The organism is Streptomyces mayteni (genome assembly GCF_054783955.1).
The window spans coordinates 1-110,200 of the sequence record NZ_BAAGPR010000016.1 but is presented as its reverse complement, the minus strand read 5'-3'; the positions used below and the strand labels follow the sequence as shown (position 1 = coordinate 110,200).

Sequence of the window (110,200 nt, the reverse complement as noted above, 5' to 3'; positions counted from 1 at the left end):
CGGTCGAACGCCCACCCCGCGGCCCGCATCGCGGCCCGCTCCGCCGCGTGCCCGCGGGCCGGGCGGATCCGGACCGGGGTGCCGCGCCGGGTGACCGTCCCGCCGTTCGCGGCCCGCTCGCGCAGGTGGACCAGCACATCCGGGATGTCGATGGCCACCGGGCAGACCTCGTAACAGGCACCGCACAGCGACGAGGCGTACGGCAGCGACGCCGCCAACTCGTCCTCCATGCCCTGGAGCTGCGGGGTCAGGATGGCGCCGATGGGGCCCGGATAGACCGAGCCGTAGGCGTGGCCGCCGGTCCGCTCGTAGACCGGGCACACGTTCAGACAGGCCGAGCAGCGGATGCACCGCAGCGCCTGCCGCCCGACGGTGTCGGCCAGCGTGTCGCTGCGCCCGTTGTCCAGCAGCACCAGATGGAAGGCGCGCGGCCCGTCGCCCTCGGAAGTGCCGGTCCACAGCGAGGTGTACGGATTCATCCGCTCCGCCGTCGACGAGCGGGGGAGGAGCTGGAGGAACACCTCCAGGTCCCGCCAGGTCGGCACGATCTTCTCGATGCCCACCACCGAGATCAGGGTCTCCGGCAGCGTCAGGCACATCCGCCCGTTGCCCTCGGACTCCACCACCGCGAGCGTGCCCGTCTCGGCCACCACGAAGTTGGCACCCGAGACCGCCACCTTCGCCCGCAGGAACTTCTCCCGCAGGTGCAGCCGCGCCGCCTCGGCCAGCTCCGCCGGCTCGTCGGTGAGACCGTCAGGCGCCGGCCGGCCCCACGTCGCCATCCGGTCGGCGAAGATCTCGCGGATCTCGCCCCGGTTGCGGTGGATCGCCGGCACCAGGATGTGCGAGGGCCGGTCCTCGCCCAACTGCACGATCAGCTCCGCCAGATCCGTCTCGTACGCGGTGATGCCGGCCGCCGCGAGCGCCTCGTTGAGGCCGATCTCCTGGGTGGCCATCGACTTCACCTTGACCACCTCGCGCTCGCCGGTCTCCCGCACCAGGTCGGTGACGATCCGGTTCGCCTCGGCCGCGTCGGCGGCCCAGTGCACCACGCCCCCGGCCGCGGTGACCCGCTCCTCCACCTGGAGCAGGTAGTGGTCGAGGTGCCGCAGCGTGCGCTCCTTGATCGCCGCCCCGGCCGCGCGCAGCGCCGCCCAGTCCGACAGTTCGGCCACCGCCGCCGCCCGGCGGGCCCTGATGGTGCCGGTGGCGTGCCGCAGGTTCCCCCGCAGCACCTCGTCCCGCACCGCCGCCTCGGCCGCCACCGGGAAGGCCGGCATCCCCACGAACACGCCGCCGCTCACCAGATCTCCTCCTCCGTGCTGGCCAGGATCTCCGCGATGTGCACGGGACGCACCGTCGCACCCATCCGCGACAGCGTGCCACCGATGTGCATCTGACACGAGTTGTCCACCGTGCACACCGCCGACGCGCCCGTGTCCACGACCGCCCGCGCCTTGTCCGCCCCCATCGCGGCCGACACCGCCGCGTTCTTCACCGCGAAGGTGCCGCCGAACCCGCAGCACTCCTCGGCGCCAGGAAGCTCGACCAGTTCGAGCCCGCGCACCGCGCGCAGCAGCTGCTGAGGACGCTCGCCGAGCCCCAACATCCGCAGACCGTGGCACGTCGGATGGTAGGTCACCCGGTGCGGGTAGTAGGCCCCGACGTCCGTCACGCCCAGCACGTCCACCAGGAACTCCGTCAGCTCGAGCGTCCGCGGCACCACCGAGTCCGCCACCCGGGCCAACGCCTCCCCGCGCCCCTCGGCCCGCGCCCGCGCCCCCACCCGGGGGTAGTTCTCCCGGACCATCGCCGTGCACGAACCCGAGGGCGTCACCACATGGTCGAAGCCCTCGAAGACCCGCCCGAACCGCGCCACCAGCGGCTCGGCCGCCCGCCGGTACCCGGTGTTGAACTGCGCCTGCCCACAGCACGACTGCTCCAGCGGGAACTCCACCTCCACCCCGAGACGTTCCAGCAACGCCACCACCGCCCGACCCGTCCTGGGGTACAGCGTGTCGTTCACACACGTCACGAACAGCGCAACCCGCATCCCTCAACTCCCTTCCCGGTCGCCGACGCGCGCGGCCGCCTCGGCCCACGCCGCCCCGTCACCCGAGGGCGTATGGTGCCGCAACGGCTGCGTCCCGCGCAGCAGCGCCCGCAGTTCGGCGAGCCCGCCGCGCACCGCGCCCGCCGCCCGCGCCTGTACCAGCACGTTGCCGAGCGCCGCAGCCTCGGCCGGGCCGGCCACCACCGGCAGCCCGCAGGCGTCGGCCGTCAGCTGGCACAGCAGCTCGTTGTGCGCGCCGCCGCCCACCACGTGCACCGTGTCCACCGCGAGTCCGGAGAGCCGCTGGGCGTCGAACACCGCGGCCCGGTGCGCGAGCGCCAGCGAGTCCAGCACACAGCGCGCCGTCTCCGCCCGGTCCCGCGGCTCCGGCTGCCCCGTGCGCCGGCAGGCGGCCGCGATCCGCTCCGGCATCCGGCCCGGCGCGATGAACGCCGGATCCCCCGCGTCCACCACCGACCGCAGCGGCTCGGCCCGCCCGGCCGCCGCGAGCAGCGGCCCGAGCTCCGCCGGCTCGCCGTCCGACGACCACTCCCGCAGGCACTCCTGGAGCAGCCAGAGCCCCATGATGTTGCGCAGGTAGCGGACCGTGCCGTCCACGCCCAACTCGTTGGTGAAGTTGGCCCGCCGGCTCTCCTCGCCGAGCACCGGCGCGGCCAGCTCCACCCCGGCCAGCGACCAGGTGCCGGTGGCGATGTAGGCGAACCGCCCGTCCGCCGCCGGCACCCCGGCCACCGCCGAGGCCGTGTCGTGCGAGCCGACCGCCGTCACCGGCACGGGACCGGTGAGCCCCGTCTCCGCCAGCACCTCGGGCAGCAGCCGGCCGGCCGGATCGCCTGGCCGGCGCAACGGCGGGAAGAGCCCCAGGTCCACGCCCACCGCGTCGGCGACCCGGGACGACCAGTCCCGGGAGCGCGGATCGACCAGCTGGGTGGTGGACGCGTTGGTCAGCTCCGTGCCCTGCACCCCGGTCAGCCAGTACGCCAGCAGATCCGGGATCAGCAACAGCCGCCGGGCCGCCGCCAGTTGCGGGCTGCCCTGGGCGGCGGCCAACTGGTACACCGTGTTGAACGGCAGGTGCTGCAACCCCGTGGCGGCGTACAGCTCCGCCGGCGAGAGCCGCTCCGCCACCCGCTCCGCCGCCCCTTCCGTGCGTGCGTCCCGGTAGTGCACCGGATTGCCGAGCAGCGCGCCCGACGCGTCGAGCAGGCCGTAGTCCACGGCCCACGAGTCGATCCCGACCCCGGCCAGCCGCCCGCCGGCCGCCCGCCCCGCCGCCCGCAGCCCGTCCAACACCCCCTGGTACAGCGCCAGGATGTCCCAGTGCAGCGTCCCACCCACCCGCACCGGCCGGTTGGGGAAGCGGTGCACCTCGCGCAGCGAAAGACCGCCGCCGGTCAGCGAGCCCAGCATCACCCGCCCGCTGGACGCGCCGAGGTCCACCGCGGCGAACGGCGGGTCGGCGCTCCCGGGAGCGGGGCCTGGAACGGAGTCGGACACGGGGCAACACCTCGGCAGGATGGGGGAGTCGGGACGGGGGCTGGACGGGAACGGGACGGAAGCGGGGCGGAGCCGGGGTGGCGAGGGCGTCCTCAGCGCAGGAACGCGGCGGCCACCCCCGCGTCCACGGGGATGTGCAGCCCCGTGGTGTGCGTCAGATCGCCGCCGGTCAGCGCGAACACGGCGTTCGCCACGTGCTCGGGCAGCACCTCGCGCTTCAACAGCGTGCGCTGCGCGTAGTACTCGCCGAGCTTCTCCTCGGGAACGCCGTAGACCGCGGCCCGCTTGGCGCCCCAGCCGCCGGCGAAGATCCCGGAGCCGCGCACCACCCCGTCCGGGTTGATGCCGTTGACCCGGATCCCCTGCGGGCCGAGCTCCGCCGCCAACAGCCGCACCTGGTGCGCCTGGTCGGCCTTGGTCGCGCCGTAGGCGATGTTGTTGGGCCCGGCGAACACGCCGTTCTTGGAGGAGATGTAGACGATGTCGCCGCCGAGGCCCTGCTCGACCATCACCCGGGCCGCCTCGCGCGAGACCAGGAACGAGCCGCGCGCCATGATGCCGTGCTGCCGGTCCCAGTCCTCGGTCGTCGTCTCCAGCAGCGGCTTGGAGATCGAGATGCCGGCGTTGTTGACCACCAGGTCGACGCCGCCGAAGGCCAGCACCGCGGCCTGGAACCCCGCCGCGATCTGCTCCTCGGAGGTGACGTCCACCGCCACCGCCACGGCCCGGTCGGCACCGCCGAGTTCCGCGGCCACCGTCTCGGCGGCCGCCACGTCCCGGTCGGCCACCACCACGCAGGCGCCCTCGGCCACCAGCCGGTGCGCGATCGCCCGTCCGATCCCCGAGCCGCCGCCGGTCACCAGCGCGATCCTGGTCGCCAGCGGCTTCGGCGGCGGCATCCGCCGCAGCTTGGCCTCCTCCAACTCCCAGTACTCGATCCGGAACTTCTCCGACTCCTCGATCGGCGCGTAGGACGAGACCGCCTCGGCGCCGCGCATCACGTTGATGGCGTTGACGTAGAACTCGCCGGCCACCCGCGCCGTCTGCTTGTCCTTGCCGAACGAGAACATGCCCACGCCCGGCACCAGCACGATCGCCGGGTCGGCGCCGCGCATGGCCGGCGAGTCGGCCGTCGCGTGCCGCTCGTAGTAGGCCGCGTACTCCTCCCGGTACTCCGCGTGCAGCTCCCGGAGCCGCGCCAGCGCCTCGTCGAGCGGCGCGTCCGCCGGCAGGTCGAGCACCAGCGGCCGCACCTTGGTGCGCAGGAAGTGGTCGGGGCAGGAGGTGCCGAGCGCGGCCAGCCGCGGGAGCTCCGTCCTGGCCAGGAAGTCGAGCACCACATCCGAGTCCGTGAAGTGCCCGACCTGCGGCCGGTCGGCCGAGGCCAACGCCCGGATCGTCGGAGCCAGTTCGGCCGCCCGGGACAGCCGCAGGTCCCCGGGCAGCGGCTCGAAGCCGGCGCGCACCGGGCCGAACGGCTCGGGCCGCCCGCGCTCGGCGAGGAACGCCTCCGCGGTCCTGATGATGTGCAGCGAGTTCCGCTCGCACTCCTCGCTCGTCTCGCCCCAGGCCGTGATGCCGTGGCCGCCGAGCACGCAGCCGACGGCCTCCGGATGGGCCTCCCGCACCGCCGCGATGTCCAGGCCGAGTTGGAAGCCGGGCCGCCGCCACGGCACCCAGACCACCAGGTCGCCGAAGCACTCCCTGGTGAGCTTCTCGCCGTCCGCGGCGCAGGCCAGCGCGATGCCCGAGTCCGGGTGCAGGTGGTCCACGTGGGGCGCCTCGACCAGGCCGTGCATGGCCGTGTCGATCGACGGGGCCGCCCCGCCCCTGCCGTGCAGGCAGTAGTCGAACGCGGCGACCATCTCGTCCTCGCGCTCCACGCCGGGGTAGACGTCGCGCAGCGCGCGCAGCCGGTCGAGGCGCAGCGCGGCCAGGCCCTCGGCGCGCAGCGTGCCGAGGTCGCCGCCCGAGCCCTTCACCCACACCAGCTCGACGTCGCCGCCGGTCACCGGGTCGGTGGCGGCGCCCTTGGCCGAGGTGTTGCCGCCCGCGTAGTTGGTGTTCCGCGGGTCCGCGCCGAGCCGGTGGGAGCGGTCGAGCAGCGCCTCGACCGCCGGGTGGAGCTCGGTGCCCTTCTCCGATGGGTTGCTCATCGTCGTCACGCCCCCCAGCCGGCCTGCTGGCCGCCCACGCGCTCGGTCCTGATCCGCTCGGCCCAGCCGGAGGCCCGGTAGGCGGCGATCGGGTCGGGGTCGAGCCCCTGCTCCTCCCGCACCTCGGCCAGCAGCGGCCGGACGTCGGTGTTGAAGGCGTCCATCACGACCGCGTTGGCGCCGAGCACGTCGCCCTCGGCCTGCGCGGCGCCGAGCGCCTCCCGGTCCACCAGGAGCGCCTTGGCGGTGGCCTCCTGGACGTTCATCACCGAGCGGATGATCGCCTGGATCTTCGGCTCGATGTTGTGGCACTGGTCGAGCATGAAGGCCACCTCGGAGGTGAACCCGCCGCCGCGCACCACCTCGTACATGATGCGGAACAGCTGGAACGGGTCGGCGGCGCCGACCATCAGGTCGTCGTCGGCGTAGAAGCGGGAGTTGAAGTCGAAGCCGCCCAGCTTCCCCTCGCGCAGCAGCACCGCGACGATGAACTCGATGTTGGTGCCCGGCGCGTGGTGCCCGGTGTCCACCACGACCTGCGCCTTGGGGCCGAGCCGCAGGCAGTGCGCGTAGGCGGTGCCCCAGTCCGGCACGTCGGTGCTGTAGAAGGCCGGCTCGAAGAACTTGTACTCGAGCAGCATCCGCTGGTCGTCGCCGAGCCGCGCGTAGACGGCGTCCAGCGCCTCGGCGAGCCGGTCCTGGCGGCCGCGGACGTCGTCCTGCCCCGGGTAGTTGGTGCCGTCGGCGAACCAGAGCTTCAGATCGCGGGAGCCGGTGGCGTCCATGATGTCCACGCACTCGAGGAGGTGGTCGAGTGCCTTGCGGCGCACGGTGGCGTCCGGGTGGCAGACGCTGCCGAGCCGGTAGTCGTCGTCCTGGAAGGTGTTGGAGTTGATGGCGCCGATCCGGAGCCCCTGGTCCTCGGCGTACCTCGCCAGCGCGGCGTAGTCGTCGACCCGGTCCCAGGGGATGTGCAGCGCGACGGTCGGCGCGATCCCGGTGTACCGGTGCACCTGGGCCGCGTCGTCCAACTTCTCGCGCGGGGTGCGCGGCACCCCCTCCTGCGCGAACACCTTGAAGCGGGTGCCGGAGTTTCCGTAGGCCCACGACGGGGTCTCGATTGACTGCGAGGTCAGTGCCGCCTTGACGGCGGATGGGGCGGTCATGCGATCAGGGCTCCCGGGGTGCGGACACCGAATATGAATCGTTTCACTAGGCGACGCTAAGAGCGGTTGGCGATCGCTGTCAAGGGAGCGGGATCATGATCGGCGTGCCGTTCGCCGTTCGGTGGGCCGTCGGCGTTGAGCTGGGGATCTTGACGCTCGTCGGCGGGGGTGGCTAGCTTGCCGGGGTTCGAGTGAATCCTTTCATTGGGTGAATCCCTCAGCCCCGCCGTCCGCGGTCGCGCCCCGCGCCCCGCGGCCAGGGGTGACTGCGGAGAGGCGGGCGACCATGTCGCGGCGGGTGTGTTTTCTGCTCAAGGTCAGGGCGGACCGGACCGAGGAGTACCGGGAGCGGCACGCCGCCGTCTGGCCGGAGATGCTGGCCGCGCTGTCCGACGCCGGCTGGCACAACTACTCGCTCTTCCTGCGCGAGGACGGGCTGTTGGTGGGCTATCTGGAGACGGACGACTTCGCCGCGGCGCAGGAGGCGATGGCCGCCACCGACGTCAACGCCCGCTGGCAGGCGGAGATGGCGGAGTTCTTCGAGTCCCTGGACGGCGCGCGCCCCGACGAGGCCATGAAGCCGCTGACCGAGGTCTTCCATCTGGCCTGAGCGCGCACGCCGCGCACGGTCCGTACCATGGCCGGGCGGTGACTGGCGCGTAACGGAGATGAACGGGGCACGGCACATGGCGCACACGGTGGGGATCAAGGAAGTCGCCCGGCAGGCGGGGGTGTCGGTGGGCACGGTCTCCAACGTGATCAACCGCCCCCACATGGTCGCCGACGAGACCAGGGAGCGGGTCCAGAGCGCCATCGTCGAGCTCGGCTACGTGCGCAGCGAGTCGGCCCGTCAACTGCGCGCCGGCCAGAGCCGGATCATCGCGCTGCTGGTCCTCGACATGGGCAACCCGTTCTTCGTGGACGTGGCCTCGGGCGCCGAGCGGGTGGCCCGCGCCGCCACCCTCGGCGTGATGCTCTGCAACAGCGCGCAGAGCACCTCGGAGGAGTCCGACTACCTCTCGCTCTTCGCCGAGCAGCGGGTGCGCGGGGTGCTGGTCACCCCGGCCGACATGTCAGGGCGGAACCTGGCCGACTTCCGCCGCCACGGCATCCCGTTCGTGCTGGTCGACCGGGTGCTGCCGAGCGCCGAGGGCTGCTCGGTCTCGGTGGACGACGTGCTGGGCGGCACCCTCGCCGTGCGGCACCTGCTCGCCAGGGGCCACTCCTCGGTGGCCTACGTCAGCGGCCCGATGACGCTCCAACAGTGCCAGGACCGCAAGGAGGGCGCGGAGGCCGCGCTCGCCGAGGCCGGGCTGCCGGCCTCGGCGCTGCGCCACCTGGAGGCGGAGCGGCTCGACGTGGCGGCCGGGCGGGACGCGGGCGGCCGGCTGCTCGGGATGGCCGACCGGCCCACGGCGGTGTTCTGCGCCAACGACCTGCTGGCCCTCGGTGTCCTCCAGGCGCTGTTCGCGGCCGGGGTCCGGGTGCCGGACGAGGTCGCGCTCGTGGGCTACGACGACATCGAGTTCGCCGCGGCGGCGGCCGTCCCCCTGACGTCGGTGCGGCAGCCGGCCGTCCGGATGGGGCGGCAGGCCGCCGAGCTGCTGCTCGAGGAGACGGGGGAGGACGCCGGGCTCCACCGGCACCAGCGCATCGTGCTCGACCCGGAGCTGATCGTCCGTGAGTCCAGCATGGCCGCGCGGGGCTGAACCGGGTCGCTCGTTCGCCCCGCCCCGTGCCCGCGGGCGCCACCGGTCGCGGCGGTCCTTCGGTGGGCGGGATCCGCCGTCGACCGCCGTACGGTCAGTCGGCCCCGGAGCCGAGGAGGCCACGGATGCGACCGCTGAGCCGTTGGAACTCCGGACTCTCCAGCGTCGGCTCGTACTCCCGGCGGCCCGGGATGTCGATGGGGAACTCCTCGATGACGCGCCCGGGGCGCGGCCCCATGACGATGGCGCGGGAGCCCAGGTACACCGCCTCGGTCACCGAGTGCGTCACCAGCACGACCGTCATGCCGGTGGCCTCCCAGATCCGGCGCAGCTCGACGTTCATGTTCTCCCTGGTCAGCGCGTCGAGGGCGCCGAAGGGTTCGTCCATGAGCAGGACGTCGGGCTCGTGCAGCAGGGCACGGCAGAGGGACACCCGCTGCTGCATCCCGCCGGAGAGTTCGAAGGGCATGGCGTTCTCGAAGCCGGTCAGGCCGGTCATCTCGATGAGTTCGTCGGCCCGCTCGCGCGCCCACGCCTTCGGCAGTCCGCGCATCTCGGCCTGGAACAGGATGTTGCCGCGGGCGTTGCGCCAGTCCAGGAGCGCCGGGCGCTGGAAGACGAACCCGACGTCGCGGCGGGGGCCCACGACGGGGGTGCCACGGAGCGTCACCTGGCCGGCGCTCGCTCGGGTCAGCCCGGCGACGACCCGCAGCAGGGTCGATTTCCCGCAGCCCGAGGGGCCCGCGATGCTGAGGAACTCGCCCGGCGCGATGGTCATGTCGATGCCGCTGAGCGCGTGCACCGTGCGGCTCCTGGTCCTGAAGGTGACGTCGACGCCCCGGAGGGCGACCATGGCGCCCTCCGAAGGGGCCGCTCCGCCCCTCGTGCCGCTCCGGTCGCCGTCGAAGGTGCTGGCGAGCACGGTCACTCCCCTCCCGTCGTGAACGAGGCGTCGAAGTAGGCCTCGGTCTCCCGGGGTTCCTCGATCAGCCCCGCCTCGGCCAGCACCTCGATGGTCCCCCGCCAGTCCTCCTCGGCCGTGTGGCCGGGGGCCTGCCCCTCGGTGTTCTCCGTGGTGAGCAGCGAGATCGTCTCCTGCCACTGGCTGAGGAGCACGTCGGTGCCCGGCATCTGCGGGTCCCCGGTGTCCATGGCGGCGACGGCGTCCTCGGGGGACTCCCGCGCGGCCTCGAAGGCCGCCGAGGTGGCGGCCACCATCCGCTCGACCAGGTCGCGGTCTTCGGCGATGCGGGAGGTGTGGGTGATGAGGCCGTTGCTGAAGAAGTTCAGCCCGGCGTCGGTGTAGCGCAGGTAGGTGACCTCCCTGCCGCTGGCGTCCGCGAGCGTCGGGCCCTGGTCGTGGGCGAAGCCGATGAGGCCGTCGACCTGGCCGCTCAGCATCGCCGCGCTCTTGCCGGCGGAGTCGAGGTTCTGCTGTTGGACGTCGGACTCGGAAAGCCCCACCGCCTCCAGGTACATGGGGAAGGTGAGGGTGACCGCGTCGCCCGCGGAGACGGCTATCGTCCGGCCGCTGAGGTCCGCCGGCTCCTCGATGCCGGTCTCGCTGAACACCTGGACGGCGGACGGGGTCGACTGGAGGAAGACGCCCACGGATCTCACGTCGACGCCGCTGTCGATGTTGGCGAGCACCGCCGGGGTGTCCGCCCAGCCGAAGTCGAAGTCCTGCTGGCCGACGGCCTGGACGGTTCTGGCGGAGCCCTGCCCGGCCTCGATGGTGAGCGAGATCCCGTGCTCCTCGAAGATTCCCTCCTCCACGCCGTAGTAGAAGGGGGCGTGCTCGCCGTAGGGGTACCAGTTGAGCTGTAACGTGACCTCGTCGTCGCCGTTCCCCTGGCTCTCCTCGCCGTCGCCGCCTCCTCCGCAGGCGACGAGGGCCAGGGCGCTGACCCCGGCGACGAGGGCGGTCAGGGTGGAGCGCGCCGTCCTGAGGGATGTTCGACTGGCCATGAGGCATCCTTCGGTCGTGTGCGGTTGGTCGGGCGAGCGGTTCAGCGTCGGTTGCGGCGCGAGGCGTGCCACGGGATCAGGAACATCTCGGCGACCTGGATGACCGCGAAGAGCAGGATGCCGAGCGCGGACATGATGATGAGCGCGGCGAAGAGCATCGCCGTGTCGAGGTTGCCGTTGGCCTGGAGGATGACGTAGCCGAGGCCGGAGTTGGCGCCGACGAACTCACCCACGACCGCGCCGGTGACGGCCAGCGTCGCGGCGACCTTGAGCCCGGACAGCAGCTCGGGCAGCGCGGCGGGGAGGCGGACCTTCCAGAAGGTCCTGACGGGCGACGCTCCCATGGTGGAGGTGAGTTCGAGGAGTTCGGGGTCGACCGAACGCAGGCCGCTGATCCCGGAGATGACCACCGGGAAGAACGCCATCAGCACGGCCACGAGGATCTTCGGGCTGGCGCCGAAGCCGAGCCACACCACGAACAGCGGCGCGATCGCGATCTTCGGGATCACCTGGGCGAAGAGAATAAGCGGGTAGAACGTCTTTTCCAGCGTGGACGAGTAGACCATCAGCACGGCGAAGAGAATGCCGACGAGGCCGGCGATCGCGAACCCGGCGAGGGTTTCGCCCGTGGTGACGAGCGTGTGCTCCCACAGGTAGTCGGGGTAGTCGGCGAAAGCCCGCCAGGTGTCTCCGGGTGAGGGAATGATGTAGGGCTCGACGAACTCGGTGGCGGTCACGAGAAACCACGTCACCACCAGCAACACGAGAAACGTGACGGGATAGACGGCGGCGATCGCTCCGCGCGATGCGCGACGCCTGCGACCTGATCCACTTTCGGGTGGTGGGACTGATGAAACGGCTGGGGCATGGGGTGCCTGTTGAGTCATCCGGAACCTCACGTCGCACTTCAGGAGACGGGGGTGAGAAGCCTCGCTATGCTGGATAGCGCTTACCCGCTTGGATAGCGCTTTCCCCGGGACATTAAAGTTGGCGTGGGTGGAGGGGTCAATGCCTGTGCAAAGGGCGGGTGGTGGGAAGCGGAAGCCGCGGGCGTCCGGTGGGAGTCCGACCCTCACGGACGTGGCCGCCCGCGCCGGAGTGTCCCCGGCCACCGCGTCCCGGGTGCTCAACGACAGCGACCGCAAGGTCGGTCCCGAACGCCGGGAGCGGGTCCTGCGCGCCGCGCGGGAGATGAACTACCGGGCGGACCTCTCGGCGCAGGCCATGGCCCGCGGCACGGCTCCCGTCCTCGCCCTGCTCGTCAGCAGCATCGACGACCCGTACTTCTCCGCCATCGCCGAGGGGGTCGCCAGGTCCGCCCGCGCGCACAGCGTGATCGTCACGATCGCGATCACCGCGCGCGACAGCGAGTGGGAACTCGCCTCCCTGCGCATGGTCCGCGGACAACGGCCACGCGCCATCCTGGTGAGCGGGAGCCGCGTCGCGGGCGACCGCCACGCCGAGGCGCTGCTCGCCGAGCTTCGCGGATTCGCGGACAGCGGTGGCAGGGCCGTCTTCCTGAGCCAACCGGTCGGCGGCCTCGGCGCGGTGCACCCGGCCAACACCTCGGGCGCGAGGGAACTCGGCGCGGCGGTCGCGAACCTGGGGTACCTGAGGGTGGCGGTGGTCACGGGGTGGGAGCGCCTGTTGACCGTGGCCGAGCGCACGGAGGGCCTGCGCCAGGGGCTCGCCTCCCTGGGGGGCGAGATCGCGATGGTCGAGAGCGACACCTTCGACCGCCTGGGCGGCTACCGGGCCACCCGGAGGCTGATCGAGTCCGGCCGGATCGCCGACGCCGACGTGCTGTGCGCGGGCAACGACTTCATGGCGGTCGGCGCGATGACCGCGCTGCGGGACAGCGGGATCGAACCGGGTCGCGACATCGCCGTCACCGGCTTCAACGACATCGCCACCGCGGCGGACGTCACCCCCCAACTCACCACCGTGCGCTTCCCGCTCGCCGAGATCGGCCGCCGGGCGGCCGACCTCGCCCTCGACGGCACGGCGTCGCACACCGAGGACGTCCTCGTACCGGGACAGGTGATCCTGCGCGCCTCCTGCCCGCCGCGGGCGGGTTGACGTCCGCCGGGCGATCCCGGCGTTCACGCGGTCCCTCGTATTGACAGGATTCCGGGGAATCCCTAGCTTCCCCGGGATGGGAAGCGCTTACCCTTCCCATCCGGCCGGCGATTCACAGGAATCAGCCCAGGTGGCAGCCCGCGACATTCACGGAGATCCGCGCGTTCATCGAATCCGTCTCCGAGCCGATCCCGACGACTGACAGAACGCCTGACGATCCCTAGCTCCCCGAGCCGTGTAAAGGAGTCAGTTCATGCGTGTGAGGCCACGTCGCCATCCAACACTAGCCCTGGGGGTCGCCCTGGTCGCCGCGGTATTCCTGCCGGTGACCTCGGCCAACGCCGCCTCCGACGACGACCTGCCGCCCCAGGAACCCGGTGTCACGCTCCGGGCTTTCGACGTCGGATTCGAGCCGGAGCGGATCTGCGTCCTGACCGAGGGGCAGACCCCGAACATCGATGTTCTGCGACCCACCGTCGACTGGGAGTCGGACGCGGACTTCGGCGGGATCGCGAACAACTTCATGGGGCACGTGATCGCGAACATCCACGTTCCCGAGGACGGCGGCTACGACTTCCGGGTCACCAGCGACGACGGCTCCCGGCTGTACCTCGACGGCGAGGAGATCATCGCGAACGACCAACGGCAGCCTCCGACGTCGGCCGACGGCCGGGCCGAACTGACCGCCGGCGCGCACGCCCTGCGCATCGACTACTTCCAGGGCGCCTACGGCAAGGCGCTGCGCCTGGAGTGGCAGCCACCGGGGGAGGACGCGTTCGTACTCGTGCCGGAGTCGGTGCTGACCACCGACGCCGGTGTCACCAGGGTCACCTCGCCCGGGGTCAAGAGCTGCGCGGACGTCAACGCCAGCCCCGGGGACGGGGCGCCGCTGGCCGGGGTCCACCCCGACTACATGCTGACCGACCTGCGGCCCGAGGGCTACGAGCCGAAGGTCACTGGCATGGACTGGTTCGACGACGGCCGCATGGTCATCACCACCTGGGCCGGCCGGGAGAGCTTCGACGGCGCCGTGGAGATCGTGGACGGCACCGTCGGGGAGGACGCCGACCCCGCGGACATCACCACCGAGGTCGTCGCGACGGACATGAACGAGCCGCAGGGCGTGCTCGTGGAGGACGGCGAGGTCATCGTCGCCGAGAAGCATCAGCTCAGCAGGCTGATCGACGCCGACGGCGACGGCTTCTACGAGGACAAGGCGGCCATCGCCAGCTGGCCGAGCGGCGGCACCTACCACGAGTTCGGGTTCGGCCTCCTGGCCGACGACGACTACTACTACCTGAACCTGTCGGTGGCCATCACCCCGGGCGGCAGAACCACGGTGCCCCAGCACGTCGAGAACCGCGGCACCTCGGTGCGGATCGACAAGGAGACCGGCGAACTGGAGTACGTCGCCGGTGGGTTGCGTACCCCGAACGGGATCGGCTGGGGCCCAGAGGGCGAGGTCTTCGTGACGGACAACCAGGGGGACTGGCTGCCGTCGTCGAAGCTGCTCGAGATCGAGCCGGGCGCCTTCTACAACCACTACACGACCCCGCCGGGCCCGTTCGACGACCAGCCGGTCACCGAGCCGGTGCTGTGGCTGCCCCACGGCGAGATAGCGAACTCGCCGACCAATCCGGTGCAGGTCGAGGAGGGCGTGTTCGAGGGGCAGACGGTCTTCGGCGACGTCACCTACGGCGGCATCCAGCGGGCGTTCCTCGAGGAGGTCGACGGCCGGCGGCAGGGCGCGGTCTTCCGGATGACCCAGGGTCTGGAGTCCGGCGTCAGCCGCCTCGCCATCGGCCCGGACGGCTCGTTCTACGTCGGTGGCATCGGCGGTGGCGGCAACTGGCAGCAGCCCGGCAAGCTCACCTACGGCCTCCAGAAGCTGACGCCCACCTCCGAGGACGCCATGGACATCCTGTCGATGGAGATCACCGAGACCGGCTTCGACCTCACCTACACCAAGCCGGTCTCCGCCGACGTGGTCGAGAACGCCGTCGAGCGGTACGAGGTGGAGCAGTGGACGTACACGCCCACCTCCCAGTACGGCGGCGAGAAGCAGCACGAGGAGGTCCTGTCCGTCGCCGACGCCTCGGTGTCCGACGACGGGCGCACGGTGAGCCTGGACATCCCGGGGCTGCGCGAGGACCGGGTCGTGCACGTGCGTTCGCCACGCCCGTTCGAGTCCGCCGACGGCACCGCGCTGTGGAGCACCGAGGCCTGGTACACCGTCCACAACATCCCCGACTACGTCGAGCCGCCCAACGAACTCGGCATGTACGAGGCCGAGGACGGGGAACTGCGCGGTCGGGCCGACCTCGACGACGAGCACGGCAACCACACAGGCGACGGCTACGTCGACGGTTTCGACAACATCGGCGCCGAACTGACCTGGAACGTGTCGGTCGACGAGGCCGGGACCTACCCGGTGACCTTCCGGTACTCCAACGGTCCCAACCCGTACGTCGGCACCAAGACCATCTCGCTCGACGTCAACGGCGAGGACCTGGGACAGATCGCGGTCGAGACGACCGGGACCTGGCAGACCTGGGCCGACCACGTCGAGCAGCTCCCACTCGAGGCGGGGGCGAACACCATCACGGTCTCCGCCGGCGAGGACGACGACCGCCATGTGAACTGGGACCACCTGCGCGTCCAGCAGGAGCCCTGCGCCCCGGCCGATCCGGGCGAGGGCTACCGCGCGTTGTTCGACGGCACCGAGGAGAGTTTCGCCGAGTGGGAGACGGCCGGTCCCGGCGGCTTCATCCTCCAGGCCGACTGCACGATGCGGTCCGTCGGCGGCCTGGGGCTCATCACCCATCCCGACGAACTCACCGACTACCGGCTGAAGTTGGACTGGAAGATGGCCGGGGACGACAACTCGGGCGTGCACATCGGCGTCCCGGATCCCGAGGGCGACCCCGAGGCGCGCAACCAGGGCTTCGAGGTGCAGATCGACGCCACGGACGAGCCGGAGCGCACCACGGGCGCGATCTACAACTTCCAGGGCGCCGACATCGCCGCCCGGGACGCCGCGCTGAACCCGCCAGGCGAGTGGAACACGTACGAGATCGTGGTCGAGGACCTGAACGTCCGGGTCTACCTCAACGACGTGCTGATCAACGACTTCGACACCGAGGGCGCCGACCCCGACCGGGACCTCGCCTCGGGGCGGGTCGGCCTGCAGAACCACCACACCGGTTCCGACGTCTGGTTCCGCGACGTGCGGGTCATGGACCTGTGAGGTCCGCACGGAGCGGGGCCGGGGTGTGAGGAGCTGGCCGGGTCGTGAGGAACGGGAGGGCGGACACCCGCAGGTCGTGTCCGCCCTCCCGGCACCGGGAGGCAATGGTCTGTACCAGGGGCGGGGGCTCGGCCATACTGTCCGCCGAGCGCGTCCCCCACCCCCACCGAGGAGCGGACCCCCATGCACCTGCGCACCCGGCTCCGTCGCCGGCTGGCGACATCCGGCCTGCTCGCCCTCACGGCCGCGGCCGCCCTGGCCACCGCGCCGCCCGCCGCGGCCGCCGACACCTGGAACGAGGTCGGCTCGGACCGCGCCGACCCGCTGACCGAGAGTCAGGGCCTGGCCTCCGTCGAGGTCCCGGCCAACAGCCCCAACCGCTACACCGGGATCGGCACCATCCCCGCCGACCTCCGCTTCCGCGGCTGGAACCACGTCGGCGACCCCGACGCCTCCTACGACGGCCACTACATAGAGCCGTACCAGCGGGACTCCGGTGACACCAAGATGTTCCGGGTACAGGCGCCGGGCGGGGGCTGGTCGGAGTACACGCACACCCTCCGCCCCGGCGAGGCGCTGAACAACTCCTGGGTCGCCGTCACGCCCGACGGCCAGTGGATGCTGGCCGGGGAGTACGGCACCATGAACCGGCTGCTGGTCTTCCCCACCCCCGGCGTCAACCCGGACACCTCGCCGTCGGCCGACCTCCCGTGGGTCACCACCGTCGACCTCGACCACCCGGTGCGCGACGTCCAGGGCTGCGACTTCTCCGGCCCCACCACGCTGCTGTGCTCGTCGGACGACCCGGAGGGCAGCCTGTTCGGCATCACCAAGCCGCTGCTCGGGATCGACCTGTCAGGGCCGCCGAGCGGCGCGGCCGACGTGTCGGGGCACGTCACGGCGCTCCGCCAACTCCCGCTGCGCAGCGGCTGCTCCGGCGCCTTCGAGACCCAGGGCGTCGACTACGACCGCCGCACCGGCACCCTGCGGGTGATCGTGATGTCGCCGGGCTTCTGCGTCCTGACGGACAGCATGACGTACCGGTTCACCCGCGGTTGAGCCGACCGCCGACCGCCGACCGCAGGCCTTCTCGGCGATCGACGCCGGGCACGCCTGAGCCCGAGGTGCCGCACACGGTGAGCTCGACCGTGTGGGCGCCTCGGGCCCGAAACCTCAGTCGGCCGGCGGGCGTTCTCCCGGCCGCCGCCCGCTCAGCCGACGGGGGAGCCGGGGCGCTGCGGCGCGATGCCCACCTCGGTCATGTAGGCGGAGAGCACCAGCCTGCCCACCGCCGGATACGCGCCGAGCGGCTCGGCGGCCGCGCAGCCGGCCTCGTCGGCCGCGGCCTCCAGCAGGCCATCGGGGATCTCCGGGCCGATCAGGCAGGGCGCGAGGGCGAGTTGCTGGGAGCCGGCGTCGGTGAGCTTGGCCGCGGTGTCCGCCACCGCGCCGTCCTCGTCGAGGGCCGCGGCCAGCACCGGCACGGCCAGCCGCGCGGACAGCAGCATCCCGGTGATGCCCGCCGCCTGCACCGCCTCGTCGCCGCCCACCGTCGCGAGCACGATGCCGTCGGCCGCCGTGGCGACCGTGAACAGCCTGGCCCGGTCGGCGCGCGCGAGGCCCGCCTCGGAGAGCCGCACGTGCACGGCCTCGGCGAGCAGCGGGTGCGGGCCGAGGACGTCGGTGAGCCCCGCGCCGGAGCCGCTGCTCAGCACCGCCTGCCGTATGACCCGCAGATGGGAGCTGTCGGGGCTGGCCAGCAGCGGGACCACGACAGGCGAGGGCCGTTCCGCGTCGTCCAGGTCGCCGCCCGCCTCTTCCACGATCCCCGCCAACACCTGCTGCAGGGACGGGAACTCCTCGTGCTGGCCCTCGGAGAAGCCGATCCGCGCGTCGAGCCCGGGCAGCTCGGAGCGCGCGATGCTCACGACCTCCTCGGCGACGGAGAGGCTGGCCGACGAGGGCGAGCCGGGCACGGCGAGCACCAGCGTCGGCGCGCCGTCGGGCGCCGACACCGGCTCGGGGCGGCGGTGCCGTCCTGGCTGACGTGGACGTGGCATTCGTACGGGGAGGCCGGATCCCGGCCCAGTGGGGGAGCTCATGTCGCCGCATGTTAATGCCTTGATGTGGTTGGCAGTTCGCCCGGGGGGATCCGGTCACCTTCCATCCCGTTTTGTCCCGCGCGTCGGTGTGAGCCTCCGAGGTCGACGCGTTACCGCTCGTGTGCCGGGCCACCAGCCTCCGAGGCGTCGTGCAGGGACAGCAGCCCGGGTGCGGTCGGCAGCCCGAGCGATCCCCGGGCGGCGCGCGCGGCGACCGACAGTGCGCCCTCCAGCGGATCGCCCTGGGCCGGCACGATCGTGGCGTCGGGCAGCCGGGCGGCCAGCTCCTCCCGGAGCGGGAGCAGCAACGGCTCGCCGAGGCGCAGGAGGCCGCCGGTGAGAGCCACCCGGGCCGCCGGGCCCGGCGGGCAGACGGCGGCGGCGGTGCGCGCGATCTCCCGCGCCGCCTCCCGGAGGATCCCCGCCGCGACGGGATCCGCCGGCTCGGCGGCCGCGCACCTGGCGACCTCGGGCGCGAACGAGGCCAGCCACGCCGGCCGGTCGGACCGCGGATACACCAGAAGCGGCAGCCCGGCGGCCGGGCCGAACACCGCCTCGGCCCTGGCCAGCAGGGCCGCAGAGCCACCCGCGCGCCCGTCGTGGGCGCGCAGCGCCGCCTCGAGACCGGCTCGGCCGATCCAGGAGCCGCCCCCGCAGTCGCCCAGCAGATGGCCCCAGCCGTCGGCCCGGCGCCAGCCGCTCCCGTCGAGACCGAGGGCGATCAGGCCGGTGCCGGCGGCCACCACGGCGCCCGGGTGCTCGCCGAGCGCTCCCACGTAACCCGTCACCACGTCGGCCGCGAGCGCGGTGCGGCGCGCCCCGAGACCGTCGGCCAGGGCCCCTGGCAGTTCGGCGCGCAGCCGCTCGCCCAGGGAGATCATGCCGGCGGCGCCCACACAGACGGCCACCACCCGGGTGCCGTCCGCCTTGGCCAGCAACTCCCGCGCGGCGGGCAGCAGCCGGGCGATCAGCCACTCGGCGTCGATGCCCGCGCTCCCGGTCGGCACCGGCTCGCCCGACGCCACCGAGCCGCACGGCTCGGGCGGCCCCGAAGCCGCCACCCTGGCCAGCGCCACGCGGAGCCCCGAGCCGCCGGAGTCCACCCCGAGCACGAACCGGGGCTCGCCCGCGGGGCCGTCGGTCACGGCAGCTTCCAGTCGACCGGCGCCGCGCCCTGCTCCTCGAGCAGCGTGTTGGCCCGGCTGAAGGGGCGGGAGCCGAAGAAGCCACGGTCGGCCGACATGGGGGAGGGGTGCGCCGACTCCACGGTCGGCACCGGGCCGAGCAGCGGCCTGGCGTTGCGCGCGTCGCGCCCCCAGAGGATCGCCACCAGCGGTTTGCCGCGGGCCGCCAGCGCCTTGATGGCCTGCTCGGTGACCTCCTCCCAGCCCTTGCCGCGGTGGGCGCCAGGCCGGCGCGGGGCCGTCGTCAGCGCCCGGTTCAGCAGCAGCACGCCCTGGTCGGTCCACGGCGTCAGATCGCCGGTGGACGGCCTGGGCAGCCCCAGGTCGGTGTTGAGCTCCCGGTAGATGTTCTCCAGCGAACCGGGCAACGGGCGCACGTCGGGGGCGACCGAGAAGCTGAGGCCCACCGCGTGGCCCGGCGTGGGATAGGGATCCTGACCGACGATCAGCACCCGCACCTCGGCGAAGGGCTGCTGAAAGGCTCTCAGGACGTTGGGCCCGGCCGGCAGATAGGTGCGCCCGGCGGCGATCTCGCCGCGCAGGAAGTCGCCCATGGCGGCGATCCGGTCGGCCACCGGGGCCAGGGCCTCGGCCCAACCGGGCTCGATGATCTCGTTCAATGGTCGTGCTGCCACGGTCCGTCACCCTACTGGCCCCGCCTGGCTCCGGTCTCCCGATCCGGGATTCCGGACACCCCCACGGCCCCTCGTGTCCACGGCGATCCCCGGCCGGGGTCCCCGGTCCGACCTCCGTCGTCGGACCAGGCCAGTGTGTACCAGACCACTGACAGTGCGTGTTCGCGGGGACGGCGGAACCGCTCGCCGGTCGTCCGGATCCGGGGGGTCACGTCGTCCGCCGGCACGGGCGCCCGGACGCCTCTCGTACACTTGGCCGCATGAGCCCGAGCACGCCAGGCGCCGCCGCCGGCCGCGACCTACCGCACCCGGGGCGCCAGCAGATCCGCCTCGAGGAGGTGCTGCACGCGTTGTCCGACCCGGTGCGGCTCGCGGTGGTCAGCCGGCTCGCCGTGGGGGACGAGGAGCTCGCCTGCTCCGTCTTCGACGTGCCGGTCAGCAAGTCCACCAGTACCCACCACTTCCGGGTGCTGCGCGAGAGCGGCGTGATCCGGCAGGTCTACCGCGGCACCGCCAAGATGAACGCGCTGCGTAGGGCCGACCTCGACGCCCGGTTCCCCGGCCTGCTCGACGCCGTCCTCGCCGCCGCCCGCCACGGGCACCCGCAGCCGGTCGCCGGGTAGCCGCCGCACCGGGCGGCCGAACTGGGGCCTGTCTTCCGGATCTTCGTGGGGCCGCGACTCCCCCAGGCCTGGCGGCCTGGGAGGTGCCCCCAGACACGGCACCTCGCTTCGTTACCGAATCGCGCGAATACGGACGAGTATGAGCTGCGCTGCGGTCGATGTGCGGCTCCGCCGCGTGGGGCGCCTTGCGCGAAGCGAGTGGGGGCACTCCCCCAAGCACTCCGTGCAGGGGGCACCCCCACCCAGGCCGCCAGGCCTGGGGGAGCCAAGGCCTGATCCACGAAGATCCAAAAGACAGGCCCTACCCGCCGCGCGCCGCGGTCAGCAGCCCTGCCCAGTCGGCGATCTTCACGGTCCCGCGCGACAGCGACCTGCCCAGCTCGGCCTCGGCCGCCTCGATGCCCAACCAGCCCGGCCACTCCACCGGTTCGCAGCCCGCGGCACGCAGGCCGGCCACCGGGTCGCCGGCCGCCACCTCCCGGGCCGCCAGGGCCGGCAGGTCGGCGAGCACCGCGGCCGCGGTCTCCTTCGCGCAGGACCGGTTGCTGCCGATCACCCCCGTCGGCCCGCGCTTGATCCATCCCGCCACGTACGCCCCGGGCAGCGGCGCGCCGTCCCGCAGCACCCGGCCCGCGGCGTGCGGCACCGTGCCGCCGGCCGGATCGAAGGGCAGCCCGGGCAGCGGCACGCCCCGGTAGCCGACCGACCGCAGCACCAACCCCGCCTCGATGTCCACCGGTTCGCCGGTGCCCACCACCCCGCCCGCCCCGTCGGGCGCGGTCCGCTCGAACCGCACGGCGCGCACCGCGCCGGCCGGGTCGCCGAGGATCTCCACCGGGCGCAGGAAGAACCTGAGCCGGATCCGGCGCCCCTGGCCGTTCGCGGGGCGGCCGGCGAGGTCGCGCAGCGCGGCGACGTTGCGCCGCGCGACGGCCGGCAGCCCCGTGGGGTCCCCGTAGCCGGGATCCGCCGCCAGTTCGGCCTCCCGCACGGTCACCCGCGCGCCCGGGAGCCCGCCCAGCTCCCGCAGCTCCTTGGTGGTGAACTTGGCCTGCGCGGGACCGCGCCTGCCCACCATGTGCACCTCGCGCACGCCGCTGGCCGTCAGGGCGTCGAGCGGCGTCTGGGGGATGTCCGTGCCCCTGAGCTCGTCGGCGCCGCGCGCCAGGATCCGGGCCACGTCCACCGCGACGTTGCCCACCCCGATCACCACCGCGGCGCGCGCGCCGAGGCCGAAGTCCCGGACGGCGACGTCGGGATGACCGCTGTACCAGGAGACGAAGTCGGTCGCCGACCAGCTGCCCGCCAGGTCCTCGCCCGGTATCCCGAGCCGCCGGTCCCGCGCCGCCCCCACGCAGTAGACGACCGCGTGGTACAGCTCGCGCAGCCGCTCGGTCGGCACCCCGTCGTCGCCCACCCGCACGTTGCCGACGAAGCGGACCCGACCGTGTTCGAGGACCCGCCGCAGGCCGCCCTGGAGCGACTTGATCTTCTCGTGGTCGGGCGCCACCCCGTACCGCACCAGGCCGTACGGGCAGGGCAGCCGGTCCAGCACGTCCACCGCGAGCGGCTCGGCGCCGGCCGCGGTCCCGTCGACCAGGCACTGCGCCGTGTAGACGCCACTCGGTCCTGATCCGACCACCGCGACACGCAGCATGCCAGGCTCCTTCCGCCGCCGAGACGGAACGGTTCTCCAGCATGACACCGGCGGGCGTCGGAGGGGAGGGGTGTGCGTCGGCCGCGACGCCGGTCGGGGGCCGGTCGGGTCGGGACCCGGCGTCAGAGCATGGCCCGCATCCGGCCGATCTCGACGGTCTGCTCCGCGAGCACGTCGTTGGCCAACTGCTGGGCCTGGCCGTCGTTCCCCGTGGTCAGCGCGTCCGTCGCCATGGTCACCGCGCCCTCGTGGTGGGTGATCATCAGCTCCAGGAAGCGGCCGTCGAAGTCGGCGCCCTCCGCCCCCTCCAGGGACTCCAGCTGCTCGGGGGTGGCCATCCCCGGCATCTCGCTCGCCCCGTGGTCCCCGTGGTCGCCCGCACCGTCGCGGTTCTCGTCGGCGGCCGCGCCCGCGTTGCGCGCCAGCCAGGCCTCCATCGCGGCGATCTCCCCGGTCTGCGCCGCGGTGACGCGCTCCGCGAGCCGCCGCACCGCGTCGTCGGTCGTCCGCTCGTCGACCAGCTCCGCCATCACCAGCGCCTGCTCGTGGTGGCCGATCATCATGCGCATGAAGTCGAAGTCGGCGGCGTTGGGTTCCGCGCCCTCACGCGCCACCTCCCTGGCCTCCTCGGGCGACAGGGTCCGCGCTGGTTCCCCGGGCGCACCGGGGGCGATCACCGATGCCCCGTCGGCGTCGTCCGTCGACTCCGCGTCGCCGGTGCAGCCGGCCGCGAGGGCCAGGACCGCCGTGGCGGCCAGGGCGGCGAACAGAGATCCCCGACGTTCCGTCAACGTTCCTCCTCATGTACACAGATGACAGTCTGATTACCCATATTGATATGTACATGTGCGGGCGGATACTGAGGGGATCATGTTCCGCCCGACACGAGCGGAACCCCGTGGAATCGAGGGAGGACGCGTGACATCGTTGCACACACCCCCGGTGCGACGCAGACGGCTGGGGATCCTCGCCGCCGTCTCCGGCCTGCTGGCGACGCTCTTCATGGCGGGCCCGGCGTCGGCCACTCCGGACCCCGGCGACGGCTCCGTCCCCGGCGACGACGTCTCGCGGAGCGAGCGCGCCGAGGTCAGGGAGGCCATAGCCGAGGGCGAGATACCGGGCGTGGGCGAGATCGCGCACAGCGCGAACGTCACGCCGGTGGCCCATGTCCCGCACGCCTCAGGGCTCGCGGGCACCAACTCCGACATCGCCTTCCAGGGCCGGTACGCCTTCGCCGGCAACTACGACGGCTTCGTCGTCTACGACATCTCCCGCCCGGAGCGGCCCAGGATCGTCAGCCAGGTGCTCTGCCCCGGCGGTCAGGGCGACGTCGCCGTCAGCGGCGACCTGCTGATCCTCGCCGTCGACTCCTCGCGCAGCGACGACTCCTGCAACAGCGTCGGCCAGTCGGCGACGATCGAGGAGTCCTGGGAGGGCATCCGGATCTTCGACATCAGCGACAAGCGGAACCCGGAGTACGTGGCCGCCGTCGAGACCTCCTGTGGCTCGCACACCCAGACCCTCGTCCCCGACGGTCGCGACCTCTACGTCTACGTCTCCTCCTACTCGCCGAGCGCGTCCTTCCCCGACTGCCAGCCACCGCACGACGGCATCTCCATCGTCCGGGTGCCGCGCGGCGCTCCCGAGCGCGCCGAGGTCTCCAATTTCGAGGTGCTCTTCCCCGAGGGCGGCTTCCCCGGTGACGCGGACGGCTCCGCCACCACCGGTTGCCACGACATCACCGCCTACCCGCGGCTCGACCTGGCCGCCGGCGCCTGCATGGGCGACGGCATCCTGATGGACATCTCGGACCCGGCCAGGCCACGCGTCCTCGACCAGGTCCAGGACACCGAGAACTTCGCCTTCTGGCACTCGGCCACCTTCAGCCAGGACGGCTCCAAGGTGGTCTTCACCGACGAACTCGGCGGTGGCGGCGGCGCGATGTGCACCCCCGCGACCAGCGACGAACTCGGCGCCGACGGCATCTACCACATCACCGGCCGTGGCGACAACCGCCAACTGTCCTTCCAGAACTACTACAAGATGCCGCGTGAGCAGGCCACCACCGAGAACTGCGTGGCGCACAACGGCTCGCTGATCCCGGCCCGCGGCCGCGACATCATGGTCCAGGCCTGGTATCAGGGCGGCGTCTCGATCTGGGACTTCACCGACTCCCGGAACCCGCGGGAGATCGGCTACTTCGAGCGCGGCCCGCTCACCGAGGACGTGCTGACCTTCGGCGGCTCCTGGTCCGCCTACTACTACAACGGCTACATCTACTCCAACGACCAGGAGGGCCTCGACGTCCTGCGGATCGACGACCGGCGCACCGACAGCGCCGCCCGCGTCCGCCTGTCGGAGCTCAACGTCCAGACCCAGCCCAGCTACCGCTGAGTGAGCTGACGGGGTTTCGGCGGGGTCCCGCCGGGCGGTCGTTCACCCGGCGGGACCCCCGACTCCCAGGCCAGCCCGTACCGTTCGAACAACTCGGCGCGCAACCGCTCGGGTGGCATCGGCGCACCCGGCAGCAGCCGCGCCACCACCGCCCCCATCAACAGCGCCCGCAGCATGGCATAGTCGGTGTCGGGATCCGGTGAACCGTGGGCGACCACGGCCTCCCGCAGCAGCGCCGCGAGGCGGCGCTGCTCGGCGCAGTGGACGAACCCGCCGTGCTGGAGCAGCCCGGCCATGTGCGCCCGCATCAACACCGGCCGGTCGCCGGCCAGTCCGAGGATCGCGTCGATCGCCCTGGCCAGCAGCTCGTCGCCGGCCCGGGGGCCGGCCGGCACCGGCTGCTGCCCCAGCGCCTCGTCGAGCGTGAGGTGCATCAGGCGGTGCACGGCGGACTGCACCAGCTCGCGCTTGCCGGGGAAGTAGTAGGAGATCAGCCCGCGCGCCGCGCCGGCCCGATCCGCGATGTCGCCCAGGGTGGTCGCCTCGTAGCCGCGCTCCGAGACCAGCTCGACCGTTGCCTGAAGCAGCCGTTGTCGGGAGCGTCGGCGCATATCCGCATTGACCGATGCGCGGCGAGGCGACATGCTTGACCCCCGATGACTGGCTAACGGCCAATATACTCGGCTGGCGCCAGGAGACATCCGCCTCCGCCGCGGATTCCCGCCCGGCGGCAATGCCGGTATCGGACGGCGCGGGGGACCGTCCGATACCGGTGCCGGCGCCGGCCGGTTCACCGTCGGAACGCCTCCCCGAGGCCCGCCGTGACCCGCTGTCAGACCGCGGGAAGCAGCGCCGAGAGCCCGGGCGCGAACGTCACCAGCAGCGGCACCGCCGGCAGCAGCGTGGCGTAGGCGGTCAGCCGCGCCCGGCGCGGCGGGGACAGCCGCTCGGCCGGCCGCAACAGGCGGCGCACCCGGTGCCGCACGAGCCCGTGCCGCGCGGCCGCCCGGCCGAAGACGCCCCGGTCCTCGTTGAGCCCGACCAGCGCCAGGGCGGTGGTCAGCCGGCCGAACCGGCGGGAGGCCACGTCGTCCGCGGCCAGCTCGACCAGCCGGTGCACCTGCTGCCGGAAGCCCGCGAACACCGGCACCCCGGGGAAACCCCTGGCCAGCGCCCCCGAGCAGTGCAGCAACCAGTGGTGCCTGGCCCGCGCGTGCCCCTGCTCGTGCGCCAACACCGCGTCCAACTGCCGTCGGTTCAGGCGCCGCAGCGCCCCCGTGGTGATCACCAGCCGCGGCACCGATCCCGGCAGGGCCCAGGCGTCGGGGCGGGCGTCCTCCCACACGATCAACCGGTCGACCGCCTCGTCCTCCTCACCTGGCAGCCGCGGCGCGCGCGCCAGCAGCTCCACGCGCCGGCGGCGCCGCTCCGCCCTGGCCGCGCGCACCTCCCGGGTCAACATCACCGCCGTCCAGGCCCCGCCGCCGGCGAGCAGCAGCGCCAGGGCCGCCGGCCACCGCTCGCCCGCGGCGTGCAGCGCGTAGGCGTCCACCACCCGGGTCGGCGCCGGCGCGAACAGCTGGCCGCGCACCTCGTGCCAGGCCGCGGCGCCCGACAGCGCCATGGCGAGCACACAGCAGAGCAACACCGCCACGACCACGCACTGCCACACCCACAGCGCGAGCACCGGTTCCCGGTCCGGCCAGGAACCCCGGGCCAGCACGCGCGGCGCCATCGCCGCGGTGAGGCCGCCCAACACGAGCAACGTGATGGCGATCACCATGTCATCAGAGTAGGACCGACCCCTCCGGCGGGGAACGGCGCGGGGCCAACGTTCACAGGCCGATGAGCATGGCCACCATGGCCACCGCGAGCGCCAGCCGGCAGGCCGCCGCCACCTCGGGCGGCCGCCGGACGGCCCCCGCCGCGGCCACCACCTCACCGGTCGGCAGCAGCCGTGGCGCGCTGCGCAGCGCGTAGCCGGCGAAGTAGACCAGCAACACCCCGGTGAACACCGGAAGTCCGGCCGGCGCCTGGTGGCCGGCGTGAGCCGCGGGTGCGCCGGCCATCGCCACCGCCGCGTACGACATCGCCAGCGCCTCGACGAGATGGTGCCCCCGGTGCGTCCCCTCGGCCACCAGCAGCGCGGCGCCGCACACCGCCACCGCCGCGCACGCGACGTGGAACGCCGGCGGCCACGGCGCCGCCACCGGCACCGCCATCGCCGCCATGCCGAGGCCCATCACCCCCTCAGCCCCGGCCGCGATCGCCTGCCGGGCGCCGCCCCCGCCGGCCCGCGCGAGCAGCAGGCAGTAGCCGCCGGTCAGGCCGCACAGCGCCACCACCAACCAGCCCACCACCGCAGGCCCGTGCATCGCCCACCTCCCGCGCCGCCCGTCCGGAAGGCTGCCCACCCGGCGCCCGGGTACCGGGGCGCACACCGGGCGAGGGGGAGTGCGCGGGCGCGCGCTACGATGCGGGGCTGTGACGGTGAAGACGGACCTCAAGTTCCGCCCGGCCGGGGAGGCCGACGTACCGGCGCTCGTGGCGCTGGTGGAATCGGCCTACCGGGGCGACGCGAGCCGGGCCGGCTGGACCACCGAGGCGGATCTGCTCGACGGCCAGCGCACCGACCCCGAGGGCGTGCGCGCCGTCATCACCGCCCCGGGCAGCCAGCTGCTCGCCGTGCTGCGCGACGACGACCTGGTGGCCTGCTGCCACCTGGAGCGCCGCGTCGACCCCTCGGGCCTGGTCGCCGGCTACTTCGGCATGTTCGCGGTTCGTCCAGGGCTCCAGGGCGGGGGAGTGGGCCGGCAGGTGCTGGCCGAGGCCGAGCGCCGGGCCGCCGCCGAGTGGGGCGCCCGCGAGATGCGGATGCGGGTGATCTCGGCCCGCGACGAGCTGATCGCCTGGTACGAGCGGCGCGGCTACACCCGCACCGGGCGGCTGGCGCCCTTCCCCTACGGCGACGAGCGCTTCGGCATCCCCCGCCGGTCCGACCTGGCGTTCGAGCTGCTGGTCAAGCCCCTGACCTGATCGCCGCCACGATCTCCGGCTCGTCGGTCACCACGCCGTCGAGCCCCAGCTCCCGCGCCACGGCCAGCTCGGCCGGGGTGTTCACCGTCCAGCTGATGACGCCGATCCCGGCCGCCCGGCACCGCGCGACCACGTCCGCGGACAGCCTCGCGAACTCGCACGACACCAGCCGCGCACCCAGCTCGACCGCCCGCTCGGGGGCGGTGTCCGTCGACCGCCCCGTGATCAGGCCGATCGCCACCTCGGGCAGCAGCTCCCTGGTCTCGCGCAGCGCCTCGGCGTGGAACGAGATCACCGTCACCCGGTCGCCGAGCCCGCGTTCCACGATCACCGCAGCCAGCGCCCTGGCCGCCGCCTGGTCCTTGATCTCCGCCTGAATCGGCGCCCCCACCGCGTCCACCACCTCGGTGAACAGCGGGACGCGCTCGCCGAGCCCGGCGTCAAGACCCCGCAGCTCCGCGAGCGTCAGGTCCTTGACGGCGCCGCTCCCGTCGGTGGTGCGGTCCACCGAGGCGTCGTGGATCACCACCAACTCCCCGTCCCTGCTGAGGTGCAGGTCGAGCTCGATGGCATCGAGCGCCATCCGGTCGGCGCGGCGGAACGAACGGAGGGTGTTCTCGGGTTCCGCGCCCATGAGCCCGCGGTGCCCGATGGTCTGTAGCGACATGCCGCGACCCTAGCCATCCCCGGTTGCCGCGCCCCGAACGTCGGGCGACGCGCCGACGCCGGGCGTTTCCCGGATCACCGGTTGAACGAAGGATTCGCTGCGGATACCGTGTTAGTACAAGAATTTCTGCTGTGGAGGATGGGTCATGACGGAAACTTTGGCGTCCCTCACCTCTGGGGGCGACACCGCCGAGCCCGAGCGGGTGGTCGCGAGGCCCGCCTGGCACGCCCTGAAGCGGGCCGTCGAGGCCGTCCGTCCCGCCCAGTCCAAGGACGGCTCGGTGGACTTCTCGGCCGAGGGCGCGCCCACCCCCGCGCAGCTGACCCGGGAGATCGACCGCGTCGTCGCCGCCGTCCAGGAGCTCGCCCCGCTGCTGCCGCACGACGCGGCCTACCACCAGGCCCTCGTCGCCGACCTCCGCCGCTGGGCGGACGACGGCTTCGGCGTGCCCGACTTCCTCGACTCGCTGCTCGCCTTCCACCCGGCCGCCGACCGCGCCGACGGGCGCCAGCACCTGGTGGTCTTCCCGATGTACACGCAGAACGGCAACCCCGACCGCAACCTGGAGGCCGTGGTCCTGCGCGTCGTCTGGCCCGACTGGCTGGCCAGGCTGGAGCGGGAGCGCTTCGACAACCCGATGTTCCTCGGCATCACCTTCGAGGACTTCACCCCGGGCTACGACACCAACTCAGCCGTGCTGTTCCCCGAGACCATCGCCGTGCGCGAGGCACCCGCGCGCTTCTCCTGGGGCGGCATCTTCTGCGACCGCGAGGCGGCCCGCTTCCGCCGGGTCGTCGGCGCCGCATGCGACGTCACCAGCCTGCGCCTGCCCGAGGACGCGACCGGACTCCTCACCGACCAGGAGCGCTGCCAGCATACGTTCGTCCTCTGGGACATGATCCACGACCGCACCCACAGCCACGGCGACCTGCCGTTCGACCCCTTCATGATCAAGCAGCGCCAGCCCTTCTGGATGTACGGCCTCGAGGAGCTGCGCTGCGACCTCACCGCCTTCCACGAGGCCGGCAGGCTCGCCGCCGACGGCCACCCGCAGGGCCGCGACGTCCAGTACGCCATGCTGCTCGACCGGCTCTTCCGCTTCCCCGTCACCGGCGCCCGGGTCCGCAACTACGACGGCCTCGGCGGCCAGCTGCTCTTCGCCTACCTGCACCAGCACGACGCGCTCCGCTGGACCGACAACCGGCTGAGCATCGACTGGGCGCTCGCCCGCGAGGTCACCGCCCGGCTCCGCGAGGAGATCGAGACCCTCTACCGCCAGGGCATCGACCGCCCCAAGCTGGTGCACTGGTTCAAGGCGTACGAGTTGGTCTCCCGCCACCTCGCCCCGCACCCGGGCTCCACCTGGGCCAAGGGGCCCGACGCCCTCGACCTCAGCCTCCCGCCCCGCAAGCTGGTCGACGAGGTGCTCCCCGACGAGTTCCCGCTGAGCCTGTTCTACGAGGCACTGGCCAGGAAGCTCAGGAAGGTCGTCGAGTCCACCCGGGGCATCACCGCGGCCGCCCCCGCCGCCAGCGCGGCGTGAGCCCGCGGCCGGGGCGGGGCATGATGGACCCATCGAGGAGGCGAACATCATGAGCACCACCACTCCCGGGAGCCCCCGCAACGGCGGCCCGCTCGAAGGCGCCGTCGTCGCGGTCGCCGGCGCCGGCGGCGCCGCCGGCCACGCCGTCATGCTGCGCCTCGCCCAGGCCGGCGCGACCGTCGTGGCCGCCGACGCGGACGCCCAACGGCTGGCCGCCGGCGTCGACGCGGCCCGCTTCGCACACGGTGGCGCCACCGTCATCGGCGACACCATCGACCTGCTCCACCTGGCGGCCACCCGCGACTGGGCCGCCAAGATCCTCAAGGACTACGGCCGAGTCGACGGGCTCGTCCACCTCGTGGGCGGCTGGCGCGGCTCGGCCACCTTCGCCGAGACCGACCTCGCCGACTGGGACCTCCTCCACGACCTGCTGCTGCGCACCGTCCAGCACACCTCGCTCGCCTTCGAGGCGCCGCTGGCCCGCGGCGGCAACGGCCGTTTCGTGCTGGTCAGCGCCGCCGGCGCGGCCCGCCCCACCGCGGGCAACGCCGCCTACGCCGCCGCCAAGGCGGCGGCCGAGGCATGGACCCTGGCCCTGGCCGACGGCTTCCGCAAGACCGCGGACGGCGGCCCGCCGCCCGCCGCCGCGAGCATCGTCGTCGTCAAGGCCCTCGTCAACGACGCGATGCGCGCGGAGCGGCCGGAGGCCAGATTCGCCGGGTTCACGGACGTCCGGGACCTGGCCGAGTCGATCGGCCAGCTCTGGTCCAAGCCCACCGAGGAAGTGAACGGAACCCGCCTGTGGCTCACTCCCCAGCCCTGACCACCACCGACGCGACACGTCACCACGACCCGGCCGTCCGCGGTTTCGCCAGCGACAACTACTCCGGCGCCCACCCGGAGATCCTGGCCGCACTCGCCCTGGCCAACGGCGGCCACCAGCCCGCCTACGGGGCCGACGCCTACACCGAGCACCTGCAGGGCGTCTTCCGGGCCCACCTCGGCCCGGCGGCCGAGGTCTACCCCGTCTTCAACGGCACCGGCGCCAACGTCGTCGCCCTCCAGGCGCTCACCGACCGCTGGGGCGCCGTCATCACCGGCGACACCGCCCACATCCACACCGACGAGTGCGGCGCCCCCGAGCGGGTCGGCGGCCTCAAGCTCCTGACCGTGCCCACCCTGGACGGCAAGCTCACCCCCGAGCTCATCGCCCGGCAGGCGTTCGGCTTCGAGGACGAGCACCGTGCCATGCCGCAGGTGGTCTCCCTCACCCAGACCACCGAGCTCGGCACCCGCTACACGCCCGACGAGATCCGCGCCATCTGCGAGTTCGCGCACGAGCGCGGCATGACCGTCCACCTGGACGGCGCCCGGATCGCCAACGCGGCCGCCGCCCTCGACCTGCCGCTGCGCGCCTTCACCACCGACGTCGGCGTGGACGTGCTCTCCTTCGGCGGCACCAAGAACGGCATGCTCTTCGGCGAGGCCGTCGTGCTCCTCACCCCCGACGTGGCCCGCCGGATGCGCCACGTGCGCAAGCTCTCCATGCAGCTCTCCGCCAAGATGCGCTTCGTCTCCGTGCAGTTCGAGGCGCTGCTCGCCGGCGACCTGTGGCTGCGCGGCGCCCGCCACGCCAACGCCATGGCGCGCCGGCTCGCCGACGGGGTGCGCGCGGTCGACGGGGTGCGGATCCTCCACCCGGTGGAGTCCAACGGCGTGTTCGCCAGGCTCCCGCACGACGTGAGCGAGCGCCTCCAGAAGCGCTACCGCTTCTACTTCTGGGACGAGGCGGCCGGCGACGTGCGGTGGATGTGCTCCTTCGACACCACCGAGCAGGACGTCGACGGCTTCGTCACCGCCCTGCGCGAGGAGATGGCCCGCTAGGGCACCCGGCCAACGGGGTTCCGCGCCGACCCGGCGCGGAACCCCGCGAGCCTCGTGCCTAGACGGCGTGCGCGGGCGGCGGGGCCGTGCCGCCCAGGTGCGCCGGGAGCCACCAGGTGTCCTCCGCGTTCCGCGGAGTGGCCGGATAGGCGCGCTGCGCGGCCTCCAGGAGCTCCTGGACGCGATCCCGCACCCGGTCGGAGACCGTGCCCGCGGGTTCGTCCGGATCCACCGCCATCGGCGAGCCTATCCGGATGGTGATCGGGAAGTGGTTGCGCCGCAGATCCCGCTTGCGGCCCTTGGTCCACAGCCGCTGCGTGCCCCACAGCGCGACCGGGAGGATCGGCACCCCGGTCTGCTGGGCCATCCGCGCCGCCCCCGACTTGAACTTCTTCAGCGTGAAGGACGGTGAGATGGTCGCCTCGGGGAACACCCCGACTATCTCGCCGTCCTTCAACGCCGTCAGCGCGTGCCGGAAGGACGCCTCGCCCTGGGCCCGGTCCACCGGAATGTGCTTCATGGCCCGCATCAGCGGACCCGACACCCGGTGCTTGAAGACCGACTCCTTGGCCATGAAGCGGACCAGCCGCTTGGCCGGTCGGGCCGCGAACCCGGCGAAGACGAAGTCCAGGTACCCGATGTGGTTGCTCACCAGTACGGCGCCGCCGGTGCGCGGCACATGCTCGCTACCGGCGATGTCGAAGCGCAGGTCGAGCGCCTTGAACATCGTCCGCGCGGCGGCGATCACCGGCGGGTAAACGAACTCTGGCATGCGGAGGGCCCCTCTTCTGTGCTTCGAACCTACGCCTGCGTAACTTGCGGCGACGCCGAATGGTGCCCCAAAGCCGGCAGAATCGCCAGTCCTCCGGCGTCGTCGAGCCAGCACGGCGGGAATGAAACCGCCCCGCCGGGTGCTGCCGCTCGGCGAGGGAACCGTGGCGAGGCGCGGAACCGGGAAGCGGAGGGCGAGAGGCACGATGAGCGAACCGACACCGCCCGAGCGCCTGGACGCGGCGCTGCTGGGCGCGGGACCGCTGGGCCGGCGCGCCACGTTGGTGCAGTTCTCCACCGCGTTCTGCCAGCCCTGCCGGGCCACCCGCCGGATCCTGGCGGGCGTCGCGGCCATGGTGGACGGCGTCGGGCACCTCGAGATCGACGCCGAGTCCCGACTCGACCTGGTGCGGGCCCTGGAGATCTCCGGCACTCCCACGGTGCTCGTGCTGGACGCCGAAGGGCGCGTGGTGCGCCGGGCCGTCGGCCAGCCCCGGCAGGCCGACGTCATCGCCGCCCTGGGCGCGGCGATCACCGGCTGATCCGGGGCGCGGTCCGACAATACGCACGTAGGCAAGGTCACAGTGAGACATGCTTGCCTGTGGGGGATACCCTTGGTTGTACTGGCCAGTAACAACCGGGTCGATCTTGCCCTTGCCCCTGTGTGCGGACCGATAGCAGTAGGAGAGCCGGCGTGAGCCTGAGGATCGTTGTCTGTGTGAAGTACGTGCCCGACGCCACCGGCGACCGACGGTTCGCCGACGACCTGACCACCGACCGGGAGGCCGTGGACGGGCTGCTCTCGGAGCTCGACGAGTACGCGGTCGAACAGGCCCTGCGGATCGCCGAAGGCCAGCGGCAGGCCGGCGAGGAGGCCGAGGTCACCGTCGTCACCGTCGGCCCGGAGGACGCGACGGACGCGCTGCGCAAGGCCCTGTCGATGGGCGCCGACAAGGCCGTGCACGTCGAGGACGACGACCTGCACGGCACCGACGTCATGGGCACCTCGCTGGTGCTCGCCAAGGCCGTCGAGCACACCGGCTACGACCTCGTCGTCTGCGGCATGGCCTCCACCGACGGCGGCATGGGCGTGCTGCCCGCGCTGCTCGCCGAGCGCCTCGGCGTCCCGCAGGCCACGCTGCTCTCCGAACTCTCCGTCGCCGAGGGAAAGGTGACCGGCCGTCGCGACGGCGACGCCGCCACCGAGCGCCTGCAGGCCGAACTGCCCGCCGTCATCTCCGTCACCGACCAGTCGGGAGAGGCCCGCTACCCCTCGTTCAAGGGGATCATGGCCGCCAAGAAGAAGCCCGTGGAGACCCTGGACCTGGAGGACCTCGGCATCGAGGCCGAGGAGGTCGGCCTCGACGGCGCCTGGACCGCGGTCGAGTCCGCCACCGAGCGCCCCGCCCGCACCAAGGGCGAGATCGTCACCGACGACGGCGAGGGCGGCAAGCGGCTCGCGGCCTTCCTGGCCGAGCGCAAGTTCGTCTGACCGCCGCCACCCGCCGACCGCCCGCACCTTCCCGCTGGAGACGTATTCCCATGGCTGAAGTCCTCGTCTACACCGACCACCTGGACGGCGCCGTCCGCAAGCCGACCCTGGAACTGCTGACCCTCGCCCGCCGCCTCGGCGACCCGGTCGCCGTCGTCCTCGGCCCCGGCGCGGACGCCGCGGCCCCGGCGCTCGCCGAGCACGGCGCCGCCCGGATCCTCACCGCCGACGCCCCGGAGTTCGCCGACTACCTGGTGGTGCCCAAGGTCGACGCGCTGCAGGCCGCCTACCAGGCGGTCTCCCCGGTCGCCGTCCTCGTGCCCTCGTCGGGCGAGGGCAAGGAGATCGCCGCCAGGCTCGCCGTCCGCGTCGGCGCCGGCCTCATCACCGACGCCATCGACGTGGCCCAGGGCGACGAGGGGCCGGTCGCCACCCAGTCGGTGTTCGCCGCCGCCTTCACCACCACCTCCCGCGCCGCCAAGGGCACCCCGGTCGTCACCGTCAAGCCCAACTCGGCGCCGGTCGAGGCCGCGCCGGCGGCCGGCACCGTGGAGCCGCTCGACGTCACCTTCGGCCCACTGGCCACCGGCACCCGGATCGTCTCCCGCAGCCCCCGCGAGTCCACCGGCCGCCCCGAGCTCACCGAGGCCGCCATCGTCGTCTCCGGCGGCCGTGGGCTCAACGGCGCCGAGAACTTCGCGCTGATCGAGGCACTCGCCGACACCCTCGGCGCCGCCGTCGGCGCCTCCCGGGCCGCCGTCGACGCCGACTGGTACCCGCACTCCCACCAGGTCGGCCAGACCGGCAAGTCCGTCTCGCCGCAGCTCTACATCGCCGTCGGCATCTCCGGCGCCATCCAGCACCGCGCCGGCATGCAGACCTCGAAGACCATCGTCGCCGTCAACAAGGACGCCGAGGCCCCCATCTTCGAGCTCGCCGACTACGGCGTGGTGGGCGACCTCTTCGACGTCGTCCCCGCCCTCACCGACGAGGTGAGGGCCCGCAAGGGCTGAGCCGCCCCCGCGGGCCCCGGGCGGCGTCCGCCCCGCACCCCGCTCAGGTGACGGTGGCGGGCGCCGCCCCACGCGTCCGGTCCCTGAACCGGCCTCGCCGCCGGCGCCTGGCCGGAGCGAGCTCCGCGCCCGACAGGGCGTCGGCCCGCCGGCTCGCCAGCCGGTCCAGCTCGTGCCCCGGCACCGTGGGCGGCGGGCCGCTGCCGTCGTCGTCGTTGAGCCGACCGATGGCGAGTCCGGCCAGCAGTTGGTAGTACTCCATGGTCTCCTCCGTTGGTTGACCGCCGTGGTTCCCCCGCGCCACCAGCGTCCGCCAGCCGCGTGACACGCCCTTTGCCCCTCGGTCAACCCTCCGTGCCCATCGGCCGCTCTGCCGTGAACGGGGTATGACGCGTCGGCTGTTGTGTTTCGGGTCGGTCGCCGGTTAGCTTCTGTCCACCGAATTCTTCAACGCAATGTTGAAACGCGCGGGCGGAGTGGTGCGGATGGCTCAGCGGACACCCCCGACGACCACCCTGACGGCGGCGGTCACCGCCGGCGTCGGTGCCTCGCTCGCCGCCGTCGACGCCGAGCTCGCCCACCGCTACCCGGGCGACCCCGGCACCCGCCAGCCGGTGCACACGGTCTACGTCCCGGCCGATCGCCTCACCGCTGACACCGTCCGCGAATGGGGCGACCGGGCCCGCGCGCTGCTCGCCGCCCACGCCCCGGACGCCGCGTCGTTCGCCGCGGTCCTCGGGCTCCCCGCGGAGCTCGCGGAACCCGTCCACCAGCGCCTCCACGCCAAGTTGGCCGCCGAGCCGGTCGAGGACCTCAGGATCGACTTCGAGGACGGCTACGGCCGACGCCCCGACGCCGAGGAGGACGCCGACGCCGCCAGGACCGCCAGGCTCGTCGCCCGGGCCACCGCCGACGGCACCGCGCCCCCTTTCGTCGGGCTGCGCATGAAGTGTCTGGAGGCCGACGTCCGCGACCGCGGCATCCGCACCCTCGACGTCTTCCTGACCACCCTGCTGGCCGAGGGCCCGGTGCCGCGCGGGCTCGCCATCACCCTGCCCAAGGTCTCCCGGCCGGAACAGGTCGCCGCGATGGCCACCCTCTGCCACGAGTTCGAGACCGCGGCCGGCCTCCCCGCCGGCCGGCTCGGCTTCGAGATCCAGATCGAGACCAGCCAGTCCGTCCTCGGCCCCGACGGCACCGCCACCGTCGCCCGCCTGATCGACGCCGCCGGGGGCCGCGCCACCGCCCTGCACTACGGCACCTTCGACTACAGCGCCGCCCTCGGCATCAGCGCCGCCCACCAGGCCCCCGACCACCCCGCCGCCGACCACGCCAAGGCCGTCATGCAGGTCGCGGCCGCCGGCACCGGGGTCCGCCTCTCCGACGGCTCGACCAACGTCCTGCCCACCGGGGACACCGCCCAGGTGCACGCCGCCTGGCGCCTCCACCACCGCCTGGTCGGCCGCGCCCTGGCCCGCGGCTACTACCAGGGCTGGGACATGCACCCCGGCCACCTGCCGACCCGCTACGCGGCCGTCTACGCCTTCTACCGCGACGGACTCGGGCCCGCCGCCGCCCGCCTCGCCGCCTACGCCGGCACCGCCCGGGAGGAGGGCCCCGCCACGGTGCTCGACGAGCCCGCCACCGCCCGCGCACTCGGCGACTTCCTGCTGCGCGGCCTGGACTGCGGCGCCCTCGACCCGGCCGAGGTCACCGACCGCACCGGCCTCAGCCGCACCCGCCTCACCGCCCTCGCCGGCCGCCGCGCCGGTTGAGCGCGCCGCCCCCGCCGGGCGCGTAGCGCAATTCACCGTGATCCGACTGGACAAGCCGGGCCGGCACAGATCAGGCTTCCTGCCCATGACCACTGATCTTGTCGCCGCCGTGGACATCGGCGGCACCAAAGTCGCGGGTGCCCTCGTGAACGGCACCGGCGACCTGCTCCACCGCGTCCAGGGCCCGACCAGGGCCAGGGAGTCGGCGGAGAACGTGCTGCGGGCCGTGACCGACGTCGTCACCCGGCTGACCGAACACGAGCTCTGGCACCGGGCCGTGGCCGTCGGCATCGGCAGCGCGGGCCCGGTCGACGCCCGCAACGGCACGGTCAGCCCGGTCAACATCCCCGCCTGGCGCGAGTTCCCGCTCGTCGAGGGCGTCCGCAAGATCACCGGCGCGCTCCCCATCAGCCTGGTCGGCGACGGCGCCGCCATCGCCGCGGGCGAGCACTGGACGGGCGCCGCCCGCGGGCGCTCCAACGCGCTCTGCATGGTGGTCTCCACCGGCGTCGGCGGCGGCCTGATCGTCGACGGTCGGCTCCGCCCGGGACCGACAGGCAACGCCGGCCACATCGGCCACATCAGCGTCGACTTCAACGGCGACCTCTGCCCCTGCGGCGGACGCGGCTGCGTGGAGCGCATCGCCAGCGGCACCAACATCGCGCGCTACGCCCAGGCCGCCGGCTGGCGGCCCGCCGAGCCCGACGGCGACGTGACCGCCGCCGGCGTGGCCGCGGCCGCCGCGACCGGCGACCCGATCGCCCTGGCGGCGTACGACCGCTCGGCCCGCGCCCTGGCCGCCGGCATCGCCGCCACCGCCACCCTGGTCGAGATCGAGACCGTGGTGGTCGGCGGCGGCGTGAGCCAGGCGGGCGAGGTGCTGTTCGGCCCGTTGCGCCGCGCCCTGCGGGAGTTCGCCACCCTGCCGTTCGTCAGGAACCTGGAGGTGGCGCCCGCTCAGCTCGGCACGGACGCCGGCCTGGTGGGCGCGGCGGCGGCCTGCTGGAGTGATCCGGATACGTTTTTGATCCGGGGGGAAGCGGGCAACTGACAGCAAGGGCGAAGAAGGAGGGGGATTAAGTGATCATCTGGCTGAACGGGGCGTTCGGCGCCGGCAAGACCACGGCGGCGCAGGAACTGCTCCATCTGCTGCCGGGCAGCACGCTCTACGACCCGGACCAGGTCGGTGCCGAGCTCTGGAAGATGCTGCCCAAGGAGCGGCTGGCCCAGGTGGACGACGTACAGGACCTGCCGGCGTGGCGGCGCCTCGTGGTGGACACCGCGGTGGCCCTGCTCGCCGAGATCCCCGGCCCGCTGATCGCCCCCATGACGCTGCTGGCACAGGAGCACAGGGACGAGATCTTCGGCGGGCTCGCCGCCCGCCGGATCCCGGTGCGCCACTTCCTCCTCCGCCCTGGCGAAACGTTTCTGCGGGCCCGGATAGACCAGCGCGCCACCGTCGAGGGGGACGCGGTGCGCACCTGGTGCCTGGGACACCTGCCGCAGTACGACGCGGCGCTCGGCTGGCTGAGCGCGGACGCGCACACCGTCGACACCTCGCGGCTGACGCCCCGGCAGACCGCCGAGCTGCTGGCCGAGGCCGTCCAGCGGGGGGAGGGCGCCTGCCCGATCGTGCAGTCGCCGCCACCGCGCGCCGAGACGCTCGCCGCCGGCGTGCTGCTCTTCGACGACCGGGACCGGGTGCTGCTGGTCGACCCCACCTACAAGCCGGGCTGGGAGTTCCCCGGCGGCGTCGTGGAGCCGGGCGAGGCGCCGGCCAGGGCCGCCCTCCGCGAGGTGGCCGAGGAACTCGGCCTGAGCCTCGGACACGAGCCCGCGCTGCTCGTCGTCGACTGGGAGCCGCCGAGCCCGACCCACTTCGGTGGGTTGCGGCTGCTCTTCGACGGCGGCCGCCTCGCCCCTGAGCGCACCAGGGAGTTGCTGCTGCCAGGCGAGGAGCTGCGCGACTGGTGCTTCGCCAGCGCCGAGGAGGCCGAGCAGCTGCTCTCGCCCAACCGGGTCGCCCGGCTGCGCTGGGCGCTGCGCGCCCGCGCCCAGGGGCGGGCGCTCAACCTGGAGGCCGGCGTGCCGGTCGGCGCCTGAGCGCTCCGCTTCAGGAACGGCGGGCCACTCCGGCAGGCGGTGGCTCGGTGCGCGGCCGGCCCGGCCGGCGGACGTCGGCCCCGTGCACCCGGCGGAGCGCGGCGTCACGCCCGACGTCGGGCCGACCGGCAAGCCGGCGCCCGAGGCGCGAACGCGCCCGGTGTCGAATCGCGGCGCGCCCGGGGCCGCTCTAGCGTGGCGAATGACGGCCCCGGACGGGGGACCCCTCCCACACGGCGGTGACCGCCATGCGCATACCGGACTCCATACCGGGGCCCGCGCCGGGCCCCCACCCCGACCCGTTCGACGGTGACGAACCGTCGGGCTGGGCCGCCAGGGCCGCCCTCGCCGCGGCCTCGGCCGTCCTGGCCCTCGGCGTCACCATGCTGTTCGCCGGCGCCGACGCGCCCGCGGGCCCCCCGCAGCCGGCGGTCGGCCAGGGCCTCGGCCACGTCCCGACGCCGCCCGACGGGGCCCTGGCCGAGGCCCTGCCGCCAGCCGTCCCCACCTGGCTGTCGATCCCTGCCATCGACGTGTCGGCCCCGCTCTCCCGGGTCGGCCTCGACCCCGAGGGCTGGCTCGAATCGCCCCCGCAGGAGGCCGGGAACGTGGCCGGCTGGTACGACGGCGCCCCGCCGCCCGGTGCCGCCGGCGCCGCGGTCGTCGTCGGCCACGTCGACAACGCCACCGGCCCCGCCGTCTTCTACGGCCTCGGCGCCCTGCGCCCCGGCGACGCCGTTGAGGTCGTCCGCGAGGACGGCCGCACGGCCCGGTTCACGGTCTACGACATCGTCGTCTACGACAAGGGCGCCGTGCCCGAGGACGTCTACCGAGGCACCGGCGCCGAACTCCGCGTCATCACGTGCGGCGGCACCTTCGACGAGGCCACCGGCTACAGCGGGAACGTCGTCGTCTTCGCCCGGCTGAGGGACGGTCGGTGACGCCAACGGCCCAGTGCCCTCACCCGGGTGCCGCTCCCGGGCGGTGCGTCGCCGACCCCGTGCCTAACGTCGGGAAGCGGGGCGACGCGCACTTCTCACGAAGGAGCCATTCCGATGACCACACCGCGAACCGCACTGGCCGCCACCGGGTTGAGCGCGATCCTGCTCACGTCCAGCGCGCCCGTCGCGCTCGCCCTGGCTCCGGCCCAGGCCACCACCTTCGGCTTCAGCGTCTCCCCGCAGACGGTGGTGCCCGGCGGGGTGGTGGACCTGACCGTCACCGGCTGCACCGACTCCGAGGCCACCGCCGAGTCCGCCGTGTTCGACCGGGTCGTCCTCGGCATGCCGGGGGAGACCCAGTCGGCGCGCACCACCGTCGACACCGACGCCCGGGTGGGCGCCCAGTTCACGGTCACCTTCACCTGCGGCTCCGAGACGGGCAGCGCCACCCTCACCATCGCCTCGCCCACGGCCTCGCCGAGCGCCAGCGCGTCCACCACCGCCAGCTCGACCACGCTGCCCACCCGCGGCGCGCAGGCCGGCGTCGGCGGCTCCGCGTCGGACGACGACACCATGCTGCTGGTCGGGGCCGGCCTCTCGATGGCCGCGGTCACCGCCGCCGCCGTGGTCATCAGGCGCCGCGCCGGCCGGCACAACTGACCGCGGGACGGGCCCCGTCGGCCGCCCGCGCTCAGCCCTGGGCGGCCGACGCGTAGCGGGCGAGGAACAGCGCCTCCGTCACCGACATCCGCTCCAACTCGTCGGGGGAGACGCTCTCGTCCACCGCGTGGATCCGGGCCGCCGGCTCGCTCAGCCCGATCAGCAGGATCTCGGCCTTCGGATAGAGCCCGGCCAGCGTGCTGGTCAGCGGGATCGAGCCGCCCTGGCCCACCACCGCCATCTCCACCCCGTCGTACGCCTCGCGCATGGCGGCGGCCATCGACGCGTACGCCGGGCTCGTGGTGTCGGCGCGGAACGCCTGCCCCTCGCCGGTCGCCCGCACCGTGACCCGGGCGCCCCACGGCGCCCTGGACTTCAGGTGCGCGCCGAGCAGTTCGCTCGCGGTCGAGGCGTCAACCCCGGGCGGCACCCGCAGGCTCACCAGCGCCCGGGCGCTGGCCTGCACCGAGGGCGTGGCGCCCACCACCGGCGGGCAGTCGATGCCGAGCACCGTGACGGCCGGCCGCGCCCACAGCCGGTCGGCCACCGAACCCGAGCCGATCAGCCCGACCCCGTCCAACACCCCGGCGTCGGCGCGGAACGTCTCCTCCGGGTAGTCGGTCCCCGCCCAACGGCCGTCCCCGGCCAGCCCGTCGACCACGGTGGAACCGTCCGCCGCCCGCAGCGAGTCGAGCACCCGGATCAGCGCGGCGAGGGCGTCGGGCGCGGCCCCGCCGAAGGCGCCCGAGTGCAGGTTGCCCGCCAGCGTGTCCACCTGGATCCGCACCATGGCCATGCCGCGCAGGATCGCCGTGACGGTCGGCTGCCCAGCGCGGAAGTTGCCGGTGTCGCCGATCACGATCGCGTCGGCCGCCAGCAGGTCGGGGTGCTGCTCGGCATAGCGCTCCAGGCCGCCGGTGCCCTGCTCCTCGGAACCCTCCACGATCACCTTGATCCCCACCGGGATACCGCCGTTGGCCCGCAGCGCGCGCAGCGCCAGCAGGTGCATCAACACCCCGCCCTTGCAGTCCGCCGCGCCCCGCCCGTACCACCGGCCGTCCCGCTCGGTCAGCTCGAAGGGCGGCGAGGTCCAGGCCGCCTCGTCGAGCGGCGGCTGCACGTCGTAGTGCGCGTACAGCAGCACGGTCGGCGCGCCCTCGGGGCCCGCCAACTCCCCGTACACCGAGACCGTGCCGTCCGGCGTCTCCAACAGCCGCACGTCCTCGAAGCCCTCGGCCATCAGCGCCCGCGCTATCCACTCGGCCGCGGCGACGCACTCGCGGGGCGGGAACTGCTCGGCGTCCGCCACGGAGCGGAACGCGACCAGTTCGGCGAGCTCCGCTCTGGCCCGCGGCATCAGGCCGGCGACTGTCCCGGAGATCGCGGCGTGCCGCGGGCTGTGCTCCATGAGAGGCTCCTTGTGAGGGCGGCGTGAGACAGCCGCGGGCGTCGGGTGCGCGGTGTCGGGGGGTGTCGCCGATCATCCCACAGCCCAGGTCGGCACACGGGTGATCGTAGGATGCCGTCCGGTGGTCAGAAGACGTACGCGACGGGGAGCTACAACACATCGTGAGCAGCGAGAACGAAGCCGGGGACCGGAGGGTGTGGGACGTCGTCGTGGTGGGCGCGGGCCCCGGTGGGGCCTCCGCCGCCCGGGCCGCGGCGGAGACCGGCCGGCGGGTGCTGCTGCTCGAGAAGGCGGAGTTGCCCCGCTACAAGACCTGTGGCGGTGGCATCATCGGCCCCACTCGGGACGCGCTGCCGCCCGGCTTCGAACTCCCGCTGCGTGACCGGGTGCACGCCGTCACGTTCTCGCTCAACGGCCGCCTGACGCGCACCCGTCGCTCCAAGCGGATGCTCTTCGGCCTGGTCAACCGGCCCGAGTTCGACCAGCGCCTGGTGGAGGCCGCGGTCAAGGCCGGGGCCGAGCTCCGCACCGGTGCCGCCGTCACCCGGGTCGAGCAGCACGGCCCCGCGGTGCCCGACCGGCGCACCGTGGCCGTGGTGTTGGCCGGCGGCGAGACGCTGCTGGCCAGGGCCGTGGTCGGCGCGGACGGCAGCGCGAGCCGGATAGGCGCGCACGTCGGGGTGCGCCTCGACCAGGTCGATCTGGGCCTGGAGTCCGAGATCCCGGTGCCGCCCGAGGTGGCCGGCGACTGGGCGGGCCGGGTGCTGATCGACTGGGGTCCGCTGCCCGGCTCCTACGGCTGGGTGTTCCCCAAGGGCGACACCCTGACCGTGGGCGTCATCTCGGCCCGCGGCGAGGGCGCGGCCACCAAGCGCTACCTGGAGGACTTCGTGGCCAGGCTCGGCCTCTCCGGCTTCGAGCCCAGCGTCTCCTCCGGGCACCTCACCCGATGCCGCACCGACGACTCGCCGCTCTCCCGCGGCCGGGTGCTGGTCTGCGGCGACGCTGCCGGGCTGCTCGAACCCTGGACGCGGGAGGGCATCTCCTTCGCGCTGCGCTCCGGCCGGCTGGCCGGGCAGTGGGCGGTGCGGATCGCCGAGGCCAACGACGCGGTGGACGCCCGCCGGCAGGCGCTCAACTACACCTTCGCCATCAAGAGCGGCCTCGGCGCCGAGATGGGGATCGGCCGCCGGCTGCTGTCCATGTTCGCCCACCGGCCCCGCCTGGTGCACACCGCGCTGATCGGGTTCCGGCCGGCCTGGACCGCGTTCGCCCAGATAACCCGCGGCTCCACCACGCTGGCCAGCATCGTCCGCACCCACCCGGTCGCCCGCCGCACCCTCGCGGCCCTCGACCGGGGCGAGCGCGCGGGGCAGAACGAGAAGCCGGGGGAGCCGGGGGCGTCCGGCCGATCCGACGCCTGAGGCGGGCCGTCGCGGCCACTCCGCGCGGAGTAGGCCGGGAGCCGACCACGGGCGGACGCCGCTTTCCCACTCGCGGAGCTAGCGTGGACGGGTGACATCCCATCCCGCGGCACCGCGCGACGCCCGGGCGGGCGAGGCGCGCGGCGCCCGGCTGCCCTGGCCTTCCAGCGCGGCCGTGCTCGCGATCCAGCTGGTCGGGTCGGGCTTCGCCGCCCACGGCCAGCCCGAGCGCGCCGCGCTGGACGCCGTCGGGCTGCTCCTGCTGGTCCTCGGCCCGCTGCTGCTGCTCGCCCGCCGGGCGCTGCCCCGGCTCGCCGCCTTCGGCGCCGCCGCGGTCACACTCGGCTACCTGGCGCTCGGCTACCCGTTCGGGCCGGTCTTCCTCAGCGTCGCCGTCGCCACCTGCCACGCCGTGACCGCCGGGCACCGGAGGGCTGCCGTCGGCGCGATGGCGCTGCTGTGGGCGGGGCTGCTGCTGACCGCGGAAGGGCCGCTGAACTGGGGCGAGGCGGCGGCCACGGCTGCCTGGATGGTGGCCGTGCTCGCCGTCTCGGAGGCGGTGCGCACCCGCCGTGAGCAGCGGGCCGCCGAGCGCGCCGAGCGGGCGGCCGCCGAGCGGCGCCGCGCCGACGAGGAGCGGCTGCGCATCGCGAGGGAGCTGCACGACGTCCTCGCGCACAGCATCTCCGTGATCAACGTGCAGGCCGGGATGGGCCTGGCCCTGCTGGACTCCGACCCCGAGCAGACGCGGACCGCGCTCACCACCATCAGGTCCGCCAGCCGCGAGGCGCTCGGCGAGGTGCGCCAGGTGCTCGACACCCTGCGCGCGCCCGGCGCGGCCCCGCGCACCCCGGCGCCCGGGCTCGACCGGCTCGCGGACCTCGCCGAGCAGGCGGCACACGCCGGGCTGCGCGTCGAGACCAGCACCGAGGGCACCCGGGCGCCGCTGCCGCCGGGCGCTGACCTCGCCGCCTTCCGGATCGTCCAGGAGGCGCTGACCAACGTCGTCCGCCACTCCGGCTCCCGCACCGCGCGGGTGCGGCTGAGCTACGCCCCCGAGCTGCTCGAACTCCGGGTCGACGACGACGGCCCGGCCACCGGCTCCGGGGGCGCCGGCGGTGGCGGCAGGGGGCTCCTCGGCATGCGGGAGCGTGCCGCCGCCCTCGGCGGCACCGTCACCGCCGGCCCACGGCCCGACGGCGGCTTCCGGGTCGTCGCGCGGCTGCCCCGCGTCGCGCCCGACCGGCCGACGGCGGGCGAGACCGGGATCGAGACCGGGACCGGGACCGGGATCAGGGGGACGACGTGATCCGGATCCTGCTCGCCGACGACCAGGTGCTGGTCAGGGCCGGCTTCCGGGCCCTGCTCGACGCCCAGCCCGACGTCGCGGTGGTGGCCGAGGCGGCCGACGGCGCGGCGGCCGTCGAGCTCACCCGCGCCCACCGGCCCGACCTGGTGCTGATGGACATCCGGATGCCGACGCTCGACGGGCTCGCCGCCACCCGGCTGATCACCGAGGACCCGGAGCTGCGGGCGGTGCGGGTGGTGATGCTCACGACGTTCGAGCTCGACGAGTACGTCTTCGAGGCGATCCGCTCCGGGGCCTCCGGCTTCCTGGTGAAGGACACCGAGCCGGACGAACTGCTGCGCGCCGTGCGGGCCGTGGTCGCCGGCGACGCGCTGCTCTCGCCCGGCGCCACCCGCCGGCTGATCGCCGAGTTCGCCGCCCGCTCCAGGGTGCCGGCCGGAACCGTCGACCTCGCCGAACTGACCGACCGGGAACGGGAGGTGATGGCGCTGGTGGGCATCGGCCTCTCCAACGACGAGATCGCCAGGCGGCTGGTCGTCTCGCCGCTCACCGCCAAGACCCACGTCAGCCGCGCCATGGTGAAGCTCGGCGCCCGCGACCGGGCCCAACTCGTCGTGATGGCCTACGAGTCGGGGTTGGTGCGGCCGGGCTGGCTGGGCTGAGCGGCCGGCTTGCGCCGCACGTACAGCTGCTTCCGCACCCGCGCCACCACCGTGCCGTCGGCGGCGGCCACCACGCAGTCGAACCACGGCAGCGCCTTGGCGCCGTCCGCCGTGGCCGCCCTGATCTCCTCGACCCGGTCCTCGGTCAGCTTGAACTCGACGTACACGTGGCCGCGGCCGGGGGAGACGTACTCGATCTCCGCCGCCTTGTCCCACACCACGTAGCCGGGGCCGATCCTGTGCAGCACCAACAGGGCCCAGAACGGATCGCACATCGAGTAGAGCGAGCCGCCGAACTGGGTCCCGAAGTAGTTCCGGTTGAGTCGTCCCAGCCGCAACTCGACCCGCGCGCTGCTCCAGTCGTCCGCGATGTCGAGCACCCGGATCCCGGCGGACCGGTAGGGCGGCCAGAAGCGCATCAGGCGCCGCAGGGTCCTCGGGCGCCGCCGGGGCCTCGGGCGGGGGGAACGTGCCATGCGGCGAAAGCTACCACGAGAGTTACCCGTGGGTAATAACGCCTTTCGGTCGCCTGCCGGGGCCCGCCGGCAGAGCCGTCAGCCCGCTCGGAAAAACCGCCGCGTCGCGTACGCCGTCGCCGCGGCCACCGCCGAGAGCAGCGCCACCGTCGTCATCGCGACCGCCAGCGAGAACCAGTCGGCGAGGAAGCCGATCGCCACCGGACCGAGCAGGAAGCCCCCGTAGCCCAACGTCGAGGCCGCGGCCACCCCCTGCGCCCCCGCCAGCTCCCCGGCCCGGCCGATGGCCACCGGGAAGATGTTCGCCAGGCCGAGCCCAGCGATCACGAAGCCCAGCAGCACCACCCACACCGTGGGCCCCAGCGCGCCCAGCAGCATCCCGAGCGCGGCCGTCACGCCGCCCGCCACCAACGCCCGCGTCTGGCCGAGCCGTTCGAGCAGCGTCGAACCCGTCAGCCGGCCCACGGTCATGGCCAGTGCGAACACCGAGTAGCCGGCCGCCGCCACCCCCGAGCCGGCCCCCAGCGACTCCTGCAGGTGCAGCGCGCTCCAGTCCGCGAGCGCCCCCTCCCCGTACGCCGTGCACAGCGCGATCAGGCCGAGCACCAGCACCAACCAGCGCGCCCGTGGTGGCCGGGGGTCGCGGCCGGCCGGCGCCGCGCCGTCCGGCTCGAGGCGCGGCGGCATCCGCGCGGTGAGCAGCGACCGCGCCGCGAACGCGGCCACCGCGACCCCGAACACCGCGACCGCGGCCGGGTGCCGCGCCGCGGTCAACTGCCCGGCGGCCAGGCCCCCGACCCCCGCGCCCAGCATGCCGCCAAGGCTGTAGGCCGCGTGGAAGCTCGGCATCACCGGCCGACGCAGCGCCGCCACCAGATCCACCGCGACGCTGTTGGCCGAGACGTTCATCGCACCGAAGGCCGCCCCGAACACCAGCAACACCAGGCCCAGCGTCAGCGGCGACCCGGTGTGCGGCGGCAGCGCCACGCTCGCCCCCAACACCACGGCGGCGGTCACCACCACCGGGCGCCCGCCGAACCGTTGACAGAGCCGCCCCGTCAGCATCATCGTGAGCACCGCCCCGACCGAGACGCCGAGCAGCGCGAGGCCGAGCGCGCTCGACGACGCCCCGGTCTGCTCCTTCACCGCCGGGATGCGCACCACCCAGCCGGCGAACACGAAACCGTCCAGGGCGAAGAAGACCGTGAGGGCGCTCCGGAGTTGACGGAGCCCCGGTTCCGCGGCGACGCGGGGGACCGCCCTCCGTCGCGCGCCGAGTGTCAACGCGGCCCTGAGTTTGTTTATCGGAGGCACAAAGCAAGAATAGGGGCGTGACCCACCCCCGTACCAGGCTCGAGAGGGGCCGGAACGTCCTCGGCCCGGCGCTGGAGCTCGTCCACATCGGGCGCGCCCCCACCCGCGCCGTCCTCACCACCGAACTCGGCGTGACCCGCGCGACCGCCGGCGCCGTCGCCGCCGAGCTCCAGAGCCTCGGCCTGATCACCGTCGACGCCCGCCCAGGCGCCATGGCCGGCGGCCAGGGCCGCCCCTCCCACCGGCTCGCCATCGCCGACGAGGGCCCCGTCGCCCTCGCCGCCCAGGTCCACGCCGACGGCTTCCGCGCCGCCCTCGTCGGCCTCGGCGGCCGCATCGTGGCCACCGCGCCCGCCTGCGTCACCGTCGCGGCCGACCCGGCCGAAGTCATCGGCGACGTCGTGCGGGCCGGCGCCGAGCTGCTCGCCGAGACCGGCCGCCGCTGCGTCGGCGCCGGACTCGCCGTCCCCTCGGCCGTCGCCGAACCCGACGGCACCGCGCTCAACCCGATCCACCTCGACTGGCCGGTCGGCGCCCCGGTCCGCGACATCTTCAACGACTGCCTCGCCGCGGCCGGCGTCCACGCCGCCGGCCACTGCGGCAACGACGTCAACCTCGCCGCCCTCGCCGAACACCGGCACGGCGCCGGCCGCGGCGCCCACCACCTGCTGTGCGTCGCCACCGGCCACCGCGGCGTCGGCGGCGCGCTCGTCGTGGACGGCCGGCTGCACACCGGCAGCGCGGGACTCGCCCTCGAGGTCGGCCACCTCACCGTCGACCCGCAGGGCCGGCCCTGCCACTGCGGCAGCCGGGGCTGCCTGGACGTCGAGACCGACCCACTGGCCCTGCTCGAGGCCGCCGGCAGCCGGCCAGGACCGCAGGGCTCCCTGCTCGACCAGGCCCGTGACCTGGTCACCACCCGCTACCCGGACGACCCCGCCGTGCGGGCCGCCGCCGGCACCGTCATCGACCGGCTCGGCCTCGGCCTCGCCGCCCTCGTCAACATCCTCAACCCCGACCGCATCATCCTCGGCGGCCTGCACGGGACCCTCCTCGCCGCCGACCCCGACCGGCTCGGCGCCGTCGTCGGCGACCACAGCCTCTGGGGCCGCAGCGGCGACATCCCCATCACCCCCTGCGTCCTCGGCCACAACAGCCTGGTCGGCGCCGCCGAACTCGCCTGGCAGCCCGTCCTCGACGACCCCCTCGCGACCCTCGCCGGCTGATCCCTCACTCCCGCCCCGCCTCGACCGGCCGCCCGGCCACGTCCCCCGCCGCCACCGGCGGCAGCAGCGCCAGCACCGCCCGACGCCACGACTCGCCCGCCGAGTCGTCGTACGGGTCGGGCGTGGCAGGCACCTGCACCCTGAACACCGGCCCGGCCCCCAGCCGGGCGAAGCCACGCCCCGGCGGCACCCGCCCCACCGGCGACGCGCACGGCGCCGCCCCCAACACCTCGGCCGCCCGGTCCGCGCCCACCGCGCCCAACACCACCCGCGCCCCGGTGCAGGCCAGCGCCGCCCCGTCCAACACGCCGAGCCCGTCGACCTGTTCGCCCAACACCACCGTGACCCCCACGGACCGCCCGTACCGCAGCGGCACCTCCAACGACGTCAACGGATCCGCACCCCCGCCCAACCGCGCCAGGTGCCAGAGCAGCGCGGGGCGGTCCACCACGATCCACAACGGCCCGTCAGGGGAGGCCCCCCGGTCCCGGCCGGCCGCCAGCAGCCGGCGCTCCGTCTCCCGCGCCGCCCACTCCAGCGCGCCGCCCCCGCCACCAGGCGCCGACTCGACCCCCACCACCCCGGCCCGCCCGGCGAAGCACGCGAACTCCGCGGCCCCGCCGCCGTCCACCAGCAGCACCCGGCCGCGCCCCAGCGCCTGCAACGCCACCGACCGCAGCAACGACGTCACCCCGGCCCCCGGTGCCCCCGCCACCAGCAGATGCGGCTCGCCCGACCGCGGCCCCGTCCGCCACACCACGGGCGGCGCCGACACCACATCCGCGTACCCCTCGCCGCCGCGCACCGGCACCGTCCGGTCCACCGCCGCCCGGTCCGTGAACCCCAGCACCGTCTCGCCGGGACCCACCACGAACCGCTGCGCGCCGATCCCGGTCGGCAACGGCGCCAGCGCCACCATCTCCAGCTCGTTCCGCTCCTCGTCCCACCGGAAGCGGTACTCCCGGTCCCTCCCGGCCTTGCCGACCAGCACCCCCTCCACCCGCTCCCGCGCCACCGGATCCCCGTCGGGGAAGAACGCCGGATACGCCAGCCGCAGCAGCCCCAGCCGGCCGTCGGCCCCGAACCCGTACGCCGGGAAACACCCCTGCCACGCCCCGCCCGGCACGTAGGAGCCGGACCCCGACGGATCGGACACCGCCCTGAAGTACGGCACCAGCGCCTCGTGGATCAGCTCCAACCGCGCCCCGACCGCCGCCCGCTCCGCCTCCTCCCGGCGCCGGGCCCGCGCCCCGAGCACCGCCGCGGCCGCCAGCAGCCCGCCCCCCGCGAGCCACGGCCCGTACGGCAGCAGCGGCAACGCCACCAGCACCACGACCACCCCCAGAGCCACCGGGCCCCGCCGCTCCCGCGGGGTACGCGCCCAGCCCTCGCGCGCCACCGCCACCAGCCTCCCGAACCCCCGCGACACCACCCGCGGCGCCACCCTCAACCCGTTCACCACGGCCACTACAGCGTGATCCCGCCCAGCAGGTTCGCGATGCTGGTACCGCCCGCCGCGATGCTCGGCGCCACCGCGGTTCCCGACAGGTAGAAGCCGAACAGGGCGCACACCACCGCGTGCGACAGCTTCAGTCCGTCCTTGCGGGAGAAGAGGAAGACCACGACTCCCAACAGGACGACACCCGAGATGGACAGGATCATGAGCACTCCAGAGGCGATCGAGCGGCGTTCACGATAAGCACTCTAAGGATCACGAAGGGTGACCTTCGGTCGACAGGCGCATAAGGGTGAAAGTGTCGGATCCCCGCCCGTGCCCCCTCAACGGCCCACCCACAAGGGGCGATGCGGTTCTGGACCGCTCGCGGACCTCGGTAGGCTTACCCTCGGTCGAGGGCAAGGAGGAGCAGGACGATGGCAGAGAGTGCGCAGCCGTTGTCGCCGCGGGCCAGGCTGGCCGTGACGGCGGGAAAGGCGGCGGCGGCGGTGTCGCGGGCCGCGGGTCGCGGCAGCGGGTCGGTGATCGGCGGCAAGGTCGCCCTCAGAGTGGATCCCGACCTGCTCGGCCGGCTCGCGGGCCACCTCGACGTGGTCCTGGTCTCGGCCACCAACGGCAAGACCACCACCACCCGACTGATCGCCGAGGCCCTGCGCGCCGCCGGCGAGGTCGTCTCGAACGCGTTGGGCGCCAACATGCCGGCCGGCATCACCTCCGCCCTGTCCGCCGGGGCCCACGCCAGGTTCGGCGTCATCGAGGTCGACGAGAAGTACCTCGCCGGCGTGGCCAGGGACGTCTCCCCGAAGGCCATCGCCCTGCTGAACCTCTCCAGGGACCAGCTGGACCGCGCCGCGGAGACCCGGATGCTCGCGGAGCGCTGGCGCGAGGGCCTGCAGGGCCTCAAGACCACCGTGATCGCCAACGCGGACGACCCCCTGGTGGTCTGGGCCGCCTCCTCGTCGGGACAGGTCGTCTGGGTCGCCGCCGGCCAGGAGTGGAAGGACGACGCCTGGTCCTGCCCGTCCTGCGGCGGCGTGCTCCAGCACCAGGGCGACGACTGGCGCTGCGGCGCCTGCGGCTTCGGCCGCCCCACCCCGACCTGGGTGCTCTCCGGGGACCACGTGCTCGACCCGAACGGGTCGGCCTGGCCCATCCACCTCCAGCTGCCGGGCCGCGCCAACAAGGCCAACGCCACCAGCGCCGCCGCCGTCGCGGCAGCCTTCGGCGTCGCCCCCCAGGTCGCCCTACAACGCATGCAGTCCGTCACGGCGGTCGCCGGTCGCTACGACGTCGTCTCCTTCGAGGGCCGCGACATCCGGCTGCTGCTCGCGAAGAACCCGGCCGGCTGGCTCGAGACGTTCTCGCTGATCGACCAGCCCCCGGCGCCCGTGATCCTCTCGGTCAACGCCCGCGGCGCGGACGGCACCGACACCTCCTGGCTGTGGGACGTCGACTACACCAGGCTCGCCGGCCACCCCGTCGTCGTCATCGGCGACCGGCGCCTCGACCTCGCGGTCCGCCTGGAGGTGGCCGCCGTCGACTTCCGGGTCTGCGACACCTTCCAGGAGGCGCTCCAGCAGCTTCCGCCCGGTCGTGTCGAGGCCATCGCCAACTACACGGCCTTCCAGGACCTGCGCCGTATCGTCGGCAACTGACCCACCCGACCTCACCCGAGAACAGGCAAAGGAACGGACGCATGAGCTCATCGACCCTGCGGGTGGTCTGGGTCTACCCCGACCTGCTGAGCACCTACGGCGACCAGGGCAACGTCCTGGTGGTCGAGCGCCGGGCCCGGCAGCGCGGACTCGCCGTGGAGCGCGTCGACGTGCGCTCCGACCAGCAGATCCCCACCTCCGGCGACATCTACCTGGTCGGCGGCGGCGAGGACCGCCCCCAGCGCCTGGCCGCCGAGCGGCTCCGCCGGGACGGCGGGCTGCACCGCGCCGCCGAGAACGGCGCGATCATCTTCTCGGTCTGCGCCGGCTACCAGATCCTCGGCCACGAGTTCGTCAACGACCTCGGCCAGCGCGAACCCGGCCTCGGCCTGCTCGACGTCGTCAGCACCCGCGGCGAGGGCGAACGCTGCGTCGGCGACGTGCTCGCCGACATCGACGAGGGCCTGGGGCTGCCCCAGCTCACCGGGTTCGAGAACCACCAGGGCATCACCCACCTCGGCCCCGGCGTGCGCCCCTTCGCGCGGGTCCGCGTCGGCAGGGGCAACGGCACCGGGGACGGCACCGAGGGCGCCTGGCGCGACACCGTGATCGGCACCTACATGCACGGCCCGGTCCTCGCCCGCAACCCGGCCATCGCCGACCTGCTGCTGCGCCTCACGCTCGACGTCCGCGCGCTGCCGCCGGTCGACGACCGTTGGTACGAGGCGCTGCGGGCCGAGCGGATCGCCGCCGCCGTCCAGTCCGCCTGACGGTCGAGTACGTCTGACGGTTCGGTCCGCCTGACCGGCCGGGCCGCCGAGGGGGCCAGGCATCCCCGCTAGGGCACCCTGGCCACCGGCGTGGCCAGGGCGTTTTCTATCGTTGGCGGGCGGGGATCGCTGCGAGCGGGAGTACATCGGAGATGGAGAACCACGATCACGGGTCGGGCATGGACCTGCCGCCGATCACGCTCTCGCGAGCGCTCGAGCTCGGCGGGGACCCGGTCTTCCTCTTCGGCTGCCTGGCCGCCCTCGCGCTCTACGGCTGGGGCGTGCTCCGGCTGCGGCGCCGCGGCGACCGCTGGTCCCTGGGCCGCACCGTCTCCTTCGCTCTCGGCGTCGTCTCGATCGCGGCTGTCACCTGCACCGGGCTCAACGACTACGGGATGGTGCTGTTCAGCGCCCACATGCTGCAACACATGGTGATCAGCATGGTCTCGCCGATCCTGCTGCTGCTCGGCGCCCCCGTCACCCTGCTGCTGCGGGCCCTGCCCACCGCCGGCCGCGGCCGGCGCGGGCCCCGCGAGATCCTGGTCCGGCTGCTGCACAGCCGCTACCTGCGGGTGCTGACCAGCCCGCTGTTCACCATCACCCTGTTCGTCGCCAGCCTCTACGGCCTCTACTTCACGCCGCTGTTCGACTTCCTGATGGGCTCCCGCGTCGGCCACCTGGCGATGATGCTCCACTTCCTCGCCGTCGGCCTGGTGTTCTTCTGGCCCATCATGGGCGTCGACCCGGGCCCGCACCGGCCCAGCCACCTGATGCGGATGCTGGAGCTGTTCGCGACGATGCCGTTCCACGCCTTCTTCGGCATCGCGCTGATGATGGGCACCGAGCCCATGATCGACACCTTCGCCGACCCGCCGGCCTCGCTCGGCGTCGACGCGGTCGCCGACCAGTCGGGGGCCGGCGGCATGGCCTGGGCCTTCAGCGAGATCCCCACCGTCGTGGTGCTCGTCGCCCTCGTGATCCAGTGGTACCTCTCCGAGGAGCGGCAGGCCCGCCGCCAGGACCGCACCGCCGACCGCGACGGCGACCGTGAACTCGAGGCGTACAACGCCTATCTCGCCTCCCTCGGCTCCCGCACCGGCTGAGCCCCGACATGCCCGCCGGCGCCCCGAAGTGCGCGTCGGCGCCGGCCAGTAGGGTGGCGAGCCGACGGAAGGCGGTGGGATGAGCACCCAGGACGAACTGTTCAGCGCGGTCGACGCCCTGCTCGAACAGGCCCGCCCGCTACCGTCGCCCGACGAACGCCGCCGGCTGCGGGTGGCCGCGGGTCTCGCCCAGGCCGACGTCGCCAGGGCCCTCGGGGTGCGGGCCGGCACCGTCGCCGCCTGGGAGACCGGCCGCTCCGAGCCGACGCTCGACCGCCGCGCCGCCTACGTCCGACTCCTCGGCGGCCTCGCGGACCGCTATCCGGCACCGGACGCCGCGACCGCGCCCGAAGCCGAGCCCGAGCCCGTGCCTGTGGTCCGACCCGAACCCGAAGCCGAGCCGGAAGCCTCCCCGCCGCCCCAGGGCCGCGCCCACGCGCCGCGGCCCTCGAGGCCCGCCGCCGCGCCCGCCGTTCCCCGGGACACCCGCTACCCGGCCGGCCCGCTGGCCGTCCTCGACGGCGCCGGCACCGCCCACCTCGCCGACGGCCGCGACCTGCCCTGCCCCGCCGGCACGGTGCCGGAGCTGGCCGACTGGGCGCTGGCCGCCTCCCTCGGCCAGGACCGCCTGCACCGCGCCGGGCGGGACGCCGACCCCCTCGTCGTCCTCACCGCGGCTGCCGCGACCCGCCTCGGCCTGCCCGCCGAGTTGGCGGACCGCCGCGGGCTGCGACTGCCCGACGACCACCCCGTGGCGCGCGAACTCACCGCCGAGGGCTGGCGGCTCACCCGCCGCGGCTTCGGCCCCTGGGCCCGCCTCTACCGCCCGGTCGACGCCGGCCGCCGGCAGTGCGTCCAACTGGCCGTGCTCCCGTGGGACGCCCTCGACACCCGCGCCTGGGGCGCCACCGGCACGCTGCCGCCCGCCGAACTCGCCGGCACCCTCGGCACCTACGCCACCCGCGTGCTCACCCCCCGCGGCTCGACCGCCGTCTGCGGCCTCGAACTGATGACTGCGCTGCGCCCGCCCACCCGCGCCGTCGCCGACCAGGCCGGCGGCTGGACCTCGGGCTCGGTGCCCGGATCGCTCACCCACGCCGTCGACCCGGCCCCACCCGAGGCGCCACCCGAGCACCCCGTCGCCCAGGGCCGCCCCGCCGACCAGGCGCTCGACGAGGAGGCGTGCGACTGGATCCGCGCCCCCGAACTGCTCACCGACGCCGAGTGCGCGGCGCCCTGGGCCGTCGGCCTCGACGTCAACATGGCCTTCGCGGCCGCCGCCAACCGCCTCCTCGTCGGCCTCGGCGAGCCCCTGCACACCGACGGCCCCCGCTTCGACAAGCGGCTCCCCGGCAGCTGGTACGTCGACCTGTCCCACCTCGAACTCGACCCGCGGCTGCCCAACCCCTTCACCCCGGCCGGTACCCGGCCCGAGGGCCCGGCCTGGTACACCACCCCCACCGTCGCGTACGCCGCCGAGCTGGGTGCCGACGTGCGGCCACTCGAGGCGTGGCTCCGCCCTGACTCCGGCCCCTACCTGGACCCCTGGTACGAGCGGCTCAGGGACGCCTACCTGGCCACCATGGCCGATCTCGGCGTCACCAAGGACCTCGACGACGACGCCTTCCTCGCCGCGATGGCCGCCGCCAGGGCGGGGGAGCCCGGGCCGACGGCCGTGCTCTCCGCGATCAAGGCCACCGTCAAGGGCGGGATCGGCAAGCTGCGGGAGCGGCCCCAGGGCCTGCGGCACCGCCCGGGCGACCGCTGGCCGGCGCTCGACCGGCCGACCTGGCGCCCCGACATCCGGGCCGCCGTCATCGCCACCGCCCGGGTCAACATGCACCGCAAGATGGTGCGGATGGCGGCCGCCGGCCGCTACCCGATCGCCGTGCTCTCCGACTGCGTCGTCTACCCGAGCGCCGGCCCTTCCCCGCTCGACGTACTGCCCCGCACCCCGGAAGGCAGGCCGGCGCCCGGCGCCTTCCGGCTCGGCGTCTCGCCCGGCATGGTCAAGCTCGAAGGGGCCCGCGAGCTGTGGTGGGCCGCCGAACTGCTCGAACAGGGCCACAACCCGGCCCGCCACATCAAGGACGGCACGCGGGACGCGGGGGAGTAGCGCATGGGAGAGATCCAGGACGGCATCGAGTCCGCGCTGCGGTCCACCCAGACCCGGCCGCTCCCCATCTCGCCGCTCGCCAGGATGCGGGTCCTGCTGCGCGCCGAACGCGGCTCCACCAGCGCCGTCGCCGCCCGGCTCGGTGTCTCGGCCCGCACGGTGCAGCGCTACCTCAGGGGCCAGATCCGCCGCCCTGGGCCCCGGCTGGCCGCCGCCCTGGAGCGTGAGGCACGCCGCTCCTGGCAGCCACGCGTCCGGCAGCGCGCCCTCCGCCGCGCCGCCCGGGCCGGCGTCGCCGTCGAGACCCGCGCCCGGTTCGGCTTCACGGCTGCCCCCGGCTCCACCGACGACCCCCGGCTGCGCCGCGTCACCCAACAGCTCCCGCCGGACGTCGCGGCCCGGCTCCTCGCCGCCCACCAGGCGGGCGCCCCCGAGGACGAGCTGCGACGCATCCTCGGCCAGGGCCTCGGGCACGCCTACTTCCAGGACTTCGGCCGCCGCGCCCAGGGGCTCGACGTCGAGATCACCGACGTCGACTACCTCGACCTCGACCTGGGCTGAACCCACCGGGCCCCTACCGGCCGATCGCCGAGCCCGGCAGGTCGTGCTCCCAACCCTTGACGGCCTCCGCGATCCGCCGGGCGGCCTGGGCGGGTGTGAGGTGCGTGGTGTCGACGACCTCGGCCTCGGCGTGCAGCCACGTGCGGGCCGCCTCGGCGTAGGGCTCGAGGTACTGGAGACGGAACGGGGAGTCGGGGCCGAGAACGGTGTCGCCCGCGATGCGCCCGCGCAGGGTTTCCTGGTCGGCGTGGAGGACGAAGTGCCGGACCGGGATGGCGTGCTGGGCGAGGCCCGAGCTGATCTCGCGCCAGTACCGCTCGACCAGGACCGTCATGGGCATCACCAGGGTGCCGCCTGTGTAGTCGAGGACGCGTCGGGCGGTCTCGACCACGAGCGGCCGCCATGGCGGCCAGTGCTGGAAGTTGTCCGTCGCGGGCAGCCCCGGCGTGATGTCCATGAGTGTCACGCCGACCTTCTCGGCGTCGAACACCCGTGAGTCCGGGATCAGCCGCTGTACGAGCGCACCGGTCGTCGTCTTGCCCACGCCGTGGGTGCCGTTGAGCCATACGATCATGGACCCGACGCTAGCGTCGTGCGGGCCGCGGGGACAGCTTCCGAGCCTCGGCCCATCGCCCGTGACGCGGACGTCACGGGCGAGACAGGACGTGGCTCCCACGGCGATGAGTTCGGGCCGCGGACCGGGTCAGCACCGGCATGACCCGCATCATCGCTGACATCTCGGTCTCCCTGGACGGCTTCGTCACCGGCCCGGACCCCGGCCAGGACAACGGTCTCGGCACCGGCGGCGAGGCCCTGCACACCTGGGCGTTCTCCGACGACCCCGACGACCGCCGGATCCTCCGCGAGGCGACCGCCCGCTCGGGGGCCGTCGTCCTCGGCCGCCGGCTCTTCGACATCGTCGACGGGCCGCACGGCTGGAACGACGAGACCGGTTACGGGGCCGGCGAGGTCGGCAGGCCAGCGTTCTTCGTGGTGACGGGCGCGCCGCCGGAGTCGGTGCGGCTCACCGACCTCGACTGGACGTTCGTCACCACCGGCCTGCCCGACGCCGTCGCCGCCGCGCGCCGGCGCACCCCGGAGGACCGCGACGTCGTCCTCATGGGCGGGGGCGCCACCATCGGCTCGGCGCTCGACGCCGGGCTCGTCGACGTGCTGTCGCTGCACCTCGCGCCCGTCGTGCTGGGCGCCGGGACGCCGCTGTTCACCGGCGGCCGGCAACGCACCCTGGTGCGGCGGAGCGTCACCGCGACGTCGACCGTGACGCACCTGACCTACGACGTCCGGTGAGCGACCTGATCAGTACGCGCTGTCCACGTTGTCCATGGAGCCGTACCGGTCGGCGGCGTAGTTGCAGGCGGCGACGATGTTGGCCACCGGGTCGTACAGGTCCTTCGGGGTGCCCTCGACGTGGTAGCGGTCGAAGGTCGGCTGGATGACCTGCAGCAGCCCCTTGGACGGCACGCCGTTTATGGCGTTGATGTCCCAGTTGTTGATCGCGTTCGGGTCACCGCTGGACTCCCGCATGATGTTGCGGTGGATGCCCTCGTAGCTACCCGGTATGTCGTGCTCGTCCATGATGTCGAGCGCCTCCCGGATCCAGCCGTCGAGGTTGTCCGGGTAGGTCTTCTCCACCGGCTCCTCACTCGTCGCCGGCTCCTCGCTCTGCTCGTTCTTCGTCGGCGCCTCGTCCGCCGCGGCCACCTCCTGGGCCGGCTGCCGAGTGCTCTCGCCCGACGGCGTCGCGGGGACGTGGAGGGTGATCTCGCCGCCGAGGCTGTCGCGCACAGTCTTGACCGCCGAACTGTGCGCGTCGGTACTGAACGCCGTCGGCGCATCCGTCTGGACGGCTACCCGGGCCGGCGTGTGCGCGGCGGAGGCCGGGGCCGCCGAGGCCTGTCCGGGGATGAGGGAGACGGCGACGGCCGCGGTACCCGCGACGGTGATCCCGGCGATCGAGATCCTGCGGGTCTTCGGCGAAAGGGTGCCGAGGTGGGGGGACGCGGGCACAGAGGCTCACCTCATTCGAAAGTGGGGAAAAGGCCGCGAAAACGGACGACCGCCATTGTTAGCGGCCCCGTTTCGGCGCGACAAGGACCCCCACCAAGCCCCACTACGACCCACGCCCGTAGGACGCGGCCGGCCCGCCGCGCGGCACCCGCGCCCCGGCGGCTACCGCCGCCTCCCGCCCGCTACCCCGCTTCGTAGGTGATCCCGGTCACGTGCCGGGGTTCACAGGCCGGCCCCGACCGCTCCACCGAGCGTGACCGGCCCGACGCGGCGCCCCTGGGCCTGAGCCGCCTCGCCGAGGTACCGCGCGGCGAGCTCCCGTGCCCTGCGTCTGACGTGCTCGTTCCCCGCCGGGCTGTTGAACCCGGCGAAGCCCGGCCACTGGAAGACGTACACCGCGAGTTCCTCGGCCACCAGGGCCCGCGTCAGGGCACGCCGGTCGCCGGGCCTCCCGTCCAGGTAGGCGTCGAGCAGCGCCCCCGGCACCACCGTCCCCGAGGGCGTCGCGCGCACGCTGAGGAACGCCAGGTCGGCGGTCGGCCGGCCGATGCCCACCGCCTGCCAGTCGCAGAGGGCCGGTGCGCCCGCGTCGTGCACGACGTTGCCGGCGTGACAGTCCCCGTGCACGAGCGTGGCCCCGACCGACAGCAGCAGCTCCCGGAGCTCGGCCCGGCCGGCGATCAGCTCGGGCAGCCCGGGAAGCGACTCCCCCCAGAACTCCGCGATCTCCGCCGGCGGCGGGCCGGCGAGGGCGTCGAGCAGCGGATCCGACCGCGCCCAGTCGCCTGGCGCCTCCGGCACCACGCCGTGCAGCGCCGCCAACGCCCCGCCGAGCCGTGTCCACATGTCGACCGTCCACCGCCCGACGTCCAGGGACTCGCCGGCCGACGACAGCAGCACGGCCACGCCGTCCCCGGCATCCCCGCCGTCCGACCAGGCGAGCAGGCGCGGCGTACGCACCGGCACGACCGGCGCGAGCGACCGGTAGAAGCGGAGCTCCCGCCGCGCGTCCGCCAGCACCCGCGCCCCCGACCCGCGCGGAACCACCTTGAGATAGGCGGCCTCGCCCTCGGCCGTCCGCACCGGGTGCACACCCGCCCCGGACCGTGACTCGAGCGGTTCGCGGCGCTGCTCGGCGACCAGCCCGAACTCCCGCAACGCCACCTCGACAAGTCCATGTGACACGCCGACGACTCCTCTCCCCGGGCCCCACCCAACCTAGCCGGGGAGTTCAGCGCCCAACGCCCGCCCCAGGAAGCCGAACGCGGCCTCCTGCGCCGCCACGTCGAAGCGGTGCGGGCCGTCCGCGAAGCGGGACGCGTAGGCGTCGGACCGGCCGGCCAGGCCGTACAGCTCGCGCAGCTTCCGGTGCGCCGCGGCCATGCCATCGGGCGAGAACAGCTCGTCGTCGCGCAGGTACTGGACCTGGAGCGGCCCCGGCGCCCGGCAGGCGGCGACGTCGGGCCAGTCGGCCACCCGGCTCAGCCCCGGCGGGAACACGGTCCAGCTGTGCGGTGCCACGTGCCGGTCGAGCAGCTCGGCGAACCCGCTCATCATGCCCACCACCACGGCGGCCGCGATCTCGTCGTGCACCGCGCCGAGCAGCACCGCCCGCGCCCCGCCGCCGGAGAACCCGACACAGCCGACCCGCCCCGGTACGACGTCGGGCCGCGACGCCAGATACCGCAGGGCGACGCCGTCCTCGCGCAGGACGGTGCCGGGCACGCTGGTCCCGAGCAGCGTGCAGTACTTCGCCACCACGTGCTCGTGGCCCTCGGCCACGACGTCGTACCGCTCCGACGGGCTCGGCTCCCGATCCGGCCGCCCCTCGGCCGCCAGCCGCCCGGCGACCTCGCGGCGCGCCGCGTCCGAGTCCAGATCCAGCTCGAACCGGCGGCTGCCCCACAGGAACACGTCGTGGACCAGCACCACGAAGCCCCGGCGGGCGAGCGCGTTCGCCCAGGCGCGGCCGCCGTAGTAGCGGTCACGGAGCGGACGCAACGCCTCCGGCGGCCCGCCGGGACCGTCGGCGATCTTCTCCTTGCCGTGGTACTTGACGCCCGCGTGCTCGTGCATCGCCACCACGGCCGGCAGCGGCCCCGCCGTGTCAGGCCGCAGCACGAACGCCTCGGTGCGCGGCCCGTACCCCACGGACCAGGAGACCAGCTCCCCGCGCAGCCCGTCCGCCCGCCAGGAGCGCTCCACCCGCACCTCCGCCGGGGCGGCACCCGGGTCGGCGCCCAGCGCACGGCGCACCGCCTCCCGCGTCGCCTCCCCGGGCGGCGCGGTGGGGAAGAGGCCGCCCGCCTCGCGGGCGCGCTCCGCCCAGTCGCCGTACGAACCGAGATGCGCGTATCGCCCGCTCATCGTCGCCCGCCACCCTCCCGCATCCCGCCGCGGTCGGCGAAGTCCCGGTCCGCACAAGGAGACTACGGCGCCGCGCGGACAACCCTCGGGGGCGGTCGTGAGTCTCCATTGTGCTGTCACACCATGGCATCAGATCTGGGGGAATCACCGTGAGAAGAGCGCAGCTTCGCCATGCCCGCGCCGCCGCGGGAGCCGGCGCGATCCTGGCCGTCACCCTGTCCTTAGGCACGCTCGCCCCAGTGGCGTCGGCCGACGACCGGAACCACGGCGAGCGTTGGGAGACGGTCACCGCCGACACCCTGCACGAGAACGCGTCGATCAACTCGGTGTCCGCATCCGGCACCGACCGAGCCTGGTCCAGCGGTACCCGTTGGATCGACGGCATGCCCGACGGCGTCATGCTGACCTGGCGGCACGGCGCCTGGCGGGAGGACACCGCCCCCGGCCTCCCGGACGTCGACACCTGGTACTCCGTGGCCGCCGCCGGCCGCCACGACGTGTGGGCCTACGGCTGGTCGTGGCTGGGCGAGGACCCGGGGGAGGCGCTGGCCCACTACGACGGCCGTAGCTGGGAACAGGTCGCCCTGCCGGACAACGCGAGCCACACGTTCGGCGAACTCGCCGCCGTACCCGGCCGGATCTGGCTGGCCGGCGACCAGCGCCTGAGCACCTACGCCCGCGGCACCTGGCAGACCACGGAACTGCCCACCGGGCGCTCCGTCCGCCAGGTCCACGCCCGCTCGGCGAACGACGCGTGGGCGGTCGGCGCCGACTACGCGGGACTCGGTGCCGATCCGGTCGCCCTGCACTGGGACGGCCGCGCCTGGCGCGACGTCAGCCCGACGCTGCCCGGGCTGCGGCTCACCGACGTGTACGTGGAGTCCGCCCGGAGCGTGTGGGCGACCGCCACCTCCGCCGACGACTGGTTCACCTCCCACGTCCTGCACTGGGACGGCCGGACCTGGCGCGACACCAGCGGGCCCGTCACCGGCATCGAGGCCCAGGCGGTGAGCGCCGACGGCCACGGCCGGGCCTGGATGGCCGGCAACCCGGAGGGCTGGGAGGGCCCGCCGCTGTACTGGCGCTACGACGGCCACCGCTGGACCCGGGTGGCCGGCCCGGCCGTCCCGGACGGCATCACCCAGAGCTACGAGGTGACCGCCCTGGCCCCGATCGCCCGCACCGGCCGGTTCTGGTCCGTCGGCTCGTTCGAGTTCGTCGACGGCACCACCGCCCACCCGCGCGACATCATCCAGCGCTCCCGCTACTGACCCTCCACCCGGCCGGGGGCCCGTCCCCCGGCCTCCCCCGACTCCGCGCGTCGCTCGTACCTGGCACGCGCCAGGTCGTGGGCCGCGCGCAGCAGCTCCCGAACGGAACCGGCCGTGCGCGGCCCGGGGTTGACCACGGCCAACCAGCCGGCCGCGCCGTACACGGGGTGGGCCAGCACGGTGTCGGTGGTGCCGGGATCGGCCCCGGCGGTCGCCACCTCGCGCGGCGCGTGGCCGGTGTACCGGGCGAACGCCTCCTTCCCGGCGAAGACGTTCACCCGGAAGGCGTCCGGCCGGTCGAGGCGCGACGCCGTGTCGTCGGGGTAGTCCTTGGTCACGACCGTCGCGAACGGTTGGGTCCTGGTCGGGGTGACGCCGTCCGGCGCGTAGGAGAAGAAGGTGTCGCCCCAGCTGATCTCCGGTGAGCCGTCGCCCGGGCCCGGCCGGAGGGTGAGGACGCCGTCGAGGCCGCCCACCAGGTCGATGATCTCGTCTATGGTCATGTGCTCCAGCGTCACATTCAGGTGCATGTGGAGACTTCACCACGGAGAACAAGGGGCCGAGGGATGCCAAGTCTCAAATCGGGTGATCTGCGCCCGGCCGACGTCGCGCGGCGCGCCGGCTACTCCGTCCAACAGGTTCGCAACCTCGAACGCGACGGAGTGCTCCCGCCGGCGGCGCGCACCGCCACCGGCTACCGGCGCTACGGCGAGCCGCACCTGCGGTCCGCGCTGGCCTACCGGGCCCTGGCGGCCGGCGTCGGCCCGATCGAGGCCAAGGAGATCCTGCGGGCCGCGCACCGCTTCCCCGCCTCGCACACGGTGCTCGAACTCCTGGACGCCGCCCACGCCCGCCTCCACGCGGAGCGCGCGGGGCTGCGCCAGGCCAGGGCGGCCGCCCTGGCGATCTCCGGCGAGCTCCTCGACGACGTGCGCCCGTCGGACGCGATGAGCGTCTCCGAACTCGCCGCCGCGCTCGGCGTGCGCCCCTCCACGCTGCGGCACTGGGACGCGGAGGGCCTCGTGGTCCCGGACCGCGACCCCGCCCGGGGGACGCGCCGGTACACCCCGTCCCAGGTGCGGGACGCGCGGATCGTGCACCAGCTGCGCAGGGCCGGCTACCGCATCCAGCCCCTCAGGGCCCTGGTCCCTGAGCTGCGCGACGCCCGCCGGTCGGCGGACCTCGCCGCCGCGCTGGCGGCCAGGGACGCCGCCATCGCGGCCCGCTCCAGGGCGCTGCTCGACGGCGCCGCCGCGCTCAGCGCGGTCCTCGCCCCGCGCGAGCCCGCCGCCGGGCCGTGACAACGTGGCCGGATCCCGCCCCCGGATCGAACCGGGGCGGGGCCGCTTCCGTGCCCGAGACGTCATGAGCATGACCTCATCGCGATGGGAGCGAGCACGATGCCCCGAACTTCTTCCCGCCGGACCCGTCCCGGCCTCGCCCTCGGCGCCGCCCTGGCCGCCCTCGCACTGGCCCTCGCCCCGACCGCCGCCTCGGCGGCGACCACGTCCCAGGCCGCCGACGTCACGGTGACCCTGCGGATCACGATCGGCGTCGGGGACCCCTCGTGGCCCGCGGACTCCGTCATCATCGGCATGCCGGACGACAGCGCCAGCGGCCGCTACTGGGCCTGCCACCAGGGCTTCTCCACCGGTGTCCCCAAGGACGTCACGGTGACCGTCCCCGAGGGCAGTTTCCTCCCGGTCTGGAGCAGCCACGGCTGCTACGACGCGCTCCGCAACGGCAACGCGGTCGCCACCACGGACGGTGAGGTACTCGAGGTCGCCGTCCCGTAGCGCCGAACCGCCCGCCACGGCCGGGGCGGCGTCGCCGGCGTTCGTCGCCGGCGCCGCCGCCCCTGGTTCCGTGGCCGGGATGCGTCACCGGGGGCGTCAGGGCACCAGCCACCAGGGGCTCGTGTAGGCCACGCCTCAGTCGTTGCAGGGGTGGCCGGCCGGGCCCGGCGTCTCGTTGGCCCGGGTCGGGTCGGAGACGCGCGGCACCACCCAGTCCCCGTCCTCGACGTCCAGCGGCACCGTGAACTCCACGATCCGCCCGGCCACCGTCTCGACGACGTCCGCGACCTCCGGAACCTCCGTGCCGGGCCGCAACACCTGCACCAGAAGCGGCTTGTCCTGCCACTCGGGCCCACGGTCCAGGTCGAGCGCGAACCGCACGTCCCCGGCCGCCAACGGCAGTTCGCCGCCCATCCGGACGCCGTTCGCCGTGCCGTCGAGCCGCAGCCCCGAGACCCGGGTGGCGAAGAACCGGCGGGCGCGCATCGCCTCGAACACCCCCTGCCGGGTGTTCTCGGTGACCCAGAGACCGCTGCGGCCCCTGCCCTCCGGGAAGCCCCAGTCGGTCCCGTGCTCGTCGGTCACCCCGCTCAGCCCGGTGCGTCACCCGGAGTCGAGGCAGGCGACGAGCGGGGAGGAGGTGCCGTTCGACCAGCCCTCGAAGAGGTAGTCGTCGGTGCGGTCGAACATCTCGAGCCCCACCATCTGCTCGCGCACGGCCGGCTCGAAGTCGAAGCCGCCGAAGCGCAGCGCCTCCCGCCCCGGGTGGTTGAAGCTGGCGACGGCCCGCCGGTCGCCGAGCCACCGGAAGAAACCGCCCATCGACCCGGCGCCGAGCAGGTCGACCCAGCCGTCCGTGAACCAGACGTTGGCGTGTCCGAGCAGCGGGTGGGTCCACTCGAACCCCCGGATCGCCGTGTACCGGCACGCATCGACGCGAACGCGGCCTCCGGGGCGCCGTCGCCATCCGACATGATCGTGTGGTTGTGCAGGTCCGCGTGGACCAGCAGGGTGCCGGTGGAGAGCCGGGACGTCCGGGCCGCCCCGGGAGCCGTTCTGGGCGCGGCGGCCCCGGCCGTCCGCGTCGCCCCGGATACCGCGGTGACCAGTAATCCGCCGGCCGCCGCGAGCGTGGCTAGCCGGCTCGGTCCCGCCGTTGCGTCGTGTCCGCTCATGGTGACCGAGTAGAGCAGCCCGGCGGCACCCCGGCGCGAACGTCACGCGAACCGGCCTTCACGCGCTGCTGAACATCCCGCACGCGCCGTGGCGACCTCGCGGGCGGCGCCCGAGGGCGCACGACAGACAACGCCGGTTCACCGTGCGCCGTGTGACGTCCGTCACTGCCCCTGGTTCCGAACGAGTTATGCCGCCGCCGGCGTGCCCTTGGCCGGCCGCCGCCCTGCACGTGCACCGGGGGAAACGTCGCTGGCCAGCCGGAGCGCCGCGGGTTCCCCGTCATCTGACGGGGCGTCATACACCTGCGGCCCGCTGGCATATGCACGGATCCGGAAGTGCCACTTCCGAAAAAACGTGTCGGGCGACATCAACGTTTAGCGATGTCGTCCGCTTAGCTGATGACTGAGAGCGACGAGGCTCCGCAGCGGGACCTGGCAGTGGAACCGGGCCTGGTAGCCGCTGGACCCCCACTACTTCATGAGGGATCCCACGTGACACACGAAGTCGCGAACCGCGCGCGGGCTCGCGCGGTTGGCCTGACGCGGCGGCAGCACCGTCTCCCTCAGCCGGGCGGGGCGCCCGCCCCGGCGCGGGACTGTGACGGTGATGCGTGATGGTGTCCGACCTGCCCCCTGGATTCGACCGGGCCGTGCGCGAGTCATCCGCCGAGAGGCTGCCCCCCGCCTTCTGGGCCTTCCACGAGCAGTACTACGGCGTCTACAAGGAGTACGCCGTCCTCCAACTCGACGACTCCGCCTGGGCCGGCCAAGTGGTCCACGAGGTCATGATGAGCCTGGCGTTCAACTGGAACTGGCTCATGACGCAGGCCAGCCCGGAGCGCGCCGCCTGGAGCATCCTGCGGATCACCCTCGCCGAACAGCTGCGGCGGAACCGGCGCCAGCGGGCCTTCGTCGCGACCGCGACCTTCCGCCGCGCCGCGCGCGCCGCCCTCGACGAACTCGACGCGCTGCGTTCCGCGTTCGCCGCCCTCGAGAGCGACCTCGGCCTGTACGCGGCGATCGCCCGGCTGCCGGAGCGTCAGTACGACGTCATCGTGCTTCAGTACGTCCTTGACACGCCGCCCCACCGGGTCGCCAGCATCATGGGCGTCAGCCAGCCGACGGTGCGCACCCACCGCCGGCTCGCCCGAGCCAGGCTCGCCCTGGAGCTCGGCATCGACGTCACGGAGGAAACCAACGATGACCGGGATGAGTAGGACGACATGAGCAGCCGCCGCACCCGCCGTAGCATGCGCGACCTCGACGACCGCCTCGGCCTCGCCGCCGTGCCGACCGACACCGCGGACGACCTGGCGGCGGAGATCGCCGCCTCCCGGCGCCTGATCGAGAACGAGATCGCCGACGCGCTGTGGCAGCGGGCACTCCAACGCGACGCCTACGCCCAGCACGTCATCGGCACCACCGGCACCCGGCCGGCGCCCGCGAGCCCGGAACCGCCCGCGAGCCCGGAACCGCCCACGGCCCCCGCGGCCATGCAGGACCAGGCCACCAGCGATCTCGCCGAACTGTGCCGCCTGGTCCTCCAGACCTCGCACGCCGCCGCCGACCTTGCCGGTCTGGTCGACGGCGGGGAGGGCGGGGAAGGCGGCGAGGGCGCCCTGGTCTTCGCCTGTCTCCTCCACCTGGCGGACCGGCCGGAAGGCGCCCAGTTCTGGTGGAAGTTCAGCGCCGGCGCCGGCAAGTCCACCGCCGCCCTCTGCCTGTACTTCGCCCACCTCCAACGCGGCGAGCTCCGTGACGCCGAACACTGGGCGCACGAGGCGGTCGGCCTCGAAGTGCTCGAACACCACGCCACCCCGCCCGCCGCCCCCCGCGGACGACACGTCCCGCAGCGCGCCTTCTACCTCTGGGAGGACCCCGACCTCTACGACCGCGGCTACACCACCGTGGAGTCCATGCTCCTGAGGATCGTCACCTCCCCCTGGGCCGCCGGTGCCGGTGCCGGCGCCGGCACCGCAGGCGCGGACCCGGCCGACGAGCTCACCGAGGCCGTGGACCACCTCGCCGTCGACCACGACCCCTACTTCGGCGACATCCCAAGACCGGACACCACCCTCGCCGCCCGCGTCCGGGAGTACCTGGCCTCCTGACCACGGTCCGGACGGCCGACGGCGGAACAACGGAACGACGGAACAGCGGAACGACGGAGAACACAGAACGTAGAAAGGCGACGACATGCAGCACAGGCCCCTGCGCGGCACGCTGGCGTGGGTAGGGTCGGCGGCGAGCGGCGCGTCCCGCTGGCTCGCCCGGCGCCGCGCGATCGCCGCGCACCAGTTCCTGCGCGGCGCCAGCTACGCCGCCGGCACGACGGTGGTCGGCCTCCTGGTGGTCTGGTTCCAGGCCCGCCACTGACCGCACGCCCTCGTGCGACGGCGCGTCGCCGCCGTCGCACGAGGGCCGGTGCCAAACCCCAGGCTCGGCGTCTTCACGCTTTCAGGTGAACCACCACCGCCCCCGCCACCCGCCGGAACCGGTGGCCGGATAGTGAGGCCAGCGCCCGACCGCCGTTCTCCTCCCCACGCGGCCGGGCGCCGTTCCACCGTTCCCGCACCACCGCCGGAAGAAGGGTGAACTCCCCATGCGCACAGAGGCGATCAGCCGGGTCAGGCTCGTCTTCACGCTCTTCGACGCCAACGGCAACGGCCGCCTGGAGGCCGAGGACTTCGACCTCATGTCCAGCCGGGTCGAGGCGGCGGCGCACGCGTCCGACGAGGCCGCCAAGCACGCCATGCGGGGCGCCTTCAGGAGGTACTGGTCCACCCTGGCCACCGAGTTGGACACCAACGGCGACGGCCGGGTCGGCTACGACGAGTTCGTGCACTGCGTCCTGTCACCCGAGCGGTTCGACGGGGCGGTCGCCGAGTTCGCCCAGGCCCTCGCCGCGCTCGGCGACCCGGACGGCGACGGCCTCGTCGACCGCCCCACCTTCATGGCCCTGATGCTCGCCATCGGCTTCGAACGCCCCAACATCGACGCCCTCTTCGACGCCTTCGGCCCCACCGACACCGACCACGTCCCGGCGGTCACCTGGCTCGAGGGCATCAAGGACTTCTACGCCCCCGACAAGGCCGACATCCCCGGGGACCGACTCGTCGGCGGCACGGCGGCCTGAGCCCGGCAGCCGCCGCCGATACGGCCACCCGGCGGACCGGGCAGAACCGATCAGGATCGGAGAAGCGCTGGTCACGGGGGCGCGGCTAGCGTGAGGGACATGGACATCACCATTCACACCTGCGCCCTCCCCCACGACGACCCCGACGCCTCCCTGGCCTTCTACCGCGACGTTCTCGGCTTCGAGGTCCGCAGCGACTTCGGCGAGGGGAAGATGCGCTGGATCACGGTCGGCCCCGCCGACCAGCCCGGCATCTCCATCCTCCTGGCCCCGCCGGCCGCCGACCCCGGGATCACCGAGGACGAGCGCCGCACCATCACCGAGATGATGGCCAAGGGCACCTACGGCTGGCTCCTCCTGGCCACCGGAGACCTCGACGGCACCTTCGAGAAGCTCCAGGCCGCCGCCGGTGACGCCGACATCATCCAGGAGCCCACCGAGCAGCCGTACGGCGTCCGCGACTGCGCCTTCCGCGACCCCGCGGGCAACCAGATCCGCATCCAGGAAGTGCGCTGACCCGAGCCTGAACCCGAGCCCGAACACCACACCCGACGGCCGGCGGGGCAACGGGAGCTCCCGCCCCTCGCCGGCCGCGGTGCGCCCGCTCCCCACGGTCGGCCCTTGTGCCGCCGCCCTCGGGGCGGTCAGGATGGCCGTCATGTCGACGGCGCTGCTGGTCTCCCACCGCCTGGGCGGATTCGACGGCGTCAGCGTCGCCGCCGAGAAGTGGGGCACCGTTCTCTCCCACCTCGGGTACGACGTCGTGCGCGTGGCGAGCCACTACGTGCGAAGGGAGCCAGGGGACGTGCTCGTCCCCGGGATGTGGGCGGAGCTGCCCGGGCAGCCCTGCCCACCCCTGGACACCCCGGCCGTGCGGGACCTCGTACGCCAGGCCGACCTGGTGGTGCTCGACAACCTCGGGACCCTGCCGTCCGCGCCCGAGGCCGCCCTCGGCTGGCAGGAGGTCCTGCTGCGGGAGCGGGTGCCGACCATCGTCCGGCACCACGACCCCGGCTGGCAGATCGTGTCCGGGCTCTGGGGTTCCTACGACCCCTCGGCCGGGCTCCCACTGCACCACCCGGGAATGCTGCACGTCACCATCAACCGGATCACCGAACGGGAGTTCGCGCACCGGTATCCGGAACTGCCGGACCGGGGCGCCCTGGTGACCGCCTACAACACGGTCGACGTCCGGGAGCTGGTGGACGGCGACCGCTCCGGCACCAGGAAGGCGTTGCGGGTCGACGACGAGGACCTGCTGGTGCTGCACCCGATCGCACTCGGCAAGCGGAAGAACGTCCCGGCCGCGGTCGAGCTCACCAGGTCCCTGCAACGGCTCTACGGCGAATCCCGGCGGGTCAGGTACTGGGTGACCCACACGTCCGCGAAATGGGAGTCCGTGCCGCCCGACATCCAGGCCGTCTTCGCGACCGCCCCCGGCCTCGTCGTCGGATCCGTGCCGGCCCGGGGCGACATGTACGCCGCCGCCGACCTGGTGGTGCTCTCCTCCACCTGGGAGGGGTACGGGCAGCCGGTCCCCGAGGCGATGGTCGCGGGGAAGCCCGTCGCGGCCGGTCCCTACCCCGTGCTCCGGGAACTGGTCGACCTCCACGACTGGCGCGTCCTGGATCCCCTGCGCCCCGAATCGGTCTTCCACGCGCTTGAGGACCCCGAGCGGCTGCGCGAGCTCATCGCCTGGAACCGCGCCCGCGCCCGGCGGACGGACACCGCGGAATTCGCCCCCACCATGCGGAGACTCGTCCAAGCGGCCGAGAACCTGGCCGAGGGCCGCACGGGCACCCAGGCCGACGCGCCCTGACCACCGCCCCCAACCACCCCCGCCCCGCCTCGCGTTCCGCGGCCGGCACCGGATGGTCCAGACCTCTTGTTGGCGATCAAGCACGGCACTTACCCTCGCCGTAGCTCTCGCCGAAAGGTCACCTCATGCATCTGGTCCCCGCGCCCAGAGAAGTCCGGCCCGGTCTCGCGGGCGGCGACGCCTTCGTCCTCGGCCCCGACACCCCGGTGGTCTCGGACGCCGCGAGCGGCCCGACCGCCGCCTGGCTGAGCGCCACGCTCGGCGCCGCGACCGGCCTTCCGCTCAGGCCCGCACCGCCCGGCGCGGCGAACGCCCTCACCCTCCGCGTCACCGAACGCCTCGCCGCCCAGGGCCCCGAGGCGTACGAACTCGTCGCCGACGCCGACGGGGTGCTGGTCGAGGGCGGCGGCCCGGCCGGCGTCTTCTGGGGCGCGCAGACCCTGCGCCAACTCCTCGGCCCGGCGGCCTTCCGCCGCGCCCCGCTGGGCGACGGGCCCTGGACGGTGCCGCCGGTCAGGATCGCGGACGCCCCGCGCTTCCGCTGGCGCGGCATGATGCTGGACGTCGCCCGGCACTTCCTGCCGAAGGACGGCGTGCTGCGGTACGTCGACCTCCTCGCCGCCCACAAGCTGAACGTGCTCCACCTCCACCTCACCGACGACCAGGGCTGGCGGATCCAGATCGAGCGCTACCCCCGCCTCACCGAGGTGGGATCCTGGCGCGCCCGCAGCCGGATCGGCCTCGGCGACACGGCTGCCTGGGACGAACGCCCGCACGGCGGCTACTACACCCGGGACGACCTGCGCGAGATCGTCGCCTACGCCGCCGCGCGCCACATCACCGTGATCCCCGAGATCGACGTGCCGGGCCACTCCCAGGCCGCCATCGCCGCCTACCCCGAGCTGGGCAACGCCGACGTCGTCGACACCTCGGCCCTGACCCCGTGGGACCGCTGGGGCATCAACCCCAACGTGCTCAACGTCTCCGACACCACGCTCGAGTTCTACGAGAACGTGCTCACCGAGGTCCTGGAGATCTTCCCCTCCGAGTACGTCCACATCGGCGGCGACGAGTGCCCCAAGGACCAGTGGCGGGCCAGCCCCGCCGTCCAGCGGCGCATCAAGGACCTCGGCCTCGCCGACGAGGACGAGCTGCAGAGCTGGTTCGTCCGCCACTTCGACCGCTGGCTGGCCGACCGGGGGCGCCGGCTCGTCGGCTGGGACGAGATCCTCGAAGGCGGCCTGGCACCGGGCGCGGTGGTGGCGTCCTGGCGCGGCTACGCGGGCGGCGTCAGCGCGGCGCGCGCCGGCCACGACGTCGTGATGTGCCCTGAACAGCACACCTACCTCGACTGGCGCCAGGCCGAAGGCCCCGACGAGCCCGTGCCGATCGCGCACGTGCGCACCCTGGAGGACGTCTACCGCTTCGAACCGGTGCCCGACTCCCTGAACGAGGCGGAGGCCGCCCACGTCATCGGCGTCCAGGCCAACGTCTGGACCGAGACCATGGACAGCGCCCGCGCCGTCGACTACCTGGCCTTCCCGCGCCTCGCCGCCTTCGCCGAGATCGCCTGGCGCCCCCTGCCACCGTCCGCGGACCGGGACTTCGCCGACTTCGCCCACCGGATGGACAGCGCCCACCACGCCCGCCTCGACGCGCTCGGCGTCGAGTACCGGCCGCCGTCGGGACCCCGCCCCTGGCAACGCCGCCCCGGCGTCCCCGGCCGCCCGAGGCCGGGCCGGCCACCGGCGCGCTGACCGTCACTCCCTGGCGAGCCAGGCGAACTTCTCGAACCGCCCGGGATCGAGTCGGCCCCAGCCCTCGGCGATGGCGACCCGATCCCGGGCACTCACCGGCACCCCCTCGCCGTCGCGCCCCAACGCGCCCAGCGTGTGCGGGTCCAGGGCGTCGTAGAACTTCTCCAGGAACGCCCGCTCCGTCGGCGTGAGTTCCCGACTCGGGTGCAGGTGAGTGCCGCCGTAGACGGACTCCGTGATGGCCTCGAGGCCCGCCAGGTACGCCAGGATCTCCGTGGGGTCGGGCCGGCCACCAGGGCCGAACTCCTCGTTCAGCCGCTCGACATCCGCCTTGTCGAACCCGGGATCCAGCATGTCCCCGTGCCTCTTCGCGATGCGAAAGAACGCCTCAGAGGTAACTTCGGGCGCGCGTCAGGGCAGTTGACGTCCGGCGTCGCCCAACCGACGCCCCGGTGAACAGAGTCCACGCCCCCTCGCCCGGGGTCACAGCCGCACGGGCAGGGCCTGCAGATGCCAGTTGACCGGGTTGGTGCCGCGTCGCAGCAGCCCGGGTTCGGTGGCGAGCCGCAGGCCGGGGAAACGGTCGAACAGCGCGGTCAGGGCACCTGCGGTCTCCTCCTGGGCGAGGTGCGCGCCGAGGCAGCGGTGCGCGCCGTGGCCGAAACCGAGGTGCGGCTCGCGGCGGTGCCGGGTGCGGCCGACGTCGAGGCGGTCGGGGTCGGCGAACGCCGCCGGGTCCCGGTTGGCCGCCGACACGATCGGCAGGACCGCCTCCCCGGTACGCACCTCGGTGCCGCCCAGCGTGACGTCGCAGGTGGCATAGCGGGGCAGCGCACGGACGACCGGGCCGCAGTAGCGCATGAGCTCGTCGACGGCGTGCGGCATGAGCGAGGGGTCCGCGCGCAGCAGGGCGAGTTGCTCGGGGTGACTCAGGAGCGCCTCGGTGCCGTTGGCGATGAGGTTGACGGTGGTGATGTGCCCGGCGACCACGAGGTTGACGATCAGGGCGACGAGCTCGTCGGTGCTCAGCCGGTCGAGGCGGTGGGGGCCGAGCAGTTCGGAGATGAGGTCGTCGCCCGGCTGGGCGACGTGGTGGTCGATGAGGGTGTGCGCGTCGTCGACCATGCCGGCGAGCGCGTCACCGAGTTCCTCGCCGCAGACGCCGGCGGTCAGCGTGGCGCTGCGGGCCCGCCAGCGGTCACGGTCGGGTTCCGGGACGGCGATGAGCTCGCAGATGACCGTGATGGGCAACGGCCGCGCGAAGTGCTCGACGAGGTCCACGACGCCGTCCTCGGCCCGGCTCGGCAGGCCGTCGAGCAGCTCCGCGGCGATGGCGTCGATCCTGGGACGCAACGCGGCCACCCGGCGCGGGGAGAACGCGGCGGTCACCAGGCCGCGCAGCCGGCGGTGTTCGGCGCCGTCCGCGTCGAAGATCGCGGCACGCAGGTACCTCTCGTACCCCGGCCGCATGCCGCGGCCCTGCCAGGTCTGCTCGGTGCGGTGCGCCACCGGCGCCCCGGGAACGGTCGTGGCGTCGATGGTGAAGCGGGGATCGCCCATCACGGTCCGGATGTCGTCGTAGCGCGTGGCCACCCACATCGGATCGGCGCCCCGCACCCGCCCGCGCACCATCGACGGGCATGCGCGAACGCGCGCGTAGGAGGTGAAAGGATCCCGGACCAGCTCCTCGTCGGCCAGGTCCAACGGTTCGTCGTCGGTGTCGGTGGTGTCCGGTCCCTGCTCGGCCATGCCAGGTGCTCCCCACAGGCGAGTGTCCGATCGCGACACCAGCACGATCACACGGGGCCCACCTCCCGTGGTCCTCGCGGGTGCGAAACCACCCGGACGAGTGCGTTCGCCGCCCCGGGCACCGCTGCCACGGCGGGCCCGGGGGTCGCGGCTACGCTTCCGCTCACCACGACAACAGCGGGCCGACGGAGGAAACAGATGGAGATCGACAACTCGCGGGCGCACTCGGCCCGGGTGTGGAACTTCTGGCTGGGCGGCAAGGACTGGTACGCCACGGACAAGGACGCCGGCGAGCAGATCACCAGCGTGTACCCGGGCATCGTCCGCACCGCCCGTTACCAGCGGATGTTCCTCTCCAGGGCCGTCCGCTTCCTCGCGGGCGAAGCGGGCATACGGCAGTTCCTCGACCTGGGCACCGGCCTGCCGACCGTCGACAACACCCACGAGGTGGCGCAGCGCGTGGCCCCCGAGTCCAGGATCGTCTACGTCGACAACGACCCACTGGTGCTCGCCCACGCCCGCGCGCTGCTCACCAGCACGCCCGCCGGCGAGACCGCGTACATCGACGCGGACCTGCGCGCACCCGAGGCGATCCTGGAACAGGCCGCCGAACTCCTGGACTTCTCCCGGCCCGTCGCCGTGACCATGCTCGGCATCCTCGGTCACATCACCGACGAGGACCGGCCGGCCGACATCGTGCGGCGCCTGCTCGCCCCGCTGCCTGCGGGCAGCTACCTGGCCATCAGCGACGGTGTCGACACCAACGCCACCCTCAACGCGGCCACCACCAACTACAACGCCCGCCTGGCCGGCGACTACACGCTGCGCAGCCCCGAGGAGGTGACCGCCTTCTTCGACGGGCTCTCGCTCCTCGACCCCGGCGTGGTCACCATCGAACGCTGGCGCCCCGAGCACCCCGTCTTCGGGGACGAGCAGCCGGTGGACGCCATGTGCGGGCTGGCCGTCAAGCGGTGACCCGGCCGGGAGGCCGAAAGCCGTTCCGAGGCGCTGCCGGGCAGGGGGCCGCCGGGCGAGCATGAAGCCGATCCACAGCGGCACCGAGGTCGGCGGGGCGACCACCACGGCTCACCGCGCCCGTGCCACGACACAGGGTCGGCGCCGCCTCCATCACCGGTTCCGAACGTGGGGCCACAGCGTGCTACGCTTTCTGATGTTGCAGTTGTGGTACCCATGAACTTATGGGCGCCTGACGGGAATGCTTCTCTTCAGGCGCATTATTTGGTTTCCGGCATCTCCGGATGGGGCCTCTGCCTACAGAAGGAGAACATCGTGGCTCAGGGAACTGTGAAGTGGTTCAACGCTGAGAAGGGCTTCGGCTTCATCGAGCAGGACGGCGGCGGCCCCGACGTCTTCGCCCACTACTCGAACATCGCCGGCCAGGGCTTCCGTGAGCTTCAGGAAGGCCAGCGGGTGTCCTTCGACGTGACGCAGGGCCAGAAGGGCCCGCAGGCGGAGAACATCGTTCCCGCCTGATCGTCGGCGCGCAACACGAAGCCGGGGCCCGCACCGTCAGGTGCGGGCCCCGGCTTCGCGTTGTTCCGGATCTGCCCAGGGGCCAGGGGGCTTGGTGCCGGCGTCAGTCGGCCGTGAACTCCCGAAGCACCGGCAGGTAGTCGGTCGGTCGGCCGCCGCCGGCCTCCCTGGTCGAGGTCCAGACGCAGGGGAAGCCGGAGCCGTCGCACTCGGGCCCCCACCACAGGGCGACCGACGCCCCGCCGTCCCGCATGCCGGCGAGCACGGAGCGGATCGCGGTGGGGGAGCTCTCGTAGCCGTCGGCCGCCAGCGGGGCGTAGAACTCGGACCACCAGACCGGTAGTGCGGAGCGGTCCACGAGCCATTCGGAGACGGCGCGGAACATGTCCCCGGCGCGCTCGGCCGGCGGGTGGTAGCCGTCCCTGGTGCGGGACCAGCCGTCGACGGCCAGGAAGTCGGCGCCCGCGTTGTGCTCCAGCCAGTACTCGATGGCGTCCAGGTCGCGCTGGTCGACGGTGCCCCAGTCGCCACTCAGCTCCGAGGGGTGGCTCATCCGCTCGGGGTCCGCGTAGACGTTGAGGGAGACGTAGGGGCCGCCGACGACCAGATCCGGATCGTGCTCCTTGAGCCGGGTGTAGACCAGGTTGTAGAGCTCGGTGTAGCCCTCGTGATCCCAGCGGTTGCGCTCCTCGTCCCAGAAGCCCTTGAACTCGTTCCACACCTGGAAGTAGCGCACCTGCGGGTAGCGCCGCGCGGTCTCCACCGCCAGGTCGGCGAAGTCGTCGTAGTGCTCGGGGGTGGGCGCGGCGTCCATGTCCCAGTCGTCGGAGTCCTTCATCCACCCGGGCGCCGAGCACAGGGTGATCACCGGCACGCCACCGGTCCGTTCGATGAGCGCGATGCGCTCGTCGAGACTGGCCCAGTCGTAGACGCCCGGTTCCGGCTCGGGGTTCTCGGCGCCCCAGCCCATCAGGTGCTGGTTCTGCAGTGGCCCGACGGACTCCAGCACCGCCTCGGCACGCGCCCGCGACTCGGCGTCGCCGTCCACGCTCTGCTGGGTGTGGGTGATCCCGGCCTGGAACGGCGCCGCGGCCCTCGGCGCCTCCGGCACGTCCGACGCGCCCGCCGGAGCGGCGACCCCGAGGGCGGCGAGCAACACCGCGACCCCCCACAGCGAACCGCGCGCGCGACGCCCCGACCTACGACCCGAATTCTCCATGTCTGAAGGCACGGTTGATCGTATGGCAGGACAACTGGCCTCGCCCAGAGGCGAGTCGGTACCACCCTGCCACGCCGTCCTCGGCGGTTCTCATGCCGCCCGGGCGAGCACCTGGGCGGCCTGCCGCTGGTGCTGTTGTCGTGTGTGGCGGCGCAGTTCGGCCCAGCTGGCGGGGGAGCGGCGTCCGGCCCAGTGGGGGTGGTAGGCGATGCGGCAGGACAGGTGGAGCAGCCGCCGGCGCAGCACGGCGTACTCCTCGGGTCGGCAGACGGCCAACTGCCGGTAGGCGTGGTTCCAGGCGTGCTGATCGCGGACCAGGTCGTCGGGGAAGCCAGGGGTCACCATGACCCATATTCAATCACTTGTTCGAATTATTGGGAGGGTGTGGGCTACGGGAGTCGTGATTCGCGCAGGTGTGCGAGATATGCGCTCGATCGTGTGGTCTTCGCTTCATGTGACCGCTGTGACGCGATGCTGGGGAGGATGGCGCGCGAGCGGCGCCGCCCGAACGCGCCGCGGACGAAGGGGACGGGATGACGCAGGAAGCGGAACGACGCGGGGGCCTGGACGAGCAGGCAGTGCTGCTGGCGGCCGGGCTGGCCGACCTGGCGGTGAGCACACTGGGCTCGGCACTGGGTGCGGCGCGCGGACTGCTGCGCCGCTCGGACGCCGCGGAGCTGGCGGCGGAGGCCGAGCACGATCTGAGGGCGCGCGGCCGCCTGGCGCTGGACCGGTACGCCGCCGTCCCCCCGGCCCACCTCGAGGTTCTCGCCCGACACGCCCTGGCCCGGCGGGCCACGGACCATGCCTGACCGCTGGGAGCCGGCCGCGTTCAGGACCCGTGTCGACGAGGTGCTCCATCACTTCGTCGTCCGGGAAGCCGAGCAGCTGGCGGCGATCGACCCGGTACTCGGCCCGGTGGCCGACCAGTTGGAGGCCACGGTCACGCAGGGCAAACGGCTGCGCGCGGCGTTCTGCTACTGGGGCTGGCGCGCGGTGGGGCAGCCGGACAGCGACGCGATGGTGCGGGCTGCGGCCTCGATGGAACTCGTCCACGCCGCCGCGGTGGTCCACGACGATCTCATCGACGACAGCCCGCTGCGGCATGGCCGGCCGACCGTCCACATCGCCCTGTGCGGCGCCGTGCCCCAGGGCCCAAGGGCCGCCTCCGCCGCCAGGTCGCTGGCCATGCTGGTGGGGGATCTGCTGATGTCGCTGGCCGGGCAGCTGTTCACCACCAGCGGCCTGCCCGCCGCCTACCTGGCGCGCGCCCGCCCGCTGTGGTCGTTACTCGCCCGGGAGCTGATCGCGGGCGAGTGCCTGGAGATCCTGCGCACCGGCGCCGATCCCGACACCGCGACATCGCTCAAGGTGATCCGGTACAAGACCGCCAAGTACACCGTCGAGCAGCCCCTGCTGATCGGCGGCGCCCTGGCCGGGGCCGGCGAGCGGCTGCGCCGGGGCTACTCCGCGTACGGGTTGCCGCTGGGCGAGGCCTTCCAGCTCCGCGACGACATCCTCGGCCTGTTCGGAGACCCGGAACGCACCGGCAAGGCCAACAACGACGACGTGCGCGGGCACCGGCCAACCGCCCTGCTGGCGGAGACCTGGCGCCTCGCCGGCGACGACGAACGGCGACGACTGCGCGCCCTCCTCGGCCGACCCGACCTGGACGCCGACGGTCTGGAAGGGGTCCGCGAGGTGATGCGCCGGCTGAGGTCCCCCGACCGCGTCGAGGCCATGATCACCGCCCGGGTCGAGGAGGCCCTCGGCGCACTGCACCAGCTGAACGCCCCCGCGCACGCCGCCTCGGCCCTCACCACGCTGGCGCATTCCGCGGCCGTCCGCCTGTCCTGACCTCCGCACACAAGGAGCCCCACCATGACCCCCACCGAGGCATCGATGGACGCCCTCCAGCGGGCCGGCGACGAACTCGCCGACGCCACCGTCGCCGCCCTCTTCGAACGCGGGGAGGTGGGCAAGTTCAACACCCTGATGCGCTACGTCTCCACCGCCGGCGCTCCCCTGCCCGACGGGCTGCCCGACGTCGCCCGGGAGTACCTTCAGGCCACGAGCGTCCCGCCGACCTGGGTGGACTGGGACGAGATGGAGCGGGCCCGGCTCTTCTTCATCGACAACAACGTGCACATCTCCACCGCGCTGTCCTTCGCCGCCATGCCCGCCTGCTACGTCGTCCCGCGCGTGGCGCGACTGCTGTCGGCCACCCACGGCCTGAACTACCCCTCGAAACGCATGGCGGAGACCGGCCAGTTCACCGTCTACCTGATGCAGCCCGGCGCCTTCGAGGCCGACAGCCGTTTCCTCCCCGCGGCCCAGAAGGTCCGCCTCCTGCACGCCTCCATCCGCCACCACCTCAGGCGCGAGAACCGCTGGGACACCGAGGCGCTCGGGACGCCGATCTGCCAGGAGGACATGATCGGCGGGCAGATGTTCTTCTCGCTGCTCGTCCTCGACAGCCTGCACCGCCTCGGCATCCACATGTCGACCGAGGGCGCGGAAGCCTACTACTACGCCTGGCGGGTCGTCGGCGCCATGCTCGGCGTCGACCAGGACGCCGTCCCCAGGACCCTCGACGACGCCCGCCGGTTCCTCGACCTCTACATGATCCGGCACATGGGGCCTTCCGAGGAAGGCGCCCACCTCACCCGACAGCTCATCGACCTCTACGAGGAGGTCACGCCGGGCACCTTCTTCGACCCGATGGTCTCCGCACTCATCCGCTACCTCATCGGCGACACCTGCGCCGACTGGCTCCAGGTGCCCCGCACCCCGTGGGACACCGTCGTCAAGGCCGTGCCCCACGTTCTCGGCGTCCTGGAGACCATCGAGGACCGCTCCCCCCTCGGAGCCTGGGCCTTGGACCGCCTCGGCCATCTCACCACCACCTTCGAGCTGTCCTCCCTCACCCGCGGACGCGTCATGCACTACGCCATCCCCGAACACCTCAAGAAGGACTACGGCGTCCCCGGCACAGTGCCCCGCACCCACCGCTGGACCCCGCCCGCCGCCACTGTCTCCCAGTGACCCGGGCACTCTCGCGGATCACGGGCCCCATACTCGCTCATCCGCTCCGACGACCTCCGCCTCCCGGCGGGCCCGGCTTCGTCGCGCCTGGCCCGCCGAGCGACGACGTCGACCGCCGCCAGTCCGAGACCGCCGACGTCGCCCTGTTGGGCGAGGACCCGCGCCACCGTGCTCGCACGGGGTGGAAGCACTGATGCGCGGGAGGTGGGCGCGCCTCAGACGTCGACGCGTGCGCCGGTGGGCCGACGCGGGGCGCGGTGGTCCTTCGGGCCTCCTCGCACGCGGAGGCGGTCCGCGTCATGGACGCCCTGCTGCGGGCGTTCGCCGCCGACCCGCGCCTGGAACCGCGGTGGTCGACGCCGCAGCACTACCAGAACGAGGACGGGACGGTCGTCGTGGCCGCGGTGGCCGCCGGGTTCCCCACGGTGCCGCTGATCCGTGAGCTGCGCGAGCGCTACGGCGTCCCACCCGACTGACACCCCCGCCGCCAAGGGGCGGCGTAGAGGCCGGAGTCGGGAGGGGAGGGGGCTGTCGTCGCCGTCGGCGCCGTCCGTAGGATCAGCCAGGGAGCCTCGGACACCGGAGGGCTCCGCACACAACGGGGAGCACGTCGGGTGAGCAGCGTACTGACCATGAAAGTCCGCCGTCCCGCAGGTCCGGGCGGCACTCCGGAACCGGTCCAGACCTGGGTCGAGTTCTCCGAGGGATCGGGGGCGCCACGGGTGGTCGCACACGCGGAGCGCGAGTTGCCGCCGGGCGGCATCCCCGCGTACCTGGCCGCCCGGGCCAGTGGGGCGCGTTCCTTCGTCCTGTGGACCGACGAGCACCGTCGGGAGCGGGTGGCGACCCTGGTGACCACCTCTGCCGCGAGCGGTGTCGCGACGTTCCAGGTGTTGGGCCCGCAGGGCGAGCTGATCGGCACGTTCGTGCGTGAGAAGGCGCTGCGCGGCAGGGGCCTGCGCACCCGCTGGACGGTGACGCAGGCAGGTGGTCCCGAAGCGGTGGGCTTCAAGGGGCGGATCTTCTGGTGGTGCCTGTGGTGGCCGCTGTGGCCGGTGCAGGCTCTGATCGTCCTGGCCAGTCTGTTCGCCGGCGGTGGTGACGTCGCGCGTGGGCCCCGGCGCATCATCTGGCGCGCGGGCGGGCGGGCCAGGCTGGAGTTCAGGTCGGGCGGCGACCGGCTGCTCCTGCACGCGCCGGAGACCGACTGGCGCCTGGGGGCCGCGCTGTTGGTCCTGCTGCGCGCCTTCGACAGCTGGGTCGGCGAGCCGTGGGACGCCGCGAAGCACTGACCGGTCGGCCGGGCGGGTGATCCGCCCGGCCGCCGTGCGCCGCGGTCAGAGGGCGACGGGCTGCTTCTCGGCCTCACTCGCCACGGGGGTGGGCTGTCGCTGCAGGGCCTCGCCCTCGATGTCGAGGTTGGGCAGGACGCGGTCGAGGGGGCGGGGGAGCCACCAGGCGGCGCGACCGAGCAGGGACATCGCGGCCGGGACGAGCGTCATGCGCACGACGAAGGCGTCGATGAAGACGCCCATGGCCAGGGCGAAGCCGATGGACTTGATGATCGGGTCGTCGGTGAGCATGAAGCCGGCGAAGACGGCGATCATGATGACGGCGGCGGCCGTGACGACCCGGGCGTTGTGGCCGAGGCCCGCGATGGTGGCCTCGCGGGGCGCGGCGCCGTGCACGTAGTCCTCGCGCATCCGGGAGACGAGGAAGACCTCGTAGTCCATGGCCAGGCCGAAGAGGATGCCGATCAGCAGGATCGGCAGGAAGCTGACCAGCGGTCCGGTGGCCTCCAGGCCGATGAGGTCGGCGAAGTGGCCCTGCTGGAAGACGGCGACGGTGATGCCGAACGTGCCGCCCACGGTGAGCAGGAAGCCGAGGGCGGCCTTCACCGGGACCAGCACGGAGCGGAAGACCACCATGAGCAGCAGGATGGACAGGCCGACCACCAGCAGCAGGTAGACGGGGAGGGCGTCGGCCAGCTTCTCCGAGACGTCGATGCCGACGGCGGTGGTGCCGGTGAGGGCGACCTCGGCGTCGTCGAGGTCGCGGACCTCGTCGCGGATGGTGTGGACGAGGTCCTCGGTGCCCGCCTCCGTCGGGCCGGTGGTGGGGGTGACGCTCAACAGGACGGTGGTGCCCTGCTCGTTGGGCTGCGGCGGGGTGACGGCCGCGACGCCGTCGGTCGCGTCGATGATGCCCTGGGCCTCGGTGGCCGCCCGGGTGGCCGCCTCCGGGGTGTCGGCGGTGACGACGGCGATCAGGGGGCCGTTGTAGCCGGGGCCGAAACCTTCCGCGGTGAGGTCGTACGCCTGACGCTCCGGCGAGCTGAGGGGCTTGGTCGAGGCGTCGGGCAGGGCGAGCCGCATGTCGAGCACGGGCAGGCTGAGCAGCCCGATGCCGACGACGCCGGCCAGCAGGACCGGCACGGGCAGCCGGGTGACCAGCGCTCCCCAGCGGAAGCCGGCCCCCCGCTCCCCGGCGCTCTCGGCGGGGGCGGCCGCGGCGTCGGACCGCGCGGCGCGCTGCTTGCGGGAGAGCACCCGGTCGCCCACCACGCCGAGGACGGCGGGGAGCAGCGTGAGGGCGACGACGACGGCCACGGCGACGGTCGCCGCGGCGGCCAGGCCCATGACGGTCAGGAACGGGATGCCGACGACCGCGAGTCCGCTCAGCGCGATGACGACGGTGGCGCCGGCGAACACCACGGCCGAGCCCGCGGTGCCGGTGGCCCGGCCCGCGGCCTCCTCGGCCGCCATTCCCTCGGCGAGGAACTGCCGGTAGCGGGAGATGATGAACAGCGAGTAGTCGATGCCGACGGCCAGGCCCAACATCAGGGCCAGGACGGGCGCGGTGCCGGTCAGTTCGACGGCGCCGCTGAGGGCGAAGAGGCCGGCCATGCCGGCACCGACGCCGACCAGCGCGATGGCCAGCGTCATGCCGGCGGCCACCAACGAGCCGAAGGTGACGACCAGCACGACCGCGGCCACCGCGACGCCGATCGCCTCCGTGGCGCTGACGCCGTGGCTCTCGCCGGCGGTGACGGCCTCGCCGCCGTGCTCCACCCGCAGCTCGCCGGCGTCGGCGCCGACCCGCTGGAACTCCTCGGACTGTTCGCCGGTCAGGTCCTCGACGGGCGCGTCGAACTGGACGCTGATCAGGGCGTACCTGCCGTTCTCGGAGACCGCGCCGCTGGTGAACGGGTCCACCGCGCCGAGCACGCCGGGGACGGTGCCCGCCTCCTGGACGAGCGGGGCTATCTCGGCCTGGTCGAGCCGCTGCCCTTCGGGGGCGGCCACCACGATGGTGCCGGACGCGCCGGTGGCCTGCGGGAAGTCGTTCCGCAGGGCGTCCATCGCGCGTTGCGACTCGGTGCCCGGCATGGAGAACTCGTCCGTGGTCTCGCCCATGAAGGCGGCCGCCGAACCGCCGAGCAGGGCCAGCAGCAACAGCCAGAGCGCGATCACGCGCCGTCGCCGGCGGAAGGAGAACCGGCCGAGCCGGTACAGCAGGGATGCCATGGTGGTGCCTGGTCTCTCTTTCGGTGATGCGGGGGTCAGGACGACGGCGGGCGGTCGGGGTCGTGCCCGAGTGCCCGTAGCGAGGTGCGGATCAGTTCCTCGCGCAGCACCGCGTCGGTCGTCGGGGCGACGTACGCCGAGACGGCCACGCCGCCCAACACCAGCCAGGCCGAGGTCCGGTGGCGGGGGTCTTCGGAGCGGCCGGCGAGGGAGGCGAGCAGCGTCAGGTCCGGGTCGCGGTTGACCGCGAGGTGGTCGGCGGTGCCCGGCAGGTCGTGGAAGAGGACGGTGAGCTCGTACCGGAAGGCCAGCGCCAGGTCGACGAACCCCGTCACGGCCGCCCGCACCAGGGGCTCGCCGGACAGCGGCGCCAGCTCGGCCCGCAGTTCGGCCGCGCGCCGCCGGAAGGGGGCGAGCAGCTCGGTGAGGAGCGCGTCCTTGTTCGCGAAGTGGTAGAGCAGCGACGCCTTGGAGCAGCCGGCGTCGGAGGCGATGTCCTGGAGCGAGGTGGCCCGGAACCCGTGGGCGGCGAAGAGCCGCAGCGCCGAGTTCAGGATCTGACCGCGGAGCGCGGCCGGGGGGCGTGCCATGCGTTCCACAGTAACTGACCGATCGGACAGCTTTGACCGATCGGTCAGTGGCGCAGGTCACTCGCGGGGCGCCACGGCGTCTGTTCGCGCAAGGTGGACGAAACCGGTCGCCCGACCTCGCTGTGCGGGTACGGGGGCGGGTGTGCCGCGGCTTCGCTGCCCCTGGCGAACGCACGATGTCGACTCAGGGCGCGCAGCCGGTGGCGCCGCTCCCTCCGTGCCCGAGCCGGTGAAGGGGGTGGCCCGTCGCGCCGTCGGGCCCCTCGGCGGTCGGAGCCGCGGGCGGTAGGGGAGTGGCGCCTTCGGGGGAGAGCGCGTCCAGGAGGAGAACGAGGTAACGGCGCCAGTCGTCGCCCTGGTGGGCGGTGTTCCAGAGGACGCTGACGAGCATGCCGAGGATCCGCTGCGTGTCCTCGGGGACGAGGTCGGCGCGGATGCGGCCGGCCTGTTGCCCACGACGGGTGAGCACGGTCAGCGAGTCGAGGAACGGGGCGCTGATCTCGGCGGTGAGGACGCCCGAGTTGTTGGCGGCGGCCAGGGTGTTGCGCTCGCGCGCCACCATGGAGAGGGCGGCTTCGAGCAGGGTCTCCAGGCCGTGTCTCGGGTCGTCGTCGCCCAGCGCCCGCTCGATGGCGGGGGCGATCTGCTCGGCGATGGTCTGCTCGATGGCGGCCCTGACCAGGGCCTCCTTGTTGGGGAAGCGGCGATAGAGCGTCGCGATGCCCACGCCGGCGCGACGGGCGATGTCGTCGAGCATGGCTATCGGTACGGGCTGGGGTTCACTCGGCAAGTAATAGTCGAGTATCGCTTTCTGGTCGGCGGTGTCGTTCGGCCACGAACATCGGACAGGGAGACGTGACATCGCGATGAAGACCCTCGGACTGATCGGCGCCGGGATGATCGGCGGCACCGTGGCCCGCCTCGCGGTCGCTGCGGGACTGGACGTCGTGCTCAGCAACTCCCGCGGCCCCGAGAGCCTCGCCGACCTGGTCGCCGAGCTCGGCGGGCGGGCCCGCGCGGGAACCCCGGCCGAGGCGGCCGGCGCCGGTGACCTCGTGGTGGCGACCGTCCCGCTGCACTCCTACGAGCGGCTGCCGGCCGCCGAACTGGCCGGCAGGACCGTGATCGACACCATGAACTACTACCCGGACCGCGACGGCCGCCTCGCCACGTTGGACGCGAACGAGTCGACCTCCAGCGAGCTGGTGCAGCGACAGTTGCCCGACTCCCGGGTGGTCAAGGCCTTCAACAACATCGCTTTCCGCAGCCTGCTCACCCTCGCCCGGCCCGCCGGCGCTCCCGACCGCAGCGCCCTGCCCATCGCCGGCGACGACCCGGCCGCCAAGGCCGAGGTGGCCGCCCTGCTCGACGCACTCGGCTATGACGCGGTGGACGTCGGCGCCCTCGCCGACAGCTGGCGCGTCGAACCTGGCACCCCGGTCTACGTCCAGCCCTACTTCCCCTGGGAGCGGCCGGAAGGGCTCGCACCCGAGGAAGCCATGCGCTGGTTCCTCGACACCCCGAGCGTCCCCGTGCCGGCGGACCGCGTGCGGGAACTGACGGCGAGCGCCGTCCGCGGCCCCGCCGGCGGCAAGCGTCCCTAGGACCACGGCGTTCTCGACAGTCCGCTCAGGCCAGGTGGGTGGCGAACCATTCGAGCATCTGCTCGGGGTCCTTCTGGAAGTAGACCGCCGTCGACGGGGGTGGAGGCGGTGAAGGTGCCCACCGAGGGCCTGCACCAGGAATCGGGCCCCGACCTGCGCGTCACCCTCGTCTCACCCGGCTTCACCAACACCGAAGGCGTCGGCAGGGGAGCCAGCCCTGAAGCCGCGGCCGCGATGGCCCGGCAGCGGGACGAGGTCTTCCACGTCGCGTACGACGTGGAGACCGAGGAGTTCTGCCCCACCACCGTGTTGGGCCGCGGTTCGCCGCTGAAGAGCCATGACCTGGACGTGTGGCGCCAGTTCTGTCCATGGCCCGCCTGGGCCCACCACCCGCAACCAGACACGTCGCGGGGGCGTCGTGGTGCACATGAGTCGCGCTTGGCGGTTGGCGGCGGCAGCGGTGTTGGTGGGAGCGATGCTTGCCGCCTGCGGCGAGGAGGAGTCGGCTGAGCCCGAGTGGTGGCAGCCGGCGCCGGGGGAGACGGTGAGCTGGGACTGGCAGATCAGCGAGCCCTATGACCTGTCGGCGCCGCACGACATGTATGACCTGGACCTCTTCGACCTCGCCCCCGCCGGGTCCGAGTTGCGGTATCCGAACGGCGACGTCGTCGAGGTGCCGGCTGGGCCGCTGGCCGGCGCGGTCGAGGAGCTGCACGCGCGCGAGCCGAGGCCGGTGGTGATCTGTTACGTCGACACCGGCGCCTACGAGAGCTATCGGCCCGACGCGGCACGGTTTCCCGAGGTGGTGATCGGGAACGACACCGGCTGGTCGGAGGAGCACTGGCTGGACATCAGGCCGGCGTCCCGGGAGGCGTTCGCCGAGATCATCTGGGCCCGATTCGATCTGGCCGAGCGTATGGGCTGCGACGGAGTCGAACCCGACCAGAACAATCCGCTGGGGAACGATCCGGGGTTTCCGATCACGCTCGACGACCAGCACTCCTGGTACCGAGAGGTGGCCGAACAGGCCCACGCCCGCGGGCTCTCGGTGGGGATGAAGAACGGCTATGACCAGCCGGGTTCGGCGGCCGAGCTGGTGGACGCGTTCGACTGGGCGTTGCCCGAGGAGTGCGCCGAGTTCGACGAGTGCGCGGAGCTGGACGTGTTCGTCGAGCAGGGCAAGGCCGTCTTCGCCGTGGACTATCCGCCGGCGGTGGGGGAGTCGGCGGCCTGCCGCGAACACCGGGCGCACGGCTTCGACGGGCTGCTCAAGGACGAGCCACCGACAGGGGCCTTCCGGACGTCCTGCGGCGGATGACCGCCCGCGACGCCCCAGCCGAGCCCACCGGCCTACAGGCCGGGCCGACCCGAGAGAGCAAGTCAGCCCATCACCCGAGCACGAGGCGGGGAATGCGACGAACCCATCAGGCACGGCGAGCCCGCCTCCCGGCCGGCCGGAAGGCGGGCAGGTGCTGGGCCAGCCTCGCTGCGGCGGCCGGCAGCCGAGCGAGGCGAACATGGGGAGCCCGGCACGTCCGGCGCCTGGCGGACGCGTTCACCGCACCAGGACAGGCGACTGTGAGGGAGTGCATCGCCCTGCCGTGTGAGGCGGGTCGGAATTCGCCTATGCGAATGCCTGGAGCCTGCAACGTAAGGAACCCCTCAGCGCGTCTACAGAATTGAACCGGACTGGCGAGGAGGGCCTCCATGGAGATCGGCGTGTTTCCGATGATCTTGATACTGGTCACCGTGTGGTTGCTCGGGCACGGCATAGCGATCCTGGCGCGGGGCGGGCGGCGGCCGAGCGGGAACGGAGCAAGCGGCGGATGGATCGGCGGTAGCGGCGACGGCGGGAGTGACGGAGGTGGCGGTGGCTGCGGAGGTGGCGGTGGTGGTGGCTGCGGCGGTGGTTCCTGACAAGGCCCCGGGGGGCGCCCGGCCGAGGCCAGATGCGCCGGAGCGGTCAGGGGAGGCGAACCAGCGCTCGAACCGAGGCGCGGCGACCGGAGACGGTGGCCCGCGGCAACGGGACGTCGCCTTCACCACGTGGCTCCGTTCCTGAGACCTGAGAAAGGACAGCAGCTGTGGACCACGTCGGGAAGCGGCAGCGCACACCGAGGATTCGAACGCGGCGGTAAGTGTCGAAACCTGCGACGAGGCCGTGCCCGGGATTGGCGCGCAACGGGGATGGCCTTCCGGCCTCATCGCGGATGCTGCTGGCGGAACCTGGTGGGTGAGACCCCGATCCGGCGCCTGAACGTCCTGGTGAAATAGGCGGGATCGGGGTAACCGACCGCCCTGGCCACGTGGGCGATCGGCCGGTCGGTGCGGGCCAGGAGGAGCTTCGCCCGATTCAGTCGGTACCGGGTGAGGTAGTCGCTGGGCGTCGACCCCGTCAAGCGCCGCACCTGCGTGGCGAGAGTGTCCCGTGAGACGGACAGCTCGCGGGCGACGGCAGCCATGCTCACCCGGCCGCCGGCGTCCCGCGCGAGGATCTCCAGGGCCCGTCGCCCGATGTCTCCGCGAGCGACCCACGGCTCCGCCGGTGCCGTGCGCGTGGGGCCGACCGCGGTGATCAGCGCGTGCATCGCGGCTGCCGCGGCGACATGGTGGGCGAGGGAGTCAGGCCGAGCCCCCAGCCCCATGAGCCGCCGGACCACCGCCCGCGTCCCCGCCGGATCCGCCGGCTCGACCAGTGCCGGACCCCTCCCGAGGTACCCCAGGTCCTCGTACCGCGCCGCAGCAGGCCCCTCGAAGAGAACCCAGTACTCCGACCACGCGCCGGGAGCGGGACCGTACGTATGGGGGATACCGGGCGGCAGCCAGAAGAAGGAGCCCGCGGTCACCGTGTGGTGCTGCCCCGGCCGGCCGTGCAAGGACAGCCGCCCCGAGCCCTCGGTGACGACGACGCCCGCGTAGCCGGTCAGGCTACGCCGCACGCACATGCCGCGCTGCTCGGCGATCCGCCCCACACCGGTTACCGCGAGGCCCAACGCGCGCACCTCGGACGGGGGAGTGAGGTAGTAGGCGGTGGAGGACATCGCGGTACTCCCGGTCGGTCGACAGGAATCCAAGAACGAGCCGAATCCGTGCATGGCCCGCCGATCAACGCAGCATCGACCATGGGCCGCGTGGAAGACAACGGATCCGCCGCCCTGACGAGCGTCCTGACCTCGAATGGTCACCGGCTCGACCCCCACCCCCGCCGCCTCGGCCGCCTGGAACCGGTGCCCGCCGCGGAGCGCGACGACCTACGAGCCCTGCGCGCCCGCTTCCGCCGAGACGGCTACCTCTTTCTGCGGGAGTTCCTCGACCCCGGGACCGTCCTGGAGTTCCGCCGCCACTACTTCACCCGCCTGGCACCCAGTGGGCTGACCCGCCCGGGGACGGACCCCGGCGACGGGGTCGCCGCACCCGCCGACGCCCTCGACCACGCGGCACTGCGCCGCATCCTGTTCCAGGAACTGGTACCGGGCACGGAGTACGAGGCACTGTGCCGCCAACCGCGACTGACCGCCTTCCACCGATGGTTCCTCGGCACCACGAATCCGCACCTGCACCGCCGGAAGATCATCCGGCACGTCGGCCCCGGTGAGTCCGGGATCGGCACCGCGACGCAGGCGCACTACGACCTGGTCTACCTCCGCGAGGGCACCGACCGAGTGCTCTCCTCCTGGATTCCGCTGGGCGACATCCCCCTCGCCCGGGGCCCGCTGATCTACCTGGAGGGAAGCCACCACCGGGTTCTGGCGCAAGAGGCGGCCGGCACCCTGAAACGTCCGGCCTCGTCGATCACCGCCGACCTGCCCGCGCTGGCCGAGGAGTACGACACCCGGTGGCTGGTGACAGACTTCGCCGCCGGGGACCTCGTGATCCACAACGCCCACATCATCCACGCCTCACTCGACAACCGCGACCCCGCCGGCCAGTTCCGTCTGTCCACTGATATCCGCCACCAGGCTGCCGCTGAGGCGCTGGACCAGCGGTGGCAGAACCACTGGCACGAAGGAGACGGCCTGTGAACACAGAGCCAGCCCGCCCGAGGGCCAGGAGGAGAAGGCCGGCCGCTGGCCGGTCCGGGCAAGCCCCTCGGGCCCCGCGCCCCGCCGGATGCCGACCGTCATCGTCGACGCGAAGACGGCGGCGATCCTGAACACCGAAACCAGCCGCCACGAGCGGCTGTTGGCGTGACAGACGTGTCATGGCCCGGGCTGCCGGGTGGTGTCGTGGGGCGCTGTCCGGCGGAAGCGGACCGCCCGGTGCTGCGGCGACAAGTGCCGCCAGGCCGCCCCAGGGCGACCTCGCACTCCAGGGCGGCGGGGAGACAGACCGTTCCTGGCGCCTCAGCGTGCGGCTGCGCCGGGGCCGCCCCACGACTGCCTCTGTTACCCCCGGGCGTAGCTCTGGATGGGCGGCTGCGATGGCCGGGAACAGGGTGGTGTGCTCGCCCCGGTGGTGGCCGTCGAGAGCCGTGCAGAAGCTGTGGCGGTCCAGCAGCTGTTCACGGGGTGCGGCCTCACCGGCGGTGCCGTCGTCGAAGGAAGCGCGGGCCACGGCCAGCGCTTCCCGTAGCCGGTGACGCACCTGAGGAGTTCCTGGCTCCAGGCGATGGGCCTGGCCGTCTCGCGCTCAGTCACGCGAGAGCGAAGGGCGCGACGAGCGCATCGTCGGCCTCCTTCATTCCGGCGCCTCCATGCCTGACATGGTCTGCCACCGAAACGCGACGCTTCGCCCACACCACCGCGCCTGATGTCCCGTCGACACCGCTGCCGTCCCGCGCACCTGGCGGGCGCCACGCGCGTCGGACGGAGCACGGCGTTCCCCGGCCCGCGACGATGCTGTCCGGGCCGGAGAACGCCTACCCGCGGGTGCCTGCTCAGAGCGCCTTGAGGCGGTAACTGGTGGCGAAACCGGTGGTGGAGTAAGACATCGTGCTCTGCGTGGCGGTGAAGGTGTATCCCGCGGGGATGGTGCAGGCCCACAGGCCGTCCGAAGGCAGCACCACGTAGTACTGAGGACTGAAACCGGTGCTGGAACACGAGAGGGTGCTCTGGACCTGGGTGTACGTGTAGCCGGCCGGAATCGTGCAGGACCAGTAGCCCGCGGCGGCGAACACATCACCCGACGGGGATGTTCCGGCCGCCGTGGCGGGTGCCAGAGCCGTGCCCGTCATGACGATCGCGGTGCCTGTACCGAGCAGCAGGGAACGCAGTTTCGAGCGCGGCATGGGGATCGCACTCCCGAGGATTCGACCACGGAGCAGATTCGACGGGTGGGGCCCGGCCGGAGTCTCTCCGATGCCCCGGCCGCCGCATGGCGCTTGACGGGATGGTCGCAGCGCTTCCGCACAGCGGCAAGGGCGTTCGGGTGCCCGGCCGATCGGAATCGGCCGCTCCGAACAACCGACAAGGAGTGGCCCGGGCCCTGCCGGCCACACGGCGGATCGGCGCCCGCGTCGCTGCCCGCTGGAGGCGCCATTGCCGGGGCGGGCGGCCGAGCCTACCGTTGTCTGACGAACCGTCAGAGTCATGATCTTGAGGCGGCCCGGGGGGCAGAGCATGGCGCGACCGTCCGACTGGAGTCCTGTCGACATGGATTCCGATCCCACACCTGGGAGTCCAGACGACGTCAGGGAACTCGCCGAGGGGTTACAGACGTTCGCGGATGACGTCGGCGACGCGTTGGGCCGCATCCGTGGCATGGCGGAGGACCGGGCCGTCCTCGACTGGGCGGGCCTGTCGGCCGACCGTTTCCGTTCCGAGTTCGACGGGGTGCCGCCCAACCTCGAGAAACTCCAGACCTCCTACGACATGGCCGCGCAGGCACTACAGACGTACTGGCCGAAGCTGGAGACCGCGCAGGGCATGGCCGACCGGGCCCTGGACCGTGCCCTCGCCGCCCAGGCCGACCTCTCCTCGGCCCAGTCCGCGCTCACCGACGCCCAGGACTGGGTCACCCGCGCCGGCGACGAGGCGGAACGGCTACAGGAGGCGGGCGAACGCGAGAGCGTCGAGCCACCCTCCGAGGCCGATGTCCGCGCCGCCACCCGCGACCGCACCGCCGCCGACCAGGCCGCCGCCTCCGCCCAAGGCCGCGTCGACGAGGCCGAGGAACGCCTCGCCGCCGCGCGGGCACTCGCCCAACAGGCACAGGAGATGCGCGAGGAAGCCGCCCGCGCCTGCGCCGACGAGATCGACGCCGCCTCCGACGCCGGCATCCACAACCGCAGCTGGTGGGAGAACGTCGTCCGCTGGTTCCAGGACGCCTGGGACACCATCGTCGCCATCTGCAAGGTCGTCGTCGCCGTCCTCGGCGTCATCGCACTCATCATCGGCGGACCGATCGCCTGGGTCGTCCTCGCCGCGGCCGTCGTCGTCCTCGCCGACACCCTCATCAAATTCGCCAACGGCGAAGCATCCCTGTGGGACGTCGCCTTCGCCGCACTCGACTGCATCCCCGGCATGCGCGGCCTCACCACGCTCGGCGGCCTCGCCCGCGGCATCCGCTCCCTGGCCAGCACCGGACTGCACGGCCTGACCGCCGGCGTGCGCGGCCTCGCCCAGGGATTCCGCGGCAGCGGCCGGATCATGTCCGCCCTGTTCTGCCGCTCGGACCCGGTCGACATGGCCACCGGCGACATGGTCATGTCCGCCACGGATGTCGAACTCCCCGGCGTACTGCCCCTCGTCCTCTCCCGCCACCACCGCACGTCCGTCACCACGGGACGGCTCTTCGGCCCCTCCTGGAGCAGCACGCTCGACCAGCGACTGGTGCTCGCCGACGACGGGGTGCGCCTCCACACTGAGGACGGGATGACCCTCCACTACCCCCGCCCCATACCCGAGGAGCCTGTCCTACCGGTCGAAGGCCCCCGCTGGGAGCTGTCATGGTCCGGCGAGCCCGGATCGACGCTCACGGTCTGTCAACGCGAGACAGGTCTCACGCTGTCCTTCGGGCCCGTCGCCGGGCACCCCGGCACGGAACTGCCCCTCACCGAGATCAGCGACCGTCACGCCAACCGGGTGCGCGTCGAGTACGACGCGCATGGCGACCCCACCGCCCTCGCGCACGACGGCGGCTACCGCGTCGGGATCGCGACCGCCGCACACCGCGTGACAGAACTGCGCCTGGCGAGCGACCCCGACCAACCGGTGCTCCGGCGCTACGAGTACGACGACGCCGGACGGCTCTCCGCGATCCGCGACTCCTCGGGCGCCCCCCAGCGGCTCAGCAACGACGAGCTGGGGCGGATCACCGGCTGGCGGGACCGGAACGACAGCTGGTACCGCTACGCCTACGGCCCAGAGGGGCGCTGCGTCGCCACCGAGGGCCCCGACGGCGTCCTCGACAGCCGGATCGTCTACGACACGGAGAACCAGCGCACGCTGTTCACGGACTCCCGCGGCCACACGACGGCCTACCAGTTCGACGACTGCTACCAACTGGTCGCCGAAACCGATCCGTTGGGCCACACCACGCACCGGACGTTCGACCGCTACGACCGGCCGCTGACCGTCACCGACCCGCTCGGCAACACCACCCGCCACGAGTACGACACGCACAGCGGCACGACCGTCGCCATCCGCCCCGACGGCTCGCCGCTGACCGTGGAACGCGACGCGTCAGGCCTGCCCCTGGCCGTGACCGAGGCGGACGGCCGCACCTGGCGGTGGGAGTACGACCAGCAGGGCAGCCGCACCGCGGAGACCGACCCACTGGGCCACGTCACCCGCTACGGCTACGACGAGCGGGGCGGCCCAGCCTCCGTCAGCGACCCCGAGGGCCACACCATCACCATCGAGTGCGACTCCCGGGGGCTACCCGTCACCATCCGGGAACCCGAAGGCGGCGTCACCCACTACCGGTATGACCACTTCGGCCGCGTCACCCAGGTGACCGACCCCGAAGGCGGCGTCGACGAAACGGCCTGGACGCCCGAAGGCAAGCCTGCCCGCCACCGGAGCGCGGACGGCGCCGAGGAGACCTGGGACTGGGACGGCGAGGGCAACTGCCTGCGGTACACCGACCCCACGGGCGGGACGGTGACGTACGAGTACGGCGCGTTCGACCTGCTGACGGCCAGGACCAACACGCTCGGTCTTCGCCTCGGTTACAGCTGGGACACCGAGTGCCGACTGCGGGTCGTCACCGACTCGACGGGCGCGACCTGGCACTACGCGTACGACGCCGCGGGGAACCTCGTCGACGAGCGCGACTTCGACGGCCACACCCTGACCTACGCCTACGACGCGGCGAACCGGTTGATCGGCCGCACCAACGCGCTGGGGCAGCACGTCGCCTACCGGCGGGACCGGGTGGGCCGGATCGTGGCCAAGGACAGCGACGGCGCGCACAGCGACTTCGCGTACGACACGGCCGGGCGACTCGTCCGGGCCGCCAACGACCACACCGAGGTCCGCTACGAGCGTGACGCCCATGGCCGGGTCCTCGCCGAGATCCGCGACGGGCGCACCCTCGCCTACGCGTACGACCCACGAGGCAGGGTCACCCGGCGCCACACGCCGAGCGGCGTGACCAGCCGGTGGTCCTACGCCGACGACGGCCGATCGGCGCGGCTGCTGAGCGCGGGCCGCGCGGTGGACTTCGTCGAAGACGCCCTCGGACGCGAAGTCGAGCGCGGCGTCGGCCCCGGGCTCCGGGTCGCGTCCCGGTGGCGCCCCGGCGGCGGCTTGGCCGAGCGGACCATCCGGCACGACCTCCGCGAGCCGCGCCACCGGTCCTACGCCTACCGCGCGGACGGCCACCCGAACGGGATCACCGACTCCGCCACCGGCCACACCGAGATCCAGCTCGACGAAGTCGGGCGCGTCACATCCCTGAGCGCCCCGGGGTGGGAGGAGTCCTACTCCTACGACGCGGCGGGCAACCAGACCGACGCCCACTGGCCCGCCGAGGCGGGCGGCGCCGGCGCCACCGGCGAGCGGGAGTACGAGGGCACCAGAATCGTCCGCGCCGGCCGGACCCGGTACGAGTACGACGCCGCCGGACGCCTCGTCCTCAGGCATGGACCCGGGCTGTCGAAGAAGCCCGCCACATGGCGGTACGACTGGGACGCCGAAGACCGGCTCACCGCCGTCACCACACCCGACGGAACCCGCTGGGAGTACCGCTACGACCCACTGGGCCGGCGCGTCGCCAAGAGCCGCCTGGCCCCGGACGGGAGCGTCGCCGAACGCAGCGAGTTCGTCTGGTCCGGGACGAGCCTGATCGAGCGGCTGGACGTCGACGCCGACCGGCGGACCACCTCGAGCGTCACCTGGGAGTACCGCGGCCACCATCCCGTCCTCCAGATCGAGAGCCGAGCGACGGAGGGCGACCCCGATCAGGCCGAGTACGACCGGCGGTTCCTCGTCATCGTCACCGACCTTGTCGGCGCTCCGACACACCTGGTCGACGACACCGGCGCGATCGTGTGGGAGCCGGGCGTCACGCTGTGGGGCAGGGCCTCGGCCGTGCCACTCGGGGCACCCGACATTCCCCTGCGCTTCCCCGGCCAGTACCACGACCCGGAGACCGGCCTTCACCAGAACTTCCACCGCTACTACGATCCGGAGACCGGCCGCTACCTCACCCCCGACCCGCTGGGTCTCGGCCCCGGCCCCAACCCCCGCGCCTACCCACACAACCCGCACGTCTGGGCCGATCCCCTCGGCCTTCTCGGCTGCCAACTCGCCCTCTTCCACGGCACGTTCGGGGCGGCGGCCCGGAGTATCCGCACGACGGGGATCAACCTGACGCACAGCCTGCGGGCCATGGACTTCGGGCGCGGCGGCTTCTACGTGACCAACGACCTGGCCCAGGCACGCCAGTGGGCCAATCGTCTGGCCGGCCGCAACGGCGATGTCGCGGAGGTGCTGCACTTCCGCATGCCCGAGAATGAGCTGACCAGCTTCAACCGGCGCCTTTTCGACGGCCCGAGCTCCGAGCTGGCCGACTTCATCCGGCACCACAGGAACGGCGGCGTGATGCACGACTACGACCTGGTCGAGGGCCCCATGCTGATGAACGTCGGCCCCTTCCTCAGACGCGGCGCGGACCCCGTTTTCGGCGGCCACCAGATCGCCATCTTCTCGCCCGAGGTGGCCGATCTCTTCAACCGCTCGCTCCTGCCGTAACCCGGAGGCCACCCGTGTCGGAGTTCCTCATGGCGACCGAAGATCCGGAGATGCGGGAGTACTTCCGCGAGATCGCCGACTTCATGGTCGAGAAGTTCGCCATCGGCTACGCGGAGGCCGTGGCCCGGGTCAACGAGGCATTCAGGAACCAGGAGTTCGCCCCGTACCCCGACATCATCTGCCACGAGCTGCCCGAACACTGGGCGTACGGCCTGTACTACGGCGACGTCCCCTACTGGGACGAGGGCGCGGACCGATCCACCTGGACCGTGCGGCCGGCGCCCGACCCGCGATCGCCGTCCTGGACGCTACCCGACCGCTGACCCCCACCAGGGCACCCGGGGCCAGCGACGGCGAGCGGGACACCGGGGAACCTGGAGACGGCGCGGCCGCGGCTCTTCGGTATCGCGTACCGGCCCTGCGTTCCGTCCGCGTCCGGAGGCCGCCGGTGGTCTCGGTGACCACGCCCAGGATGGGGACCCCGCGGCGGCCATGTTGGCATGGAGCGCGAGCGGGAAGTCCGGGGCGAGTTCGGGAAGCGGCCGGCGCCGTGTAGGCCCCCGCGCTGGCGGCGGGGTGCCGCAGCGGAGTGCCGTGTACTTCGTCCCCGTGGCCCCTCGCTGCACCTTGCGGGTACGGGCTTTCGGGCCGCGCGTCGGGAGTCCTGGGCCTACTCAGCGGGCCGTCGGAGCCGGCAGCGTGACCGCCTCGCGCAGTTCGTCGGTGGCCTGGGTGATGAGCTGGGAGAGGGAGGCGTCCGGGTCGGTCAGCCAGCGGGACGTGGCGCGCTGGTGGATCGCCAGCACCACGTCGATGATGAAGCGTGCCTTGCCGGGCTCGACGCCGCGGCGCTCGAGCGCCCGCGCCAGCGCGTCGGCGATGTCGGCGAGTTTGATCAGATCGCGCTCAGCCAGTGCCGGGTTGGCGGCGATCACTCTGACGCGGCGCAGCAGGAACTCGCGCGGGCGAAAGGTCTCCTCGGCGGTTTTCAGCGCGGTCAGCAGCGCCTCGATCGGTGTGAGGCCCGGGTCGGTCGCCTCGACCTGGGCGACGAGGTGGGCCTTGAGCTCGTCACCGGTGAAGAGGACTTCCCGCTTGTCGGGGAAGTAGCGGTAGAAGGAGCGCTCCTTCAGACCGGCGGCGCCCGCGATCTGCGCGACCGAGGTGCGTTCGAAGCCCTGCGTCTCGAACAGCTCGAGCGCCGCGCGCTCGAGCCGGCCCTGTGCGTCGGATTCCCATCTCGGCATACCCACCAGGCTACCGACAACAGAAGCTGTTATCGGCTGATACGGTCGACGACAACAGATGCTGTCATCAGTCAGGAGATCGTCATGAAGGCTCTGCAGTTCGACCGGTTCGGTTCCCCGGACGTGATCGTGCTCCGCGACGTCCCACAGCCGGAACCGGGTCCCGGTCAGATTCGGATCGCCGTGCGGGCGTGCGGTCTGACGCCGGCCGACTGGCACGTCGTCGACGGTCTCCTCGCTGACCAGCTGCCGCCGCTGCCGCGCGGGCTCGGCTTCGAGGTCGCGGGCACCGTCGACGCGCTCGGTGAGGGCGTCGACGGCGTCCAGATCGGCGACCGCGTGTTCGGCCCGGCCACCTTCCACGGCCCGACGGCTGGCGCCGCCGAGTACGCGCTGATGCCGGCCTGGGCACACATCCCCGAGGGCGTCACCGCCGAGCAGGCCGCCGCGCTGCCGATGGCGGCCGAGACGGCGTGGCGCGCGCTCGACGACCTCGGCGTCCAGCCGGGTGAGCTGCTGCTCGTCCACGGCGCGGGTACCACCGTGGGTGAGGCGGCGGTGCGCTTCGCGCTGCACCGGGGTATCCGGGTGATCGCCACCGCCGGCCCGACTCGGGCCGCCACCCTGGAAGAGATCGGTGCCCGGGTGGCCGCCTACGGTGAGGGCATGGCCGAACGCGTCAGCGCACTGGCCGGAGGCCGCGTCGACCGCGCCCTGGACGCGGCGCCGACCGGGGGCCGGATCGACCGCGCCGACCAGCCCAGCCCGGCTGGCGGCTCGCTACCGACCTTGATCGAGCTGACCGGGGATCCCGACCGTGTCCTCACCGTCTCGGACTTCGCCGCCGCGGCCGAGTTGGGGGTCCGGATCACCACCGAGATCCGCTATGGCCAGATGGACGAGTTCGCCCGGCTCGCCGGCGAAGGCATCTTGGTCGTACCGGTCGCCCGCACCTACACGCTCGACCAGATCCAGGAAGCGGCCGAACTCAGCCAGTCCCGCCGACCCGGCGGCAAGCTCATGCTCGTCCTGTGATCACCCTGGCAGCCTCGTAAGGCGCGACTACCTCGACGAGGAGGCGAGGCCAGCCCCGCCTGAGCCCTGCGGGCCGATCCCCGGGGCCGTGCGCCTTCAGCGGCCTTGGGCGCCGAGCCCAGACCTCACCGCCAGGTTTCTCGGACACCTACTGAGCCAGGGCCGTGCCGGCCGGGTGTGAGTGCTCAGGTGTTGTTGGTGCCGAAGCCTGCGACGGCGAGCTGGAAGGCGCGGTCCGCCTGCATCGCCGGGTCGGTGTAGTTCTCGGTGGCCAGGGCGATTCCGACGATCAGTATGAGCAGGTCGTCGATGGTGATGTCCGCCCGGACGGCTCGGTCGTCAATGGCCTTGCGCAGCAGCGAGGCGCCGGCCGCACCGATGGCTGCCGCACAGGATTCCTGGGTGGCCTCGTCCTGGAGGGGCTGGTAGGAGAGGACGTCTGCCAGACCACGTGCGGCGAGCGAGTAGGCGAGCAGCTCGCGCAGCCATTCCACCAGCGCGGAGCGGCTGTCGTGCTCGCCGCAGAGTGTATGAGCGCGATCGCACAGGGTGCGGACGCGCTGTTTGAAGACGGCTTCGAGCAGGGCTTTGCGCGTGGGGAAGTGACGTCGCACGGTGGCTGATCCGACGCCTGCGATGCGGGCGATCTGCTCCAGGGACGCCTGGGCTCCTTGGGCCGCCACCTCGGCCTCGGCCACGGCGAGGATGTGCGTGTAGTTGCGGCGGGCGTCCGAGCGCTGGCCGGTCATGATCTCCCCGAAATTGATAAGTGGCGGCCCCCGCCGTATTGTAGCGAGCCGAAACGGTGGGCCCCGCCGTTTGTGGTGTGCGCGACCGCTGAGGAGATGCACTCATGACCACTGCCGCAACACCGGTTCTCGTCGCCGGCGCCACTGGCCGCCAAGGCGGCGCGACCGCCCGCGCCCTGCTCGCACGCGGAACACCGGTGCGCGCCCTGGTGCGCGACCCGAGCACGCCCCGTGCACGGGCCGTCGAAGAACTCGGCGCCAGCCTGTTCGTGGGCGATCTCACCGACCCCGCGACCCTTGAAGCGGCCATGGACGGCGTGCGGGCCGTCTTCTCCGTGCAGATGCCCGCATACACCGAGCAGGGTTTCGACTTCGCCGGCGAGGTCAGGCAGGCGGACAACCTCATGACGACTGCGCGGGCCGCCGGTGTGGAGCAGTTCGTCCAGTCCTCCACCAGCGGCGTGGGACAGCACCTCGAGGCTCCGGGCTGGGCCGAAGGACGGTGGGCGGTGATGGAAGCCCCGCTCGGCACGAAGGCCGCGATCCAGGACCGGCTGCGCGAACTCGACTTTCCATACTGGACGTTGCTCAAGCCGTCGTTCTTCATGGAGAACTTCGAGCCGGCCATGCGGTTCTACTTCCCCCGCGGCGTCGAAGAGGGTCTGGTCACCGTCGTGAAACCGAGCACACACCTGGCACTCGTAGCCGCCAAAGACGTGGGCCGAGCCGCGGCAGCCGCCCTGTCCGCCCCCGCCGAGTTCCACCGAGTGGAACTGGAGCTCGCCAGCGATTACCTGACCATGAGCGAAATCGCCGAGATCCTCTCCCGCGCCCTGGGCGTCTCGCTGACGGCCCCGGACATGACCGAGGAACAGGCCCGCGCCGCCGGCATGGGAGACATGGGCGCCACGCACGAGTTCATGGAGGTGGTCGGCCAGCCGGCTCGGCCACAGTTCGCTCGCGCGCTGGGCATCGACCTGACCAGCTTCGAAGAGTGGGCGCACGAACACCTGCGGACCGCCGCCTGAGCAGGGAGGTATGACGCCAGCGCGGGTGCCCGATCTCGGCCCCGATGCCGCGGCCCGGGAACCGCCCCGTGCTGGCTACACGCTTCACTCATCGGGAGGGCATACCGGGGTGGTCTGGCTGATATGGGAGGTATTGCGTTCGTTCTTCTGCTGTGAGGTCGCGGTTGAGGGCCTGGCAGATGGTGCGGGCGGCTTCGGTCGGGGTCGGTAACGTCACGTTCCAGTGTCGTATGGTGCCGTCCGCGTCGAAGGTGGCGAGCATGGTGCCGTCGGGGCTGAATCTCATGGTGCGTACGGTGTTGGTGTGGCCGGTGAGGGTGGTTCGTACCTGGCCGGTGGCGGTGTCCCAAAGGCGTATCTGCCGGTCTTCGCCGACCGCCGCGAGGGTGCTGCCGTCGGGGCTGAATGCCACGTCGAGTATTCGGCTGGCAGTTGGCAATGTGACCTGAAGGCGGCCAGCGGCGACATCCCACAAGCGGAGTGCCTCGTCATCACCAGTCGCAAGGGTGGTGCCGTCGGGACCGAACACGATCCCTGAGATCGCGCCGATATGTCCAGTGAGGGCGGTCAGGAGTTCTCCGGAAGACACGTTCCGCAGCCGCACTGTCCCATCTCCGCCGCCGGTCGCGAAGAGAGCGCCGTCGGGACTGAAGGTTACGCCGTCTGTGTCATCCGTGTGACCGATGAGCGGGCCCAGGTCGCGCCCAGTGGCGGCATCCCATAGCCGTTCGTCTCCGCCAGCCGTGACCAGGACACTGCCATCGGGGCTGAACTCCGCCTCGTTCGGGACGTCGGTGTAGCCGCTCAACGTGAGCCGCGGCCCGGGGGCACGTTCCACAATCGCGCGGTGCCATCCTCACCGGCCGAGGCGAGGGTCGCACCATCCGGGCTGAATCTCAGGCTGAATACTGTTCCTGTGTGGCCGTTGAAGGTGACCAGGCTGCGCCCGGTGCCCACGTCCCACAGGACGATCCCACCGTCGAGGCCTGCGGTGGCGAGCGTGGTGCCGTCGGCGTTGAAGGCGATGGCGTTCGCCAAACGCCCCGGGGCATTGAAGGTGACCAGGCTGCGGCCGGTATCAGCATCCCGGATGTGAACGATGCCGTCGAGGCTGGCCGTGGCCAGTACCTGTCCGTCTGGCGAGAAGGCCAGGAGCGACGCCTCTTCACCGTCATGGGGCACGGTGGCGACGGTGTGACCGGTCGCCGTCCCCTGTATCCGCACGCTTCTGTCGAAACCAACGCTGGCATACAGGTCGCCACTCAACGCAACGCCGTCTCGTTCCTCAACAAGAGCAGTAGACGAGGGCACCTGTTGCCCTGTAGCGGTGTCGTACAAGCGCACGGTAGCTGTGCCAGGGGGGCTGACATATCTGCCGCGGGTGGTGGCAAGCACGCTGCCGTCGACGCTGAACACCGAAGGACCAGCCTCCCAAAACGGGTCACTGAGCGTGGACACCGCTTCACCGGTGACGGCGTCCCGAATCGTGACTTCGCCAGTTTCGATCTCCAGGGTCGTGAACAGACGGCCGTCCGGACTGTAAACGGGGTTCCCGAAGGAACTCTCGCCTGCCCCTTCGATCGTCTCGATGAGTCGGCCTGTGGCGGTGTCCCATCGGCGCAGGGCGTGATCGTGGCCGGAGGAGGTGGTGAGGATGCTGCCGTCGGGGCTGAAGGCCACGCCGTAGACCGATCCGGTGTGGCCGACGAGGCGGTGACGCAGGGGTAAGGCCGCCGCTGCGTAGAGGCTGGTAGTGGCTTCGGTGGTGGGGCTGGTGCGGTATGCCTCGATCGCTAGGAGCGCGGCGAGATCGGGGTCGGAGGTCAGGAGCGCTGCGGATTGGGTGGCGAGTTGGCGTGAGCGGGCCGCCTCTGCGGCAGTGGCGATTCGCTGTTGCCGGACGGCCACCACCGTCGCGATGAGCGAGAGGATCACGAGCAGGGACACTGCGCCGACCAGGGCACGCAGCCGCCGGCTGGCACGAGCGGCCACACGCCGCTCTTGATCCCTCGCGAGGCGGCTGGCCTCGAGGAAGACCTGCTGACGCTTTGGGGGGGTGGTAGTTGGGGTGGGGTTGGGGGTGTGGGTTGGGGTGTTGGGGGTTGGTTGAGAATGGGTTTTGGGGTGGGGTCGGCGGGTTGGGTGGGGTGTGGCCTGTGGGTTTTGTCGTTGGAGTGAGAGGGGGTGGGGTGTGTTGTGGGTTTCGGTTGCGTGTAATGGCTTGGTTGGTGTTTGTACTGGTCAGGGGCTTGCTGGGCGTCAGCGAGGGCCTCTTGGCGGGGCGGTGGTGGGGCGGTGGTGTTGTTCGGCGTGGTGGTCGAGACGAACGCTGTCGAGGGTGGTGCGGGTGATTTTTTCGGTGCCATCGCAGATGGCGGTGATAGCGGCTTGGCGGATGAGGCGGGCGAGGGACCCGATTCGGCCGGCGGTGCGCTGGTGGAGGTAGGTGGCGAGGCGGACCAGGGCGCCGGGTTTGTGTCGGGTGAGGTCGAGGGCTCCTTCGAGGTCGGCGACCAGGTCGGTGAAGGGATAGCGGTCACGGTGGCGGGCGGGGAGGGGGCCGCAGGCGATGAGGGAGGCGCGTGCGGCGAGTTGCGCGCCGCGGACTCCGCTGAAGAGTGGGGTGGTTTCGACGTCGATGCCGGCGTAGACGAACGTGGCGGGGATACGTTCGGTGAGGTCTTTGAGGAGGTCGGCGGCTTCGGCGCCGGTGGTGGTGCGGGGGTTGAGGCGGTGGATCTCGTCGATCAGGACGAGGCGGACGCCGGCGGCGGTGTAGGTGTGGCAGACCGCTTCGAGGATCTGAGCGGTGGTCATGCGGGGGGTGGTGGGGATGCCGAGGTAGCGGGCGAACTCGGTGGTGAGGGTCTTGGCGGTGGCGCCGGGCGGCACGAGGACGTAGGCGACGGGCACGCTGGTGTCGCCGGGGGTGGCGCGGTGGGTGTGGGCGAGGTGGCAGGTGCGTCCGACGGTCATCAGCGCGGTGGTTTTCCCGGAGGCGGCGGGTCCGGTGACGATCAGTGAGGGGCGGGCGGTGATCGTCTGGTGGCGGCCGAGGATCATCAGGGTCCGTACGGTGGTGGCCAGGGTGTTGATGGCGGGGGTGCGGACGGTGACGAACGCGGAGTGGTAGGCGAGGCGTTCCTTGAGGGTGCGGGGTGGGGCGTCGGGTGTGGGTGGGGTGGGGGGGGGGGTGGTGGCGAAGTGGCACCAGCCTTGCCAGGTGGTCACTGGCCAGGGCTGCGCCGCCGCACCCACGCCGGCCGCCACGGTTGCCGCTGTGGTGGTGTGTTGGTCGGCTCGGGCCGTAGGGCGGGGGCTGTTGTCGACGGCCGGCGCCGTACTGCCGTGGAGGCCGGCACCGCGGGGAGCTACTGGGTTGGGGTTCACCACGTGAGTGCCTCGGTTCGCGGGTCGTAGAGGCCCAGGCCGGTGTAGGGGCGTGTGGGGGAGTCGGCGTGGTGGCCGTCGGTGTCCTCCTCTGGTCCTTCGTGGCCGTGGTCGAGGTCGTCGAGGCTGTCCGCGTCCTCCACACCGCCGACCGCGTCTGGGGCGCCGGCCTCCTCCCGTGTGCCGACGTGGTCTTCTGTCGCGGCGGTGTCCTGTGGGTTGGCGAGCTCGCTGGCGGGTGGCTTCTCGTGATCGAGTGGGGAGCGAGGCGGTGTGGTGGGGAGTGCCTTGACGGGTGCGGTGCGGGCGAGGATGGCGCGTTCGGTGCGGGTGCCGTTGCCGGTGTGGGCGCGGCGCATGAGGTGGTCGAGGGCGTCGGCGAGGTCAGCTTCGTGTTGGTTGCGGTCGGGGTGGCGGATGGTGGTGGCGCGGATGTGTTGCCAGGTGCGTTCGTCGAAGGGCCAGTGGGTGTGGTCGCGGTGGATCCAGGGGAGCTCGACCAGCCCCTGGTCGGGGAGGCGGATCCAGATCTGGCGTGCGTCGTGGGGGTTGTAGTGGACTTCCCATTTCCCGTTCCGGGCCGCGATGCCGGAGGTCTGTCCCCGGTAGGGCGCCAGCAGGTCGTGGTCGTAGGTGCGGTGGTTGATGCGGATCCCGCTGGGGGTGATGGCCTGCCAGCGCACCGGCAGCAGCTCGAGGTAGTCGGTGCCGGTGAGAGGGACCGGAACATGACCGGCGATGGCGACCAGGGCGGCCCACATCTGGTTGGGGGACAGCGCCACCTTCGGCAGACGCGGGTGCCGGAGGCCTTCGTGGGGGCGGTGGTGGTAGTGCACCAGCCACTCATCCAGGAGGTCCTGGAGCTGGGCCACGCTCAAACAGGCCTCACCTTCGGCGGCCGGTCCGCGTTGGGTGACGTCCGGGCCGGTGTAGCCGGGCAGGTGCTGGCAGAAGCCGGCGTTGATCGTGCCGAAGGCGCGTTCCACGATGCCTTTGGCGGTCGGGGCGAAGGGTGGGGTGAGCTGCACGCTGATCCCGAGGGTCTCGCAGGCGGCGGTGAACGCCTGGGAGAGGAACACCCGCCCGCGGTCGACGACGATCGTCTCCGGGACCGCCACGGGCCGGGCGGCCGCGCCCTGAAGCCGTTCGTCCAGCGACATCAACCGCAGCCGCTGGGGCAGATGGCTGCTGTGGGCGAAGCGCAGCGCGTCGGGCCATGTCGGCCGGGCCGGGTGGGGGACGGTCATCTCCGCCAGCAGCAGCGCCGCGTCGACCGACCGAGTGCCGGCCGGGCACAGCACGGCGGCCAGGATCGCCCGGGTGGCGACGTCGATGGCGATGGTCAACTCGGGCCGGCCGACGGTGCCGTCCTCGAACAGCGCCAGCACGTCCAGGCGGGTGGTGTCGATCTGCACCTGCTCCCCGGGCCGCAACGCCACGGTCGGCGTGAACGCCCGCCCCTCCAGGGACAGCGGCGGGGTCCCCACAGGCCGGCCGGGCAAGTCTGTGGGTGCGGCGAGCTGGTGGACGAGCCGGTAGAAGCTGGCCTGAGACGGCGGCGCGACGACCCCAGCGCCGTGGCGCTCCTCCAACAGCCGTGTGACCTTCGGCAGCAGGGCGCTGATGGTGCCCTTGGAACGGCCACGCTGCCGCCGCAGCACCTCCTTGATAGCGGCGACCACCCGCTCATCCGCCCGCCCGGTAGGGCTGTAGGCGCGGGTGGAGCGGTGATCGACCAGCCCCCACAGCCCCTGACGACGGTAGGCCAGCCGCATCCGCTGCACCGTCGCCCGAGATACCCGCCCAAAGCCCAGCGCCGTCAACTCTTCGGCCTTGGCCTGCTCACGCTGTGCCAGGGTCCACCGCTGCGGGTCGTATTCGGGCCGCGGCATTCCATCACCATCCGGGCCGTCGGGGAGGCCGGTTTCGACCTCGCGGATGTGCCGCAGCCAGGCCAGCGCCTTCTCCCGTGCCGGCTTCGGGGCGGTGGCGAACAACCCTGACCGTGGTACCGCCTGCGTCGCCTCGGCGCCCACGACCTGGAAGTCGGGGTCGGCAAACAGGTGCCCGGCGAGCACCACCTCGTCACTCACCGCCCCCTCGCTGCCGGCCTCGCCGCTCTTGTCATTGCCGTCGGCCGCGAGGTGGACCTGCTGGCCGGCCAGGCCGATGACCTGCCACCGCCGGCCACGGAAACGCACCTGCGCCCCGATCGCCACCACCAGCCGCCGCCCCCTGCCGCCCGCGGCGCTCACTCCCGGCCCCCGCGCTGCTCGCCGGCCCGATCCCAGGGCGCATCGACGTCGTCTATCTCTACGGCGCTGGTGAGGCCGCCGTCCTGGTCCCGGCTCACGTGGCCGCGGCTGCCGAGGATGGCGTCTTGTCGCGCATCATCGCGGCGACCTCTCCTCGCGCCAGGACCCGAAGCGTCACGAGTCCAGGCGTCGGGGGTACTTCCGCGGGCGCTATCTGTGCGGACACGCCGGGTGCTGGTGGCCGGCTCGGCTGCAGGCGCTGTGACTGGTGCTGTGGCCGACGTGCTCCGCGCGGCGCGATCCATGACCTTCCCGCGACGGGAAGTCGGGGCGGGCCCGACCAGGACGCGTTCGTGTAGCGGTGTCTGAAGCGGGGTGTACAGGTGGCCTCGCCACAGCGCGTGGAAGACGCAGGGGAGGACCTGCATCGGGTCGCCGACCGCTTCGACGCCCTCGATCAACGGCCGGGGCCGGGCGAACGCTTCCCGGACGACATCGGCGAGTTCGAGGTGGCCGTGGTTGCGGGGGTGACGGTAGCCAGCCAGCCACTTCAAGTTCGCCGCCAGCACCCCATCCAGCGGCTCCAGCCGCCGGTAGGTGAAACCCACCTGCGCACACGCCGCCCGCATCACCGGCGCGGCCGCCCGGGCGCGCCCGCCGCCCGCTTCCGGATGGCTGGGGCAGTCGGCGACCAGCGCGGTGCCGTCGGCATAGCGGGCGAAGAGCTGGGGGACCCAGGAACGCACCCGCCCCCGCACATCCCGCCACAGCAGCCGCACGGGCCGCCCAGCCATGCCGACCACGCCCGGGTCACGGTCCAGGACCATCAGCTGGGCCCGCATCGCGCTGGACCCAGCGTGCACGTGCCGCCCGGTGGTGGCCGACCACCACCGGCCCGGCCCCCACCGCCGCCCCGGGATCACCGGGAACGCCGAGACCGGCTCCGACTCCTCGAACGCCACGGTCAAGGCCGCGTCCACCCACCGCTGCTGCACCACCTGCCCAAGAGGGTCACGGAAGACCGCCTCGAACCCCACCCTCACATCAGCCTCTGCCTCTTCCGGCTCCTCGCCGGATTCGACCGCCGCCCTCGTGTCGTCCATGCGCGCATTCAAGAGCAACACCGGCCTGCGGCAGGCGAGTCCCGCGACTTTTCACCCACACCAGCGGCCCCACCACAACGGCCGCACGCCACACAGGCCACCTACGGCCGCCCGCCAGGTGCGCCCCACACCATCCCCTCACGCTTACCCTCCGGCCCGCTGCTCGTTATCGACCGCCAGCATCCCGGCGAGGACTTCGGCGGACAGGCCGGCCAACCTGGCCACCTCCTCCAGCGGCATCCCCGCCGCGAGGGCGGCCGACGCGGTCTGACGCACAGCTCCCTCGAGCAGACCGGAGGCATGCCCGAGGTTCCCCAACAGCCGGCGAGCGACATCGACGGTGGCCCCGGTCTGCACACCCCGCAGCTGGATCAACTGCTCCTGAGCATCCTCAATCAGACTGGTGATCAGAGCACGCTGCTCGGCGGGCACCGCCGAGCGCCACCGCGTTCCCGAGCCCGGCTGCTTCTTCTCCTTAGCCAGACTCCGCAACTGGGTAGCCATAGCCACAGGACGGTGCTCCCGCTTCACCCACCACGGATCATCCGCGAAACCAGGCACACCGGCGACACCACGGCGCCGCCGGATCACCGAGCCCATCCAAGCGATCAGCGGCCCGCCATAGTCGATGGCGCCCAGCGGCCCCAACCACGGCCGCCCCACCCGCTCACCCAACGCCCGGCCGAATGCCCCGTCCGTCAGCAGCGGCCGCGGCCGCCCCGCCCCACTATCCCGCCACACCCTCTCGCTCATCTCCGGGTCCAGCAGCGCATCGGCGACAGCCCCCACCTCGGGGAAGATCACCGCGTCCCGAGCCACCACCCGCCACCACCAAAACCTCCCCCCTGCGGTGGCGTCTCCACCGGCCACCGCGTGCAGCCGGGCGGGCCAAATCCGCTCGGGCTCCCACTCCAGAGCCTGCTCCCACCACCGGCACACCACCGCATACGCCAACCCGAACACCCGCTCCGGCCCCACACCAGCCCGAGTGGCGCGCCGCGTCACACCCACCCACCGCCGCCGCGCCGCGACCACCTCCGGCACACTCCGCACATCCAGGTGCTCCAAGCCGTGGTCGGCGTCCGCGTCCAACCCCCACCTGCCATGCCGCCCGCACAGCCGCTCCCACCGCTGCGCGTACCGCACAACCCGCACCGCCACCCCGGTACGCCGCGCCGCACACAGCCGACACCCGAACACGACCGGACCGACCACCGTGCCCCCGACCCGCCACACCGCCCGCGGACCGTCATCCTGGTCGGCGAACGCGGACTCATCCCGCCCCCAGGACGGCAACGCCCGCGCCAACACCACCTCCTCGACCCCACACAGCTGCACCAACAGCCGCCGCCCGGCCGCGTTCAGCAGCACCTCGGCGTCCGCCCGCACCGCCCCACTCTCGTGCCGAGGCCGAGGGGCGCCCCACTGCCACCAGGACAGCACCGCCTTCTCCTCCAGCCCGTACCTGCCTGCCAAGCGGGAGATCAGCGACGCCGTCATCTCATCGGCAACGGGACCAACGCGAAAGACGCCAGCACATCCTTGGCCGCCACCGCGGCAAGCCCCATGAGGCCCACTCACCTTTCCCCTCCCTACAACCCGATCTCGTCCAGCGCGGTCTGCTGCTCGACCGGCAGTGCATCCCGCCTGGAACGCATGTTGCTGCGCCATACCCCGAGGCGCACGGCGACGGTCTCGCCCGGCTCCTGGTCCCCGCCGCCGACGGCGTCCTCGAGGACCAGGTGCTCGATGTGGCCGCGGGGAACCTTCAGGTGGCCCTCCCGGGCGAGGTATTGGCGGGCGGCCGCGAGACCGCGCTCGAAGGACCCGCTCCGGCCGCCGGACGGCTTCCTCGCGGCCGGCACCGCAGTACCGCCGGCCTCCGGCCCAGCCGGCTCCTGCGCGCCCTCCACGGCCTCCTGAGCGGTCTCGGGGGCCGTGTGGAGCGGGCCAATGCCCAGATCCCCCAACAGCCCGCGCTGCGCCTGCGAGAGGTGCTTCCAGCCGTGCCGCTGTCGCCGGAGCCAGGTGCCGATGTCGGCGCCGGCCACCGTGACGCCGGGGAGGATGTCGTCGGGGTCGGCGCCGCCGTCGACGCACTGCTGAACTCCGGCATAGTTCCTCTGCCACTCCACGGGCCAGGCGGGGTTCCAGTGCTCGTCGATCGCCGCTAGCTGCTCGCTGCGCTGCTTCGCCCGGGCCGTGTCCTTGCCGAGGCCGCCGGGCCGCCGGAGGTTGGCCAGGAGCATCCCGACGGGCCGGTCCAGGATGGTCGCCGACCTCGGGGCTGCCAGCGTCCCGTACTCGTCGTGGTAGGCGCGTAGGACGTCGAGGGTCTCCTCCCACGCGAGCTCGCGTTCGTCCCAGACCATGCCGAGCGCCTCGAGGCGCCGGGCGCGGCCGCCGTTCATCTGGCCGGCCTGGAAGACCTTCCGCTGGTCGGCGACCCACTGCCCGAGCGGGAGCGCTCCCTCCCGGTGGGAGAACGGCACCCGGGCGTTCTTCTCCCGCTTCCGGTAGGCGCGCAGGGACTCCAACCCGCGGCCCCAGTCCTGCCGTTCGGTGTCGATGACGTTGTAGGCGATCCATTCCGCGACCGCCGCCGGATCCCGCTTCGAGGAGAACCGGAGCAAGAGCCGACCCTCTTCCTCACCATCCTCCGGCGGCAGGCCGATGTCGGCCGTCGGCGACATAGAGTTCGTGTTTGTCTGCGGAATAGCCAGCAACTCGATAGCCTGCTCATCGTGAGCACGCAGCCCTTCGAGCACCTTCACCAGCGGCTTGTACGAGGCGGAAGAGAACATGTCATCGGGCTGCTCACCGGGCGCGAGGAACACCGGGACGATAAGCGAAGCGAGCTTGCCCTCACCGAGCTTCTGCCGCAGGGCGCGGCCGATGGCTTGGACGATATCGACCGGCGATCCCTTCGGATCCAGAAGAGCAACCGAGTCCACCGCGCGAATATCGACGCCTTCCCCGAGAATTCGACAATTCGACAGGATCGCCAGCCCGGCCCGAGTACCGAAGTCCCCGAGGACCTGGCGGCGGTGGTCGGCCTCGTGCTCCGCCTTCAACCAGCCGGCCCACACCTTCGGCGGGTACCGCTCCGGCTCCGCCTGGTGAAGCTTCTTGCCGACCGCCGGCAACCCGGTGGCGAAGGCTTCGCATTCGACGGTGCGGTGGTGGAAGGTGATCATCGTCTTCAGGTCGTGCTCGCGGGCTGTCTTCAGCATCGCCGCCTGCAAGGCTCCGAGCCTCAGGCCGCGGATCTTCTCCTCGCGCTTCTCCGGCCCGTAGAGCTTGTCGGGCGGCAGCTGGGGGTCGACCAGCTCGACCACGATGATCTGATACCGCGCCAGGATTCCCCGGGCCACACCGCTCGCGAGCGTCATGCGGTAGACGACCGGCCCGAAGACGGCCTCGTCATCCATGCTCGCCGCCATCTCCTCCGGCAGCGGATCACGCAGCGGATCGATAGGTGGCCGCTCGTGCCAGATCCGCGGCGTCGCCGTCAGGTACAGCCGCCGCAGCGCCGGCAGCAGGCCGTTGTCGTGGGCATCAGCCCACGCCTTCCCCATCGACCCGGAGGTGCGGTGCGCCTCGTCGACCACCACCAGGTCGAACGGCTCCATCGGGAGGCCGTAGGAGCCCTCGAACGCCTCCACCAGGACCGGCAACGACGAGTACGTCGCATAGACGGTCACGGGCCCCTCTCCGTGCCACAGCGCCAACTGAGGGGCGCTCGTGGTCGCCCGCACCCCGCGCCCCCACAACACCGGGTCGTCGCTCGAGCACACCGCGACCGACGGCCCCGTGTGGCCGGCCGACTGCCAAGCGCCGACCGTCTGAGTCAGCAAATCCAGCGTCGGCACCAGGATCAACACCCGACCATTCTTGGCCACCCGCCGGGCCGTGAAAGCGGCCACCATCGTCTTTCCCGAACCGCACGGCATCACCACCGTCGCCCGCAACCCCGCCGCCGGAATCCGCATCCCCGGCGGAATATCCAACGCCCGCGCCCCGGCCTCTACCGCCTCAATTTGATAACCATGGAGATCCTGGAATGTGAAAGACTGCTTCGCCACTTCTTCTCTCCCCGGCAGAGAAAGCAATTCCTAGGCGTCCGCATTCTCGACGGCGCATTCGTGATCCGATTCGAGGATCGTCCCATCGGGCACCGGCTCGAATTCCCAGGTTTCGTCACAGTCTCCGCAATACCCGTGTCCGTAAAAGCTCACGTCGGCCATGATGGGCTCCTCTGCGTTTTCCGACCCCAACTGACGAGGGGCGGCGTTTCCTCCCCTCTCGGGGGAGGCTGTCTGTATCCCTGAGTCTACACAGATGCATCGCGCGGCATGCCGAGTTGGATGCAGTGTGATGCACGTCACGCGAGCGCCTTGACGTCCCGTCAGCGCGCCGGATTCTGGCTGCGCTTGACGTCCAGAGAGGGGCGGTCACCCTGAGGGTCTCGCCCCCGTCGTCAACCTCTCGACGTGCGGAATCCACCCGAACGATACGATGACACAGGGCCCGTTCGCACCCCGACCCTCCCGGGCGGTCCATCAGCCCTCAACTCGGGCCCTGCCTGGGATTCCTGTACTTACACAGGCTGCATCATCCCGCGATGCAGCCACCCCCTCACTCCCCAGGTGCGTTTTCCGCCGGAGCGGAGCGGAGGCGGGATTCGCGCGAAGCGTGAATCCGACTGCGTCTCGGGATTTCCGCGAAGCGGGAATCCGTTGCCCCGCGCGAAGCGCGGGGCTCCGTCCGCGAAGCGGACGGTCCTGCAAGCGCGCGCAGCGCGCTTGTACCCGCTCCGCGGGG

General features: G+C 72.9%; 104 protein-coding genes. 54 read left to right on the top strand and 50 right to left on the bottom strand.

From position 1 onward, the window contains the following. From ACYVPE_RS10735 to rhaI, 5 genes are all read right to left on the bottom strand, one after another. On the bottom strand, positions 1-1,280 hold a 1,280-nt coding region (locus tag ACYVPE_RS10735), incomplete at its 3' end, for a lactate utilization protein B (protein WP_461033253.1). A gap of 20 nt (positions 1,281-1,300) precedes the next feature. Beyond that, positions 1,301-2,053 (bottom strand): (Fe-S)-binding protein, encoded by a 753-nt coding sequence (locus ACYVPE_RS10730; RefSeq protein ID WP_461033250.1) that lies wholly within the window; start codon positions 2,051-2,053, stop codon positions 1,301-1,303. A gap of 3 nt (positions 2,054-2,056) precedes the next feature. Next, positions 2,057-3,571 carry a rhamnulokinase gene (locus ACYVPE_RS10725; RefSeq protein ID WP_461033249.1) on the bottom strand — a complete coding sequence of 505 codons (1,515 nt, stop codon included), beginning with the start codon at positions 3,569-3,571 and terminating at the stop codon, positions 2,057-2,059. A gap of 92 nt (positions 3,572-3,663) precedes the next feature. After that, entirely contained in the window at positions 3,664-5,727 is a 2,064-nt protein-coding gene (locus ACYVPE_RS10720) for a bifunctional aldolase/short-chain dehydrogenase (RefSeq protein ID WP_461033248.1), read from the bottom strand. Between the two features lie 5 nt (positions 5,728-5,732). After that, positions 5,733-6,893 carry an L-rhamnose isomerase gene (rhaI, locus tag ACYVPE_RS10715; RefSeq protein WP_461033247.1) on the bottom strand — a complete coding sequence of 387 codons (1,161 nt, stop codon included), beginning with the start codon at positions 6,891-6,893 and terminating at the stop codon, positions 5,733-5,735. A gap of 286 nt (positions 6,894-7,179) precedes the next feature. Here rhaI and ACYVPE_RS10710 point away from each other — a divergent pair, with 286 nt between their 5' ends. Both ACYVPE_RS10710 and ACYVPE_RS10705 read left to right on the top strand, forming a co-directional pair. After that, entirely contained in the window at positions 7,180-7,503 is a 324-nt protein-coding gene (locus ACYVPE_RS10710; protein WP_461033246.1) for an L-rhamnose mutarotase, read from the top strand. Between the two features lie 76 nt (positions 7,504-7,579). Then, a complete protein-coding gene (locus ACYVPE_RS10705; protein WP_461033245.1) occupies positions 7,580-8,602 on the top strand; it encodes a LacI family DNA-binding transcriptional regulator in 1,023 nt (340 codons plus the stop codon). Between the two features lie 94 nt (positions 8,603-8,696). Here the strand turns inward: ACYVPE_RS10705 and ACYVPE_RS10700 are convergent, their stop codons facing one another. From ACYVPE_RS10700 to ACYVPE_RS10690, 3 genes are all read right to left on the bottom strand, one after another. Beyond that, a complete protein-coding gene (locus tag ACYVPE_RS10700; RefSeq protein WP_461033252.1) occupies positions 8,697-9,455 on the bottom strand; it encodes an ABC transporter ATP-binding protein in 759 nt (252 codons plus the stop codon). Positions 9,456-9,526: 71 nt separating this feature from the next. Then, the gene (locus ACYVPE_RS10695) at positions 9,527-10,570 is read right to left on the bottom strand and encodes an ABC transporter substrate-binding protein (protein ID WP_461033244.1); all 1,044 of its coding nucleotides are present in this window, start codon (positions 10,568-10,570) and stop codon (positions 9,527-9,529) included. A 41-nt stretch (positions 10,571-10,611) separates the two neighbouring features. Next, entirely contained in the window at positions 10,612-11,457 is an 846-nt protein-coding gene (locus ACYVPE_RS10690) for an ABC transporter permease (RefSeq protein ID WP_461033243.1), read from the bottom strand. Between the two features lie 193 nt (positions 11,458-11,650). On the opposite strand from ACYVPE_RS10690, the gene ACYVPE_RS10685 reads away from it, so the two are divergent. From ACYVPE_RS10685 to ACYVPE_RS10675, 3 genes are all read left to right on the top strand, one after another. After that, the gene (locus tag ACYVPE_RS10685; protein WP_461033242.1) at positions 11,651-12,649 is read left to right on the top strand and encodes a LacI family DNA-binding transcriptional regulator; all 999 of its coding nucleotides are present in this window, start codon (positions 11,651-11,653) and stop codon (positions 12,647-12,649) included. A gap of 253 nt (positions 12,650-12,902) precedes the next feature. After that, a complete protein-coding gene (locus tag ACYVPE_RS10680; protein ID WP_461033241.1) occupies positions 12,903-15,896 on the top strand; it encodes a family 16 glycoside hydrolase in 2,994 nt (997 codons plus the stop codon). Between the two features lie 183 nt (positions 15,897-16,079). Then, positions 16,080-16,955, top strand: coding sequence for a hypothetical protein (locus ACYVPE_RS10675; RefSeq protein ID WP_461033240.1), 876 nt, complete (start codon positions 16,080-16,082; stop codon positions 16,953-16,955). 152 nt (positions 16,956-17,107) lie between these two features. Here ACYVPE_RS10675 and ACYVPE_RS10670 read toward each other — a convergent pair whose 3' ends face one another. The 3 genes from ACYVPE_RS10670 to ACYVPE_RS10660 all read right to left on the bottom strand — a co-directional run bounded on the left by ACYVPE_RS10670 (position 17,108) and on the right by ACYVPE_RS10660 (position 19,817). Then, entirely contained in the window at positions 17,108-17,998 is an 891-nt protein-coding gene (locus ACYVPE_RS10670) for a sirohydrochlorin chelatase (RefSeq protein ID WP_461033239.1), read from the bottom strand. 110 nt (positions 17,999-18,108) lie between these two features. Beyond that, a complete protein-coding gene (locus tag ACYVPE_RS10665) occupies positions 18,109-19,143 on the bottom strand; it encodes an N-acetylglucosamine kinase (protein ID WP_461033238.1) in 1,035 nt (344 codons plus the stop codon). Continuing rightward, positions 19,140-19,817, bottom strand: a complete 678-nt coding sequence (locus tag ACYVPE_RS10660; protein WP_461033237.1) for a uracil-DNA glycosylase — start codon at positions 19,815-19,817, stop codon at positions 19,140-19,142. The genes ACYVPE_RS10665 and ACYVPE_RS10660 overlap by 4 nt, the downstream gene beginning before the upstream one ends. Before the next feature lie 260 nt (positions 19,818-20,077). Here ACYVPE_RS10660 and ACYVPE_RS10655 point away from each other — a divergent pair, with 260 nt between their 5' ends. Beyond that, entirely contained in the window at positions 20,078-20,440 is a 363-nt protein-coding gene (locus ACYVPE_RS10655; RefSeq protein WP_461033236.1) for an ArsR/SmtB family transcription factor, read from the top strand. A 301-nt stretch (positions 20,441-20,741) separates the two neighbouring features. On the opposite strand, the gene ACYVPE_RS10650 is transcribed toward ACYVPE_RS10655, so the two are convergent. Next, positions 20,742-22,097: an FAD-dependent oxidoreductase gene (locus ACYVPE_RS10650; protein ID WP_461033235.1), complete on the bottom strand. Its 1,356-nt coding sequence runs from the start codon at positions 22,095-22,097 to the stop codon at positions 20,742-20,744. A 122-nt stretch (positions 22,098-22,219) separates the two neighbouring features. Continuing rightward, positions 22,220-22,888, bottom strand: coding sequence for a DUF305 domain-containing protein (locus ACYVPE_RS10645; RefSeq protein ID WP_461033234.1), 669 nt, complete (start codon positions 22,886-22,888; stop codon positions 22,220-22,222). A 127-nt stretch (positions 22,889-23,015) separates the two neighbouring features. On the opposite strand from ACYVPE_RS10645, the gene ACYVPE_RS10640 reads away from it, so the two are divergent. Continuing rightward, on the top strand, positions 23,016-24,491 hold the full coding sequence (locus ACYVPE_RS10640) for an LVIVD repeat-containing protein (protein ID WP_461033233.1): 1,476 nt from the start codon (positions 23,016-23,018) through the stop codon (positions 24,489-24,491). Here the strand turns inward: ACYVPE_RS10640 and ACYVPE_RS10635 are convergent. From ACYVPE_RS10635 to ACYVPE_RS10625, 3 genes are all read right to left on the bottom strand, one after another. Beyond that, entirely contained in the window at positions 24,482-25,135 is a 654-nt protein-coding gene (locus ACYVPE_RS10635; protein WP_461033232.1) for a TetR/AcrR family transcriptional regulator, read from the bottom strand. The genes ACYVPE_RS10640 and ACYVPE_RS10635 overlap by 10 nt on opposite strands. Positions 25,136-25,323: 188 nt before the next feature. After that, complete coding sequence (locus ACYVPE_RS10630) at positions 25,324-26,274, bottom strand: M56 family metallopeptidase (RefSeq protein WP_461033231.1); 951 nt, start codon at positions 26,272-26,274, stop codon at positions 25,324-25,326. Positions 26,275-26,326: 52 nt separating this feature from the next. Then, complete coding sequence (locus ACYVPE_RS10625; RefSeq protein WP_461033230.1) at positions 26,327-26,866, bottom strand: DUF5134 domain-containing protein; 540 nt, start codon at positions 26,864-26,866, stop codon at positions 26,327-26,329. Positions 26,867-26,975: 109 nt separating this feature from the next. On the opposite strand from ACYVPE_RS10625, the gene ACYVPE_RS10620 reads away from it, so the two are divergent. Then, the gene (locus ACYVPE_RS10620; protein WP_461033229.1) at positions 26,976-27,527 is read left to right on the top strand and encodes a GNAT family N-acetyltransferase; all 552 of its coding nucleotides are present in this window, start codon (positions 26,976-26,978) and stop codon (positions 27,525-27,527) included. On the opposite strand, the gene ACYVPE_RS10615 is transcribed toward ACYVPE_RS10620, so the two are convergent. After that, complete coding sequence (locus ACYVPE_RS10615; protein ID WP_461033228.1) at positions 27,511-28,194, bottom strand: glycerophosphodiester phosphodiesterase; 684 nt, start codon at positions 28,192-28,194, stop codon at positions 27,511-27,513. The two genes, ACYVPE_RS10620 and ACYVPE_RS10615, sit on opposite strands and share 17 nt — an antisense overlap. Before the next feature lie 145 nt (positions 28,195-28,339). Between ACYVPE_RS10615 and ACYVPE_RS10610 the strand changes: the two genes are divergently transcribed. The 3 genes from ACYVPE_RS10610 to ACYVPE_RS10600 are packed head-to-tail and all read left to right on the top strand — an operon-like array spanning position 28,340 to position 31,621. Next, on the top strand, positions 28,340-29,737 hold the full coding sequence (locus ACYVPE_RS10610) for a DUF6421 family protein (protein ID WP_461033227.1): 1,398 nt from the start codon (positions 28,340-28,342) through the stop codon (positions 29,735-29,737). A gap of 49 nt (positions 29,738-29,786) precedes the next feature. Then, the gene (locus ACYVPE_RS10605; RefSeq protein ID WP_461033226.1) at positions 29,787-30,560 is read left to right on the top strand and encodes an SDR family NAD(P)-dependent oxidoreductase; all 774 of its coding nucleotides are present in this window, start codon (positions 29,787-29,789) and stop codon (positions 30,558-30,560) included. Further along, on the top strand, positions 30,539-31,621 hold the full coding sequence (locus ACYVPE_RS10600) for a threonine aldolase family protein (protein WP_461033225.1): 1,083 nt from the start codon (positions 30,539-30,541) through the stop codon (positions 31,619-31,621). The genes ACYVPE_RS10605 and ACYVPE_RS10600 overlap by 22 nt, the downstream gene beginning before the upstream one ends. Positions 31,622-31,679: 58 nt before the next feature. On the opposite strand, the gene ACYVPE_RS10595 is transcribed toward ACYVPE_RS10600, so the two are convergent. After that, entirely contained in the window at positions 31,680-32,393 is a 714-nt protein-coding gene (locus tag ACYVPE_RS10595) for a lysophospholipid acyltransferase family protein (RefSeq protein ID WP_461033224.1), read from the bottom strand. Between the two features lie 205 nt (positions 32,394-32,598). On the opposite strand from ACYVPE_RS10595, the gene ACYVPE_RS10590 reads away from it, so the two are divergent. From ACYVPE_RS10590 to ACYVPE_RS10580, 3 genes are all read left to right on the top strand, one after another. Next, complete coding sequence (locus ACYVPE_RS10590) at positions 32,599-32,934, top strand: TlpA family protein disulfide reductase (RefSeq protein WP_461033223.1); 336 nt, start codon at positions 32,599-32,601, stop codon at positions 32,932-32,934. A 152-nt stretch (positions 32,935-33,086) separates the two neighbouring features. Next, entirely contained in the window at positions 33,087-33,884 is a 798-nt protein-coding gene (locus ACYVPE_RS10585) for an electron transfer flavoprotein subunit beta/FixA family protein (RefSeq protein WP_461033222.1), read from the top strand. 50 nt (positions 33,885-33,934) lie between these two features. Next, complete coding sequence (locus ACYVPE_RS10580; protein ID WP_461033221.1) at positions 33,935-34,897, top strand: electron transfer flavoprotein subunit alpha/FixB family protein; 963 nt, start codon at positions 33,935-33,937, stop codon at positions 34,895-34,897. A gap of 43 nt (positions 34,898-34,940) precedes the next feature. Here the strand turns inward: ACYVPE_RS10580 and ACYVPE_RS10575 are convergent, their stop codons facing one another. Next, positions 34,941-35,225, bottom strand: a complete 285-nt coding sequence (locus tag ACYVPE_RS10575; protein WP_461033220.1) for a hypothetical protein — start codon at positions 35,223-35,225, stop codon at positions 34,941-34,943. A gap of 157 nt (positions 35,226-35,382) precedes the next feature. Here ACYVPE_RS10575 and ACYVPE_RS10570 point away from each other — a divergent pair, with 157 nt between their 5' ends. From ACYVPE_RS10570 to ACYVPE_RS10550, 5 genes are all read left to right on the top strand, one after another. Then, positions 35,383-36,672, top strand: a complete 1,290-nt coding sequence (locus ACYVPE_RS10570) for a DUF6986 family protein (RefSeq protein ID WP_461033219.1) — start codon at positions 35,383-35,385, stop codon at positions 36,670-36,672. An 85-nt stretch (positions 36,673-36,757) separates the two neighbouring features. Next, positions 36,758-37,723: an ROK family protein gene (locus tag ACYVPE_RS10565; protein ID WP_461033218.1), complete on the top strand. Its 966-nt coding sequence runs from the start codon at positions 36,758-36,760 to the stop codon at positions 37,721-37,723. 29 nt (positions 37,724-37,752) lie between these two features. Then, positions 37,753-38,775, top strand: a complete 1,023-nt coding sequence (locus tag ACYVPE_RS10560; protein ID WP_461033217.1) for an NUDIX hydrolase — start codon at positions 37,753-37,755, stop codon at positions 38,773-38,775. Between the two features lie 383 nt (positions 38,776-39,158). After that, positions 39,159-39,716, top strand: coding sequence for a class F sortase (locus tag ACYVPE_RS10555; protein ID WP_461033251.1), 558 nt, complete (start codon positions 39,159-39,161; stop codon positions 39,714-39,716). Between the two features lie 114 nt (positions 39,717-39,830). Beyond that, entirely contained in the window at positions 39,831-40,376 is a 546-nt protein-coding gene (locus ACYVPE_RS10550) for a hypothetical protein (protein WP_461033216.1), read from the top strand. A 31-nt stretch (positions 40,377-40,407) separates the two neighbouring features. On the opposite strand, the gene ACYVPE_RS10545 is transcribed toward ACYVPE_RS10550, so the two are convergent. Beyond that, the gene (locus tag ACYVPE_RS10545) at positions 40,408-41,784 is read right to left on the bottom strand and encodes a M20/M25/M40 family metallo-hydrolase (protein WP_461033215.1); all 1,377 of its coding nucleotides are present in this window, start codon (positions 41,782-41,784) and stop codon (positions 40,408-40,410) included. Between the two features lie 161 nt (positions 41,785-41,945). Here ACYVPE_RS10545 and ACYVPE_RS10540 point away from each other — a divergent pair, with 161 nt between their 5' ends. The 3 genes from ACYVPE_RS10540 (at position 41,946) to ACYVPE_RS10530 (ending at position 45,179) form a co-directional block, all read left to right on the top strand. After that, positions 41,946-43,208, top strand: coding sequence for a geranylgeranyl reductase family protein (locus tag ACYVPE_RS10540; protein ID WP_461033214.1), 1,263 nt, complete (start codon positions 41,946-41,948; stop codon positions 43,206-43,208). A gap of 91 nt (positions 43,209-43,299) precedes the next feature. Then, entirely contained in the window at positions 43,300-44,517 is a 1,218-nt protein-coding gene (locus ACYVPE_RS10535; protein WP_461033213.1) for a sensor histidine kinase, read from the top strand. Then, entirely contained in the window at positions 44,514-45,179 is a 666-nt protein-coding gene (locus ACYVPE_RS10530; RefSeq protein ID WP_461033212.1) for a response regulator, read from the top strand. The genes ACYVPE_RS10535 and ACYVPE_RS10530 overlap by 4 nt, the downstream gene beginning before the upstream one ends. Here the strand turns inward: ACYVPE_RS10530 and ACYVPE_RS10525 are convergent. Both ACYVPE_RS10525 and ACYVPE_RS10520 read right to left on the bottom strand, forming a co-directional pair. Continuing rightward, a complete protein-coding gene (locus tag ACYVPE_RS10525; protein WP_461033211.1) occupies positions 45,140-45,655 on the bottom strand; it encodes a DUF4442 domain-containing protein in 516 nt (171 codons plus the stop codon). The genes ACYVPE_RS10530 and ACYVPE_RS10525 overlap by 40 nt on opposite strands. Positions 45,656-45,733: 78 nt before the next feature. Beyond that, a complete protein-coding gene (locus ACYVPE_RS10520) occupies positions 45,734-46,969 on the bottom strand; it encodes an MFS transporter (protein ID WP_461033210.1) in 1,236 nt (411 codons plus the stop codon). A 17-nt stretch (positions 46,970-46,986) separates the two neighbouring features. Here ACYVPE_RS10520 and ACYVPE_RS10515 point away from each other — a divergent pair, with 17 nt between their 5' ends. Next, the gene (locus ACYVPE_RS10515) at positions 46,987-48,195 is read left to right on the top strand and encodes an ROK family protein (RefSeq protein ID WP_461033209.1); all 1,209 of its coding nucleotides are present in this window, start codon (positions 46,987-46,989) and stop codon (positions 48,193-48,195) included. A gap of 4 nt (positions 48,196-48,199) precedes the next feature. Here the strand turns inward: ACYVPE_RS10515 and ACYVPE_RS10510 are convergent, their stop codons facing one another. Continuing rightward, a complete protein-coding gene (locus ACYVPE_RS10510) occupies positions 48,200-49,654 on the bottom strand; it encodes a hypothetical protein (protein ID WP_461033208.1) in 1,455 nt (484 codons plus the stop codon). Positions 49,655-49,662: 8 nt separating this feature from the next. Beyond that, the gene (locus ACYVPE_RS10505; RefSeq protein ID WP_461033207.1) at positions 49,663-49,857 is read right to left on the bottom strand and encodes a hypothetical protein; all 195 of its coding nucleotides are present in this window, start codon (positions 49,855-49,857) and stop codon (positions 49,663-49,665) included. A 210-nt stretch (positions 49,858-50,067) separates the two neighbouring features. Between ACYVPE_RS10505 and ACYVPE_RS10500 the strand changes: the two genes are divergently transcribed. From ACYVPE_RS10500 to tpg, 5 genes are all read left to right on the top strand, one after another. After that, positions 50,068-51,306: a MurT ligase domain-containing protein gene (locus ACYVPE_RS10500; protein WP_461033206.1), complete on the top strand. Its 1,239-nt coding sequence runs from the start codon at positions 50,068-50,070 to the stop codon at positions 51,304-51,306. Positions 51,307-51,347: 41 nt separating this feature from the next. Then, positions 51,348-52,076: a type 1 glutamine amidotransferase gene (locus tag ACYVPE_RS10495; protein WP_461033205.1), complete on the top strand. Its 729-nt coding sequence runs from the start codon at positions 51,348-51,350 to the stop codon at positions 52,074-52,076. Between the two features lie 152 nt (positions 52,077-52,228). Then, positions 52,229-53,179, top strand: coding sequence for a cytochrome c oxidase assembly protein (locus ACYVPE_RS10490; RefSeq protein WP_461033204.1), 951 nt, complete (start codon positions 52,229-52,231; stop codon positions 53,177-53,179). Between the two features lie 79 nt (positions 53,180-53,258). Next, a complete protein-coding gene (tap, locus tag ACYVPE_RS10485) occupies positions 53,259-55,295 on the top strand; it encodes a telomere-associated protein Tap (protein ID WP_461033203.1) in 2,037 nt (678 codons plus the stop codon). A 3-nt stretch (positions 55,296-55,298) separates the two neighbouring features. Then, positions 55,299-55,856, top strand: a complete 558-nt coding sequence (gene tpg / locus ACYVPE_RS10480) for a telomere-protecting terminal protein Tpg (protein ID WP_461033202.1) — start codon at positions 55,299-55,301, stop codon at positions 55,854-55,856. Between the two features lie 13 nt (positions 55,857-55,869). Here the strand turns inward: tpg and ACYVPE_RS10475 are convergent, their stop codons facing one another. Next, positions 55,870-56,430 carry an ATP-binding protein gene (locus ACYVPE_RS10475; protein WP_461033201.1) on the bottom strand — a complete coding sequence of 187 codons (561 nt, stop codon included), beginning with the start codon at positions 56,428-56,430 and terminating at the stop codon, positions 55,870-55,872. Between the two features lie 140 nt (positions 56,431-56,570). On the opposite strand from ACYVPE_RS10475, the gene ACYVPE_RS10470 reads away from it, so the two are divergent. Then, complete coding sequence (locus ACYVPE_RS10470; RefSeq protein WP_461033200.1) at positions 56,571-57,164, top strand: dihydrofolate reductase family protein; 594 nt, start codon at positions 56,571-56,573, stop codon at positions 57,162-57,164. Between the two features lie 9 nt (positions 57,165-57,173). On the opposite strand, the gene ACYVPE_RS10465 is transcribed toward ACYVPE_RS10470, so the two are convergent. The 3 genes from ACYVPE_RS10465 to ACYVPE_RS10455 form a co-directional block, all read right to left on the bottom strand. Continuing rightward, the gene (locus ACYVPE_RS10465; RefSeq protein ID WP_461033199.1) at positions 57,174-57,884 is read right to left on the bottom strand and encodes a transglycosylase SLT domain-containing protein; all 711 of its coding nucleotides are present in this window, start codon (positions 57,882-57,884) and stop codon (positions 57,174-57,176) included. Between the two features lie 222 nt (positions 57,885-58,106). After that, complete coding sequence (locus ACYVPE_RS10460; RefSeq protein WP_461033198.1) at positions 58,107-59,069, bottom strand: phosphotransferase family protein; 963 nt, start codon at positions 59,067-59,069, stop codon at positions 58,107-58,109. 33 nt (positions 59,070-59,102) lie between these two features. Further along, a complete protein-coding gene (locus ACYVPE_RS10455) occupies positions 59,103-60,251 on the bottom strand; it encodes a dienelactone hydrolase family protein (protein ID WP_461033197.1) in 1,149 nt (382 codons plus the stop codon). Positions 60,252-60,400: 149 nt separating this feature from the next. Between ACYVPE_RS10455 and ACYVPE_RS10450 the strand changes: the two genes are divergently transcribed. Then, positions 60,401-61,522: a hypothetical protein gene (locus tag ACYVPE_RS10450; protein ID WP_461033196.1), complete on the top strand. Its 1,122-nt coding sequence runs from the start codon at positions 60,401-60,403 to the stop codon at positions 61,520-61,522. On the opposite strand, the gene ACYVPE_RS10445 is transcribed toward ACYVPE_RS10450, so the two are convergent. Next, positions 61,516-62,025: a DUF6194 family protein gene (locus ACYVPE_RS10445; protein WP_461033195.1), complete on the bottom strand. Its 510-nt coding sequence runs from the start codon at positions 62,023-62,025 to the stop codon at positions 61,516-61,518. The genes ACYVPE_RS10450 and ACYVPE_RS10445 overlap by 7 nt on opposite strands. Positions 62,026-62,088: 63 nt before the next feature. Here ACYVPE_RS10445 and ACYVPE_RS10440 point away from each other — a divergent pair, with 63 nt between their 5' ends. Together ACYVPE_RS10440 and ACYVPE_RS10435 are read left to right on the top strand one after the other, a co-directional pair. Continuing rightward, positions 62,089-62,823, top strand: coding sequence for a MerR family transcriptional regulator (locus ACYVPE_RS10440; RefSeq protein ID WP_461033194.1), 735 nt, complete (start codon positions 62,089-62,091; stop codon positions 62,821-62,823). Between the two features lie 99 nt (positions 62,824-62,922). Next, positions 62,923-63,318: a hypothetical protein gene (locus tag ACYVPE_RS10435; protein WP_461033193.1), complete on the top strand. Its 396-nt coding sequence runs from the start codon at positions 62,923-62,925 to the stop codon at positions 63,316-63,318. A gap of 135 nt (positions 63,319-63,453) precedes the next feature. Here ACYVPE_RS10435 and ACYVPE_RS10430 read toward each other — a convergent pair whose 3' ends face one another. Then, positions 63,454-63,903: a CehA/McbA family metallohydrolase domain-containing protein gene (locus ACYVPE_RS10430; protein ID WP_461033192.1), complete on the bottom strand. Its 450-nt coding sequence runs from the start codon at positions 63,901-63,903 to the stop codon at positions 63,454-63,456. Between the two features lie 18 nt (positions 63,904-63,921). Next, positions 63,922-64,140: a hypothetical protein gene (locus tag ACYVPE_RS10425; RefSeq protein ID WP_461033191.1), complete on the bottom strand. Its 219-nt coding sequence runs from the start codon at positions 64,138-64,140 to the stop codon at positions 63,922-63,924. 967 nt (positions 64,141-65,107) lie between these two features. On the opposite strand from ACYVPE_RS10425, the gene ACYVPE_RS10420 reads away from it, so the two are divergent. The 7 genes from ACYVPE_RS10420 to ACYVPE_RS10390 all read left to right on the top strand — a co-directional run bounded on the left by ACYVPE_RS10420 (position 65,108) and on the right by ACYVPE_RS10390 (position 71,205). Next, positions 65,108-65,710, top strand: coding sequence for an RNA polymerase sigma factor (locus ACYVPE_RS10420; protein ID WP_461033190.1), 603 nt, complete (start codon positions 65,108-65,110; stop codon positions 65,708-65,710). 6 nt (positions 65,711-65,716) lie between these two features. Continuing rightward, positions 65,717-66,604 carry a hypothetical protein gene (locus ACYVPE_RS10415; RefSeq protein ID WP_461033189.1) on the top strand — a complete coding sequence of 296 codons (888 nt, stop codon included), beginning with the start codon at positions 65,717-65,719 and terminating at the stop codon, positions 66,602-66,604. Positions 66,605-66,689: 85 nt separating this feature from the next. Then, positions 66,690-66,869: a hypothetical protein gene (locus tag ACYVPE_RS10410; protein WP_461033188.1), complete on the top strand. Its 180-nt coding sequence runs from the start codon at positions 66,690-66,692 to the stop codon at positions 66,867-66,869. 226 nt (positions 66,870-67,095) lie between these two features. Further along, positions 67,096-67,629, top strand: a complete 534-nt coding sequence (locus tag ACYVPE_RS10405) for an EF-hand domain-containing protein (RefSeq protein WP_461033187.1) — start codon at positions 67,096-67,098, stop codon at positions 67,627-67,629. A 99-nt stretch (positions 67,630-67,728) separates the two neighbouring features. Beyond that, positions 67,729-68,145 (top strand): VOC family protein, encoded by a 417-nt coding sequence (locus ACYVPE_RS10400; protein WP_461033186.1) that lies wholly within the window; start codon positions 67,729-67,731, stop codon positions 68,143-68,145. Positions 68,146-68,287: 142 nt separating this feature from the next. Beyond that, positions 68,288-69,448, top strand: coding sequence for a glycosyltransferase (locus ACYVPE_RS10395; protein WP_461033185.1), 1,161 nt, complete (start codon positions 68,288-68,290; stop codon positions 69,446-69,448). 125 nt (positions 69,449-69,573) lie between these two features. Beyond that, positions 69,574-71,205, top strand: coding sequence for a beta-N-acetylhexosaminidase (locus ACYVPE_RS10390; RefSeq protein WP_461033184.1), 1,632 nt, complete (start codon positions 69,574-69,576; stop codon positions 71,203-71,205). A 3-nt stretch (positions 71,206-71,208) separates the two neighbouring features. On the opposite strand, the gene ACYVPE_RS10385 is transcribed toward ACYVPE_RS10390, so the two are convergent. Together ACYVPE_RS10385 and ACYVPE_RS10380 are read right to left on the bottom strand one after the other, a co-directional pair. Then, the gene (locus tag ACYVPE_RS10385) at positions 71,209-71,559 is read right to left on the bottom strand and encodes a hypothetical protein (protein WP_461033183.1); all 351 of its coding nucleotides are present in this window, start codon (positions 71,557-71,559) and stop codon (positions 71,209-71,211) included. 129 nt (positions 71,560-71,688) lie between these two features. Further along, entirely contained in the window at positions 71,689-72,954 is a 1,266-nt protein-coding gene (locus tag ACYVPE_RS10380) for a cytochrome P450 family protein (protein ID WP_461033182.1), read from the bottom strand. Between the two features lie 198 nt (positions 72,955-73,152). Here ACYVPE_RS10380 and ACYVPE_RS10375 point away from each other — a divergent pair, with 198 nt between their 5' ends. Both ACYVPE_RS10375 and ACYVPE_RS10370 read left to right on the top strand, forming a co-directional pair. Next, positions 73,153-73,929: an SAM-dependent methyltransferase gene (locus ACYVPE_RS10375; protein WP_461033181.1), complete on the top strand. Its 777-nt coding sequence runs from the start codon at positions 73,153-73,155 to the stop codon at positions 73,927-73,929. 315 nt (positions 73,930-74,244) lie between these two features. Beyond that, complete coding sequence (locus ACYVPE_RS10370) at positions 74,245-74,448, top strand: cold-shock protein (RefSeq protein ID WP_132816987.1); 204 nt, start codon at positions 74,245-74,247, stop codon at positions 74,446-74,448. A gap of 103 nt (positions 74,449-74,551) precedes the next feature. Here ACYVPE_RS10370 and ACYVPE_RS10365 read toward each other — a convergent pair whose 3' ends face one another. Both ACYVPE_RS10365 and ACYVPE_RS10360 read right to left on the bottom strand, forming a co-directional pair. Further along, positions 74,552-75,607 (bottom strand): xylan 1,4-beta-xylosidase, encoded by a 1,056-nt coding sequence (locus ACYVPE_RS10365; protein WP_461033180.1) that lies wholly within the window; start codon positions 75,605-75,607, stop codon positions 74,552-74,554. 150 nt (positions 75,608-75,757) lie between these two features. Next, the gene (locus ACYVPE_RS10360; protein ID WP_461033179.1) at positions 75,758-76,012 is read right to left on the bottom strand and encodes a hypothetical protein; all 255 of its coding nucleotides are present in this window, start codon (positions 76,010-76,012) and stop codon (positions 75,758-75,760) included. Between the two features lie 188 nt (positions 76,013-76,200). Between ACYVPE_RS10360 and ACYVPE_RS10355 the strand changes: the two genes are divergently transcribed. From ACYVPE_RS10355 to ACYVPE_RS10335, 5 genes are all read left to right on the top strand, one after another. Continuing rightward, the gene (locus ACYVPE_RS10355) at positions 76,201-76,479 is read left to right on the top strand and encodes a polyprenyl synthetase (RefSeq protein ID WP_461033178.1); all 279 of its coding nucleotides are present in this window, start codon (positions 76,201-76,203) and stop codon (positions 76,477-76,479) included. Continuing rightward, positions 76,472-77,524, top strand: coding sequence for a polyprenyl synthetase family protein (locus ACYVPE_RS10350; protein ID WP_461033177.1), 1,053 nt, complete (start codon positions 76,472-76,474; stop codon positions 77,522-77,524). Before ACYVPE_RS10355 ends, ACYVPE_RS10350 begins: the two co-directional genes overlap by 8 nt. Positions 77,525-77,548: 24 nt before the next feature. Beyond that, the gene (locus ACYVPE_RS10345) at positions 77,549-78,712 is read left to right on the top strand and encodes an oxygenase MpaB family protein (RefSeq protein WP_461033176.1); all 1,164 of its coding nucleotides are present in this window, start codon (positions 77,549-77,551) and stop codon (positions 78,710-78,712) included. Positions 78,713-78,969: 257 nt separating this feature from the next. After that, positions 78,970-79,188: a hypothetical protein gene (locus ACYVPE_RS10340; RefSeq protein ID WP_461033175.1), complete on the top strand. Its 219-nt coding sequence runs from the start codon at positions 78,970-78,972 to the stop codon at positions 79,186-79,188. Between the two features lie 138 nt (positions 79,189-79,326). Further along, on the top strand, positions 79,327-80,004 hold the full coding sequence (locus ACYVPE_RS10335) for a hypothetical protein (RefSeq protein WP_461033174.1): 678 nt from the start codon (positions 79,327-79,329) through the stop codon (positions 80,002-80,004). 45 nt (positions 80,005-80,049) lie between these two features. On the opposite strand, the gene ACYVPE_RS10330 is transcribed toward ACYVPE_RS10335, so the two are convergent. The 3 genes from ACYVPE_RS10330 to ACYVPE_RS10320 all read right to left on the bottom strand — a co-directional run bounded on the left by ACYVPE_RS10330 (position 80,050) and on the right by ACYVPE_RS10320 (position 83,619). Beyond that, positions 80,050-82,239 (bottom strand): MMPL family transporter, encoded by a 2,190-nt coding sequence (locus ACYVPE_RS10330; RefSeq protein ID WP_461033173.1) that lies wholly within the window; start codon positions 82,237-82,239, stop codon positions 80,050-80,052. Positions 82,240-82,274: 35 nt separating this feature from the next. Beyond that, positions 82,275-82,829: a TetR/AcrR family transcriptional regulator gene (locus ACYVPE_RS10325; RefSeq protein WP_461033172.1), complete on the bottom strand. Its 555-nt coding sequence runs from the start codon at positions 82,827-82,829 to the stop codon at positions 82,275-82,277. Between the two features lie 184 nt (positions 82,830-83,013). After that, positions 83,014-83,619, bottom strand: a complete 606-nt coding sequence (locus ACYVPE_RS10320; protein WP_461033171.1) for a TetR/AcrR family transcriptional regulator — start codon at positions 83,617-83,619, stop codon at positions 83,014-83,016. Between the two features lie 31 nt (positions 83,620-83,650). Between ACYVPE_RS10320 and ACYVPE_RS10315 the strand changes: the two genes are divergently transcribed. From ACYVPE_RS10315 to ACYVPE_RS10305, 3 genes are all read left to right on the top strand, one after another. Further along, positions 83,651-84,433, top strand: coding sequence for an NADPH-dependent F420 reductase (locus ACYVPE_RS10315; RefSeq protein WP_461033170.1), 783 nt, complete (start codon positions 83,651-83,653; stop codon positions 84,431-84,433). Positions 84,434-84,541: 108 nt separating this feature from the next. Beyond that, positions 84,542-84,943: a hypothetical protein gene (locus tag ACYVPE_RS10310; RefSeq protein WP_461033169.1), complete on the top strand. Its 402-nt coding sequence runs from the start codon at positions 84,542-84,544 to the stop codon at positions 84,941-84,943. Then, the gene (locus ACYVPE_RS10305) at positions 84,909-85,751 is read left to right on the top strand and encodes an endo alpha-1,4 polygalactosaminidase (protein WP_461033168.1); all 843 of its coding nucleotides are present in this window, start codon (positions 84,909-84,911) and stop codon (positions 85,749-85,751) included. The genes ACYVPE_RS10310 and ACYVPE_RS10305 overlap by 35 nt, the downstream gene beginning before the upstream one ends. 883 nt (positions 85,752-86,634) lie before the next feature. On the opposite strand, the gene ACYVPE_RS10300 is transcribed toward ACYVPE_RS10305, so the two are convergent. Further along, on the bottom strand, positions 86,635-87,474 hold the full coding sequence (locus ACYVPE_RS10300) for a helix-turn-helix transcriptional regulator (protein ID WP_461033167.1): 840 nt from the start codon (positions 87,472-87,474) through the stop codon (positions 86,635-86,637). A gap of 90 nt (positions 87,475-87,564) precedes the next feature. Here ACYVPE_RS10300 and ACYVPE_RS10295 point away from each other — a divergent pair, with 90 nt between their 5' ends. Further along, on the top strand, positions 87,565-88,455 hold the full coding sequence (locus ACYVPE_RS10295) for a phytanoyl-CoA dioxygenase family protein (protein WP_461033166.1): 891 nt from the start codon (positions 87,565-87,567) through the stop codon (positions 88,453-88,455). 854 nt (positions 88,456-89,309) lie between these two features. On the opposite strand, the gene ACYVPE_RS10290 is transcribed toward ACYVPE_RS10295, so the two are convergent. Continuing rightward, complete coding sequence (locus ACYVPE_RS10290) at positions 89,310-89,660, bottom strand: hypothetical protein (protein ID WP_461033165.1); 351 nt, start codon at positions 89,658-89,660, stop codon at positions 89,310-89,312. 364 nt (positions 89,661-90,024) lie between these two features. Between ACYVPE_RS10290 and ACYVPE_RS10285 the strand changes: the two genes are divergently transcribed. Together ACYVPE_RS10285 and ACYVPE_RS10280 are read left to right on the top strand one after the other, a co-directional pair. After that, the gene (locus ACYVPE_RS10285) at positions 90,025-94,569 is read left to right on the top strand and encodes a DUF6531 domain-containing protein (RefSeq protein WP_461033164.1); all 4,545 of its coding nucleotides are present in this window, start codon (positions 90,025-90,027) and stop codon (positions 94,567-94,569) included. Between the two features lie 29 nt (positions 94,570-94,598). After that, positions 94,599-94,892, top strand: coding sequence for a hypothetical protein (locus ACYVPE_RS10280; RefSeq protein WP_461033163.1), 294 nt, complete (start codon positions 94,599-94,601; stop codon positions 94,890-94,892). 351 nt (positions 94,893-95,243) lie between these two features. Here ACYVPE_RS10280 and ACYVPE_RS10275 read toward each other — a convergent pair whose 3' ends face one another. Beyond that, positions 95,244-95,816, bottom strand: a complete 573-nt coding sequence (locus ACYVPE_RS10275) for a TetR/AcrR family transcriptional regulator (RefSeq protein ID WP_461033162.1) — start codon at positions 95,814-95,816, stop codon at positions 95,244-95,246. Between the two features lie 84 nt (positions 95,817-95,900). On the opposite strand from ACYVPE_RS10275, the gene ACYVPE_RS10270 reads away from it, so the two are divergent. Next, positions 95,901-96,851, top strand: coding sequence for an NADP-dependent oxidoreductase (locus ACYVPE_RS10270; RefSeq protein WP_461033161.1), 951 nt, complete (start codon positions 95,901-95,903; stop codon positions 96,849-96,851). A gap of 185 nt (positions 96,852-97,036) precedes the next feature. On the opposite strand, the gene ACYVPE_RS10265 is transcribed toward ACYVPE_RS10270, so the two are convergent. Beyond that, positions 97,037-97,600, bottom strand: a complete 564-nt coding sequence (locus ACYVPE_RS10265; RefSeq protein ID WP_461033160.1) for a TetR/AcrR family transcriptional regulator — start codon at positions 97,598-97,600, stop codon at positions 97,037-97,039. Positions 97,601-97,704: 104 nt separating this feature from the next. Here ACYVPE_RS10265 and ACYVPE_RS10260 point away from each other — a divergent pair, with 104 nt between their 5' ends. Continuing rightward, positions 97,705-98,628 carry an NmrA family NAD(P)-binding protein gene (locus tag ACYVPE_RS10260; RefSeq protein WP_461033159.1) on the top strand — a complete coding sequence of 308 codons (924 nt, stop codon included), beginning with the start codon at positions 97,705-97,707 and terminating at the stop codon, positions 98,626-98,628. 88 nt (positions 98,629-98,716) lie between these two features. On the opposite strand, the gene ACYVPE_RS10255 is transcribed toward ACYVPE_RS10260, so the two are convergent. The 8 genes from ACYVPE_RS10255 to ACYVPE_RS10220 all read right to left on the bottom strand — a co-directional run bounded on the left by ACYVPE_RS10255 (position 98,717) and on the right by ACYVPE_RS10220 (position 109,623). Then, positions 98,717-99,436, bottom strand: coding sequence for a WD40 repeat domain-containing protein (locus tag ACYVPE_RS10255; RefSeq protein WP_461033158.1), 720 nt, complete (start codon positions 99,434-99,436; stop codon positions 98,717-98,719). Next, the gene (locus ACYVPE_RS10250; protein WP_461033157.1) at positions 99,433-100,575 is read right to left on the bottom strand and encodes a WD40 repeat domain-containing protein; all 1,143 of its coding nucleotides are present in this window, start codon (positions 100,573-100,575) and stop codon (positions 99,433-99,435) included. The genes ACYVPE_RS10255 and ACYVPE_RS10250 overlap by 4 nt, the downstream gene beginning before the upstream one ends. A 312-nt stretch (positions 100,576-100,887) precedes the next feature. Continuing rightward, positions 100,888-101,859 carry a TniB family NTP-binding protein gene (locus ACYVPE_RS10245; RefSeq protein ID WP_461033156.1) on the bottom strand — a complete coding sequence of 324 codons (972 nt, stop codon included), beginning with the start codon at positions 101,857-101,859 and terminating at the stop codon, positions 100,888-100,890. A 155-nt stretch (positions 101,860-102,014) separates the two neighbouring features. Next, positions 102,015-104,273: a Mu transposase C-terminal domain-containing protein gene (locus ACYVPE_RS10240; RefSeq protein ID WP_461033155.1), complete on the bottom strand. Its 2,259-nt coding sequence runs from the start codon at positions 104,271-104,273 to the stop codon at positions 102,015-102,017. Next, on the bottom strand, positions 104,270-105,376 hold the full coding sequence (locus ACYVPE_RS10235) for a TnsA-like heteromeric transposase endonuclease subunit (RefSeq protein ID WP_461033154.1): 1,107 nt from the start codon (positions 105,374-105,376) through the stop codon (positions 104,270-104,272). The genes ACYVPE_RS10240 and ACYVPE_RS10235 overlap by 4 nt, the downstream gene beginning before the upstream one ends. Before the next feature lie 144 nt (positions 105,377-105,520). Then, positions 105,521-106,876 (bottom strand): DNA-binding protein, encoded by a 1,356-nt coding sequence (locus tag ACYVPE_RS10230; RefSeq protein WP_461033153.1) that lies wholly within the window; start codon positions 106,874-106,876, stop codon positions 105,521-105,523. Positions 106,877-106,968: 92 nt separating this feature from the next. After that, positions 106,969-109,461: a helicase associated domain-containing protein gene (locus tag ACYVPE_RS10225; RefSeq protein ID WP_461033152.1), complete on the bottom strand. Its 2,493-nt coding sequence runs from the start codon at positions 109,459-109,461 to the stop codon at positions 106,969-106,971. Positions 109,462-109,491: 30 nt separating this feature from the next. Continuing rightward, on the bottom strand, positions 109,492-109,623 hold the full coding sequence (locus ACYVPE_RS10220) for a hypothetical protein (protein WP_461033151.1): 132 nt from the start codon (positions 109,621-109,623) through the stop codon (positions 109,492-109,494). Between the last annotated feature and the right edge of the window lie 577 nt (positions 109,624-110,200).

What these genes read in the sequence shown, in the direction of transcription:
- ACYVPE_RS10730 (WP_461033250.1), bottom strand. Translation starts at nt 2,053, where the DNA reads ATGCGGGTTGCGCTGTTCGTGACGTGTGTGAACGACACGCTGTACCCC.
- ACYVPE_RS10720 (WP_461033248.1), bottom strand. Translation starts at nt 5,727, where the DNA reads ATGAGCAACCCATCGGAGAAGGGCACCGAGCTCCACCCGGCGGTCGAG.
- rhaI (WP_461033247.1), bottom strand. Translation starts at nt 6,893, where the DNA reads ATGACCGCCCCATCCGCCGTCAAGGCGGCACTGACCTCGCAGTCAATC.
- ACYVPE_RS10710 (WP_461033246.1), top strand. Translation starts at nt 7,180, where the DNA reads ATGTCGCGGCGGGTGTGTTTTCTGCTCAAGGTCAGGGCGGACCGGACC.
- ACYVPE_RS10705 (WP_461033245.1), top strand. Translation starts at nt 7,580, where the DNA reads ATGGCGCACACGGTGGGGATCAAGGAAGTCGCCCGGCAGGCGGGGGTG.
- ACYVPE_RS10700 (WP_461033252.1), bottom strand. Translation starts at nt 9,455, where the DNA reads ATGGTCGCCCTCCGGGGCGTCGACGTCACCTTCAGGACCAGGAGCCGC.
- ACYVPE_RS10695 (WP_461033244.1), bottom strand. Translation starts at nt 10,570, where the DNA reads ATGGCCAGTCGAACATCCCTCAGGACGGCGCGCTCCACCCTGACCGCC.
- ACYVPE_RS10690 (WP_461033243.1), bottom strand. Translation starts at nt 11,457, where the DNA reads ATGACTCAACAGGCACCCCATGCCCCAGCCGTTTCATCAGTCCCACCA.
- ACYVPE_RS10680 (WP_461033241.1), top strand. Translation starts at nt 12,903, where the DNA reads ATGCGTGTGAGGCCACGTCGCCATCCAACACTAGCCCTGGGGGTCGCC.
- ACYVPE_RS10675 (WP_461033240.1), top strand. Translation starts at nt 16,080, where the DNA reads ATGCACCTGCGCACCCGGCTCCGTCGCCGGCTGGCGACATCCGGCCTG.
- ACYVPE_RS10670 (WP_461033239.1), bottom strand. Translation starts at nt 17,998, where the DNA reads ATGAGCTCCCCCACTGGGCCGGGATCCGGCCTCCCCGTACGAATGCCA.
- ACYVPE_RS10655 (WP_461033236.1), top strand. Translation starts at nt 20,078, where the DNA reads ATGAGCCCGAGCACGCCAGGCGCCGCCGCCGGCCGCGACCTACCGCAC.
- ACYVPE_RS10650 (WP_461033235.1), bottom strand. Translation starts at nt 22,097, where the DNA reads ATGCTGCGTGTCGCGGTGGTCGGATCAGGACCGAGTGGCGTCTACACG.
- ACYVPE_RS10635 (WP_461033232.1), bottom strand. Translation starts at nt 25,135, where the DNA reads ATGTCGCCTCGCCGCGCATCGGTCAATGCGGATATGCGCCGACGCTCC.
- ACYVPE_RS10630 (WP_461033231.1), bottom strand. Translation starts at nt 26,274, where the DNA reads ATGGTGATCGCCATCACGTTGCTCGTGTTGGGCGGCCTCACCGCGGCG.
- ACYVPE_RS10625 (WP_461033230.1), bottom strand. Translation starts at nt 26,866, where the DNA reads ATGCACGGGCCTGCGGTGGTGGGCTGGTTGGTGGTGGCGCTGTGCGGC.
- ACYVPE_RS10615 (WP_461033228.1), bottom strand. Translation starts at nt 28,194, where the DNA reads ATGTCGCTACAGACCATCGGGCACCGCGGGCTCATGGGCGCGGAACCC.
- ACYVPE_RS10610 (WP_461033227.1), top strand. Translation starts at nt 28,340, where the DNA reads ATGACGGAAACTTTGGCGTCCCTCACCTCTGGGGGCGACACCGCCGAG.
- ACYVPE_RS10605 (WP_461033226.1), top strand. Translation starts at nt 29,787, where the DNA reads ATGAGCACCACCACTCCCGGGAGCCCCCGCAACGGCGGCCCGCTCGAA.
- ACYVPE_RS10595 (WP_461033224.1), bottom strand. Translation starts at nt 32,393, where the DNA reads ATGCCAGAGTTCGTTTACCCGCCGGTGATCGCCGCCGCGCGGACGATG.
- ACYVPE_RS10590 (WP_461033223.1), top strand. Translation starts at nt 32,599, where the DNA reads ATGAGCGAACCGACACCGCCCGAGCGCCTGGACGCGGCGCTGCTGGGC.
- ACYVPE_RS10580 (WP_461033221.1), top strand. Translation starts at nt 33,935, where the DNA reads ATGGCTGAAGTCCTCGTCTACACCGACCACCTGGACGGCGCCGTCCGC.
- ACYVPE_RS10570 (WP_461033219.1), top strand. Translation starts at nt 35,383, where the DNA reads ATGGCTCAGCGGACACCCCCGACGACCACCCTGACGGCGGCGGTCACC.
- ACYVPE_RS10565 (WP_461033218.1), top strand. Translation starts at nt 36,758, where the DNA reads ATGACCACTGATCTTGTCGCCGCCGTGGACATCGGCGGCACCAAAGTC.
- ACYVPE_RS10555 (WP_461033251.1), top strand. Translation starts at nt 39,159, where the DNA reads ATGCTGTTCGCCGGCGCCGACGCGCCCGCGGGCCCCCCGCAGCCGGCG.
- ACYVPE_RS10550 (WP_461033216.1), top strand. Translation starts at nt 39,831, where the DNA reads ATGACCACACCGCGAACCGCACTGGCCGCCACCGGGTTGAGCGCGATC.
- ACYVPE_RS10545 (WP_461033215.1), bottom strand. Translation starts at nt 41,784, where the DNA reads ATGGAGCACAGCCCGCGGCACGCCGCGATCTCCGGGACAGTCGCCGGC.
- ACYVPE_RS10525 (WP_461033211.1), bottom strand. Translation starts at nt 45,655, where the DNA reads ATGGCACGTTCCCCCCGCCCGAGGCCCCGGCGGCGCCCGAGGACCCTG.
- ACYVPE_RS10505 (WP_461033207.1), bottom strand. Translation starts at nt 49,857, where the DNA reads ATGATCCTGTCCATCTCGGGTGTCGTCCTGTTGGGAGTCGTGGTCTTC.
- ACYVPE_RS10500 (WP_461033206.1), top strand. Translation starts at nt 50,068, where the DNA reads ATGGCAGAGAGTGCGCAGCCGTTGTCGCCGCGGGCCAGGCTGGCCGTG.
- ACYVPE_RS10495 (WP_461033205.1), top strand. Translation starts at nt 51,348, where the DNA reads ATGAGCTCATCGACCCTGCGGGTGGTCTGGGTCTACCCCGACCTGCTG.
- ACYVPE_RS10490 (WP_461033204.1), top strand. Translation starts at nt 52,229, where the DNA reads ATGGAGAACCACGATCACGGGTCGGGCATGGACCTGCCGCCGATCACG.
- tap (WP_461033203.1), top strand. Translation starts at nt 53,259, where the DNA reads ATGAGCACCCAGGACGAACTGTTCAGCGCGGTCGACGCCCTGCTCGAA.
- tpg (WP_461033202.1), top strand. Translation starts at nt 55,299, where the DNA reads ATGGGAGAGATCCAGGACGGCATCGAGTCCGCGCTGCGGTCCACCCAG.
- ACYVPE_RS10475 (WP_461033201.1), bottom strand. Translation starts at nt 56,430, where the DNA reads ATGATCGTATGGCTCAACGGCACCCACGGCGTGGGCAAGACGACGACC.
- ACYVPE_RS10470 (WP_461033200.1), top strand. Translation starts at nt 56,571, where the DNA reads ATGACCCGCATCATCGCTGACATCTCGGTCTCCCTGGACGGCTTCGTC.
- ACYVPE_RS10455 (WP_461033197.1), bottom strand. Translation starts at nt 60,251, where the DNA reads ATGAGCGGGCGATACGCGCATCTCGGTTCGTACGGCGACTGGGCGGAG.
- ACYVPE_RS10445 (WP_461033195.1), bottom strand. Translation starts at nt 62,025, where the DNA reads ATGACCATAGACGAGATCATCGACCTGGTGGGCGGCCTCGACGGCGTC.
- ACYVPE_RS10440 (WP_461033194.1), top strand. Translation starts at nt 62,089, where the DNA reads ATGCCAAGTCTCAAATCGGGTGATCTGCGCCCGGCCGACGTCGCGCGG.
- ACYVPE_RS10435 (WP_461033193.1), top strand. Translation starts at nt 62,923, where the DNA reads ATGCCCCGAACTTCTTCCCGCCGGACCCGTCCCGGCCTCGCCCTCGGC.
- ACYVPE_RS10425 (WP_461033191.1), bottom strand. Translation starts at nt 64,140, where the DNA reads ATGGGCGGTTTCTTCCGGTGGCTCGGCGACCGGCGGGCCGTCGCCAGC.
- ACYVPE_RS10420 (WP_461033190.1), top strand. Translation starts at nt 65,108, where the DNA reads ATGGTGTCCGACCTGCCCCCTGGATTCGACCGGGCCGTGCGCGAGTCA.
- ACYVPE_RS10415 (WP_461033189.1), top strand. Translation starts at nt 65,717, where the DNA reads ATGAGCAGCCGCCGCACCCGCCGTAGCATGCGCGACCTCGACGACCGC.
- ACYVPE_RS10410 (WP_461033188.1), top strand. Translation starts at nt 66,690, where the DNA reads ATGCAGCACAGGCCCCTGCGCGGCACGCTGGCGTGGGTAGGGTCGGCG.
- ACYVPE_RS10405 (WP_461033187.1), top strand. Translation starts at nt 67,096, where the DNA reads ATGCGCACAGAGGCGATCAGCCGGGTCAGGCTCGTCTTCACGCTCTTC.
- ACYVPE_RS10400 (WP_461033186.1), top strand. Translation starts at nt 67,729, where the DNA reads ATGGACATCACCATTCACACCTGCGCCCTCCCCCACGACGACCCCGAC.
- ACYVPE_RS10395 (WP_461033185.1), top strand. Translation starts at nt 68,288, where the DNA reads ATGTCGACGGCGCTGCTGGTCTCCCACCGCCTGGGCGGATTCGACGGC.
- ACYVPE_RS10390 (WP_461033184.1), top strand. Translation starts at nt 69,574, where the DNA reads ATGCATCTGGTCCCCGCGCCCAGAGAAGTCCGGCCCGGTCTCGCGGGC.
- ACYVPE_RS10385 (WP_461033183.1), bottom strand. Translation starts at nt 71,559, where the DNA reads ATGCTGGATCCCGGGTTCGACAAGGCGGATGTCGAGCGGCTGAACGAG.
- ACYVPE_RS10380 (WP_461033182.1), bottom strand. Translation starts at nt 72,954, where the DNA reads ATGGCCGAGCAGGGACCGGACACCACCGACACCGACGACGAACCGTTG.
- ACYVPE_RS10375 (WP_461033181.1), top strand. Translation starts at nt 73,153, where the DNA reads ATGGAGATCGACAACTCGCGGGCGCACTCGGCCCGGGTGTGGAACTTC.
- ACYVPE_RS10360 (WP_461033179.1), bottom strand. Translation starts at nt 76,012, where the DNA reads ATGGTGACCCCTGGCTTCCCCGACGACCTGGTCCGCGATCAGCACGCC.
- ACYVPE_RS10355 (WP_461033178.1), top strand. Translation starts at nt 76,201, where the DNA reads ATGACGCAGGAAGCGGAACGACGCGGGGGCCTGGACGAGCAGGCAGTG.
- ACYVPE_RS10350 (WP_461033177.1), top strand. Translation starts at nt 76,472, where the DNA reads ATGCCTGACCGCTGGGAGCCGGCCGCGTTCAGGACCCGTGTCGACGAG.
- ACYVPE_RS10345 (WP_461033176.1), top strand. Translation starts at nt 77,549, where the DNA reads ATGACCCCCACCGAGGCATCGATGGACGCCCTCCAGCGGGCCGGCGAC.
- ACYVPE_RS10330 (WP_461033173.1), bottom strand. Translation starts at nt 82,239, where the DNA reads ATGGCATCCCTGCTGTACCGGCTCGGCCGGTTCTCCTTCCGCCGGCGA.
- ACYVPE_RS10325 (WP_461033172.1), bottom strand. Translation starts at nt 82,829, where the DNA reads ATGGCACGCCCCCCGGCCGCGCTCCGCGGTCAGATCCTGAACTCGGCG.
- ACYVPE_RS10305 (WP_461033168.1), top strand. Translation starts at nt 84,909, where the DNA reads ATGCTTGCCGCCTGCGGCGAGGAGGAGTCGGCTGAGCCCGAGTGGTGG.
- ACYVPE_RS10300 (WP_461033167.1), bottom strand. Translation starts at nt 87,474, where the DNA reads ATGTCCTCCACCGCCTACTACCTCACTCCCCCGTCCGAGGTGCGCGCG.
- ACYVPE_RS10290 (WP_461033165.1), bottom strand. Translation starts at nt 89,660, where the DNA reads ATGCCGCGCTCGAAACTGCGTTCCCTGCTGCTCGGTACAGGCACCGCG.
- ACYVPE_RS10285 (WP_461033164.1), top strand. Translation starts at nt 90,025, where the DNA reads ATGGATTCCGATCCCACACCTGGGAGTCCAGACGACGTCAGGGAACTC.
- ACYVPE_RS10280 (WP_461033163.1), top strand. Translation starts at nt 94,599, where the DNA reads ATGGCGACCGAAGATCCGGAGATGCGGGAGTACTTCCGCGAGATCGCC.
- ACYVPE_RS10275 (WP_461033162.1), bottom strand. Translation starts at nt 95,816, where the DNA reads ATGCCGAGATGGGAATCCGACGCACAGGGCCGGCTCGAGCGCGCGGCG.
- ACYVPE_RS10270 (WP_461033161.1), top strand. Translation starts at nt 95,901, where the DNA reads ATGAAGGCTCTGCAGTTCGACCGGTTCGGTTCCCCGGACGTGATCGTG.
- ACYVPE_RS10265 (WP_461033160.1), bottom strand. Translation starts at nt 97,600, where the DNA reads ATGACCGGCCAGCGCTCGGACGCCCGCCGCAACTACACGCACATCCTC.
- ACYVPE_RS10260 (WP_461033159.1), top strand. Translation starts at nt 97,705, where the DNA reads ATGACCACTGCCGCAACACCGGTTCTCGTCGCCGGCGCCACTGGCCGC.
- ACYVPE_RS10235 (WP_461033154.1), bottom strand. Translation starts at nt 105,376, where the DNA reads ATGGACGACACGAGGGCGGCGGTCGAATCCGGCGAGGAGCCGGAAGAG.
- ACYVPE_RS10230 (WP_461033153.1), bottom strand. Translation starts at nt 106,876, where the DNA reads ATGACGGCGTCGCTGATCTCCCGCTTGGCAGGCAGGTACGGGCTGGAG.
- ACYVPE_RS10220 (WP_461033151.1), bottom strand. Translation starts at nt 109,623, where the DNA reads ATGGCCGACGTGAGCTTTTACGGACACGGGTATTGCGGAGACTGTGAC.